Here is a 115,343-nt window from a genome sequence, read left to right as displayed (position 1 = left end):
CGCGGCGAGAGCTCCTCGGTCCGAGAGATGAAATTGCCCGCGGCATTGTTGATGAGGTCGGTGAGGGGGCCATCGCGGAAGATGCTCTCGATCATCTCCTCGACCGCAAGCGCGTTGCGGATGTCGACGCCGTGGCTGGTGACGCGGCCGCCATACAGATCCATCAGCTCGGTTGCGGTCTCGTCGCACACGATCTTGCGCCGACCGCAAATGTGCACCTCGGCGCCGAGCTGGAGAAAGCGCGCCGCCATCGATTTGCCGAGACCGGTGCCGCCGCCGGTCACGAGAATGCGCCGGCCGGCCAGAAGATTTTCCTTGAACATGGCTGTTTCCCCCGTAGGGATTGTCAGTTAATTGGTCGATTGACTAAATCCGGCCGCCGGCGTCCTGTAAAGCGGCACTGAACAAGAACAGGCAAGAACTAGGGGAGAATTCGTCCATGGAAGATCGCGTCTCGATCTCGATCTCGGAAGGCGTTGCCGACGTGCGCCTGGTGCGCGCCGACAAGATGAACGCGCTGGATCAGCCCATGTTCGAGGCCCTCGTCGCCGCAACCGACCGGCTTTCGAAGGAGAAGGGCGTGCGCGCCGTCGTGCTCTCGGGCGAAGGCCGTGCCTTCTGCGCTGGATTGGACATGGGGCGTTTTGCCGCCATGAAGGAGAAGGGCGGCAACGGAATTCCGGGTGGCGAAAATCGCGATCTCACGGTGCGGACCTATGGCAAGGCCAACTTCGCGCAACAGGCGGTGTGGGGCTGGCGTCAGCTTCCGATGCCCGTGATCGCGGCCGTGCATGGCGTCGCCTTCGGCGGCGGCTTCCAGCTCTCGCTCGGCGCCGACATGCGCTTTCTCAGCTCGGATGCGCGCATGTCGATCATGGAGATCAAATGGGGCCTCGTGCCCGACATGGCTGGCACGCCGATCCTGGCCTCGCTGGTGCGCGATGACATCCTGCGCGATCTCACCTACACCGGGCGGATCTTCTCGGCGCAGGAGGCGCTGGCTTACGGCCTCGCCACGCGCATCTGCGACGATCCGCGCGCTGCAGCGCTTGATGTCGCGCGCGAGATCGCAGGGAAAAGCCCCGATGCGATCCGCGCGGCCAAGCGGATGCTGAACAATCTCTCGGTCGATCCGGGCCCGGCGCTGCTCGCCGAATCCGTCGAGCAGCAGAAGCTGATCGGCAGCCCCAACCAGACCGAGGCCGTGCGCGCCAATCTGGAAAAGCGCGCGCCGAATTTTGCGGATTAGCTTTGGGTCATTCCGGGATGCGCCGTAGGCGCAGGCCCGGAATCCATCGAGCCGCATCGTTCGCTGTGAAATGGATTCCGGGTTCGATGCTGCGCATCGACCCGGAATGACGGCACAAACAACAACAAAGAAAAACAACAATGAGCCAAACGTCCCCCTTCCTCGGCATCGTCTCCGGCGAGCGCCGCCGCTCTCACGGCGAGGTCACTGAGCGCGCCGACCGCATCGCCTCCGGCCTCGCCAAGATCGGCGTCCGCCAAGGCGATTGCGTCTGCATGCTGATGCGCAACGACATCGCCTTCCTGGAAGCCGCCTACGCCGCGATGCGGCTGGGCGCCTATGGCGTGCCGATCAACTGGCACTTCAAACCGGAGGAGATCACCTACATCCTGAAGGATTCCGGCGCCGCCGTGCTGATCGCTCATGCCGACATGCTGCACGGTTTGCGCGATGCGATTCCTGAGGGAGTCACCGTGCTCAGCGTGCCGACGCCGCCGGAAATCCGCTCCAACTACAAGATCGATCCCGATCATCTGAAGACGCCGGACTTCGCGATCGATTTCGAAGCCTGGCTCGCGCAACACCCGCCCTATGACGGCCCGATCGTGCCGCAGCCCATGAACATGATCTACACGTCGGGCACGACAGGCCATCCCAAGGGCGTCCGCCGCAACGCGCCGACGCCGGAGCAGCAGGCTGCCGGTGAGCGCATGCGTGCGATGATCTATGGGCTCAAGCCCGGCGCCCGCGCATTGCTGCCGGGGCCGCTCTATCATTCCGCGCCGAACTCGTTCGGCATCCGCGCCGGCAAGCTCGGCGGGGTGCTGGTGCTGATGCCGCGCTTCGAGGCGGAGGAATTCCTGCAGGCGATCGAGCACTACAAGATCGACACCATCTTCATGGTGCCGACCATGTTCATCCGCCTGATGAAGCTGCCCGAGGAGGTGCGCAGGACGTACGACGTCTCCTCGCTCCGCCACGTCATCCACGCCGCCGCGCCGTGCCCGGCCGACGTCAAGCGCGCCATGATCGAATGGTGGGGGCCGGTGATCTACGAGTTCTACGGCTCGACCGAATCCAGCGCCGTGACCTTCGCGACGTCGGAGGACGCGCTGAAGAAGCCCGGCACCGTCGGCAGGATCTCGCCCGGCGCCGAGCTGCGCTTCATCGGCGAGGATGGAAGCGTGCTCGGGGTCGGCGAGATCGGCGAGATCTATTCGCGCATGGCCGAGATGGCCGATTTCACCTATCACAACAAGCCGGAGAAGCGCGCCGAGATCGACCGCGACGGCTTCATCACCTCCGGCGACGTCGGCTATATCGATGAAGACGGCTACGTCTTCATCTGCGACCGCAAGCGCGACATGGTGATATCAGGCGGCGTCAACATCTACCCGGCCGAGATCGAATCCGTGCTGCATGCGGTGCCCGGCGTGCATGATTGCGCCGTGTTCGGCATCCCCGACGCCGAGTTCGGCGAGGCGCTGATGGCGGTGGTGGAGCCGCAACCCGGGGTCACGCTCGCTGCTTCCGATGTCCGCGCCGCGCTGAAGGCGCATCTGGCCGACTACAAGGTGCCCAAGCACATCGAGATCCGCACCGGCCTGCCGCGCGAAGATTCCGGAAAAATCTTCAAGCGCCGCCTGCGCGATCCCTATTGGGAGCAGGCGGGCCGGAAGATCTAGCTACTTCGTAGCCCGGATGGAGCGAAGCGTAATCCGGGATCTCTCGCCCTGGAAAGATCATCCCGGATTACGCTTCGCTCCATCCGGGCTACGCCCCGCGCGCTGGAAGCGTCCTGGCACGAACAAATTCCGAGCCTATATGAATGGGATCATCCACCTCCGGATCATCCCATGGCCCCCGTTTCCATCCTTCTCAACATCCTCTGGATCCTCATCGGCGGCGCCTGGATGGCGTTCGGCTGGCTGATCGCGGCCGTTGTCATGGCGATCACCATCATCGGCCTGCCCTGGGCGCGGGCGGCGTTCAACATCGCCGTCTACACGCTGCTGCCGTTCGGCTCCCGGGCGGTCAACCGCTACGATGTCACCGGCGTCGAGGATATCGGCACCGGCCCGCTCGGGGTGATCGGCAACATCATCTGGTTCGTGCTCGCTGGCTGGTGGCTGGCGCTCGGTCACCTCCTGACCGCGCTCGTTCTCGCCGTCACCATCATCGGCATCCCCTTCGCCTGGGCCCATCTGAAGCTCGCCGGCATCGCGCTCTGGCCGATCGGCAAGGTGATCGTGCCGGCTTAGGACGTTGCCTCAACATCGGCGCTCGGCGGCAGAGCGGAGCCGTGTGGCGCCGTCGCGGACTCAATCGCGCGCGCTACTTCTTTTTTGGTGTCAACCAGTCCTCGTCTTCCAGGGACGGTGCTTGTTTCTGCTGTTCCAGGATTTTTCTGTACTCCTCCGGGATCACCTGGCTGCGAGATGCTTCATGCAGCGTGTGCGGGAACCAGGTCGCAATGCCGGGGAAGGCAATCATCAGGCCAACGCAGATCACCTGCAGCACCATGAACTGGAACATGCCAGCGTAGATCGTTCCGAGACTCCAGCCCTTGACCACCTGCTTGAGATAGTACGCTGACATGGCGACGGGCGGCGACAGGAAGGCGGTCTGCAGCACCACCGCAACCAACGCTCCGAACCATATGAGGTCGATGCCCATGCCTTTCACGACAGGATAGAAGATCGGCAGAAACACCAGGATGATGGCCGGCCACTCAAACGGCCACCCCAGCAGGAAAATGAGAAGGAGCACGACAATCAGCATGAGGCTCGGCGGCAACTGCAGGCTGAGCATCGTCTCGGTGATCCAGTTCGCTGAGCCAAGGCGGGCGAACACCGCACCGAAAATGTTCGACGTGACCGCCAGCAGGAGGACCATGCTCGACGTCGCCATCGTCGAGATCAGCGCCCGTTGCAGTCCGCTGAGCGAGAACCTGCGATATGCGATGGCCAGGATCAGCGCGCCGACGCTGCCGATGCCGGCGGCCTCCGTCGGCGTCGCAAGCCCCCCGATGATCGAGCCGAGCGTCGCCGTGATGAGCCCGAGCAGCGGCAGCGTTCCGACGGCCACCTCGCGTGCAATGTATCCAGCGGAGTAGATCCGCTCATCCTTTGGCACTGGCGGCCCGAGCTTGGGATTGATGAAGGAGCGGCCCATCAGATAGATGATGTAGACGCCGGCCAGCAGAAAGCCCGGTCCGAAGGCTGCAGCATAGAGATCGGCGACCGAAACCCCGAGCACCGGCCCCATCACGATCAGCATGACCGACGGGGGAATGAGAATACCGAGCGTGCCGCCCGCCGTGATGGTGCCCGCTGAAAGCTTGGCATCATAGCCCGCCTTCGTCATGATCGGCGATGCCATGATGCCAAGAACGGTGACGGCTGCGCCGACGATGCCTGTCGCCATCGCGAACACGGTCGAGGTCAGGATGACGACGAGGAAGAGTGCGCCGCGCACCGGCGCAAGCAGCATGCGGAACGCCGTAAAAAGGCGCTCCATGAGTCCCGCCTGCTCGGTGATGAAGCCCATGAAGATGAACAGCGGTACGGCGGCGAGAAGTTCTTCCTTCATCATGCCGATGGTCTGGAAGTAACCAAGCTCGAAGACCGTCCCGCCCATGCCCCAGTAGCCGAACGAGAAGGCGAGAAACAGCAACGTGAACGAGATCGGCACACCGATGAAGATCGCGCCCAGCAGCACCAGCAGCATGATGAGGCCGATGAGCGCTTCTGCGGTCATATCTCGACTTTCTCCTTATGCTCCAGCTCGACGCCGGTGCGCGCCATGTAGATGCTCTTGATCAACTCGGACACGCCCTGGACCAGCAGCAGGAGGCAGGCGAGCGGCACGACGAATTTGAACGGCCACAGCACGGGCCGCCAGGGAGTCTGGTCCGAAGTCTCGTTGATCAGCCAGGCGTAGTGAAATTCGTTCCAGCTGATCAGGAACAGCATGATCAGGCTCGGGAAGAAGAAGACGACATAGGAGATCGTATCGATCCAGCCCTTCCTACGGATCGAGAACTTCTCCCAGAAGAAGTCGGTACGGATATGAGCACCCTTGTGCAGCGCGTAAGCGGCGCCAAGCATGAAGAGCGAGCCGTAGAGCATGTAGGTTGCGTCGTAGGCCCATATGGTCGGCGCGTTGAACAGGTAACGCGCCCCAACCTCATAGGCGACGGCGAGAACCAGCGGCACCGAGAGCCACGAGATGATCGTGCCGGTCCGGTCGGTGAAGCCGTCGATCATCCTGATGATAGCCAGAAGCGCCGGTGGCTGCCCGCCTGTTATCTCAGCCATGCCTCGCCCCTTTCGCCGATCATTCGTGCGGCGCAAAGCAGGCCGCCTGCGTGCGAATTGAGGGCGGTCAAATCGGCCGCCCTCGGAGGAAGTCCTATTTCTCGGTTGGGAAGTAGTAGTTCGCCATGAAGGAGTATGGCGGGAAGTAAGACCTCTTGTACGGGACCACAGCGCTGGCATACGCCTTCTGCGAGTCGTGCACCTTCTTGAAGAACGGGTTCCTGGCGCCCTCGGCGGTCGCGATCTCGTCCCACTTCTTGATGAAGGCCAGCAGGATCTCCGTCGGCGTGCGGAGAATCTGTACGCCGTGCTTCTGCTGCATCTCAATCAGCGCATCGGCGTTCTGGCGCTGCCACTTGGTCCACCAGACGAGGAATGTCTCGTTGGCCGCCGACTTGATGATCTCCTGATGTTGCGGGCTGAGCTCCTTCCACACATCGCCGTTGATGACGAGCTCGCCGACCGTCACGTTCTCATGCAAGCCGGGTGAATAGTGATACTTCCAGACGTTGTGGAAGCCGAGCTGCATGTCCTCGATGCCGCCGACCCATTCGGCGCAATCGATCACGCCGCGTTGCGCGGAGGGAATGATTTCTCCGCCCGGCATGTTGACCACCGTGAAGCCGAGCGCCTGCCACACTTCGCCGGCCATGCCGGTCTGGCGGCATTTCATGCCCTTCATGTCCTCGACCGTCTGGATCGGCTTCTTGAACCAGCCGAACGCCTGCGGCCCTGCAGGCAGGATTGGAAACACGACGAGGTTGAGCTTGAGCTCCTTCTGATAAAACTCGTTGTAAAGCTCGAGGCCGCCGCCGTGATAGAGCCAACCCATCACGTCCATGAAGTCCATGCCGAAGGTGCCGCCGGGACCGCCGGTGAACAGGATCGCGGTCTTGTTCTTGCCGGTCCAGTAGCCGGCCCACGCATGCGCTCCGTCGAGCACCTTCTTGTTGGTTGCGTCCAGCACCTCGAACGCCGGCACGACCTGGCCGGCGGGCATCGCCTCGATCTTCAGCGCGCCGGCTGACAGCTTGTTCACTCGATCGACGAAATAGGTGAAGTTGTCATAGAGCGTGAGCGACGCCGGCCATGTGGCCTGCATCTTCAACACCTTCGTCTGCGCCATGACTGTTGTGGTGGATACGACAAACGCCGAAGCGATCAGGGCAACGGCGACCAGTCCCAGAAACATGCGTTTCATGAGCCATCTCCTCCCTTGGACAACGTGACCGCGGCGAACTATTCTCTTCGTTGTTCTTGGTCGCCAAGTCTTCAAACCACGTCTGTCATCATTCTGCCACCATCGCCGCAAGTTGTCATCTTGCTTTCTGGCGGTGGCAAGCGCTGGAATTGGACATGGTCGAGACGTCAGCTCTTTGACCCTTCGGCGACGAACCTCCATTCGTTTGTTGCGCTGGCTGTCGGTGGCAAACCAGACGCCGGGGGCGCCTTTGGCTGCGGCGGGACGCGGCCAGGCGATGCGGCGCACACCATGCCTCGCGTTGCCCGACGGGCAAAACACGCCAATGCAGGTCAAGTGGCGGGAGTGCAAATATTCTGATTGACCGAATTCGCTGTTTCGGGTAAACCGCAGCACATCCCGGCTCGTCAAAGGGACGTTTCGCGATCGTCACGATATGTAGGCCAGGATGCGATGGACGCGGCAGCGCCGGCGCGTGACGGGATGGCAGGGCGGGCAAACCCGTGAGCCATCGCGATCCGCGGCACGACACGGTGTGGTCTCAACGTTGCTTTTCGGCATTGGGGGCGAGCACGCGCGAGCTTCCGACAGTCCGGGAGAGACGTCCGCGGACGGCAAAAGCGTGTGGTCCTGACGCCCGGGGTCTGTGCGTCAAGGCTTGCGGTGGTGAAGCGGCCCGACCGGGTGCGCGCATCAGTGATCCGCAAGGCGACTGGGGCAATAGTGCATCGCTCCCCGGGGAGAGCGCGCCATAAGCCGTAAAACCATTGCGCAGGGAAGGCCCGGATGTTCCGGCATCACCTGTGGTCACCCCGCGTGCGTCTTGTCGCGTGCGGACCTTGGGTGCCGGCTGGCGCCCGGCCTTCCCTGCGCCCTTGCTTCTCGATGAGGGCGAAACGGAAAGCAAAACTTCGGGCGCCTGCGCCGCGAGACCGCGAAGGCATGCTTATTATACGACTAGCTATTTTCTCGTGCCCCGGACGCAGCGCAGTGCGCCGCGCCTTCGCGGCGTGGTGCGCTGCAGAGCCGGGGCCCATTGCGGCGATGTGCTCTGAGGCTCCTGGGTCCCCGCTCGGCGCAGCAACGCTCGAAGGCGTTGCTGCTTGTCCGGGACACGAGGACGTCGCACTCCGATCCACGGTGCGTCGCCCCAACTTCATCTTGCACTGCGGTAGAAAAGTATCGCACACTCCGCCGGACCGGGCCGCCAAGGGCGCGAGCAGGGGAGCGAGCCATGTCCCTCCAGACCGTACCATCCGACAGCACTGAGCAGCGCCCCAACCGCCCTGAGGATGTCCAGGCGATGGAGGCCGATGCCCGGCTGCGGGACGATATCCGCCTGCTCGGGCGCATTCTGGGCGACACCGTGCGCGACCAGGAGGGCGCCGACGTGTTCGACCTGGTCGAGCGCATCAGGCAGACCTCGATCAGGTTCCACCGCGACGAGGACCGGCTCGCCCGCCGCGAGCTCGAGCAGATCCTCGACAGCATGTCGACCTCCGAGACGGTGCGGATCGTCCGCGCCTTCAGCTATTTCTCGCACCTTGCCAACATCGCCGAGGACCAGAACAACATCCGTCAGATGCGCGCGCGCGCGGCGGCCAAGAATGGCGGCTCCGGCGTGCTGGCGGAGACACTGGCGCACGCCAAGGCGGCGGGCATTGGTCCCGACCAGCTCCGCAACTTCTTCAAGACCGCGCTGGTCAGCCCGGTGTTGACCGCGCATCCGACCGAGGTCCGCCGCAAGAGCACCATGGACCGCGAGATGGAGATCGCAGCCCTGCTCGATCGCCGCGAGCGGGTTGCACTGACCGCGGAGGAGGCGGCTGCCAGCGACGAGCAGCTCCGCCGCGAGGTGCTGACGCTGTGGCAGACCAACCTCTTGCGCCGGACCAAGCTCACCGTGCTGGATGAGGTCGCCAACGGCCTGTCGTTCTACGACTACACCTTCCTGCGCGAGGTGCCGCGGCTCATCAACGCGCTGGAGGATCGGCTGGAGGAGAGCGGCGAGCAGGCGGCCGGCGACCTTGCCTCGTTCCTGCGCATGGGCAGCTGGATCGGCGGCGACCGCGACGGCAATCCCTTCGTCACCGCCGACGTGATGCGCGGCACGCTGCGGCTGCAGTCGAGCCGGGTGATGCAGTTCTATCTCAACGAGCTGCACGTGCTCGGCGCGGAGCTGTCGATCGCAGCCCATCTCGCCGACGTCTCCGAGGAGCTGCGCACGCTTGCGGAGCGTTCGCCGGACACCTCGCCGCACCGGAGCGGCGAGCCCTATCGCCTGGCAGTCTCAGGCATCTATGCCCGCCTCACCGCGACGGCCGAAAAGCTCGAAGTCGAGATCACGCGCCGGCCTGTCGGCAAAGCGGCGCCTTACGAGAGCGTCAGGGAGCTGCTAGCCGATCTCGACGTGCTGCATCGCTCGCTGATCTCCAACAACGCCCGCGTCATCGCGCGCGGCCGGCTGCGGCTCTTGCGCCGCGCGGTGGATTGCTTCGGCTTTCACCTGGCCCGGCTCGACATTCGCCAGAACTCGGCCGTCCACGAGCGCACCATCGCCGAGTTGATCGACGCCGCCAATCCCGGCATGTCCTATCTCGCGCTTGGCGAGGACGCTCGCATCTCGCTGCTGACCAACGAATTGCGCTCGACGCGCGCGCTGGTCTCGCCCTTCGTCAAATACAGCGACGAGACGATGGGCGAGCTCAACGTGTTCCATGCCGCCGCGGAAGCGCATGCGAAATTCGGCTCGGACGCCATTCCTCAATGCATCATCTCGATGTGCAAGGGCATGTCGGACATGCTCGAGGTCGCCGTGCTCCTGAAGGAGGTCGGCCTCGTCCATCCCTCCGGCCGCAGCGCCATCAACATCGTGCCGCTGTTCGAGACCATCGAGGATTTGCAGGCTTCGAGCAGCATCATGGACCGCATGCTGTCGTTGCACGATTACCGCCGGCTCGTCGACAGCCGCGGCAGCGTGCAGGAGGTCATGCTTGGGTACTCCGACAGCAACAAGGACGGCGGCTTCGTCACCTCGGGCTGGGAGCTCTACAAGGCCGAGATCGGCCTCGTCGAAGTGTTCGAGCGGCACCACGTGCGCTTACGCCTGTTCCACGGCCGCGGCGGCTCGGTGGGGCGCGGCGGCGGGCCGAGCTATGACGCCATCATCGCGCAGCCCGGCGGCGCGGTGAACGGCCAGATCCGCATCACCGAGCAGGGCGAGATCATCTCGTCGAAATATTCCAACACCGAGGTCGGCCGCAACAATCTGGAAATCCTCGCCGCGGCGACGCTGGAGGCAAGTCTGCTGCATCCGCGCCAGAGCGCGCCGCGCCGCGAATATCTGACCGCGATGGACGAACTCTCGAACCTCGCCTTCAAGGCCTATCGCGGCCTCGTCTACGAGACCGAAGGCTTCGTCGAGTACTTCTGGTCGTCCACCGTCATCAACGAGATCGCCACGCTCAACATCGGCAGCCGTCCGGCTTCGCGCAAAAAGACCCGCGCGATCGAGGATCTGCGCGCGATTCCCTGGGTGTTCTCCTGGGCGCAATGTCGCCTGATGCTGCCGGGCTGGTACGGCTTCGGCAGCGCGGTCGAGCAGTGGATCGCGGAGCATCCAGAGCAGGGCATGCCGTTCCTGAAAGAGCTCTACCAGGAATGGCCGTTCTTCCGCATGCTGCTGTCGAACATGGACATGGTGCTGGCCAAGAGCTCGATCGCGATCGCCTCGCGCTATGCCGAACTGGTGCCGGACGAGGCCTTGCGCGAAAAAATCTTTGGCCGCATCCGCCGCGAATGGCATTCCTGCATCGAGACGCTGCTCGACATCATGGGCCAGGACCGGCTGCTCCAGGGCAACCCGCTGCTGGAGCGCTCCGTGCGCCACCGCTTCCCCTATCTCGATCCGCTCAACCACGTGCAGGTCGAGCTCTTGAGAGAGCACCGCGCGCAGAACCCCGACGAGCAGGTGCTGCGCGGGATCCAGCTGACGATCAACGGGATTTCGGCGGGCTTGCGGAATACGGGGTAGGGCAAATTGCGAATGGCGAGTAGCGAATAGAAACCCTATTCGCCATTCGCCACTCCCTATTCGCGCAATCTCACACCGGATCCCAGGTGAAGATGTCGGCCGAACGATCGAGCTTGTAGAACGAGCCCTTCAGCGCCGGCATGCCGTGTTCCGCGATCGACTGCGGAGTCCAGCCTTCGCTCCGCTGCACCGAGCGGATCGGACGGTTCTGGCTGAACAGGAAGATCTCGTTCATGCGCACGCCAAAGATCTGGCCGGTGACGTCCTTGGCGGAATCGCCGAGCAGATAGCCGCAGAGCGGGGCGATCTTCTCCGGGCCCATCTGCTTGATCTTCTCGACACGCGCCTTCTCGGCGTCGGTCTCGGTCGGAATGGTGCCGATCATGCGGGTCCAGGCGAACGGCGAGACGCAGTTGGAGCGGACGTTGAAGCGGCCCATGTCGAGCGCGATCGACTTCGACAGCCCGACGATGCCGAGCTTGGCCGCGGCGTAGTTGGCTTGGCCGAAGTTGCCGATCAGGCCGGAGGTCGAGGTGAAGTGCACGAACGAGCCCGACTCCTGCTCGCGGAAGATGCGCGCTGCGGCGTGGCTGACGTAGAACGAGCCCATCAGATGTACCTTGATGACGGCTTCGAACGCTTCCACGCTCATCTTGTGGAAGATCATGTCGCGCAGGATGCCGGCATTGTTGACGACGCCGTCGAGCCGGCCGAAATGATCGGTCGCGGTCTTCACGATCTTGCTGGCGGGGATCGCTTCCGCGACGCTCTCGAAATTGGCGACCGCCGTGCCGCCGCGCTTCTTGATCTCCTCGACCACCTCCTCGGCGGGCGCCGCGTTCGCGCCCGCGCCGTCGGCGGCTCCGCCGGGATCGTTGACGACGACCTTGGCACCCTCGGCGGCGCACAGAAGCGCAATCTCGCGCCCGATGCCACGGCCTGCGCCGGTGACGATGATGACCTTGTCTTGCAGTGATTTGCTCATGTGGGTTCTCCGCTATGCGTTCCGGCGTTTCTTACCTCGCCCCGCTTGCGGGGAGAGGTCGGATCGCATCGAAGATGCGATCCGGGTGAGGGGGTACAGGTCTCGCGGCCATCTCATCCGTGGAGAGAGGCCCCTCACCCCAACCCTCTCCCCGTAAGAACGGGGAGAGGGAGAGGCGAGCGGCGCATTACCTCTCGTTCGTAAACACGATCGTGCCACTCGCCGCGAACATGCCGCCGACGCCGTGGCACACCGAAATCTTTGCGTTCGGCACCTGCGCCGGCGCGATCCCGCGCATCTGACGCACACTCTCCTGCAGCGCGTACATGCCGTACATGCCCGAATGCATGTAGGACAGGCCGCCGCCATTGGTGTTGAGCGGCAGTTTCCCGCCGGGACGCGTGTTGCCGTCGGCGATGAACTGGCCGGTTTCCTCGTAAGGCATGAAGCCGAGGTCGCCGAGTCCGAACAACGGCAGATGCGCGAAGGCGTCGTAGATCATGAGATGGTCGACATCCCCGTGCGCGATGCCGGCTTCCTTGAACGCCAGCGGCCCGGCGGTTTTGAACGCACGCGAGGAGTTGAACGTCTCCATCTGGCTGACCATCGGCGTCTCGACGCTCTCGCCGGTGCCCATGATGTAGACCGGCTTGCGCGGAAAATCCCTGGCGCGGTCGGCCGAGGTCAGGATCAGCGCGCCGCCGCCGTCGGTGACGAGGCAGCACTGCAGAAGCCGGAACGGATAGGCGATCATGCGCGAGTTGAGGACATCGTTGACCGTGATCGGCTCCTTCATCATCGCGCGCGGATTCTTCGCCGCCCATTCCCGCTGCACCACCGCCACTGAGGCAAGCTGCTCGTGGGTGATGCCGTAGGTCTTCATGAAGCGCAGCACGGGAATCGGGAACATGCTTGGCGGGCCGTAGACGCCGAAAGGCGCCTCGAACTGGCCGTTGAGGCTGTCGGCCGGCGTTGAGCGCGGCAGTTTGCCGATCATCGACTTGCCGCTCTCGGCGTGGGTGATCAGCACCGTCTTGCACAGACCCGCCTCGATCGCCGCCGCGGCGTGGCGGACATGCAGCATGAAGGAGCAGCCGCCGACCGAGGTGCCGTCCACCCAGGTCGGCTTGATGCCGAGATAGTGGCAGACCTGCTGCGGCGTTTCGACCGCGGTGGCAAAGCCGTCGATGTCGGACAGCTTCAGCCCGGCGTCGGCAATGGCGTTGAGCGCGGCATCCGCGTGCAGCTGGAGCTGCGAGGCGTTGGGAATGACACCGAGCTCAGTGGTCTCGGCCGCGCCGACGACGGCAACCTGGTTCTTGCGCATGACCTTACCCCTTCGCCGGGCGGAAGACGGGGAGGGTGATCTTGTCGTCGAGCTCCTGGAACGCGACCTCGAGCTTCATGTCGAGTTCGAGCGCCTCGGGTGTCTGCGGGCAGTCGATGATGTTGCTCATCATCCGCGGGCCCTCGTCGAGCTCGACCACCGCGATGGCGTAAGGCGGCGTGAAGCCCGGCGCGGCCGGACGATGGTTGATCACGTAGCTGTAGAGAAAGCCCTTGCCGCTGGCCTTGAAGATGCTGACCTTGCGCGAGGCGCAGGAGGGGCAGAACGGGCGCGGCGGGAAGTAGACATGGGCACAGGCATCGCAGCGCTGCAGGCGCAATTCGCCGGCCTTGGTGCCGTCCCAAAAGTGCTGGGTCTCCGGCGTCGGTTTCGGTCGCGCGCGCTGCGGTTCGGCCATGTGGGCGGCTCCTCCCAAAAGCAGGCCTCGCGCCCGCCAGTTTCGAACTTGATGCGACAATCGACCATGGCGCGTCAACGGTCCAGCAATGCGCATGCATGCCATCATGCGCACAATGCTTGTGTCGAGCTGAGCCAGCGCTATAGATTGCGCGCGAAATATTCCGTGAGACAGACATGCCCGATTTTCCGACACTGGCGCAGCTCGCCGAAGACCTCGAAAGCGGCCGCACCACCTCCCGCAAATTGGTCGAGGCCTGCCTCGCCAGGATCGCCGACCCCGCGGGCGAGGGCCAGCGCGCCTTCATCCATGTCGACAAGGACGCCGCGCTCGCGGCGGCCGATGCGATGGATGGCTTGCGCAAGGCCAAGGCGGCGCCGTCGCGCTATGCGGGCATCCCGGTCTCGATCAAGGATCTGTTCGACATCAAGGGCCAGGTGACGCGCGCCGGCTCGCGCGCGCTGGATGACTCAGCCCCTGCCGAGCACGATGCCGCGACGGTGGCGCGGCTGCGCAAGGCCGGCTTCGTCGTGATCGGCCGCACCAACATGACCGAGTTCGCCTATTCTGGCATCGGCATCAATCCGCATTATGGCACGCCGAAGGGGGCCTGGAACCGCTCGGAAGGCCACGTGCCCGGTGGCTCGTCCGCCGGCGCGGCGGTGTCCGTGCTCGACGGCATGGCGCATGGCGCGCTCGGCACCGACACCGGCGGCTCCTGCCGAATTCCGGCCGCCTTCAACGGCATCGTCGGCTACAAGCCGACGCAGCGCCGCGTGCCGCTCGACGGCTCGGTGCCGCTGTCGTTCTCGCTCGATAGCATCGGGCCGCTGGCACGATCGGTCAGTTGCTGTGCCATACTCGATGCCGTGCTCGCGGCCGAGCCGATCGTCGCCTTGAGGCCGCGGCCGATCCAGGGCATGCGCCTCGCGGTGCCCACCACGATCGCGCTCGACGATCTCGACGCAGAGGTGGCCAAGACCTTCGAGCGCGCGCTGAAGACGCTGTCCGATCACGGCGCCATCGTCGAGCGTATCGAGATGGCGGAGTTCCATGACGTCGGTCCGATGAACGCGAAGGGCGGTTTCGCGGCGTCCGAGAGCTATGCCTGGCACCGCTATCTGATCACGGCCAAGGGCGACGTCTACGATCCCAGGGTGGCGGTGCGCATCATGCGCGGCGAGGCGCAGAGCGCGGCCGACTACATCGACCTGCTCAACGAACGCCGCTCGCTGATCGCGCGCGTCAATGCGCGCATCGCGCCCTATGACGCCCTGGTGCTGCCGACCACGCCCAACACACCGCCGAAGATCGCCGACCTCGCCGACGATCAGGCGTTCACCCGCGAGAACATCCGCGCCTTGCGCAATTGCAGCCTGATCAACCTGATCGACGGTTGCGCCATCTCGCTGCCCTGTCATCGCGAGGGCGACGTTCCCGTCGGCCTGATGCTGGCGGGCGCAGGCGGCTCGGACCGCCGTATCTTCGAGCTTGCTGCCGGCATGGAGGCCGTCATTCGTGTTTGATCTCACTTTCACCGTCGATGCCCAGGACACCACCACGCCGCTGACGCTGGCGATCGACCAGCTGGTCATCGCCGGCTGGACCGGCCGCGACACGGTCGCGCGCGACAAGCACATCGCCGAGCTGGAGGAGATGGGCATCGCCCGCCCGGCCTCGACGCCGATCTACTACCGCGCCTCGGCGCGGCGGCTGACCCAGGAGGACAGCATCGAATGCACCGGTGGCGATTCCTCCGGCGAGGTCGAATTCGTGCTGATCGGCTGGCAGGGCCGCATCTTCGTCGGCTGCGGCTCCGATCACACCGACCGCAAGGTCGAGGCCTACAACGTCACGGTGTCCAAGCAGATGTGCGACAAGCCGATCGCCTCGACGCTCTGGGAGCTCGAGGACGTCATTGGCCATTGGGACAAGATGATCCTGCGCTCCTACGCCACCATCAAGGGCGAGCGCGTACTCTACCAGGAGGGCACGCTGGATGCGATGCTGCCGGTTACGGACCTCATCGCGCGCGGCTTTGGCGGCGGCAAGTTCCCCGACGGCTGCGCCATGTTCGGCGGCACGTTCGCCGCCAAGGGCGGCATCCGCCCGGCCGACCGCTTCGACTTCGAGCTGGAAGACCCCGTGCTGAAGCGAACGATCAGGCACGGCTACGACGTGACGACGCTACCGGTGCGGGGCTGATTCTCTCCGCGTCATTGCGAGCGAAGCGAAGCAATCCAGGGTCTCTCCGCGGAACCAGTCTGGATTGCTTCGTCGCAAGGGCTCCTCGCGATGACGGGGAGACGATCATCGGAAATCGGGTGGTTGTGGCGCCCGGGATCTGCGACACCCGCTCCCGTCATTCCGGGGCGCGCCCACTTGGGCGCGAGCCCGGAATCCATACTCCCGATCGTGGTTATGGATTCCGGGCTCGCGACTTCGTCGCGCCCCGGAATGACGGATGTGAATGGGATGATTGCTATGGCCATCGCGAAACGCGTTTCCGCACCAGACTCCGTTCCCAACCTCGCCGACCATGTCGACGCCCTCGACTGGCCGCAGATCACCGCCGAGCTCGACACCCAGGGCTGCGCCGTCCTGAAGAACCTGCTGACGCCTGACCAATGCCGCGCCATCGCCGCGCTCTACCCGGACGATGCGCACTTCCGCAGCCGCATCGTGATGGGCCGCCACGGCTTCGGCCGCGGCGAGTACAAGTACTTCGCCTATCCGCTGCCCGATCTGATCGCGCAGCTGCGCCCGGCGCTCTACGCGCATCTTCAAGCCGTCGCCAATCGCTGGAACGAGGCGATGGGGATCGACATCCGCTATCCCGCCGCACACGCGGCGTTCCTGAAGCGCTGCCACGATGCCGGGCAGGCGCGGCCGACGCCCCTGCTGCTGCAATATGAGGCCGGTGATTACAATTGCCTGCACCAGGACCTCTATGGCGAGCACGTGTTCCCGCTCCAGGTCGCGATCCTGCTCTCCGAGCCCGGACGCGACTTCACCGGTGGCGAGTTCGTGCTGACCGAGCAGCGCCCGCGCATGCAGTCCCGCGCCGAGGTGGTGCCGCTGGCACAGGGCGATGCGGTCGCCTTCGCTGTGCATCATCGTCCGGTGCAGGGGACACGCGGCACCTACCGCGTTAATCTCCGCCACGGCGTCAGCCGGATCAGGTCCGGCCAGCGCCACACGCTGGGTGTGATTTTTCACGATGCCAAATGAGCGGAGCCGTTGACGGCTGATTTGTTCGATAGCGTCGCAGAAGCCCAACCGTCGCGCGAAAACATCGCCGATGGGGCCGTGCTGCTGCGCGGCTTCGTCAAGCCGATCGAGAGCGGGCTGATCGACGCCGTGCGCGCCGTCGTCGCGCAATCGCCGTTCCGGCGGATGACGACGCCGGGCGGCCATCTAATGTCGGTGGCGATGACCAATTGCGGCGAGCGCGGCTGGATCACCGATCACACCGGCTATCGCTACGACCCGATCGATCCGCGCACCGGTGCGCCATGGCCGGCGATGCCGCCGCTGTTGGCCGATCTCGCCCGCCGCGCCGCGGAGCAGGGCGGCTTTGAAGGCTTTGCCCCCGATGCCTGCCTCGTCAACCGCTACGAGCCGGGCACGCGGCTGTCGCTGCACCAGGACAAGGACGAGCTGGACTATTCCGCGCCGATCGTCTCGGTCTCGCTCGGCCTGCCCGCGACCTTCCTGTTCGGCGGCCTCGCGCGCAATGACAAGCCGCGCCGCTTCCGCCTCGTCCATGGCGACGTGGTGGTCTGGGGCGGGGCCAGCAGGCTCGCCTATCACGGCGTCGCGCCGCTCGCCGACGGCGAGCATCCGCTGCTCGGCCGGAAGCGGATCAATCTGACCTTCCGCAGGACGCGCTGACGCGTTTCCTCGCCGCCTTCGCTCGTCTAAGCTTCGGGCGGGGAGGCGGCGACATGACCACCACACAGAACTCGACCGGCACGGGCACGGCGAACCGCACGGGGCTTTATCTCGCAGGCCTGCAATTGGTGTTCACGCTGGGCTGGACGACCTACGTTGTCTACCTGCCAAAGCTGGCCGCAGAGGTCGGCATCGCGCCGTCCGCCGTGATCCTCATCCTGATGCTGGATCAGGCGATCTTCACCATTGCGGACACCGCGATGGGAATCGCCGCCGACAAGCTCGCGCCCCATGTCGGCAGGCTCGGCCTGTTCGTCGCCCTCGTGACCGCGATCTCCTGCGGCGCCTTCGTCGCGCTGCCCTTCGTTGCCGGAGCCGGCGCGGCGGCGCAGGGCTGGTTCATCGCGCTGATCGTGATCTGGTCGATCACGTCCTCCGCGCTGCGGGCACCGCCGCTGACCTTGCTCGGCAAATACCGCGCCAAGCCGCAGGTGCCGTTCCTCGCAGCGCTCGCCATGCTCGGCTACGGTGTCGCCGGCGCGGTCTCGCCCTATCTCGGCGTGGTGCTGCGCGAGCACGATGCGCGGTTGCCGTTCGTGATCTCCAGCGTGGTGCTGCTCCTGACCGCGCTCGGGCTGTCCAGGATCGAGCATGACGTGGCGCGCGACACCGTGCCGCCCACACCGGACGAAGCGGCAAAGCCGCTCGGTCTCGTCCCGATCGCCTTCATCGTCGCGATGATCGCGCTCGCCCTCGGCTATCAGCTGCACTTTGCCATGAACAGCGCGCCGTTCTATCTGCGCTTTGCAGCTCCCGGCGACCTGCAATGGCTGATGCCGGTGTTCTGGATCGGCTTCAACATCGCGATGTTTCCGGCAAGCCTCGTCGTCAAGCATCGTGGCGGCCTCGTCGTGATGGGCGCCGCCGGCCTGGTCGGTGCGGTGGCGATTGCGGCGGCCGAATTCGCCGGCAACCTCAACACGCTGATCGCCGCGCAATTTCTCGCCGGAGCTGCCTGGGGCTGCATGCTGATGAGCGCGGTCTCGGCTGCGCTCGCGATCGGCTCGACCGGCGCGGAAGGCAAGGTCACGGGCCTCGTCTTCTCCGCGCTTGCCCTCGGCACCTTCGCGCGGATGGCGGCGGTTGCCGGCGGCCTGCAGAAGATGCCGGAATACGCGCCGCTGCTGCACTGGGCGCCGGTCGCCTGCTGGTCGGTCGCAGGCGCCGGTCTGCTGGTGATTGCAGCCGCGCGGCTGCAGGGAAGGTCCGGCCTCAAGGCTTCGGCGGGTGAATGAAGGCCCACGGGCTGACTTCGGAATCCCTGGGCACCTCGACGGAAATCAGCACCGGCCCGCCGTGGCCAAGCGCCTTCTCCATCGCCGCCTTGAACTGCTCCGGCGCGGTGACGCGCGCAGCAGTCACGCCAAAGGACTCCGCGAGCTTTACGAAATCCGGATTGACGAGGTCGGACGCCACCACGCGGCCATCGAAATGCTGGCGTTGGTCGCGGCGGACATTGCCGTAGGCGTTGTTGTTGAACACCAGCGTCACCACGCCGATGTTGAACTGCACGGCGGTGGCAAGCTCCTGCACGCCGAACATGAAGCCGCCGTCCCCGGTGATGGCCACCACCGGCTTGTCGGGATTGGCGACCTTGGCGCCGAGCGCGGTCGGGAAACCCGAGCCGAGCGTGCCCTGGTAGCCCGAGGTGATGAAGGTGCGCGGCTGGTACACCGGAAAGCCGTACCAGGAGGCGAAGCCGACCTGCGATAGTTCGTCGGTGACGATCGCGTTCGCCGGCAGTACCTCGCGCAGGATGTTGAGATAGGCCATCTGCGGCTGGACCCGCTGGATCTCGGCTTGCGCGGCCGCGGTGGCCTCGCGGATCGTGCCGCGCCGTCCGGAGGTCTTGCTGTAGCCGGCCTTGCCCACGGCGGCAGCGAGATCGCGGGTCGCGGCCCTGGCGTCGGCGACGATCGCAGTGTCGGACGAGAACCGCCGCATCTCGACCGGATCGATGTCGATGCGGATGCACTTCAGGCCAGCGGGCCGATACGGCCAGCGCGACATGGTCGGCAGCTCCAGCCGCGTGCCGATGCCGATCATGAGATCGGTGTTCGGCCACAGCCTGTAGGCCGCGGCCATGGTGAGCCCGAGCTCGTGCGCATTGGAGACGATGCCGCGGCCGCTACGGAAGGCGACCACGGGCGCATCGATCATCTCGGCGAGTTCGAGGATCTCCTCACCCGCTTCGATCGCGCCGCTGCCGACGAAGATCATCGGCGCCTTGCTGGTCCTGATGAGCGCGGCGGCCTGCTTGATCATATCAGGATCGGGCTGCGGCGCCGGCAGCGGCTCCAGCACCTGCGCAGGCACTGTTGCCGCGCGCTGCGTGAAGACGTCCCAGGGCATCTCGACCGAGGCGGGGCCGCGCCGTCCCGACATCATCTCCTGGAACGCGCGCGCGACGACCGTCGGCGCATTGCCGGGATATTCGATGCGCTCGGCCCATTTCACATAGGTGCGCAAGGTTGCGAGCTGGTCCGGCATCTCATGCAGATGGCCGCGTCCTTTGCCGAGAAACTGTGTCGGCACCTGGCCGGTGACGCACAACACCGGCTCGTTGCAGCCGAACGCGGTGAGAAGCGCCGCGCTGGCATTGAGCACGCCCGGGCCGGGTACCACGCTGAACACGCCGGGTCGGCCGCTGGAGCGCGCATAGCCGAATGCCATGTAGCCGCAGGCCTGCTCGTGCCGCGCCCCGATCACCTTGAGCTGGGCCTGATGGAAGGCGTCGAACAGACCGTAGACCTGCGCGCCGGGCAGGCCGAACACGGTGTCGACGCCGTGGGCGACAAGGCCGCTTACGATCGCTTCGCCGCCGGTGAGGCTGGTCATTTGGCTATTCCATTTCGCTTGTTGTTCAGGCTTCGTCGACCACGCCGTTGCGCAAGCGCCCGATCCCCTCGGCCTCGATCTCAACGACGTCGCCGGGCTTTAGATATCGCGGCGGATCGAACCGTGCACCCGCGCCGGTCGGCGTGCCCGTGACGATGATATCGCCGGGGACGAGGGTTGCGAAGGTCGAGATATAGTTCAGGAGATAGCGGAACGGAAACATCAGCCGGCTGGTGCGATCATCCTGTCTGAGCTCGCCGTTGACATGCGTGGTGAGCCTGATGTCCGCGATCTGAGATTCCCGCGTGTAGGGCACCAGCCACGGGCCGAGGCTGCCGCTGGAATCGAAGTTCTTGCCTTGCGTCACGTTGAACTTGGCGTGGCGCAGCCAGTCGCGCACCGAGCCCTCGTTGCACAGTGTCAGCGCCGCGATGTGATCGAGCGCGGTGCTTTCGGGGATATGCCGGCCTGGCTTGCCGATCACCAGCACGATCTCGCCCTCATAGTCGAGCTGCGCGGAGGCGCGCGGGCGCACCAGCGGCGTGTCGTGGCCGACGAAGGAGCGGGGCGAGCGCATGAACATGCTCGGATATTTCGGCGCCTCCTGGCCATCCCTGTATTCGGCGTTGCGGTCCGGATAGTTGACGCCGATGCAGATGATCTTCTCCGGCGCGGGTACCGGCGGCAACCAGGTGATCTCGCTGAGTGCGTGAACCGGCGTGCGACCAGCGGCTTCCTCTGCAAGGCTCACGAGCTTTCCGGACGCGATCACCTCGCGCAGCGTCGGATAGGTCTGGGCATAGCGCGCGGAGAGATCGACGATGCCGCCTTCCAGAACGGCGCCGTACTTGGTTTCACCCTTGACGGAATAGGTGGCGAGACGAGGCAGCTTCATCAATCCGCCACCAGCACATCGGCCACGAATTTCGGCTCGCGCACGGCCTGCCCCGTGAACGGCGAGCCCTGCTCGAACCAGGAACGCGGCGCCGGCGCGCCCCACAGCGTCTGACGGCGCGGATCGCGCAGCGACCAGCGCAGCGGCTCGTGGTCGTGATCGCCCGTAAAATAGTCGCTGGTGTAGAGCTCGAGGCGGTGTCCGTCGGGATCGCGCACATAGAGGAAGAACGCGTTCGAGATGCCATGGCGTCCGGGCCCGCGTTCGATGCTCTTCACGAAGCCCTGCGAAGCCATGACGTCGCAGAGATGGATGATGTTCATCGCCGTTGGCGTCCAATAGGCGAAGTGGTGCAGGCGCGGGCCCTTGCCGTTGGTGATGGCGAAATCGTGGACATTGCCCTTGCGATGCATCCAGGCCGCGGCGATGCGCCCGTTTGGCCCGTCTTCCTCGGCATATTCGGTGAGGCGAAAGCCGAGCCGGGCGTAGAATTCCATCGTGTCCTGCACTTCGGCCGCGAAGACGTTGAAATGGTCGAGCCGCTGCGGATGGCAGCCTCGATAGAGGTCGTAGCGGCGCAGGAGATGCGGCCGCCGCTCCATCGCTGCATAGAGCTCGATTCTAAAGCCGAAAGGATCGGTGAATTGTAGCGTGCGGCCCTGGAACGGCTGATCGACGAAGACGTAGGCGAGGCCGTTCTCGGACAGGAAAGCGGCGGCCTTGTCGAGGTCTTTGTCGTTACCGACCTTGAAGCCGAGCCGGGCGCAAGCCGGCACCGCGGCCTTGCGCAGCACCAGCGAGTGATGCTGGTGCTCCTCGGCGGCGCGCAGGTACACGGCCTCGTCGTCGGCGTCCTCGACATGCAGGCCGACAATGGTCTCATAGAACTCGCGGCTCAGCTTCAAATCGGTGACGTCGAGCACGACGTGGCTCGAGCGAATGATGTTGAACGGCGGCTCGAAGACGTGTTGCGGTACCGGCATGTGCGTTTCCCCTCTCTCGGCTTCGTCATTCCGGGGCGTGCGAAGCACGAACCCGGAATCCATTCATCCACCAACTCTGCTGCTCGATGGATTCCGGGTTCGGCTCTTCGAGCCGCCCCGGAATGACACCGCCGCTAAATTCCCAGCTTCTGAATCTTGTGCGTGCCCCGCGCCAGCGAGACGTGCTTGGTTTCCATGTAGAAGTCGAACGAATAATCGCCGCCGTCGCGCCCGATGCCTGAAGCCTTCATGCCGCCGAACGGCGTCGGCAGGTGGCGGACATTCTCCGAGTTCAGCCAGATCATGCCGGCCTCCAGCGAATCGGCAACGCGCAGCGCGCGTCCCATGTCATTGGTCCAGACATAGCCGGTCAGACCGTAACGGATGTCGTTGGCGATCTCGACCGCGTCCGCCTCGTCGCGGAACGGCAGCACGGTGAGGAACGGCCCGAACACCTCCTCCTGCGCCACCCGCATCTTGCCGTGCGCCCCGGTCACCAGTGTCGGCTCGACATAATGCCCGCCGCCGGGCCCGTCATAGGCCTTGCCGCCGACCGCGATCGTCGCGCCGTCCTGGCGCGCCACGTCGAAATACGAGCAGACCTTTGCCATGTGCCGCTCGTGGATCAGCGGGCCGATCTCGGTGGCGGGATCGAGGGGATGGCCGACCTTGAGCGCCTTCACCCGCGCCGTCAGCTTCTCCACGAATTCTTTCGCGATGCTCTGCTGGATCAGCAGGCGGCTGGAAGAGGTGCAGCGCTCGCCGTTGAGCGAGTAGATCATGAACACGACGGCATCGAGCGCGCGGTCGAGATCGGCATCGTCGAACACGATCACCGGATTCTTGCCGCCGAGTTCGAAATGCACGCGTTTCAGCGTGGGCGCGCCCTGCATCATGATGGCCGAGCCGGTCGCGCTCTCGCCGACGAAGCCGATTGCCTTGATGGCGGGATGCTCGGTCAGCGCCTTGCCCGCTTCCTCGCCGAAACCGTGCACGGTGTTGAGCACGCCGTCGGGGACGCCGGCTTCCTTGACGAGCCTGGCGAGAATGGAGGCCGTCACCGGCGACCATTCGGCCGGCTTGTGCACGACCGTGCAGCCGGCCGCAAGCGCCGGGGCGATTTTCCAGGTCGAGAGCATGAATGGCGTATTCCATGGCGTGATCACGCCGACCGGGCCGATCGGCACCCGCGTGGAGACGTTCCAATGCTCGTCGCTCGGCGTGTTGAGGCCGTCGCGGGCTTCTGCGCATTTGTCGGCGAAGAAGCGGAAATTCTCGGCGGCGCGGATCGCGGCCTTGGCCATGAAGCGATAGGCCTGGCCGGTGTCGATGCATTCGAGCACGGCGATGTCGTCGGCGTTGTCCTCGATGGCGTCGGCCACCCGATGCAGCAGCTTCTTCCGCATGGCCGGACCCATGTCGCGCCAGGACTTGAAGGCGAGCGCAGCCGCAGTCGCCGCCGCGTCGATATCCTCGGCCTTGCCCCGCGCGACACTGGCGAGCACGGCACCATCGACCGGCGACCTGGTCTCGAACGTCTCGCCGGAGATCGAGGCGACGGTCTTTCCGTCGATCATGTGACCGATGCCGTCCGCGCGCAGAGTCTTCAAAAGCGGCGCGAGGCGGTCACGGTTGGCCTGGAACAGATCGGCTTTCGGCGTGGGCTTATCCATGAGCGGCCTCCGCTTTCAGGGCGTCGTGAATGTTGTTGCGCTTCCAGCTGGTGTCCTTGTCGTTGATCTGCATGTCGAACGACAGGGCGAACTTGCTGGCGGCGAAGACGGGATCGAGATGTCTTGAGAGCGCCTGGAAGACGTGCTCGCCGGCCTTCTGGCGGGTAGGCAGGTCGCGGCCCTCGCCGATGCGCAGCACCATGTCGAGAAAGCCGTAATCCTGCTTTGCATCCGCAATCGCATAGTGCTCGCAGCGGATGGCACGAACGCGGATGCCGCCGAGCGGGAAGATACCGGTCTCGCTAGCTGCCTTGCGCACGACCTCGCACACCGCGGCGATGTCGAGGCGGCCGTCGAGATTGGCCGAATATTCGATGGTGAAATGCGGCATCGCGGTTTCACTCCCTGTCTTCAGGCGAAGTAGCAGCTGACCGAGCCATAGGCGCCATAATCGGCCTGGATTGTGTCGCCCTTGCGGGTCTCGATCGGACGGATGAACGAGCCGGCGAGCACGACCTGGCCCGGCTCCAGCGCCAGCCCAAGCGGGGCGATCTTGTTGGCGAGCCAGGCGACGGCAGTCGCGGGATGGTTGAGCACGCCGGCGGCAAGGCCGGTCTCTTCCAGCTGGCCGTTCTTGAAGCACAGCGCTCCGATCCAGCGCAGGTCAGCATCCAGCGGGCGGATCGGCCGCCCCCCGAGCACGATGCCGGCATTCGCCGCATTGTCGGCGATGGTGTCGAAGATCTTTCGCGTCGCCTTGGTCTTGGGATCGACGCGCTCGATCCGTGTATCCAAAATCTCCAGCGCCGGTACCACGAAGTCGGTGGCGTTGAGCACGTCGAATAGCGTGCAGTCGGGCCCAGAAAGGCGCTTGCTCATGACGAAGGCGAGCTCGGCCTCGACGCGCGTCGCGATGAAGCGCTCGGTCGGCACCAATCCGCCATCGGCGAAGAACATGTCGTCGAGCAGCACGCCGGAATCCGGCTCGTCGATGCCAAGCGCGCTCTGCATCGCCTTCGAGGTCAGGCCGATCTTGTGGCCTTTGACCACGCGCCCCTCGGCGATCTTGACGTCGACCCAGGCCTTCTGAATCGCGTAGGCCTCCGCGATGCTGATGTCCGGGAAGTCCTGCGAGAGCTGCCGGATCTGCGTGCGGGTCTTCTCCGCCTGGTGCAGACGCCTCGCACAAGCTTGGATATCGTCGTTGGAAAGCGCCATTTGTGATCTTACAAATCGTGGTGCCGCGAGATACTTAACATGTTAAGTGAATGCGTCAAACACAAATTCGGCTTGCTGCACTGCAAACGTTTTGCGGCTTGAAAGGGCGTCATGACGAAGAAATCCGCCGATCCCGTCAACGGTCACCCGCCTGCTACGCGCCAGGTGCCGATGCGCGATTTCTCGCGTTCGCTGCCGATGTCGCTGCTGCGGGCCCGGGAAGCTGTGATGCGGCAGTTTCGTCCCTCGCTGCGCGAGCACGGCCTGACCGAGCAGCAATGGCGCATCCTGCGCGCACTGGCGGCGATCGAGGTGGTCGAGGTCACGGAACTCGCGCGCACCGCGTTCCTGCTCGGGCCGAGCCTGTCGCGCATCTTGCGAGACCTCGAGGCGCGCAACCTGATCGAGCGCAAGACGGCGAAAGCGGATCAGCGCCGCAGCATGGTCTCCATCTCGAAGGAGGGGCTGAAGCTGATGGCCTCTGTCGCGCCGACGTCAGAGGCGATCTATGCCGAGATCACGCGGCGCTTCGGCGCACGCAAGCTCGCCGAATTGCAGGAGATGCTCGGCGAGCTCGAACGGAGCCTTGCGGGGCTCGGCGGCGCGGACGAGACAATAGCCGGGGAGTGAAACCAGATATGCGTGCGTGCGCGGCGAGAGCCATGGACATTGACGCTTTTTTTCGCTCAAAGTGCGGCCCAACCCGATCCGCGGCGAAGTGAGAGCAACAGGGAAGGAAAGGCAACGTGGCCAATAAAGTCAAAGAGATCTGGAAGTCGGGCAAGGCGGTCGTCAACGCGTGGCTCGCCATCCCCTCCGGCTTCTCGGCCGAGATGATCGCGCAATGCGGCTTCGACAGCGTCACCGTCGACATGCAGCACGGCGTGCAGGACTATCTCTCGATGGTGCAGTGCTTCCAGGCCATGGACAAGCATCCGGTCACCCCGATGGTCCGCGTGCCCTGGAACGAGCCCGGCATCATCGGCAAGGTGCTCGATGGCGGCGCCTATGGCGTGATCTGCCCGATGGTCAACACGCCGCAGGAAGCCAGGAACCTGGTCTCCTATTCGAAATATCCGCCCAAGGGCGTGCGCTCCAACGGCCCGATCCGCGCCGGCATGTACGGCACCGCCGGCTCCTATCAGAAGACGGCCAACGACGAGATCGTGCTGCTGCCGATGATGGAGACGCGGACCGCCGTCGAGAACATGGAAGCGATCCTCGACGTCGAAGGCATCGACGGCGTCTATATCGGCCCGTCCGATCTCGGCTTCTCCTATGGCCTCGAGCCCAAGCTCGACCGCAGCGAGCCCGAGATTCTCGCGATCTACGAGAAGATCATCAAGGAGTGCGGCAAGCGCGGCCTCAACCCGGGCATCCATTGCAGCGGCGCCGAAGGCGCGGCGCGCGCGATCAACATGGGCTTCAAGCTGGTGACGCTGTCCAATGAGGTCGGCCTGATGACCACCTACGCCAAGATGCAGGTGAACGCGACCCGCAAGGATTCGGGCGGCAAGGCCTGATAAACTCGCGAACGGCGAATGGGGAGTAGCGAATAGGGCTACTCCCTTTTCCATTCGCCACTCGCCATTCGCTATTCGCCTCCGAAGGAGACTCCCATGACCATCAGCCCCGTCATCCGCCTGCATCCCGATGATGGCGTGGTGATCGCGCGCGCGAGCTTGCCGCCGGGCACATTGGTGGCCGACGGCGTGACCGCGGTCGATCGCATTCCCTCCGGCCACAAGGTCGCGATCAAGCCGATCGCCGAAGGCGAGCCGATCAGGCGCTACGGTCAGATCATCGGCTTTGCCACGCAAGCGATTGCGCCGGGCCAGCACGTGCACGTGCAGAATTGCGGAATGGGTGATTTCGCCAAGGACTATGCCTATTGCGCCGACGTCAAGCCCACGCCGAACTTCGACCTGCCGGCGACCTTCGAAGGCATCCGCCGTCCGGACGGCCGCGTCGCCACACGCAATTATATCGGCATCCTCACCTCGGTGAATTGCAGCGCGCATGTCGCCAGCCTCGTCGCCGACGTCTTCAAGAAGAATCCCTTCACCGGCGACAATCCGCTCGCCGATTTCCCCAACGTCGACGGCGTGGTCGCGCTGACCCACAAGACCGGCTGCGGCATGACGCAGAACGAGCCGCTTGCATTGCTCCGCCGCACCCTCGGCGGCTATGCCCGGCACGTCAATTTCTCCCACGTCATCGTGCTCGGTCTCGGCTGCGAGGTGAACCAGATCGGCGGCCTGATGGAAGAGCAGAAGCTTGCCGGCCGCCTGCGCGCGATGGACATCCAAGAGGTCGGCGGCACCCGCAAGACGGTCGAAGCCGGCATCGCCTTCGTGCGCGAGGCGCTGACTGACGCCAACAAGGTCCAGCGCGAGACGGTGCCGGCGAGCGAGCTCACCGTGGCGCTGCAATGTGGCGGCTCGGACGGCTATTCCGGCGTATCGGCCAATCCTGCGCTCGGCGCAGCCAGCGACCTCATCGTGCGTCACGGTGGCACCGTGATCCTGTCGGAGACGCCGGAGACCTACGGCGCCGAGCATCTCTTGACGCGCCGCGCCGTCAGCCGCGAGGTCGGCGAGAAGCTGGTCGACCTGATGCGCTGGTGGGATGAGTACACCGCGCGCGAAGGCGCCGAGATGAACGCCAATCCGAGCCCCGGCAACAAGGCCGGCGGCCTTACCACCATTCTGGAGAAGTCGCTCGGCGCGATGGCGAAGGCCGGCACCACCAATCTCGTCGAGGTGCTGCGCTACGCCGAGCCCGTCACCAAGAAGGGGTTCGTGTTCATGGACACGCCCGGCTACGACCCCGTGGCCGCGACCGGGCAGGTCGCAGGAGGTGCCAACCTCGTCTGCTTCACCACGGGCCGCGGCAGTGTGTTCGGCTGCAAGCCGGCGCCGTCGATCAAGCTCGCCACCAACACGCCCATGTACAGGCGCATGGAAGAGGACATGGACGTCAATTGCGGCACCATCCTCGAAGGCGAGGAGAGCGTCGAACAATGCGGCCAGCGCATCTTCGATCTCATCCTCAAGACCGCCTCGGGCCAGCCGACCAAGAGCGAGAGCTTCGATTTCGGCGGCGCCGAGTTCGCGCCCTGGGTGCTCGGCGCGACGATGTAGTCGCGCGTCGCGCGAGCATCGCCGCGCAACCCAATCAAGCGCCGCCGGTATCCGATGATCGCAACCGGAATTGGGACGCGTGTGGCGATCCGAAATGCAACGGCCGTTCGCTAAGTAATGATACGGAGGTGGGCGCCTCCCGTGAGAAGTTCCCGGCTTACATCTGGTTAACACTGTTGCCGTAGACAGGAGGCGATGCGGCTTCACAGCGTGGTGGGGCCGGCGTGATTTGAGGATCGAGCCGATGCAAGCGATACGTCCCACTGGGGTGGAAAATCTCCTCGGTGAGGAGGAGCTGATCGTATCGAAGACCGATCTCAAAGGCCGCATCACCTACGCCAACGACGTCTTCATCCGCATGGCGAAGTACTCGTGGAAGGAGCTGATGGGCGCGCCCCACAGCCTGATCCGCCATCCCGACATGCCGCGCGCCGTCTTCAAGCTGCTCTGGGACACGCTGCAGTCCAAGCAGGAGATCTTCGCCTACGTCGTCAACCTGGCGAAGGACGGCAGTCACTATTGGGTATTCGCCCACGTCACGCCGACATTCGACGAGCGCGGCAACATCGTCGGCTATCACTCCAACCGTCGCAAGCCGGATCCCGCGCAGATCGAGCGCATCAAGCCGATCTACAAGACGCTGTGCACTGAGGAGGCGCGGCATGCCAACGCCAAGGAGGGCATGCAGGCGAGCTTCGAGGCGATGGTCGGCCTGCTCAAGCAACAGGGTGTCGGTTACGATGAATTTGTGCTCTCTCTCTAAGGCGCAGGGAGCAACCGCGCTCGCGTGTGGTCTTGCCGTCCTTGCGTTCGTTCTCTCGCTTCTCGGCATGACCGGGATCGCGAGTGCCGCTTCTCTCGGCGCGACGATCGCGCTCTCCGGCTATGTCGTCTGGTGCCAGCACCGCACCGCGGTTGCCGTCGACGAGGTCGCCGCTGTGTGCCGCAAGGCGGCGGGCGGCGATCTCGAGGCGCGCATCCTCAGTGAGCGGCAGGCCGGGCGCATCGGCGCCATCCAGAGATCAGTCAACGACATGCTCGACATTACCGATGCGTTCCAGCGGGAAGCTTCGGCATCGATGGAGTATGCCAGCCGCGGCAAGTATTTCCGCAAGATCCTGGCGCGCGGATTGCCCGGCTCGTTCCGCCGCTCGGCGACCGTCATCAATGCCGGCACCGACAGTCTCGGCCGCCGCGTCGAGGAGATCGCCGGCCTCGCGCGGCAGTTCGGCACGCATCTCGATCAGGTTGCGGGCACGCTGATGGGCGCCGCGACCGATCTCGAATCAGATGCCGGCCAGATGGCGGCGGCGGCGGAGAAGACCAGCCTGCAAACCTCCGGCGTGCTCTCCGCGTCCGACCAGGCCTCGCGCAACGTCGCCACTGTCGCCAGCGCCGCCGAGCAGCTCGCATCGTCGATCGCCGAGATCAATCGCCAAGTGGCCGGCTCGACCGCGAGCACGGGACGGGCGGTGAACGAAGCCAATCGCGCCGGCAGCGAGATCCGGAGCCTTGCGGACGCCGCGATGCAGATCGGCGACGTCGTCAAGCTGATCAGCGAGATCGCCTCGCAGACCAACCTGCTCGCGCTCAACGCCACCATCGAGGCGGCGCGGGCAGGGGACGCCGGCCGCGGCTTCGCGGTGGTCGCCTCAGAGGTCAAGAGCCTCGCCAACCAGACCGCCAAGGCGACCGAAGAGATCAGCGCCAAGGTTGGCGAGATGCAGCAATCGACCACCAATTCGGTCGCGGCCGTCGAGGCGATCGCGCAGACCATCGCCGAGATCAACGGCATCACTGCCTCGATTGCCGCCTCGATCGAGCAGCAGGGCGCGGCGACGCGCGAGATCGCCCGCAACGTTCACGAAGCCTCCGCCGGCACCTCGCAGGTCTCCTCCAACGTGACGGGCATCAGCGAGGCCGCCGCCGACACCGGCCGCGTCGCTGCACGCGTCAACCACGCCTCCGAACGCGTCCACGGCGAAGTCGAGACGCTCCGCCGCGAAGTGACCCAATTCCTGCAAAGGCTGACCTCGGCGGCGTAGGGCTTTCAAACCCTCTCCCCTTGTGGGAGAGGGTGGCTTCGCTGAAAGCGAAGCCGGGTGAGGGGTCTCTATCCTCACGAGCGGTTTTGCGGGTTGAGAGAGACCCCTCATCCGGCGCTTCGCGCCACCTTCTCCCATAAGGGGAGAAGGGAAGAGCCTCGCCGGCGCGGCCCAATAACAACCACCATCACCCGCTCCGCATCTTACCTAGGCACCCCGTGCCCGTTGTTAGTGCTTGATCGCGCTGACCTCAGGTGTTCTGCTCAAAAAAGCTGCTGGAGCACCGCATCCCGTGTCGATCTACGTCGCGCTACACCACGTCACGCACTACAAATACGACCGCCCGATCGACCTTGGCCCGCAGACGATACGGCTGCGGCCGGCGCCGCATACGCGCACGCCGATCCTGAGCTATTCGCTCAAGGTCACGCCTTCCAATCATTTCGTGAACTGGCAGCAGGACCCGCAGGGCAACTGGCTGGCGCGCTACGTCTTTCCGGAGAAGACCACCGAGCTGAAATTCGAGGTCGACTTCACGGCGCAGATGACGGTGGTCAACCCGTTCGACTTCTTCGTCGAGCCGTATGCCGACAGCTTTCCGTTCGACTATCCCAAGGATCTGAAGACGGAGCTCGCGCCTTATCTCGAGACCATCAAGCCCGATCGCCTGTTCGCCAAGTTCCTCGACACCATCCCGCACGAGGCCCCGAACACCGTCAATCTCCTGGTCGACCTCAATCGCGAGATCCAGAAGAAGGTCCGCTACATCATCCGCATGGAGCCGGGCGTGCAGACGCCGGAGGAGACGCTTGTCTCCGGCGCAGGCTCATGCCGCGACTCCGCCTGGCTCTTGATCCAGACCTTGCGCCATCTCGGGCTCGCCGCCCGCTTCGTCTCGGGCTATCTGGTCCAGATCCGTCCCGACATCGATCCGATCGAGGGGCCACCGGAAGTCGAGAACGATTTTACCGATCTGCACGCCTGGGCCGAGGTCTATCTGCCGGGTGCAGGCTGGATCGGGTTCGACGCGACCTCGGGCATGCTCGCAGGCGAGGGGCACATCCCGGTCGCAGCCACGCCGCACTACCGTTCGGCGGCGCCGATCTCTGGTGGGGCCGGCTTTGCCGAGGTCGAGTTTTCCTTCGACATGAGCGTGAGGCGCATCCGCGAGGCGCCGCGCATCACAAAGCCGTTCTCCGACGAATCCTGGGCGCGCCTCGACGATCTCGGCGAGCAGGTCGATGGCGATCTCGCCAGCGCGGACGTGCGCCTCACCATGGGCGGCGAGCCGACCTTCGTCTCGGTCGACGATCTCGAGGCCGGCGAGTGGAACACGGAGGCCGTCGGTCCGACCAAGCGCACGCTCGGCGACGATCTGATCCGCCGCCTGCGCACGCGCTTCGCGCCGGGCGGGCTGCTGCATTACGGCCAGGGCAAATGGTATCCGGGCGAGAGCCTGCCGCGCTGGGCCTTCGGCCTCTATTGGCGCAAGGACGGCGTGCCGATCTGGAAGAACGCCGACCTCATCGCCAGGATCGAGAATCCCAGGAGACCGGAGGTCAAGGATGCCGAGGCCTTCATGGAAGGCACGGCGGCGCGGCTCGGCGTCGACCTCGGCTACATCATGCCGGCCTATGAGGATCCCGCCTATTGGCTGCAGAAGGAAGCGGAGCTTCCGGTCAATGTCGATCCCACCGATTCCAAGCTGTCCGATCCCGAAGCGCGCGCACGCATGGCGCGGGTGTTCGACCAGGGCCTGAATACGCCGCGCGGCTTCGTGCTGCCGATCCAGCGCTGGAATGCACCTCCGCGCTGGCGCAGCGAACGCTGGCCGCTGCGGCGCAATCATCTGTTCCTGACGCCGGGCGATTCACCGCTCGGCCTGCGCCTGCCGATCGGCTCGCTCGGTCACGTCCCGCCCAACCAATATCCCTACATCGTCGAGCAGGATCCGATGGAGCCGCGGGGCAGGCTGCCGGTGTTCACCCGCATGGCGCGTCCGCCATCGCCGCCGCGTACGGCCCCCGAGCATCTCAACACCGCTATACCCGTGCGCACGGCGATGGCCGTGGAGATCCGCGACGGCCTGATCTGCGCCTTCATGCCGCCGGTCGAGCGCATCGAGGATTATCTCGAGCTGATCTCGGCGCTGGAAGACACCGCCGAGGAGATGCAGCTTCCGGTCCATATCGAGGGTTACCCGCCGCCGTTCGACCCGCGCATCGAGGTGATCAAGGTGACGCCCGACCCCGGTGTCATCGAGATCAACATCCAGCCGGCCAAGAGCTGGCGCGATGCGGTCGAGATCACCACCGGCCTCTACGAGGATGCGGCCAAGGTCCGCCTCGGCGCCAACCGTTTCTTGGTCGACGGCCGTCACACCGGCACCGGGGGCGGCAATCACGTCGTGGTCGGCGGCTCCTCACCGCAGGACTCGCCGTTCCTGCGCCGGCCCGATCTTCTGAAGAGCCTGGTGCTGTATTGGCAGCGCCATCCGGCGCTGTCCTATTTCTTCTCCGGTCTTTTTATCGGCCCGACCAGCCAGGCGCCGCGCATCGACGAGGCGCGCCACGACAGCATCTACGAGCTCGAGATCGCGCTCTCGCACGTGCCGCCGCCCAGCTACCAGACGCCGCTCTGGCTGGTGGACCGGCTGTTCCGGCATCTATTGGTCGACATCACCGGCAACACCCACCGCGCCGAGATCTGCATCGACAAGCTCTATTCGCCGGAAGGACCCACGGGCCGGCTCGGCCTCGTCGAATTCCGCGCGCTCGAAATGCCGCCGGATCCGCGCATGTCGCTGGCGCAGCAGCTCCTGATCCGCGCGCTGATCGCAAAGTTCTGGCGCGAGCCGCTGAGTGGCAAGTTCGTGCGCTGGGGTACCGCGCTGCACGACCGCTTCATGCTGCCGCATTTCATCTGGGAAGATTTTCTCGACGTGCTCGGCGAGCTCAAGCAATCGGGCTATCCGTTCGAGCCGGAATGGTATCTGGCCCAGCTCGAATTCCGCTTCCCCGCTTTCGGCCGCATCCACCATGGCGGCGTGACGCTGGAGCTGCGGCAGGCGCTGGAGCCCTGGCACGTGCTCGGTGAGGAGGGCTCGGCCGGCGGCACCGTGCGCTATGTCGATAGCTCGGTCGAGCGGCTCCAGGTCAAGGCCGAAGGCTTCGTCGAGGGCCGCCACGTCGTCACCTGCAACGGCCGCCGCCTGCCGATGACCCCGACCGGCCGCTCCGGCGAGGCTGTGGCTGCCGTCCGCTTCAAGGCCTGGCAGCCGGCCTCCGGCCTGCACCCGACCATCCCCGTGCACGCGCCGCTGACCTTTGACCTGATCGATACCTGGAACGGCCGCTCGCTCGGCGGCTGCGTCTACCACGTCGCCCATCCTGGCGGGCGCAACTACGACACCAAGCCGGTCAATACCTACGAGGCCGAGGCCCGGCGGCTGGCGCGCTTCCAGGACCACGGCCACACCCCGGGTCCGATGCAGCCGCCGCCTGAGGAACGCACAAATGAATTTCCGCTGACCCTCGACTTGCGGACCCCGCTCCTGCAATGAGTATGATGGTGGGGGAGGGAAAGGCCCATGGGCGAGGGCGCAGCCGAAGACAACGACCAGGCGGGCAGGGCAAATGCCCAGCAGCGGATTGCGCAGTGGGTCCGCGACTATAGCCGCCTGCCCGGCATCCCCGACGAGTTCCTGGGGCCCGACGGTGCGCCGCGCGCGGTCTGGAGCCGCTTCTTCGACGCCTTCGGCGCGCTGGCGCCCGACGAGATCGAGCGCCGCTTCGGCATGGCCGATCGCCATCTCCGCGAGGCCGGCGTCACCTACCGCGCGCCCGGCGATAGCGCCGACCGGCCCTGGTCGATCAGCCATCTGCCGCTTTTGATCGACGAGGCCGACTGGCAGCAGCTTTGCGCCGGCATCACCCAGCGCGCCGAGCTGCTCGAGCGCGTGCTGCGCGACATTTATGGCGAGGGGCGCCTCGTGGCCGAAGGCGCGCTCCCGGCCGCGGCGATCGCCGGCAGTCCCGAATATCTCCGTCCGGTCTGCGGCGTGCCGCCGCCCGGCGGACGTTATCTCTCGATCTATGCCGCCGATGTCGGCCGCGGGCCCGACGGCCGCTGGTGGGTGCTCGGCGACCGCACCCAGGCGCCATCAGGTGCGGGCTACGCGCTGGAGAACCGCCTGGTGCTGTCGCGCGCCTTCTCCGATCTCTACAAGTCGATGAACGTGCCGCGCGTCGCGCCGTTCTTCGAGGCGTTCCGCGACAGCTTGCGCGCGCGCGCCGATCGCGACGAGCCCAGGATCGGCGTGCTCACCCCCGGTAGCTTCAGCGAGACCTATTTCGAGCACGCGACGCTGGCGCGCTATCTCGGCTTCCTGCTGGTCGAGGGCGACGATCTCGCGGTCAGCGACGACCGCGTCCACATCCGCACCGTCGCCGGCCTGAAGCGGCTGGATGTGCTGTTGCGCCGGGTCGATTCCAACTCGCTCGACCCGCTCGAGCTCGATGCCTCCTCCCGGCTCGGTGTGCCCGGCCTGATCGACGTGCTGCGCAAGGACGGCGTCGTCGTCGCCAACATGCCGGGCTCGGGCGTTTTGGAGGCGCGGGCGCTGCTCGGCTTCCTGCCGGCGCTGAGCCGCCGCCTGCTCGGCGAAGACCTGAAGATGCCGCACATCGCGACCTGGTGGTGCGGCCAGCGCGTGGCGCGCGACGAGGTGCTGGCGCGGCTCGACGAGGTCGCGATCGAAGGCGCCTATCGGCGCGGCGTTCCCGGTTTCGACAGCAATGGTCCGGTGCTCGCGAGCGAGCTCGACGCCAGCGGACGGCAGCGCCTGATCGATGCGATCAGCGCGCGCGGCATGGACTATGTCGGCCAGGAGGTGGTGCGGCTCTCGACCATGCCGGTGTGGGAGCACGGGCAGCTCACGCCGCGTCCCTTCGTGCTGCGCGTGTTCGCGGCCGCCACGCCGGACGGCTGGGCCATCATGCCCGGCGGCTTCTGCCGGATCGCCGAGCAGCCGGACGCGCGCGCGGTGTCGATGGGCGACGGCGCGCGCGCCGCCGACGTCTGGGTCGTCTCCGACAAGCAGGTCGCGACCGCGACGCTGCTGCCGGCGACCGACAAGGTGCGCATCCGCCGCATCGCTGGCGTGCTGCCGAGCCGCGCCGCCGACAATCTGTTCTGGCTCGGCCGCTATCTCGAGCGCGCCGAGGCGACGCTGCGGCTGGTGCGCGCTTTGGGCTCGCCGAGCGGGCCGAACAAGGGCACGGCGGCCTCGGTGCAATCGGCCGAACGCATCCAGCGCCTCCTTGTCGCCTGGGGCGCGGTCTCGCAATCCTCGCGCACGGCCGCGGGGCGTATCGTCGCCGAAGCGCTGCAGGGCGCGGAGCGTTTCGGCTCGGCCCTGTCGCTGGTGAGGGCGGCGCAGCGCACGGCGACCTCCTTGCGCGAGCGGCTGTCGCCCGATGCCTGGCAGGTGATCACCGAGATGGCCGAGCGCCTCGCCATCGAGGTGGAGGACGACGACAGCGTGCTGAGCGCCGCCGAGCTGACCCTGCAGGAGCTGGCGAGCTTCGCAGGCCTCGCGCAGGAGAACATGAACCGCGCCGCCGGCTGGCGCTTTCTCGATATCGGCCGCCGCATCGAGCGCGCCATCAACACCACGCGCTTCACCCGCCAGTTCGCCTATGACGAGGCCGGCGACGAGGATCTCGACATCCTGCTGACGCTGGTGGATTGCCAGATCACCTACCGCTCGCGTTATCTGCTGGCGCCCATTCTGGCCCCGGTGCGCGACCTCGCGGTGCTCGACGGCTACAATCCGCGTTCGGTGGCGTTTCAGGTGACGACGCTGAACGAGCACATTGCGGCGCTGCCGAGCCTGAAGGAGCATGGCCTGATCGAGAAACCGCAGCGTCTCGCCGTGGCGATGCAGGCGATGCTCGCGACCGCCGAGGCCGAGAAGCTCGAGGTCAAGACGCTGTTCGCCCTGGAGCAGGATCTGCTCAGCCTCGGCGAGGCGATCGGGCAGCACTACTTCCCGCACGGTCCCAATGCCAGCCGGCCGGAAAAGCTGACGGGGCTGGCGTGATCTACGACATCCGTCACGTCACCACCTACGAGTACGAGAATCCCGTCAGCTTCGCCCGCTGCACGCTGCGGCTGGAGCCCAGAAGCGGCGGCGGCCAGGAACTGATCTCGCACGAGGTCGAGATCCATCCGCGCCCGGCCGAGCGCAATGTGCGGCGCGACTTCTTCGGCACGTTGACCGAGAGCGTGACGATCGAAGCCGCGCATCGCAATCTGCGCATCGACTCGCGCTCGCGTGTCTCGGTGTCGCGCAAACCGCCGGCGCGAGATGCGGTCAGCCCGCCCTGGGAGAGCGTCCGCGACACCGCGTTCGAAGCCACCAGCCTCGGGCCGTCCTCGCCGGTCGGTTATGTCTTTGCCAGCCCCCTGGTGCCGGTGCTGCGCCCGGTCAGCGCCTATGCGGGGATGAGCTTTCCGCCCGGCGCGGGCATCCTCGCCGGCGCCGTCGACCTGATGCGACGCATCCGCGGCGAATTCCGCTACGATCCGAAGGCGACCGTGATCTCGACGCCGCTCGACGAGGTCTTCGACAAGCGTCACGGCGTCTGCCAGGACTTTGCCCATGTCATGATTGCCGGGCTGCGCGGGCTCGGCCTGCCGGCGGCCTATGTCAGCGGCTATCTGCGCACCATTCCGCCGCCGGGCCAGCCGCGGCTGCAAGGTGCCGACGCCACCCATGCCTGGGTGTCGCTCTGGTGCGGGGCCGAGCTTGGCTGGATCGATCTCGATCCGACCAACGATCTCCTCATCGGCAACGATCACATCGTGCTCGCAATGGGACGCGATTTTTCCGACGTCTCGCCGGTCGACGGCATCATCGTCGGCTCGCCCAAGCAGAAGCTCGGCGTCGCCGTCGACGTGCAGCTGGTGGAGTAGGGTGGGTACGTCAGCCTCTTCGATGCAGCACAACCACATGCCCAGGAGTGGCGTATGCCACCCTCTTTACAGCGCTAAGCGGTCAGCACGTCTTCGATCCGGATCGGCAGGGTGCGGACGCGCTTGCCGGTCGCATGAAAGACGGCGTTTGCGATCGCGGGGGCGATACCGACCAGGGCGATTTCGCCGAGACCCTTGACCCCGAGTTCATTGACGTGCGGATCAGCCTCCTCGACGAAGTGCGCTTCGATCTGGGGAATGTCCAGGTTGACGGGCATCAGGTAGTCGGCCATGTGAGCGTTGACCGGCCGGCCGTCGCGCGCGTCGAGAACGGTGCGCTCCATCAGCGCCATACCGATGCCGCCGACCATGCCGCCGGTGCATTGGCTGTGGGCGAGACGCGGGTTGACGACGCGGCCGATGCCATAGGCGCCGACCGCGCGGCGAACGCGGATCGTGCCGACGTCGGGATCGACGGCGACCTCGACGAAGACGGCGCCGAACGAGTGCATCGAGAACCTGGCGGCAGCCTCGGGATCCCGTTGAGACGACGCCGTGGCTTCGATCGGCCGATCGTTCCGGCTCTTCGCGGCCTGTTCTCGCACGGCGATGCAGGCAGCGCGGATCGCGGAGCCCACCGAGGCCATGGTCCAAGAGCCGCCGTGGGATGGGGCAGGCGGATAATCGGAGCGACCAAGGCTGAAGCGCACCTTTTCGACAGGGAGCCCGAGAGTCTCGGCGGCGACCTGCGTCATCGACGTATAGGTGCCCGGACCCATGTCGCTGGCCGCGATCTCGACCTCGGCTGTCCCGTCCCGAAGCAGCCGCGCCCGCGCGGTGGCCGGCGCGTGAAAGGCCGGATAGCTTGCCGAGGCTACTCCCATCCCGATCAGCAGGCGGCCGTCGCGCATCGAGCGCGGTTCGGGCGTACGGCGCGACCAGCCGAACCGTTCGGCCCCGAGATCGTAGCATTTCATCAGCGATCGGCTGGAGAAGGGCTTGTTTTCTCCCTCGTCGATCTCCGGCTCGTTCCGGCGCCGCAGATCGATCGGATCCAGGCGGAGCTTATAAGCCAACTCGTCCATGGCGCATTCGAGCGCGAAAACGCCGCTGGCCTCGCCAGGGCCACGCATGTGGTTTGGCGTTCCGGTATCGAGCGGGACCAGACGGTAGCGCGTCCGCACGTTGGGCGAGGAGTAGAGGAACGTCGTGACCGAGGTCAGAGCTTCCATGAATTCTTCGTAGCGACTGGTCTCGCCCGTGCCTTCGTGCACCACGCTGATGAGCGTTCCGTCCGCCGTGGCGCCGAGAGCGATCCTCTGCACCGTGCGCGGCCGATGTCCGGTGGTGAAGAACATCTGCTTACGCGTCAGGACGAGCTTCACCGGGCGCCCCACGTGCCGGGCGGCCATGGCCGCGAGCGTCACATGGGGCCAGGTTCTGAGCGAGGTCCCGAAGGCCCCGCCGATGAACGGGCAGATGACCGTCACTTTTTCGGGCGACAGACCGAAGATCGCCGCGATCTCGGCCTGCTCGTTGACGACGAACTGGCTCTTGCTCCAAAGCGTCAGGCGGTCGCCGTTCCAGCTGGCGATCGTCGCATGCGGCTCCATCGGATTGTGGTTCTCGCGCGCGATGTCATAGGTCTCATCGACCTTCACCGGCGCGTCGGCCAGGGCCTTATCCGCACTTCCGCGCGCCTTGTCGGCGGGCAGCCGGGCGTCCGGCTGTTTGCCAGCCTCGGGCACGATGGGACGGGCTTCGGGACCTGCGGAATCGATGATTGGCCGCTCGGCCTTGTAGGTGAGGCGCAGCGCCGCGGCGGCGCGCTCCGCCTGCGCAATGGTTGCGGCAACGACGAGCGCCACCGGCTGTCCGTGGAAACGCACATGGTCGTCCTGCAGCACATGCAGCCGCTCGCCCGTCGCCGGATCGATGTAGCTCTTGTGCGGGCGGTACGCCAGGCGTGGCGCGTTGAGATGCGAGAGGACGGCGAGAACGCCCGGCATCTTCTCGACCGCCGCGCTGTCCACGCCGGTCACTCGTCCAAGCCCTATTGTGGCGCTGACGATCACGGCATAGGCCTGGCCGGGCTGATTAAAATCGGCCGCGTACCGCGCGGAGCCCGTGACCTTGGCACGGCCATCCACGCGGGGCAGCGGCTGTCCGATGACGCTGATGGTCATGCAATTCCTCCCGTCATTTCGAAGGCGCGGACGATCGTCCGCGGCAGGAGTTCGAGTTTGTAATGATTGCCGGACAGCGGGCGGGCCCCTTCCAACGCCGATCGGGCGGCCGCCTCAAACACCTGCCGGCCCGGTACCTTGCCGATCAGCGCCGCTTCCACCGCGCGCATGCGCCAAGGTCGGGTGCCAACCCCGCCAACCGCGAGCCGCGCGCCGCGGATCACGCCGTCCACGACGTCGAGCGCCGCTGCCGCGGAGACCAGCGCAAATTCGTAGGACGCGCGGTCGCGCACCTTGAGATAGCGCGCCCGGCGGCTATCAGGCCCCCCGGGGACCCGCACTTCAACGATGAGCTCGCCCGGCAGCAGCGTGTGTTCGAGATGGGGAGTGTCGCCGGGCAAGCGAAACAGCTCCTCGACCGGGAAAGTGCGCTCGCCCTTCGGCCCCCTGACCCGCATAGTGGCATCGAGCGCGACCAGCGCGACCGCAACGTCCGAGGGGTGCGTCGCCACGCAGTGATCGCTGGTGCCGAGAATGGCGTGACCGGCATTCAGGCCGTCGCGTGCGGCGCAACCCGAGCCAGGGCTGCGCTTGTTGCAGGATGCGTCGAGCATCCGAAAGTAGGGGCAGCGCACGCGCTGGAGCAGGTTGCCGCCGATCGAGGCCATGTTGCGCAGTTGCGGCGAGGCGCCCTCGATCAGGCTCTCGGAGATCAGCGGGTAAAGACGCTGAACATCGGAATGGGCGGCGATGTCGGCCATCCGCGCGAGCGCGCCGATGACGAGGTCGGACCGGTCGACGCGAATACCGGACAGCGGAAGCGCGTTGATGTCGACGAGCTGCTGTGGCTGCTCCACCTCGTCGCGCATGAGATCGACCAATGTCGTGCCGCCGGCGATGAGGCGGCCTCCGGAGGATGCGGCGGCGACGGCGGCCTCGATGGAGGTCACCTTCTCGATCGTGAACGGGAGCATGGTCAGATCCTCTTGGCGGCGTCGGCAACGGCGGCGACGATCCCGGGATACGCCCCGCAGCGACAGATATTGCCGCTCATCCAGAACCGAATGTCCTCCGGCGAGCCCGCATGGCCTTCGGCGATGCAGCCGACGGCCGACATGATCTGCCCGGGGGTACAGAAGCCGCACTGCAAGCCGTCGTGCTCGACGAATGCGCTCTGGAGCGGATGAAGCTCACCATTCTTCTCGAGACCCTCGATCGTCTCGACAATGGCCCCGTCATGCATCGCAGCCAGCGTCAGACACGACACGACCCGCCTGCCGTTGAGAAGGATGGTGCAAGCGCCGCAGGCGCCCTGATTGCAGCCCTTCTTCGTACCGGTGAGACCGAGATCTTCGCGCAGAAGGTCGAGCAGGGATTGCCGCGTATCCAAGTCGAGCTCGTGCCGCATCCCGTTCACTGCCAGGCGAACCCGTGACGTTGATGCGGATAGCCTGCTGGCCGATGCCGATTGTACGGCGAGTTCGGGCACCACCGCCATGGAAGCCGCTCCCCCGACGGTCAGCAGGACCGAACGGCGCGATACTCCTTCCCGCGTGGTTTCGGTCTCAGCACCGGCGGCGGCGAACGGTTCTTGGTTTGTCATGGTGGTCGGGATCCCCTCGGACGATCCGGCCTAGTAGGCCATGATCCCGACGGACGCACCGTTCCGATATTGCGGCGACTATCGCAATCTTGCGACGAAGTGGCGCCCGCGCCTGTGGACTCTGCTTCTCGCCCATCGCGGGCAAGGCAGCCCAGCTGTGAGTGGTAGACCGGGCGCAATGAGATCAAGCCCAACCCACGTGCCACTTGCCATCGGAGTTGTCTCGATACCGCGAAGTCAATCATGCGCACTATTTGTGCAAACAGCCAGACATTGCGACATTTCGACCGCAGCTTCCATTCCCGCCATGTCGTGAAACATGGTATGTCGATGAAGCGCCTGTCGCGGGTGCGGCCAAATATGACATAACCAAAGCGATGCCTGATCGAAATCCTTTTCAGACGATGGTCCGGCTGCTATCGGAAGCCCCGCCGCCTTTGGCACCCATCCAGTTAAACTGCGGCACACAACTCACTCATCGTTTTGTTCGCGGCACGCGTTATGGCTATGCCCCAGGCATGCCCGGACACCTTGTCGGCACCTACTATGGAGAGCCTCAGCACAGTGCGTGGACGGTTGAGCGACGGCGGCTCTCTGCCCCGCTGCGGCCGAATTCTATCACTGTGATTCCCGACCGGCATGATGGAGATTGGGAAGTTGAAGGACCGCTCCACGTGTCCCATGTCTATCTCACCAACGAACGACTGGAGCATTGCCGAACACTCATCGGTGGGCGAGGCAAGGTAGAGCTGGCGCCACGCGTCGGCAGCGAAGACGCTGTGACCTCACAGCTTCTTGCAATCCTCAGCGACCCCGACGTCATTGTCGATCCTTCGGCAAAGTTGCTGGTCGATCGCGCGGTTGACCTACTCTGCATCCAGCTATTGCGTTCGCACAGCATAGTGCAGCTGTGGCAGAGCCTCGCTTATACTCGCGGCGGGCTCGCGCGCTGGCAGCTCAGGCGTGTGACCGAATACATGCTGGCGCATCTCGACAAGCCGATCGGCCTTGACGAACTAGCGTCCCTGGTCGGCCGCAGCCGCTATCATTTTTGCTCGGCGTTCCGTCTCTCGACAGGATTGACGCCGCATGTCTGGCTAACTCGGCAACGCATGTTGCTTGCACAACGCCTGCTGAATGATCCAAATCTATCGATCAGTGAAGTTGCGCTCGCAGTCGGATATTCAACGCCGTCGGCCTTCGCCCAGACTTTCCGCAGAATTGTCGGCACGACGCCGCGAAATTTCCGCCGATCCTTGTAGCCTCACATCGGATGTCAGCTTCTGGCCCATCTCCGACCCGGGCGAGGACGCCAGCGCGCTGCTATCGAGGTGGAGCGGACTCTCCAAGGAGTGCAGCGCGGGCTTATGAATACGCGCCCCTGGAAAGGGTCGGCGCTCGCCGTCACCGCACCATGGTCTCGCGATCCCAGGCCTTGTAGTCGGGCGAACCTTGGATGCGGATCGGACCGTCGTAGCCGTATTCCACCATGTGCACGGTCACATAGTCCTCCCCGAAAAATGCGACGCCGTAGGATTGCGGCAGGTCGCAGGCGCTCAGCAGCTTCGTCTCGGAGAACAGCGGAAAGCTCGCATGGTTGGTGCCCCGCAGCGACGAGACGGGGACGCCTGCAATCGAGCCTGCAAGCGGCAAGTGACAATGCCCGAAGAATACGTGGCGGATCTTGGCCCGGTGGCGACTGACGAGATGCCGGAATGGAGCCTCGTCGATCAGGCCGATCTGGTCGAACGGGACGAGATGCACCGGCATGGGATTATGGTGCATGAACAGCAGAAACGGCCCGTCATGCTCGGTAAGCCGGGCCTCGAGCCAGCCGAGACGATCGTCGCAATAGCGGCCGGCGTGCGTTTCCGGATGGGCGGTGTCGAGGAACAGGCAGCGACCGGCAGCCGTATCGTGGATGCCCTGGACGAAGCCGTTGTCGTCGGCGAGGTCGGGGAACACGCTCAGGAAGGCGGCGCGCCGATCATGGTTGCCGATGCACAGGCGCACCGGCAGCGGATATGCGTCGAGGCGCTGCTTGAGCCATTGATAATCGGCGAGATCGCCCCAATCCGAGAGGTCGCCGGTGATCACCATCAATTCGGCGTCGTGATGATCGTGCAGCGCATGCGTCAGCGCCCGCTCGAAATTGACGCGCGGATCGCGGCCGCCGATGGTCGCACCGGGCGCCGTCAGGTGAATGTCGCTCAGATGCAGCAGTTTCATCGCCAGCTCCGGTCATCGAGGCGGCACGGGGCGCCGAGGGCGTCCCGTGCCGGGGGATGTGAGGATGGTCAGCGCGCCGCGCCTGTGGTCTTCGGCAGCAGCTTCTGCACGTCAGCCGTCATGTCGGCGAGGACGGCCTCCGGCTCCTTTGCGCGGGCGCCCGAGATGATCGAATTGAGATGATCCTTGATCACGTCGGTGATCTTCAGGCCGTTGTCGCCGGGGAAGGCGTACCATTTGGTGAGCAGCGCGAGCTGGCTGACCGCGGTGTAGTTGTTGGGGTTCTTGACGTAGAAGTCCTTCAGATAGACCTCGTTGGCGACCTTGTTCGGCGGCATGTAACCGGTGGTCTCCGCCATGATCGCGGCGCCCTTGGGGCCGGTCCAGAATTTCACCGCTTCCCAGGCGGCATCGCGCTTGGCCTTGTCCTTGGCGAGGATCAGCACGACGTTGCCGCCGGCCGGCAGCCTGCCCTTGGTGGAGGCGACGTCCGGGAACGGAATCGTCTTCAGCGCGAACTTGCCGCCGGTCATCTGCGTGACCTTGTTGAGGTCCGAGGTCGAGGTGACGTGGAAGCCGGTCTTGCCGGCCGCGAACGCCGCGCGCATCGACGGCTGGTCGAGATTGGGCATGCCGGCCTCGTTGACGAGCCGCGCGATCGTATTGATGGCGAACTTGCCTTCCGCTCCGTCGAACGCGACCTTGGTCTCGTCGGCATTGAGCATGGTGCCGCCGCGCGCGAACACCGGCGCCTGCCACAGCCAGTTGCCGGTGATGTCCCAGGCATAGGTGACGCCGTTGGTGTCGTTGCCGAGCGCCTTGATCTTCTTGGCCAGCGCGATCAGCTCGTCCCAGCTCTTCGGCAGATTGTTCACGTCGCCGCCGGCCTGCTTGACCAGGTCGAGGTTGACGTAGACGATCGGCAGCGAGATCGCGAAGGGCAGGGCGTAGACCTTGCCGCTGGCGGTGCCGATGTCGAACATCGCCCGGTGGAAGCCCTGCTTGTCGAAATCCTTCTCCGCGGCGATGTAGCCGTCGAGCTCGGCCGGGATGTTCTTGTCGACCAGGACGCGGATGCGGTTCAAGCCCTGGAACGAGACGTCAGGCATCTGATTGGTCACGGCCTCGCGCAGCACCTTCTGGGTGCCGTCCTCGTAGGATTCGTAAGGCGCCCGCATCGTGACCTTGATCTCCGGGCGCACCTTGGCGAATTCCTCGGCGATGCGCTTGTGCGTCTCGGTGAACAGCTCCGGATAGGGATATTGCATCACGATCTCGGTCTTTGTCTCCGCGAGCGCAGATCCGGCCGCAAGCGACAGAGCCGCCGCGGCGATGATGGTCTTCAGCATGATAGACTCCTTGTTTGAGGTGACGTGGCTACTTGATCCCGGTGAGGGTGATGCCCTCGATGAAACGGCGCTGGGCAAAGAGGAAAGCGATGACGAGCGGCGCGATGATCACCATCGCCGCCGCCATCAGCGGGCCGTAGCTGGTGCCGGCCTCGCTGTTGCGGAAATGGGCGACCGCGAGCGGCGGCGTGCGCAAATGCTCGCTGTTGAGCACGATCAGCGGCCAGAAATAGTCGTTCCAATGCGCGACCACGGAGAAGATGCCGAAGGCGGTCACTGCGGGAATCGCGGCCGGCAGCATCACCCGCCAGACGATGCCGAATTCGGAGATGCCGTCCATGCGCGCGGCGTCGACGAGATCGTCGGGCACGGTCTTGAAGAACTGGCGCATCAGGAAGATGCCGAACACCGAGATCGTGAAGGGCAGCACCAGCGCGGCATAGCTGTCGAGCAGGCCGATCTTGTGCAGCAGCAGGAAGACCGGGATCGCGGTCGCCTGCGGCGGGATCAGGATCCCGAACAGCACCAGCGCGAACAGCGTCTCACGGCCGACGAAGCGAAGTTTTGCCAGCGCGTAGGCCGCCGGCAGCGCCACCATCACCTGCAACACGAAGATCGAGACCGTGACGATGATTCCGTTGAGCAGGAAGCGCAGCAGATTGGCCTTGGCGAAGGCCTCGCGCAGGTTCTCCATCAGCGCGAACCGGTAGGGGATCAGGTGCAACTCGCTGGAGAAGATCTCGGTCTGCGGCTTGGATGCGGTCGAGATCATCCAGATGAACGGCGCCAGCATCACCGCGGCGCCCGCGATCAGCAGCACGTGGCGGAGGATCGCCCGGACTGGGATGGGATGCGCGTTGCTCATGTGTAGTGCACGCCGCGATCGGCGAGCCTCGATTTGATCAGCGTGAGCAGGAGGACGAAGACGAGGAAGACGACGGTGATGGCCGCGGCATAGCCCGAGCGGAAGAATTCGAAGCCTTCCGTGTACATGGTATGGATCAGGACCTCCGTGGACTTCGACGGGCCGCCCTTGGTCAACACGTGCACGGTGTCGAACACCTGGAACGAGCGAATGCCGGAGATCACGACGACGAAGGTCGTGACCGGCCCCAGCATCGGCCAGGTCACGAGGCGGAAGCGTGCCCAGCCGCTCGAGGCGCCGTCGATCTCGGCCGCCTCGTAGAGCTGCTTGGGAATGGAGACGAGGCCGGCGAGGAACAGCACCATGTTGAAGCCGACGGCCTGCCAGATGCCGATCGCGCACAGCGCATAGAGGGCGGTGCTGCGGTCCTGGAGCCATGCGAAGGCCGGCAGGCCCGCGCCGCGCAACAGCCCGTTCACCAGGCCGAATTGCGGATGCAGCATGAATTCCCACACCACCGCCATCGCGATCAGGGTCGCCATGACTGGCAGGAAATAGATCGTCCGGTAGAGGCTGCGCAGGCTGGTGCCGCTCTGGATCAAAAGCGCGATCGCAAGGCCGGCGATCACGGCGCCGGGCACCACGATCACGACGTAAGTCAGCGTGTTGCGCAGCGCGGTCCAGAACACCTTGTCGGCGAACAGGTCCTGGTAGTTGGCGAGCCCGATCCAGGAGAAATGCGGCGCGCCGAGCTGATAGTCGGTGAAGGAGAGGGCGATCACGCCGGTGAGCGGACCGAGCAGCATGACCAGCATGAGCGCGGCGGCCGGCGTCACCAGCGCATAGGCGGCATGGCTCCGCCTGCTGCCATGGGCCGGCAGCGTGCGCCTCGTCGTGCCCGCGGGAGCAACAGTCGCCCCGATGGTGATGGAGCCGTCAGACATGGGCGGGCTCACGGATGCGCTCGGCCTGCTCCATTCTGAGCTCGATCCGTTTCCCGGCCGGATCGAACATCCGCACCGCGTCTGGTGCGAAGCCGAAGGCGACGGAGCTTGCCATCGCCGGCAAATGCTTGACGTCCGCGAGCCGCGCGATCAGGCGCGACCCGGTGCCTTCGACCGCCAGATGCACGAAGGCCTCGGCGCCGAGATTCTCCAGATGGACGACCGTTCCGGAGAACGGCCCGGTGCCGAGCTCGATCCGCTCCGGACGGACCCCGATGCGGCAATCGCCGGCCGCCGCATTGCACGTAAGTTTCAAGGCGGTCCCCAGCACATCGACGCCGCCGTCCTTTCGGATCCGGCCGGGGAGGACGTTGATCTTGGGGCTGCCGATGAATTCGGCAACGCGGATGTCGCCGGGCTCGTTGTAGATCTCGGCCGGCGTGCCGGCCTGGATCAGCTCACCGCCCATCATGACGGCGATCCGGCTCGACATCGTCATCGCCTCGGCCTGGTCGTGCGTGACGTAGACGAACGTTGCCTTGAGGCGGCGATGCAGCTCGGCGAGCTCTGCGCGCATGTGGACGCGCAGCTTGGCGTCGAGATTGGAGAGCGGTTCGTCGAACAGGAAGGCCACCGGCTCGCGCACCATGGCGCGTCCGACCGCGACGCGCTGCCGCTGTCCGCCGGACAATTGTCCGGGCTTGCGCCGCAGCAATGGGGTGATGTCGAGCTGTTCGGCGATGCCTTCGATGTCGGTGCGAATGTGCCGTTCCTTGGCGCGCCGGCCCGGCAGCAGCGCACCCAGCAGTGGCAGTCGCTCGATCGCGGAGAGGCGCCGCATCCGCAGCGGCACCGCGATATTGTCGAAGGCGCTCAAATGCGGATAAAGCGCATAGGATTGGAACACCATCGCGAGGTTTCGCGCGCTCGGGCGAATGCCGTCCACGGGGCAGCCGTCGATGTGGACCTCGCCGGAATCTTGCGGCTCGAGCCCGGCAATGATGCGAAGCAGGGTCGACTTGCCGCAGCCGGACGGGCCGACCAGCGAGATGAATTCGCCGTCGGCGATGCGGAAATCGATGCCTTTCAGGACGTCGGTGCCGTCAAAGGACTTGCGGATTGCGGATAGTTCGATTTGCGCCATGCGCGCTGATCCCCTGCTGGTCCGTTTGCGGCGCACGAGGAGTAGGAAGCGCGTCTGACATTCACATAACGGTCAATGGCCTTCCTTATGGTCATCCCAGGTTTTGCTTTCGCCCCGTCCGACGGGGAATATCATCTTGGGGTTGTCGTCGTGGCGTTGACGTCGTCGCGCGTTCGGGCGGTCAATGCGGTGTTCGATACCGGCAGCTTTGCCGCTGCGGCAAGGCGGCTCGGGGTGTCGCAGCCGGCCGTTGCGCAGCTGGTGCGGGATCTGGAGGCCGAGTTCGGGGTGGCGCTGTTCGACCGGCACGGCCAGACCCTGATCGCGACATCGCTGTGCCGGCGGCTCTATGCCGCGACGAGCCGCATGCAGGCGGTCGAAGCCGATGCGCTCGCCATCCTGCAGCAGCGCGACGAGCTCACGGGAGGTGAGCTTCGCATCGGGCTCGGCAACGCCATGCCCGGCATGGCGTTGATCGCGGCGTTCCGCAATCTCTATCCGAAGATCCAGATCAACATCGAGATCGGCAGCTGGTCGGCGATCATGGCCGCGGTGGTCGACCAGCGCGTCGACGTCGCCGTACTGCCGGAGGTGCCGCAGGACAACCGCTTCCGGCGCGAGCCCTGCGTGCAGCAACGCGTCGTTGCGATCTGCCATCCCGTTCACGACCTCAGCCGTCAAGCGCGGATATCCATTGCGGGCCTCGTGCAGTATCCGCTGGTGTTTCGGACCCGGGATTCCGCGACCCAGCGCGCCGTGGACAGGGCGTTTCGCGCCGTCAACCTGCGCGCCAATCCGGCGATCATCGTCAACACGCGCGAGGGGATGCTGGAGGCCGTCGCCAACCGGCTTGGTGTCGGCTTTGTCTGGGAGCACGGCTCGAGCCGCATCGACCGGATCGCGAAGGTGGCGATCGCGGAAATCGAGGCGGAGTCGCCCGAATACATCTTCTCGCTGGCGGGCAAGCGCGGCAAGCTGGTCGAGCTGTTCTATCTCGCCAGAAGCCTTTCGCGCCCGGCCGACGGCGCCGATATCCTGGCCGCGCCCTGAGCGGCGGCCGCCTTCCCGCCGCTTTGGGTTGTGCTGAACTGTGACGGCAACCGTGATGTTGCGCAGCGGGACGGTAAGGTATTTGCGTATTTTCCGTCCCCGAAGTTTGGTTACCCGGCCCAAGATGGGCTATGCTCCCCGCTGCGTCGACGACAAGAATGAGACGTCGGGAGATGGCATGGGATACCAGCGGCGGACGGGGCTGCGTCCATGATAACCTTACCCAGACTGGCAGCTGAATCGCTGGAGCAGTTCCTCGGCAACTTCATGCGCCGCCGGTACGATGAGACTTCCGCAAGCATCGTTGCCAGCGCAACCCGTACCGCGATGGAATGCATCGGCAACAGCGATGCGCTCTACCACAATATCGAGCATACGATGCTGGTGACCCTGGCCGCCCAGGCGATCCTCCGCGGCCGAAGCCTTCATACCCATCTTTCGGCGGAAGATTACGTTCATGTCCTGATCGCCTGCCTCGCCCACGACATCGGCTATGTCCGCGGCCTGTTCGAGGAGGATGACGCCGACGGCTTCGTCATCGACGCCGCCGACAACAAGATCTCGCTGCCGCGCGGTGCATCGGACGCGAGCCTGATGATGTATCACGTCGACCGCTCGAAGCTGTATGTGACGCGGCGGCTGCGCCATATCCCGGGAGTCGATCCGGAGCGCGTTGCCCGCGCCATCGAGGGGACGCGCTTTCCCGCCCGTGAAGGCCAGGAATACGACGACGAAGCCTCGATCCTGCGTGCGGCCGACTTCATCGGCCAGCTCGGCGATCCCAACTATCTGCGCAAGGCCAACGCGCTCTATTACGAGTTCGAGGAGGTCGGCATCAACCGCCAGCTCGGCTACGACTCGCCCGCCGACATCGTGAACCGCTACCCGCAATTCTATTGGAACAGCGTTGCTCCGCACATCCAGACCGAGATCGGCTATCTCAACAAGACCGAGATCGGCCGGCAATGGATCGCCAACCTCTACAGCAACGTGTTCCGCGCCGAACGTGACATCTCGCTGTCCGGTCCGCAGAAATAGGCGCCTTGTAGCCTCGTAGCCCGGACGGAGCGTAAGCGAAATCCGGGATTCGCGGATACAGGCGTCCCCGCATTGCGCTTCGCTCCATGCGGGCTACAAGAGCTCTGCGCAACGAGATCATCCGTGAGCAAATCATGCAACAAAAAACCATCACCGCTGATATCCTCGACATCGGTTATCGCGAATACGGTGCGCCGGACGGCTGGCCCTGCATCATGGGGCATGGCTTTCCCTATGACGCGAACGCCTATGCCGAGACCGCGCCGATCCTCGCCGAGGCCGGCGCACGCGTGCTGGTGCCCTGGCTGCGCGGGTACGGGCCGACGCGGTTTCGCTTCGCTGAGACGCTGCGCTCCGGCGAGCAGGCGGCGTTAGGTGCCGATCTCCTGGCCTTCATGGATGCGCTCGGTATCAGGCGCGCCGTCGTCGGCGGCTACGATTGGGGCGGGCGTGCCGCCTGTGTGGTCTCGGCGCTCTATCCGGAGCGCGTGGTCGGTCTCGTCTCCGGCAATTCCTACAATATCCAGAACATCGCCCTCGCCATGGAGCCGGCTTCGCCGCCGGAGGAGGCGGCGTTCTGGTATCAATATTTATTCCACAACGAGCGCGGCCGCCGCGCGCTGCAGCGCAACCGCCGCGGCTTTGCCCGTCAGCTCTGGACGATGTGGTCGCCGAAATGGGTCTTCGACGACGCAACGTTCGAGACGAGCGCCGTGTCGTTCGACAATCCTGATTTCGTCGACGTCGTGATCCATTCCTACCGCCATCGCTACGCGCTCGTGGCCGGCGATCCCGCCTATGCGGGGATCGAGGCAAAGCTCGCCGCGCAGCCGACGATCCGCGTCCCGACGATCGCGATCGACGGCGACAGCGACGGCGTCAATTCCGGCACCGCCCACCACGCGCGCAAGTTCGAGGGATTTTTCGAGCGGCGCGTCTTCACCGATGCCGGTCACAATTTGCCGCAGGAGCGGCCGGCCGAATGGGCACAGGCCGTGATCGACGTGCGGAAAGCGGCTGCGTCATAGGCGGCCCCGAGGCGCCCTCGGCGCACCTCATCATGAGGGGATTGGCGGGTCGGCACTAGGCCATCCATCCGTTCCCCAAATTTCCCCGACTTTCGGGAACCTTTTCCGATTGCGGCCGTCCAAGCTGTGGGCCCGCTTCCATATGCGGGCTCGTTGCAGGGGAGAAGCTTGATGAAGTCACAAGTGCGCAAGCTGGAACGTGTCGCCGTGGCGCAGACGCCGAGCGATCGGCCTGACAGGGCGGAGGTCGAAGAGGCGATCCGGACCATGATCCGCTGGGCCGGCGATGATCCCGCGCGCGACGGTCTGCGCGAGACACCTGATCGCGTCGCACGCGCTTTCGAGGAGTATTTTTCGGGGTACGCGCAGGACCCGACCGAAATTCTGCAGAAGACTTTCGAGGAAATCGAAGGCTATGACGAGATGATCGTGCTGCGCGGCGTTCGCTTCGAGAGCCATTGCGAGCACCACATGGCGCCGATCGTCGGCCGCGCCTGGGTCGCCTATATTCCGCAGGGGCGCGTCGTCGGCATCTCCAAGCTCGCACGCGTGGTGGACGTCTACGCAAAACGGCTCCAGATCCAGGAGAAGATGACCGCACAGATCGCCAACACCATCAACGACGTGCTCAAGCCCGAAGGCGTCGGCGTCATCATCAAGGCGACGCATCACTGCATGACCACGCGCGGCGCGCACAAGCCCGGGACCGATCTCGTCACCAGCCGTATGCTGGGTGTGTTCCGCGACAATGCGCTGACGCGCCAGGAACTGCTGGGGCTCGCCAGTTCGGACGATTGACCTGCGCTCGGCGCTGACCCGCCGCATTCGATCTTGATTTGCGTCAAGGTTGCGGCAGGCGAGGTCTGCTCTGCTGGGTGTTGTCTCGGTCGGGTGCGTGCTATCATGGCGTGTGCCCGGGGGCTTCGCATGCAGGAGTGGCCCATGACAACTGCGTCAGATACGTCTCATCCGTCCGGTCTCGGCTCGGGAATGGCTGCGCTACACGCCAAATGGGGCTGGATCGTCGCGCTCGGCGTCGTCTACCTGATTGCCGGCTTCGTCGCGCTCGGCAGCATGGTGATGGCAACGGTGGCGAGCGTGATCGTGGTCGGCGCAATGATGATCGTCGCCGGCGTCACCGAGGTGATCGGCGCATTCCAGATGAAGAGCTGGGGAAAGTTCCTGATCTGGGCCTTGCTCGGCGTGCTCTACATCGTTGCCGGCTTCCTCACCTTCGCGAACCCGCTCTTCGCCGCGGTTCTGCTCACGCTGTTCCTCGGCGCCTCGCTGCTGGCCTCCGGCGCGGTCAGGCTGTTTCTCGCCTTCAGCATGAAGCGCGAAAGCCCGTGGGGCTGGGTGGCGGTGTCGGCCGTCGTCACGCTGCTGCTCGGGCTGCTGATCCTGGTGCGCTGGCCGGTGAACAGCGTCTACATCCTCGGCCTGTTCCTCGGCATCGACCTGATCATGGCCGGTGCCGGATGGGTCAGCTTGGGCTTCGCCTTGAAGCGGCGCGGCTAAAGCATGATCCGGAAAAGTGCCGAAGCGGTTTTCCGGAAAGCTCATGCGTCAAGAACAACCTGACGCACGATGACGATTCATCAAAATCTCGTCGCGCTTCAGGCGATGCCATCAGCAACTCGACGCAAGACCATCTTGATGAACTCCGCTGATCTGACGCGCTGACAAGAAGCAGCGCGCCGCGCGGTCGTTTCGCCGCGGCGACAATCATTGGGGAGAAACCATGAAAGCCGCTTTGGCCCTGGCCGCAGCGCTGGCTGCCGCCTGCTTGTCCGCTCCTGTCTCCGCGCAAAAATCCTACGGTCCTGGAGTTAGCGACACCGAGATCAAGATCGGCAACACTATGCCCTATAGCGGCCCGGCATCGCCGCTCAGCATCACGGGACGGGTGATCTCCGCCTATTTCGACGAGATCAACGAGAAGGGCGGCGTTGGCGGCCGCAAGCTCAACCTGATCTCGCTCGACGATGCCTTCTCGCCGCCCAAGACCATGGAAGCCGCGCGGCGCCTCGTCGAAGGCGACGGCGTCGCCTTCATCTTCGCCACCATGGGCACGGCGCCGAGCTCGGCGATCGCAAAATATCTCAACAGCAACAAGGTGCCGCAGATCTTCCTGATCAGCTCGGCCTCGAAGTGGAACGATCCCGCCAACATGCCTTGGTCGATCGCGCTGCCCTGGGCGCCGAACTACACCAGCGAGGCTGCGATCGACGTCGCCTATGCCCGCGCCAGGAACCCGAATGCGCGCTTTGCGGTGCTCTACCAGAACGACGACGCCGGCAAGGAATATCTTCGCGGCGTCAAGGAGGCGCTCGGTGCCGACGCCGACAAGGCGATCGCGATGGCCTCGAGCTTCGAGGTCGCCGATCCCACCGTCGATTCCCAGGTCCTGACGCTCGCCAATACCAAGGCCGACGTCTTCATGATCTATTCGGTGACGCCGCGCGCCTGCGCGCAGGCGATCCGCAAGGCGCACGAGGTCGGCTGGCAGCCGACGCGCTTTCTGGCCTCCGGCTGCGCCAACAAGGCTACCGTGATGGCGCCCGCTGGCCTGGAGGCCGGCAAGGGTGTGCTGTCGCTCGGCGCGCTCAAGCCGTTCGTCGAGGCGCCGAAGGACGATCCGGCGATGACGGCCTATATCGACTTCATGAAGAAGCGCCTGCCCAATGCCGACATCAACAACGTCGCCGGCCTCTATGGCTACACCGTCGCCGAGGCGCTGGTGGCGCTGCTGAAGCAGTGCAAGGACAATCTGACGCGCGAGAACATCATGGCGCAGGCCGCGAATCTGAAGAACATGCCGCTGTCGCTCCTGATGCCCGGCATCACCCTCAACACCACGCCGCAGGATTTCCGCCCGATCAAGGACGGCTACATGCTCCAGTTCGACGGCAACGACTGGGTGGTGGCAAGCGAGCTGTTGCGCGGGACGTGAGGCATGAAATAGCGGCCACACGGCGGTGCACCCTCTCCCCTTGTGGGAGAGGGTGGATGCGCGAAGCGCAGCCGGGTGAGGGGTTTCTCTCCGCGTGCGAAGCTGTCTGTTGTGCTTGCGGAGACAACCCCTCATCCGGCGCTTCGCGCCACCTTCTCCCACAAGGGGAGAAGGGAAGAAGCGCCCTCATCGAGCGCAATATACTTGGCGAACAGGAGACCACCATGGACTTTCACCACTCCGCCCGTTCGCTGGAGCTCCAGGACCGCGTTCGCCAGTTCATGCAGGCCCATGTCGAGCCGGTCGAGGAGCTCTACTACGAGCAGGTCAAGCCGGAAGCTTCACGCTACAAGACTCCGCAAATCCTTCAGGATCTGAAGCGGCGGGCGCGCGAGCAGGGGCTCTGGAACCTGTTCCTGTCCGGCGAGCACGGGCCGGGTCTGACCAATCTCGAATACGCGCCGGTGAAGGAGATCATGGGCCGCATCCTCTGGGCGCCCGAGGTCTTCAACTGCTCCGCGCCCGATGTCGGCAACATGGAGGTGCTCGCAAACTACGGCACCAAGGCGCAGCAGGAGCGCTGGCTGAAGCCGCTCCTCGAGGGGCGCATCCGCTCCGGCTTCTCGATGACGGAGCCGCAGGTCGCCTCCAGCGACGCCACCAACATCCAGTGCGAGATCCGGCGTGACGGCGACGACTACGTGATCAACGGCCGCAAATGGTTCACCTCGGGCGCGATGAACGAGGATTGCGAGATCCTGATCGTGATGGGCAAGACCGCGCCCGACCATCCCGACCGCCATCGCCAGCAATCCATGATCCTGGTGCCGAAGAATACGCGTGGGGTGCGCATCGTCCGCGACATGCTCACCTACGGCTATGACGATGCGCCGGTCGGCCATCCCGAGATCGTCTATGACAACGTCCGCGTGCCCGCCGAGAACATTTTGCTCGGCGAGGGCCGCGGCTTCGAGATCGCGCAAGGCCGTCTCGGCCCCGGCCGCATCCACCATTGCATGCGCCTGATCGGCTGCGCCCAGCGTGCGCTCGAACTGATGTGCCAGCGCGCGGTCTCGCGCGTCGCCTTCGGTAAGCCGCTCGCAGAGCAGGGCTCGGTGCGCGAGGACATCGCGCATTCCTTCTGCGAGATCGCGCAAGCCCGCCTGCTTACCTTGCAGGCCGCCGACAAGATGGACCGCGAGGGCAACAAGGCCGCGCGCGACCTGATCGCCGCGGCCAAGATCGTGGTCCCCAGCATGGCCGCCCGCGTCATCGACCGCGCCATCCAGATTCACGGCGCCGCCGGGGTCTCGCAGGACACGTTCCTCGCGCGCGCTTACGTCTACGCCCGCTTCATCCGCATCGGCGACGGGCCGGACCAGGTGCATCTCGCGGCCGTCGGGAAGGAGCTGATCAGGCGCGGCGGGGTGATGGGGTAGCGCCGTGGCCCTTGGCCGGATTGCGCATCGGCGGCGCTTCGAAGCGCCGCGACGGGCAAGTCTTTTGGCCGCGATGCAGTATGGCCTCAGATCAGTGTAGTACGATAGTAACTGCTGACCGAGAGTGACCCTGCACGCCATGGCGGGTTCACCCAGGTGAAAGAGCACAGATCGCTTTTGCGCGAGAAAACGTCCGATGCCGAAGGCGAGCGCGCAAGACTGGACAGCATCATCGATTTCGAGCGGCGGCACTTGCTCGCGGACCTGCGCGCCGGTCGTCCGGATGTGATCCTCGTGGATACCCGGCTGCTCAGCGCGGTCCCGTTCGACTGGCTGGCCTGGGCAAGGTCCGATCCGGAGCTCCAGGCCGAACTAAGTCGTTACCGCGAGCTCGAGGATGCCGGCGGCCGCGTCCGGATCTTGGTCGCTCGATCGGGTTCGGAGCGGTAACCCCGTTCGGTTGCCAGCCGCGGCACAGGCGCCACGCTCGGCATGCTGACATCATGCCCCTGTTTTGCCCGACGAGTCAAAATCGGTCCGTAAAAACAGCAGGGCTTCGCGCCGGGCCGCCAAGCCATTGAAAAAGCTGACCCCCGTCTACTGTGCATGGGGTTGTTTTTCCGTTTTTGCTGGAGCGACCGTTTTCGCGGCGCCAGGCGGGCCGCTACCCCGCCTTGGCGATGCGACCGTCCGCCGACCCCGCGCGCAGATTCTGGAAGAACGTCTCCACCTCCCGCGACAGCGTCTGCGCCGTCTCGGTCAGGCTGCTGGCGGCGGTGAACACCGAAGCCGCCGCGGTATCGGTCTCGCCGATGGCATCGCGCAGCGAGGTGATGTTCGCCACCAGCGTCTCGTTGCCTTGGGCAGCGCTTTGCGCGTTGGAGGAGATCTCGCGCGTGGCCTGGTCCTGCTGACTGACGGCGCCAGCAATCGCGGACGTGACCTCGTTGATCTCGCGCACCGCCCCGCCGATCTCGCGCACGGCGTCGACGGCGTTCCGCGTCGAGGCCTGGATCATCGCGACGTTCTCGCTGATCTCGGCCGTGGCCTTGGCGGTCTGGCCCGCGAGCGCCTTCACCTCGTGGGCGACGACGGCAAAGCCGCGGCCGGCATCGCCGGCGCGCGCCGCCTCGATGGTGGCGTTCAGCGCGAGCAGGTTGGTCTGCTCGGCGATCGCCTGGATCAGGTTGAGCACGCCGTCGATGCGTTGCGTGGCTGCAGCGAGGCTCTCGATCTCGGAGATCGACTTCTCGGTGCGCTGGCCGGTCTGCTCGACCGCGCCGGCGCTCTGTCGCACCTGGCGGCCGATCTCCACCACCGAGGCCGAAAGCTCCTCGGCCGCGCCCGCCACCGCGGTGACGTTGTGCGAGGCCTGCTCGGTGGCGTTCGCCGCGGTGCCGGCGCGGCTGCTCGCATCCGCAGTGACACGCGTGATGGTCTGCGCGGTCTCGCGCATGACGGAGGCGTTGTCGCTGAGGCCGCGCATGATCGCGCCGATCGCCTCGCGAAATTGCTCGACGGACCGCTCGACGTGACGGGCGCGCTCCTCGCGCGCGGCGGCGTCTTGCGACACTTGCGAGGCGAGGTTGCGGTTGCGCCCCATCGAGTCCTGGAACACCTGGATGGCGCGGGCCAGCGCGCCGATCTCGTCGGCGCGGTCGGAGTGCGGCACCACGACATCGTCGGCGCCGTCGGCGACCTGCTTGATGGTGGCGGTGATCGCGGCGAGCGGCCGGGCGATCGAGCGGGCAATGATGACGATGCCAGCGACGACGAGGGCCAGCGCCACGCCGCCGAGGCAGGTGAGGATGAACGACAATGTGCGGGCGGTCTCGGTCTGCTGCGCGATCTGCCTGCCGCGCTCGGCATAGACCTTGGACAGCGCCTCGAGGTCCTTGTTCAGCGCCGAGCGGACGCTGCGGTTGGCGTCGTTGTCGCCCCATTCGCGGCCCGCTGCCGCGTTGATCTCGACGCCGCGCCGCACCAGCTCCTTGCGGAACTCGACGAACTGCTCGATGCGCTTCTTGAAGGTCGCGAACTGCTCGGCATCGTCGGCCTTGACGATGGTCTCCCAGCGCTTCACGACGTCGAGGATCTGGGAGTTGAACTTGAGCAGGCCGTCGCCGTATTTCTTCACCACGGCCGGCTCGGTCGACATGTAGATGCCGCGCGATTCCATCACCACCGCATAGACGAGGGAGTTGACCCGCTCGACGTTCAGCGCGGCGGCATTGGCCGTCTCAATCGCGACTGCGAGGTCCGCGCTGCGGCGGCTGTTGTAGTCGGACAAGATCGCGATCGCTCCCGTGAGCAGCGCGAACAGCGCGAAGATCGCATAGAGCTTGCTGGCAAGCGTGAAGCGGCCTGCCGGCTTGGCGGCATTCCCAGATCGGTCGGATGTCATGATGTTCAAGGAGCCCGGATTGGCCTGACCGGCCGGTGAACGGGGTCAGGCAAATTGTTGCAAAACTATGCAGAACGAAGATGGACGCCTCGTTAACGCGCGGCCTGGCCGCCTCCGTCCTTGGTCGAAGGAAAGGTAAGTCATTTCAGCGTCTTGATCCGAAGGTTTAGTTTCAGGATAGTCTTTTGGGATAGTCTTGGAGTCGGCCGTTGGCCGAGCAACCCCGGAGAGACCCTTGGTCTACCGCCACAGCATCGACGCCACGACCTACAGCTTCCCTGACCTGCGCGACCTGCTCGCCAAGGCGACACCCCCGCGCTCCGGCGACCGGCTGGCCGGCATTGCCGCTGCCAGCTCCGAGCAGATGATCGCCGCGCGGATGGCGCTCGCCGACGTGCCGCTCGGCCAGTTCCTGCAGGAAGCCGTCGTTCCCTACGAGGCCGACGAGGTCACCCGTCTCGTCATCGACAGCCACGACGCCAAGGCGTTCGCGCCGGTGGCATCGCTTACGGTCGGCGCCTTCCGCGACTGGCTGCTGTCGGACGCCGCAACGCCGGAGATCCTGCGCAAGCTGGCGGGCGGCATCACGCCGGAGATGGCGGCCGCGGTGTCGAAGCTGATGCGCAACCAGGATCTGATCCTGGCGGCACGGAAATGCGAAGTCACCACCGCCTTTCGCAACACCATCGGCCTGAAGGGGCGGATGAGCACGCGGCTGCAGCCGAACCATCCCTTCGACGACGCCAGGGGCATCACCGCCTCGATCCTCGACGGCATCCTGCTGGGGGCGGGCGATGCCTGCATCGGCATCAATCCCGCCAGCGATGATCCGGCCGTCATCGCGCAATTGCTGCGGCTGCTCGACGAGATCATCACGCGGCTGCAAATCCCGACGCAAGGCTGCGTCCTGACCCATGTCACGACGACGCTGTCGCTGATCGGGCAGGGCGTGCCGGTCGACCTCGTCTTCCAGTCGGTCGCGGGCACCGAGGCCGCCAACCGCAGCTTCGGCATCGACCTCGCACTGTTGAAGGAGGCGCAAGAGGCCGGGCTGTCGCAGTCGCGCGGCACGGTCGGGCGGAACCTGATGTATTTCGAGACCGGCCAGGGCTCGGCGCTGTCAGCGGGCGCCCATCACGGCGTCGACCAGCAGACCTGCGAGGCGCGCGCCTATGCGGTCGCCCGCGCCTTCGCTCCGCTGCTGGTCAACAGCGTGGTCGGCTTCATCGGCCCGGAATATCTCTATGACGGCAAGGAAATCATCCGCGCCGGGCTGGAGGATCATTTCTGTGGCAAGCTGCTCGGCCTGCCGCTCGGGGTCGACATCTGCTACACCAACCACGCCGAGGCAGATCAGGACGACATGGACAATCTCCTGACGCTGCTCGCGGCTGCCGGCGTCACCTTCATCATGGGTGTTCCCGGTGCCGACGACGTCATGCTGAACTACCAGTCGACGTCTTTTCACGACGCGCTCTATGTCAGGGACGTCTTCGCGCTGCGCCGCGCGCCGGAATTCGACGACTGGCTGGCGCGCTCGGGCATTGCAGGTGCCGATTTCCGGATTGCCGGCGATGCAGGCCTGCTGCCCGATTTTGCCGCGCGGCTGATCGCATGAGGCGGAAGGTCAACTCGGTTGGGAAACCATCGGCGCCTCTCGGAATTATGCTTACGCCACAATATTGAGAAATTCCGCCGACAGCATTACGCTATGTGTCGGGCTGGCAATTTCCGCACCATCGGTTGAGTGTGGCGGGGGAGCTTTGATGCGAGCTGAAAGTAACGGAACGTCCCGGCGGATTCTCTGCGTGTTTCCGCGCTACACCTCGTCCTTCGGCACGTTCGAGCATTCCTATCCCCTGACCGATGGCGTCCGCGCCTTCATGCCGCCGCAAGGGCTGCTGCTGATCTCCGCCTACCTTCCGAAGGAATGGCAGGTCAAATTCGTCGACGAGAACCTGCGCCGCACGACGAGGGAGGAGTTCGAATGGGCGGAAGCCGTCTTCGTCAGCGGCATGCACATCCAGCGCCAGCAGATGAACGACATCTGCCGCCGCGCCCATGAGTTCGATCTGCCGGTCGCGCTCGGCGGGCCTTCTGTCAGCGCCTGTCCCGACTATTACCCGTCCTTCGATTATCTGCATGTCGGCGAGCTCGGCGATGCCACCAACCAGCTGATCGAGATCCTGTCGCGCGGCACCTCGCGGCCCGAACAGCAGGTCGTGCTCACGACCAAGGACCGCGTGCCGATGACGGAGTTTCCGATCCCGGCCTACGAGCTCGCCGACGTGAAGAAGTACTTCCTCGGCAGCATCCAATATTCCAGCGGCTGTCCCTACCAGTGCGAGTTCTGCGACATCCCCGGCCTTTACGGCCGCAATCCGCGCATCAAGACGCCGCAGCAGATCATCGCCGAGCTCGACCGCCTGCGCGAATGCGGCATGACCGACACGGTCTATTTCGTCGACGACAATTTCATCGGCAACCGCAAGGCGGCCATGGACCTGCTGCCGCACCTGATCGAGTGGCAGAAGCGGACCGGCTACGTGGTGCGGCTCGCTTGCGAGGCCACGCTCAACATCGCCAAACGCCCCGAGATCCTCGAGAAGATGCGCGAGGCCTATTTCATCACCATCTTCTGCGGCATCGAGACGCCGGATCCCGACGCGTTGAAGGCGATGCAGAAGGACCACAACATGATGGTCCCGATCCTGGAGGGCGTGCGCACCATTAACTCCTATGGCATGGAGGTGGTCTCGGGCATCATCATGGGGCTCGACACCGACAAGCCGAACACCTCGGAGGCGCTGCTCGCCTTCGTCGAGGAGTCCCGGATTCCGCTGCTCACCATCAATCTGCTGCAGGCGCTGCCGAAGACGCCGCTATGGGACCGGCTTGAGCGCGAGGGGCGGCTGGTCGAGGACGATGGCCGCGATTCCAACGTCGACTTCCTGCTGCCCTATGACGAGGTCGTCGCGTCCTGGAAGCACGCCATGGCAGTCGCTTACGCGCCCGACAAGGTCTACGCGCGCTATCAGCACCAATGCGACCACGTCTATGTGAACCGGCTCAAGGTACCGGTGCCGGACGAGATGAAGACCTGGCGCAGCATCCGGCGCGGCCTCGTCATACTGCGCAACATCTTCTGGAAGGTCGGCGTGCTCGGCGATTATAGGCGCGTGTTCTGGAAGTTCGCGCTGGGCCGCATCAAGCGCGGCGACATCGAAGGCCTGATCGGCTGCACGCTGGTCGCGCACCATCTCATCACCTTTGCGCGCGCGGCCTCCAGCGGCAAGCAGAACGCCTCGAACTATTCGATCCGGCTGCGCGAGGCCGCCGTGCCCGCCGAATGATGCCACATGTCTGACCCGGCCCTGCCGCGCCGTCCGACCCTCGATTTGCGCTCGTTTACGCCTGCGCGCGTCGCGCTGGGGCGCAGCGGCGCGAGCCTGCCGACGAGAGCGTTGCTCGATTTCACGCTGGACCATGCCCGCGCGCGCGATGCTGTGCATGCGGCCTTCGACACGCCGCGTCTCATCGCCGATCTCGACGCACTCGGTGTTGCGGTGACCGAGGTCAGGAGCCGGGCGGTCGATCGTGGCGACTATCTGCGGCGGCCGGATCTGGGACGACAGCTCGACCCCGGCTCGGCTCAGCGTCTGGCACGAAGCATCTCGGCGCCGTGCCAGCTCGCGGTCGTGATCGGAGACGGCCTGTCCGCGGCGGCGGTCCATAGCCATGCGGCGATCGTGGCAAGGCGCCTGTTGCAATCGCTTGCGCAGGGGGATGCTGTCGCGGTTCGCCATGTCGTCGTCGCATCGGGCGCGCGCGTCGCGCTCGGCGACGAGATCGGCGCTATTCTCGGTGCGCGCATGGTCGTGATGCTGATCGGCGAGCGGCCCGGCCTGTCCGCGCCCGACAGCCTCGGCGCCTATCTGACCTTTGCGCCGAGGCCCGGCCGCATCGATGCCGAGCGCAATTGCGTCTCCAACATCCACCACGCCGGGTTGAGCCACGAGGAGGCGGCGTTCAAGATCGCCTGGCTGGTCCGCGAGGGGCTGGCCCGGGAGATCACCGGCGTGGCGCTGAAGGACGAGAGTGCGGACCGCGCGCCGCGCCAGATTGGCACATCCTCGCCGGGATGACGGTCATTCCAGGCTCGGATCGCCGCTTTTCGATCGATTCGGCCGGGCTTGGCCTGCTTGCGAAAAGACCTATTGACCTGCTAAACCGCTGCCGGCGATTTTCCGCGCGTTTTCAAAGGGCAAGCCTCCCATTGGTATGGCGTTTTCAAGCCGTTCGCGCGGCCCGATAAGCTCACAGCCCGAGCCGATTTAGGAACTGGACAAGGCATGCTCGAAAAGCACAGCGAGAGTGAGGTTCATGTCGACAAGGTCGAGCAGGGATCTACGTCCTCCATCGCCTTCGGGCTGGAGCGTCTCGGGCTGATCGCCGTTCGGGCCCCGATCGTCTCCTGCATCGTCCTGCTCGCGCTGATCGTCGGCGCGGTGTTCGGCATCTACCGGATCAAGATCGACGATTCGCTGTCGCAGCTGTTCCGCTCCGACACCCGCGAATTCAAACAATATGAAGAGGTGACCAAGAAGTTCCCGGCCGAAGAGTTCGATGTACTCGTCGTGGTCGAGGGCAAGACCCTCCTGGAACGCAGTAACCTCGAGAAGCTGCGCGACTTCGTCACCGACCTGCAGCTGGTCGAAGGCACGCGCGGGCTGGTCTCGCTGTTCTCGGCGCGCCAGGCGCCGGCCCCCGGCAAGCTGCCGGCGGCCCTGTTCCCGCCCGAGCTACCGGAGGGCGCGGCCTATGACAAGTTCATCGAGACCGTCAAGAACAACGAGATCATCCGCGGCAAGCTGCTGTCGGAGGACGGCACATTGGCGCTGGTCGTGCTGTCGCTCGATCCGGAGGTGGTCGCTTCCAACAAGTTGACCAAGACCGTCGCCGACATCCGTGCGCTGATGAAGGAGACGCTCGGGGACACCGGCCTCAACGTGCAGCTCTCCGGCGTCCCGGTGATGCAGCTCGAGATCCGCAACGCGGTTGAGCGCGACGGACTGACCTACAACATCCTCGGCATCCTCGCCGGCTGCATCATCGCCATCATCTTCTTCCGCAAGATCTCGTTCATGATCGCGGCGGCATTCCCGCCGATGATCGCTATCCTGCTGGCGCTAGGCGCGCTCGGCTGGGCCAATTTCAACCTCAACATGTTCCTGAACGTGATGACGCCGCTCATCATGGTGATCAGCTTCTCCGACTCGATGCAGCTGACCTTCGCCGCGCGCGATAGGCTGATCGCGGGCCAGGACAAGTTCACCGCGTTCAAGAACGCGGTGCTGGTGGTGGGTCCGGCCTGCGTGCTGACGCATGGCACCGCCGGCATCTCCTTCATCGCGCTGCAATTCTCCGATTCCGATCTGATCCGCAAGTTCGGCGAGGCGGGCCTTGCCGCCACCATCATCGCGCTGGTCGCGGTGCTGTCGCTGGTGCCTGTCTTCGGCGTCCTGTTCGTGCGCAACGAGAAGGTCTTTGCAGTCAAGTTCCAGGGCGCTGATGCCGGCGTACAGGCGCTGCGCAATTTCTGCTACTGGATTGCGGTGCGCATGGTCGGCCGGCCCGGCCTGTTCAGCCTGCTGGCGGTGCTGTTCGTCGGCGGCCTCGGCGTCATCTATGCCAATCTGGAGCCGCGCTACCGGCTCGCCGACCAGGTGCCGGACAAGCGCCAGGCGGTTGCCGCCAGCGACCGGTTAGACGCCAAGCTGACCGGCGCCAATCCCGTCAACGTGCTGATCGTGTTCCCGAAGGGTGAATCGCTTTATTCGCCGCAGACGCTCCAGACCATCGCCGAGGTGCACGCGACAGTCGAGAAGTCCGCAGGGGTCGGCAACGTGTGGTCGCTGGAGACGCTGCGCCGCTGGCTGGCGGAAAAGGCCGGCAGTGCCGACGTCGCGACGCTGAAGGAATATGTCAGCGTCATCCCCGAGCACCTGGTGCGCCGCTTCATCGACGCCGAGCAGGACGCTGTCGTGGTGGCCGGCCGCGTGCCGGACAAGGATTCCAGCCAGCTCCTGCCGATCGTCGACAAGCTCGATTCGGAGCTCGACGCCGTCCGCAAGAAGCATCCGGGCTATGAGATCGCCGTGACGGGTCTCGCCGCCATCGCCGCGCGTAACTCGGCCAACATGATCGAGAAGCTGAACCACGGCCTCACGATCGAATTCGCGCTGGTCGCGATCTTCATCGGCCTCGCCTTCCGCTCCTGGGTGGTGACACTCGCCTGCATCCTGCCGGGCATCTTCCCGGTGGTGATGTCGGGCACGGTGCTGTGGGCGATGGGCGAGGGGCTGCAATTCGCCAGCGTCGTTGCGCTCACGGTCTCGTTCGGCCTCGGCCTTTCCGCTACCATCCACTTCCTCAACCGCCTGCGGCTGGAGAACAAGCCGGGTGTCGGCTCGGCGCTCGCGGTGGAGCGGGCCACCGTGCTGGTGGGACCTGCGCTGATCCTGACCACGGTGGTGCTCGCCTGCGGCCTCGTCGTCACCGTGTTCTCCGACCTGCCATCGCTGCGTCTGTTCGGCTGGCTCAGCGCCTTCTCGATGGTGATGGCATTGGTCGCTGATCTCTTCATCCTCCGGCCGACGGCGATGTGGCTGATCAATCTGCACGCCAAGCTGCATGGCGCGGACAAGCCGGCGATCTGAGGGGCTTCATCCACCGGACATGGAATCGGCGCAGTCTGAATGACTGCGCCGGAGTTCCGGTCGGGGACGAATCATGCAGCACGACGGCGCGATCGTGGCGTTTCAGCAGAAGCGAGGCGGCGATTCAGCCGCCTTTTTCGTCCCGTTCCTGACATCGGGTATGACCCTGCTCGACGCCGGCTGCGGGCCCGGCACCATTACGGCAGCGCTGGCGGGGCACGTCGAAAGGGCCGTCGGCCTCGATATCGAGCCGACGGCCATTACCGCCGCCAATCGGCTCGTGTCGGCGGCGGGCTCGACCAATCTGGCCTTTGTCGAAGCCGACATGACGGCGCTGCCGTTCGACGATGGAACGTTCGATGCCGTGTTCTTTCACGCGGTTCTCTACCATCAGAGCCAGGAGATATTGGCGCGAACGCTGGCCGAAGCGCGACGTGTGCTGAAGCCGGGCGGCCTCGTCGCAACGCGCGATGCCGACGTCGGCGGCAACGTTCTTCACCCTGAAATCGACGGCGTGCGGCTCGCGCTCGATCTTTGGCAACGCTGGTACCAGCACGAGGATCCGGAGGCGCTTCGCTTCGGGCGCCGGCAGGGCTCCATCCTCCGAGCCCACGGCTTCGCGCCGGTCTGGGCCGGTGCGAGCTACGTCAACCACAGTGCCGATGCGCAGAGCCGCAGCGAGGCCGTTGCCGATGCGCAGCGGAGCCTGCTGGGGCTCGGACCGCAACTCGTGGCCAGGCGGCTCGCGACAGACGATGAGATCCGGGCCGCGCTTGCCGGCTGGGAGGCCTGGGAACGCGATCCGGACGCGGTCTATTTCCGATGCCGCTGCGAATGCATCGCGCGAAAGGACTGATCCGGCGCGGTTCGGCTCACGCCTCGACGCGGACGATTCCATAGGGATTGAACTTGAAATCGCCCTCGGCGTAGTCCTGCTCCCGCGACAGCGCGAGCTTGCGGTCGCGCAGCGTTGCCTCGATGCCGCGCTCGGCCATTGCGTCCGCGATCTCGTCCATCAGCTTCGCTGCGTTCCGGTCGCTGCCGCGCGATCGCGCGACATAGATTTCCGGCAGTCCGACGAGGTGGAAGCCGACGCTTTCGTTGTAGGTGTCGCCGGCAAGCGGACGCTTGGCGAAGGCGAGGCGGCAGGTCCGGGCCATGGCTGCCGTGACGGCAAGGCCCTGGCTCGGGTTCGCGGCGGCCTTGCACTCCTGGGCCAGTTGCCGCCATCGCGTGAGTCCGTGGGCAACGCCCGCGCTTTCTCCTTTCACGGCCGTGGCGCCGGCCTCGATCATCTCCTCGACAATTCGCAAGGCGGCAGCTGAATAGGCGACCGTCTTGTGCTGCTCCATCGGCGGGCTCAGCACGTAGAGGACCGCTTTGTGATTGAGTACGGCCATTTCGTCCGCCTCGGACCACGCTTTCGGAAAGACGCGGTCCCAGCACACACCGAAAGAGCGCTCCATGTGCGGATCGGGTTTGGCTTGCGAATAGGTGCGGTCGATCTCGAAGCCGAAATCGGCGATCGTCTTCGCCACCGCCTTGGGCGGATGCAGCAGGCTTTCATTCTTGCCGAGGAAGCAGAGCACGTGACGCGGCTTCACGGACGAAGGCTGCATGTTCGCTCCCTGCTGATCGCTGGCGAAGGCGCGGCTGGCCACGAAGAGCCCGGCGGCCTTCAGCAGATGTCTGCGGATCGGGTCCATCTCAGCAAATCCAGCCGGTCAGTTCGTGTCAGCAAAAAGCCCCCGGCTCGCGAGAACCGGGGGCATGTTCCTCATTGCGTGCGAAAGGCCTTCAGCCCTTCGTCATCGTGATGTTGACGCCGCGGATCTCGCCCTTGGACGAGATCTGCACCGTCTGCTTGGTGCCGTTGGTGCGCAGCGACAGGTTGGCGGCAAAGCCGTTGGCCTCGACGAAGACCTCGATCTGGCCGCCGCCGGCGGTGCCCTGGAGATTGCCGAAGATGTTGCGGCTGGACTCGCTCCAGTTGCCGGAGATGCGGTCGCCCTGGCTCGTCACGTCGCTGGTGAGGTTGAACTTGTAGCTGTCGGAGGCGCAGCTCAGCGCCTGCTTCAGGTTGAGGCCGCTGCCGGCGACCTTATAGTCCGCTTTGCAGCGAATGCGCTCGGTGGAGCCGTCGGACAGCGACACCGTGCCGGTTCCGGTCCACGCGCCGTCGAAACCGGCAAACGGTCCGGACGACTGAGCGTGACTTGCCGATACCGAGAAGAGCAGCGCCGCCCCAATGCCGGCCGCCTTGATTGCCAGTCCAGATCGCCAAAAGAATGTCATCTCGAATATCCCGCTTTGGAACGACGTTCGCTTCGATCGAGAACGTCTCGCCACATCGAAAGTTTAGTGCTCCGAGCAAGTCGCAGGTTCAAAGCCCGGCGGCCAGAGACGGCGGTTCACGCGGCCGCGCCGTGCTTCCAGGGGCCGCGATTTGCCGCGCTTCGTCATGTTTCCGGCAGCCGAGGACGGGCGAAGAGATGCAGCGCGGCAACAGGTCTGCATTAAAGCGCAATGCTCCCGAATTGCGATGTAGTATCAAGCCCTTACATCTGTCAATGAAGGCGCGGGGAAGACCTGATTCGGTGGGGCGGCGCCAATTTGGCCGCATTTGCCAGTGCTTGTGCCTTCCCTGAGGCCGCTACAAGCGGCGACTTGCCATCAGAACCAATCCGTTCCGGCCATCCGCCCTGCGCAGTCCGGGATCGGTGCGATTCTGCCGTCAGAATGAAGGAATACAATGCGCAATCTTCTCGTCGCTCTCACCCTGCTGTCGGCCTCCCTTTCGACGGCAGCGTTCGCCCAACAAGGGCGTGGCACGGACGCCGAGCAGAAGGCCTGCACCCGCGATGTGCAGAAGTTCTGCCGCCCGGTCATCGACCAGGGCGATTTCACCATCCTGGCCTGCCTCAAGGAGAACCGGGCCAAGATCTCGCAGGCCTGCGACCAGGTGCTGAAGAACCACAATCAATAAACTCGGCCATTGGCCTAGAAAGGCGGCCCTCGGCCGCTTTTCCGGGCCCAATTCGAAGGGGCAGCCATCGACGGACAGGATTGGTTTTGCGGCCGTATTCCCCTATATGGGGGCCGCGGCGGCGTCGCCGGCGTGAGCCCGCCCGAGCGAAAAAGCCCTTCCTGTCCAAACGATTGTAAACCAGCCCTCGATGACCTCTGCGAGCGAATTGCGATCCGGCAAGGGTGACCGCGACGAGAATTTTCCCGTCGCGTCCTGGATCATTCATCCGCGTCATCGCGCCCTGATCCTGGCCTATTACAATTTCGTCCGCACCGCGGACGACATCGCCGATCACGCCACGCTCCCCCCCGACCAGAAGCTCGCTTATCTCGATCTGCTCGAGGCGGAACTGCTCGGCAAGGGTGACACCCAGCCTGAGGCCGTCAGCTTGCGCCGCGCGCTGGCCGAGCGCGGCATGGCGCCACGTCATGCGCTCGACGTGCTGATCGCCTTCCGCATGGACGTGACCAAGCTCCGCTATGAGACCTGGGACGAGGTCATCCATTATTGCCGCTACTCGGCGATGCCGGTCGGCCGCTTCATGCTCGACGTTCACGGCGAGAGCACCTCGACATGGGCCGCCTCGGACGCGCTCTGCGCGGGCCTTCAGATCAACAATCACCTGCAGGATTGCGGCAAGGATTATCGCGAGCTCAACCGCGTCTATCTGCCGCGCGATGCGCTGGCAGCACACGGCGCCACCGTCGAGCAGCTCGGTCTCGCGCAGTCGCCGCCGGCGATGCTGGCCTGCCTGCAGTCCCTCGCCGCACGCAACGAGGCGCTGCTCGGAGAGGGCAGGTCGCTCGCAGCCGAGATCCGGGATTTCCGTCTCGGCGTCGACGTCTCCGTCATCCAGGCCTATGCCGACCGCATCGTGCGCTTGCTCAAGGTACGCGATCCCTTGCGGGAGCGCGTACATCTGAACAAATTCGAGCTGCTCGCCTTCAGCCTCGCCGGGATCATCGGCGAAGTTGGCCGCCGTGCGATCCGTCGCAAGGCCATTTCCAGACCGGGGACTGCCCATGACGCTTGAGGCGACCACGCCCGGCGCCAATTACGGCTCGACCGCATCCGGCAGCTCGTTCTATGCCGCGATGCGCATCCTGCCGCGTGATCAGCGCGAAGCGATGTTTCAGATCTACAGCTTCTGCCGCCAGGTCGACGACATCGCCGATTCCGACGGCCCGCGCGACGAGCGGCTCGCCGCACTTCAGGAATGGCGCAACGATATTGACGCGCTCTATCAGGGCCATCCGCCGCCGCGGCTGAAGGACTACGTCGCCTCGGTGAAGACCTTCGGGCTCAAGCGCGAGGATTTCCTCGCCATCGTCGACGGCATGGAGATGGACGTGCCGCAGGACATCCGTGCGCCCGACATGGCGACGCTGGATCTGTATTGCGACCGCGTCGCCAGCGCCGTGGGGCGGCTGTCGGTGCGCGTGTTCGGCATGCCCGAGGAAGACGGCATCCTGCTCGCGCACCACCTCGGCCGCGCGCTGCAGCTCACCAACATCCTGCGCGACATCGACGAGGACGCCGGCCTTGGCCGGCTCTATCTGCCGCGCGAGGCGCTGCTGCATGCCGGCATCACCTCTGATGATCCGAACCGCGTGATCGCCGAGCGCGCGCTGCCGAAGGTCTGCATGCCGCTGGCGCAGCGCGCCAAGGTGCACTTCGAGAAGTCGGACGAGATCATGAACCGCAACAGGCGCCGCGCCGTGCGCGCGCCGCGGATCATGTCGAAATACTACCATTCCATTCTGGACCTCCTGATCGCGCGCGGCTTCTCCGCGCCGCGCGAGCCGGTGCGTGTGTCGAAGATCACGCGCATCCTGATCCTGCTCCGTTACGCTTTCATCTGATGCAAAACACAGCTCACATCATCGGCGCTGGAATTTCCGGCCTCTCCGCCGCCGTGCGGCTCGCCAATGCCGGCTTCAAGGTCGCCGTGCACGAGGCGACGCACCAGGCCGGCGGCCGCTGCCGGTCCTATTTCGACGGCGCCACCAATCTCACCATCGACAACGGCAATCATCTGCTGCTGTCGGGCAACAGCCATGCGCGCGCCTATGCGCGCGCGATCGGCACCGAGGCGGGCCTGGTCGGCCCCGAGCGGGCGCAATTTCCGTTCGTCGATGTCAAAACCGGGCAGCGCTGGCAGATCGATCTCGGCGATGGCCGGTGGCCGACCTGGGTGCTCGACGAAAGCCGCCGCGTGCCCGACACCGGCCTTTCCGATTATCTCAAGCTGGCGCCACTGATCTGGGCGTCGGAGGAGACGCTGGTCGGCAAGTCGATTCCGACCGAGGGCATCCTCTATCAGCGCCTGGTGCAGCCGCTGCTGCTGGCAGCTCTCAACGTCGATCCGCCCGAGGGCTCGGCCGGGCTCGCCGGCGCGATCGTGCGGGAGACGCTGCTTGCGGGCGGGCAGGCCTGCCGTCCGCTGATCGCGCGCGACGGTCTCAGCGCGGTTCTGATCGAACCCGCCGTGAAGTTTCTGCAGGAGCGTGGTCACAGCGTTCAGCTCGGCCACGAGCTGCGCTCGTTCGTCAGCACGGACGGCAAAGTGACCGCGCTGAATTTCGGCGGCGAGGATTTGATCCAGCTCGGTGCGGGCGATGTCGTCGTGATGGCGGTGCCGCCGCGCGCGGCCGCTAGCCTGCTGCCGGGGCTGAAGACGCCGACCGAATTCCGCGCCATCGTCAATGCGCATTTCCGCATCACACCGCCGCCGGGCTCGGCGCCCATCCTCGGCGTGATCGGCGGCGTGGTGGAATGGCTGTTCGCGTTCCCGAACCGGCTCTCGGTGACCATCAGCAATGGCGACCGCCTGGTCGACATGCCGCGCGAGGAACTGGCGCAGACGATCTGGAACGAGGTCTGCGAGGCGGGCGGTGTCTCCGGTGAGCTGCCTCCTTGGCAGATCGTGCGCGAGCGCCGCGCCACATTTGCGGCGACGCCGGCCCAGAACGCCCTGCGTCCCGGGCCGGTCACTGCGCTGAAAAACCTGTTCCTCGCCGGCGACTGGACTGCTACGGGATTGCCAGCAACCATCGAGGGATCGGTCCGGTCGGGTGACCGCGCCGCCGATCTGGTTCTGGCCGCCAAAGGATCCTGAAAGGCGGCCCGACGGGCAATTCTCCCGGTCAACTTTCAATCGACTATCGGAGCAATCGAGCGACATGGATTCCGTGACCGCGACCAGCCGCGAAGCTTTGGAATCGAGCATTGCGTCGGCCACCCAGGGCCTCCTCGGCTTCCAGCAAGCCGACGGCCATTGGGTGTTCGAGCTCGAGGCCGACTGCACGATTCCGGCCGAATACGTTCTGCTGCGCCATTATCTCGCCGAGCCCGTCGACACCGTGCTCGAGGCCAAGATCGGCAACTATCTGCGCCGCATCCAGGGTACCCATGGCGGCTGGCCGCTGGTGCATGACGGCGAGTTCGACATGAGCGCCAGCGTGAAGGCGTACTTCGCGCTGAAGATGATCGGCGACTCCATCGACGCGCCGCATATGGTGCGGGCGCGCGAGGCAATCCATGCCCGCGGCGGCGCGATCAACAGCAACGTCTTCACCCGCTTCCTGCTCGCAACCTTCGGCGTCGTGACCTGGCGCGCGGTGCCGGTGCTGCCGATCGAGATCGTATTGCTGCCGTTCTGGTCGCCGTTCCACCTCAACAAGATCTCCTACTGGGCGCGCACCACGATGGTGCCGCTGATGGTGATCGCCGCGCTGAAGCCGCGCGCGAGGAATCCGAAGGGCGTCGGCATCGACGAATTGTTCCTGCAGGATCCGCGCTCGATCGGCATGACCGCCAAGGCGCCGCACCAGAGCATGGCCTGGTTTCTGTTGTTTCGTTCGCTCGATGCGATCCTGCGCGTGATCGAGCCGCTGTTTCCGAAGAGTCTGCGCAAGCGCGCGATCGACGCCGCGCTCGCCTTCACCGAGGAACGGCTCAACGGCGAGGACGGCATGGGCGCGATCTACCCGCCCATGGCCAACATCGTCATGATGTACGACGCCCTCGGCAAGGACGAGAACTTCCCGCCACGCGCGATCACGCGCCGGGGCATCGACAAGTTGCTCGTCATCAAGGACGACGAAGCCTATTGCCAGCCCTGCGTCTCTCCGGTGTGGGACACGACGCTCACCGCGCATGCGTTGCTGGAGGCCGGCGGTGACAAGGCGGTGCCGGCCGCCAAGCAGGGCCTCGACTGGCTGATCCCGAGGCAGGAGCTCGAGGTGAAGGGCGACTGGGCGGTGAAGCGGCCCGACGTGCGCCCGGGCGGCTGGGCCTTCCAATACAACAATGCCCATTACCCCGATCTCGACGACACCGCCGTCGTGGTGATGTCGATGGACCGCATGCGCCGGGAGCACGGTGCGGCCGGCTATGACGACGCGATCGCCCGCGGCCGGGAGTGGATCGAGGGCATGCAGAGCGACGACGGTGGCTGGGCCGCCTTCGACGTCAACAACCTCGAATATTACCTCAACAACATCCCGTTCTCGGACCATGGCGCGCTGCTCGATCCGCCGACTGAGGACGTCACGGCGCGATGCATCTCGATGCTGGCCCAGCTCGGTGAGACCGCCAAGACCAGCAAGCAGGTGGCCGCCGGGGTCGCCTATCTGCGGAAGACCCAGCACCCGGAGGGGTCCTGGTACGGCCGCTGGGGTATGAACTTCATCTATGGAACCTGGTCGGTGCTGTGCGCCCTCAACATGGCCGGCGTCGACCACAAGGACCCCATGATCCGCAAGGCGGCGGCCTGGCTGACCTCGATCCAGAACGACGACGGCGGCTGGGGCGAGGACGCCGTCAGCTACCGGCTCGACTACAAGGGCTGGGAGGCCGCCCCCTCGACCGCCTCGCAAACGGCATGGGCCTTGCTTGCCCTGATGGCGGCAGGCGAGGTTGATCACCCGGCCGTTGCCCGCGGGGTGGAGTACCTGATTGCAACACAAGACAAAAAAGGACTGTGGGACGAGCAGCGGTACACCGCCACAGGCTTCCCCCGCGTGTTCTATCTACGTTATCATGGTTACCCAAAGTTCTTTCCGCTGTGGGCGTTGGCGCGGTATCGGAACTTGCGGAACACCAACAGCAGGGTGGTAGGGGTCGGAATGTGACTTTGGGGACGGGGGACTATGTTACCGCGGGTCAGGCCATCGACCCGCGGCCGATACTGATTGTGACCGGATTGGTTCAGGAGGCCCGCATCGCGGCTGGGCCCGGAATGGCGGTCATCTGTTCATCCAGCAGCCCGACCCAGTTGCGGGCGCTTCTGACGGTGGTGGATCCTGAGACGATTCGCGGTGTGATCTCGTTCGGCGTGGCCGGCGGGCTCGATCCGAGCTTGCGCTCCGGCGACGTCGTGCTGGCGACCGAGGTGCTCTCCGGCGACACCCGCTGGGCCGCCGGCCTGTCGCTCGGCGACGATCTGATCGATCGCCTGACGTCCGGCCGCCGCCGCGTCGTGCGCGGTAGTCTCGCCGGTGCCGAGGAAGTGGTCACGAAGCGCTCCTGCAAGGCGGCCCTGCACTCCGAGACGGGGGCCGCCGCGGTCGACATGGAAAGCCACATCGCCGCGGCCTACGCCGCCGACGCCGGGCTGCCCTTCGCCGCCGTCCGCGTCATCAGCGACCCCGCCCACCGCGCGCTGCCGGCGCTGGCCCGCGCCGCGATCAAGCCGAACGGCCAGATCGACCTCGGAGCCGTGCTGCGCGGCATCGTGCGCAATCCGGCAACGCTGCATGCCCTGGTCTCGACCGGCATCGACTTCAACCGCGCCCTGCGGTCGTTGCGCGGCTGCCGCGATTATCTGATCGGGACGGAGTTCGTCGAGAGCGAGGCCTTGGTGTCGAAGGCGGCGTGAGCGGGGGCTTCGATCTGAGAATAAAGAAAGGGCCCGGTCGCCATTGGCGTCCGGGCCTTTTTGTTTCGACGTTCGTAGCCCGGACGGAGCGAAGCGTAATCCGGGGCCTTGGAGAGACCATCCCGGATTTCGCTTGCGCTCCATCCGGGCTACGGGCTCTGCGCTTTACGCCGCCGTCGACGCCTTCTGCGCTGCTTTCGCCTGCGCAGCCGCAGCTTCGTCCTTGCGGATCTCCGAGAGCTTCTTCTGGACCTGCTCGGAGAAGATGTACTGCGCCGGGCGCTGCTTGGAGAGGTCGATCTCCGGCGCCATCGGGCCGCTCGTCCGCACGCCGCGCAGCGCCACCCACATCGCCTTCAGCGGGTTGTTGAGCGCTGCGGTCGCAGCCGTGGGCTCGTAGCCGCAATGGGCCATGCAGTCGGCACACTTCTCGTACTTGCCGGTGCCGTAGGAATCCCAGTCGGTGGTCTCCATCAGCTCCTTGAAGGTCTTCGCGTAGCCTTCACCGAGCAGGTAGCAGGGCTTCTGCCAGCCGAAGATGTTGCGCGCGGGCATGCCCCACGGGGTGCATTCGTATTCCTGGTTGCCGGCGAGGAAGTCCAGGAACAGTCCGGAATGCATGAAATTCCACTTCTTGCCCTTGCCCATCGCAAAGACGTCGCGGAATAGCTTCTTGGTCTTGGTGCGGTTGAGGAAGTGCTCCTGGTCCGGCGCGCGCTCATAGGCGTAGCCCGGGGACATCGAGACGCCGACGCCGAGCTCGGTGGTGAGGTCGAGGAATTTGGCGATCTCCTCGGCCGGGTGGCCGTCGAAGATGGTGGCGTTGACGTTGACGGTGAAGCCGCGCGCCTTGGCCGCCTTGATCGCCGACACCGCGCGGTCGAACACGCCCTTCTGCGACACGGCCTTGTCGTGGTGGTCGCGCAGGCCGTCGAGATGCACCGAGAAGAACAGATAGGGCGAGGGCTCGAACAGATCGAGCTTCTTCTCCAGCAGCAGCGCGTTGGTGCAGAGCGAGACGAACTTCTTGCGCGCGACGAGGCCGCGCACGATCTCGCCGATCTCCTTGTGGATCAGCGGCTCGCCGCCGGGAATGGCGACCATCGGCGCGCCGCACTCGTCGGCGGCGTCCCAGCACTCCTGCGCCGTCATGCGGCGGTTGAGGATCGCATCGGGATAATCGATCTTGCCGCAGCCGACGCAGGCGAGGTTGCAGCGGAACAGCGGCTCCAGCATCAGCACGAGCGGATAGCGCTTGCGGCCAAGCAGTTTCTGCTTGAGCAAATAGCCGCCGATACGCATTTCCTTGAAGAACGGGATAGCCATTACAGGTTTCTTTCTGGGCTTTTCAATTCGGGTGGGTCAGCTCGCGGCCAGTTGGGCCGGAAGCCGAAATTCGATGTTTTCCTCGCGGCCCGGCAACACCGAGACCTTTACCGGTCCGATCCGCCGCATCGCTTCGATCACGTCATCCACGAGTACCTCGGGCGCCGAAGCGCCGGCCGTGACGCCGACGGTCCTGGCATCCTTCAACCACTCCGGATTGAGCTCGCTGCCGTCGGCAATCAAATAACTCGCGACGCCGGCCTCAGTGCCGATTTCGCGGAGCCGGTTCGAGTTCGAGCTGTTGGCAGCGCCCACCACCAAGATCACGTCGACCAGCTTGCTCAAGTCCCTTACCGCAGATTGGCGGTTCTGTGTCGCATAGCAGATATCCCGGATATCCGGACCTTGAATGTCTGTAAAGCGGGCCTGAAGGGCCGCGATGATGTCCTTGGTGTCGTCGACCGACAGGGTGGTCTGGGTGATGTAGGCCACTGGCGTATCCGCCGGCAGGGTCAGCGCCTTAACCTCTTCAACGCTCTGGACAAGCTGCACCGGCCCCGGGACCTGGCCCATCGTGCCCTCGACCTCGGGATGGCCGGCGTGGCCGATCAGGATCAGGGTGCGGCCCTTGCCGATGTAGCGCTTCCCCTGATTGTGAACTTTCGTGACCAGCGGGCAGGTGGCATTGAGCACCGGAAGGTCGCGCGCGACGGCCTCTTCCTCGACGCTGCGGGCGACGCCATGCGCGCTGAACACCGTCACCGCCTTCGGCGGTACCTCGGAGAGTTCCTCGACGAAGATGGCTCCTTTGGCCTTCAGGCTCTCGACGACGTATTTGTTGTGCACGATCTCATGGCGCACGTAGACGGGCGGGCCGTACTTCTCCAGCGCCCGCTCCACGATTTCGATTGCTCGTACCACCCCCGCGCAGAAGCCGCGCGGTTGCGCCAGATAAACTTCCATTGGACGCCCATCACGCAAGTTGCACCAATCCGCTCTTTGCAGTCCCCAAGCGGCACTCCGATACTGACCAATGAGTTGCAATATCCGCACCATTGGTTCGCGCCTGCGGTAGCCACCCACCCCTGTGGACGGCTCCGGCGCATGGAGGCGCAATACTTTGTGTCAAAAAATCGGCGGTAGGGGAAGGTGGAACCGCTGAGGGAGGCGTCTGTGAGGTATTTTAGTAGGGATTGCGGTGTGCCTGCGTGCGCGACATTCCTGCATAGTCCTTCGTCACGTTCCCGCCTCAACTCCCTGCCTATACCGGCCGCCCCGCATGATTTTGCCACGGTCTCCCGCCGTTTACCTCGAACCTTCTGGCGGCGAGAACCACCCAAAACAGCAATAGGTTTCGGCCGGGAACTCCGATAAACAGCGGGCGTTTCCGGCAAGCTGTTAACCGCAGAAAGAAAAGAAGTGCTGCAAAGCGTCGTCGTTGCCATCGTCAGGGCCTGCACCCGGTTTGCCTCCCTCGTCGTCGTTCTCGGGCTCCTGCTGTCGGTGGGGGCGGGCTATTACGCTGCGCGCCACTTTGCCATCAACACCGATATCAACTCGCTGATTGCCCAGAATCTGGACTGGCGGCAGCGTGACCAGCAATTCGACAAGGCGTTCGATCAGAACGAAATGATCCTCGCTGTGGTCGAGGCCAGGACGCCGGAAATGGCGAGCGCCGCGGCAGACGCGCTCTATGCCAGGCTGAAGGACGACAGGACCAACTTCCACTCGATGCAGCAGCTCGGCAGCGGCGCGTTCTTCGAGCGGAACGGCCTGTTGTTCCTGCCGACCGAGGAGGTCGGCAAGATCACCGGCCAGTTCGAAGCCGCCGCGCCGCTGATCGAGATCATGGCCGGCGATCCCTCGATCCGCGGCCTGACCGGGGCGCTGGAGACCGGCCTTGCCGGCGTCAAGCGGGGCCAGGTCAAGCTCGACAGCACCGAGCGGCCCTTCAACCTGATCGCGCAGACAGTCGAGACCGTGCTCAACAAGGGCAACGCCAGCTTCTCCTGGCGCGAACTCGTCAGCGACGAGCCGCTCAAGGATTCCGACAAGCGCACCTTCATCGAGTTCAAGCCGATTCTCGACTACAACGCGCTGGAGCCCGGCAAGGATGCGACCGACGCGATCCGGAAAGCGGCGGCGGATCTGGATTTTACCGGCAAATACCAGGCGCGGGTGCGGCTGACCGGTCCGGTGCCGATCGCCAATGAGGAATACGCCACCGTTCAGGAGGGCGCGGTCGTCAACGCCGTCGGCACGATTCTCGTCGTGCTGGTCATCCTTTGGCTCGCACTGCATTCGTCGAAGATCATCTTCGCGGTGTTCGTCAATCTGTTCGTCGGCCTGGCGATCACGACAGCGGCCGGCCTGATGATGGTCGGATCGTTCAACCTGCTGTCGATTGCGTTCGCGGTGCTGTTCGTCGGCTTAGGGGTCGACTTCGGCATCCAGTACAGCGTCCGCTACCGCTCGGAGCGCTACAAGCACGATGATCTCGCGGGCGCGCTGGTGCTGGCAGCCAAGCGCTCGGCGGTGCCGCTGTCGCTGGCGGCGATGGCGACGGCCGCGGGCTTCCTTTGCTTCATGCCGACCGACTACAAGGGCATCGCAGAGCTCGGCCAGATCGCCGGCGTCGGCATGCTGGTGGCGTTCATCTCGTCGATCACCGTTCTGCCGGCACTGCTCAAGCTTCTGAACCCGCCCGGCGAGCCGGAGCCTGTCGGGTACGCCTTCCTGGCGCCGCTCGATCACTTCCTGGAAAAGCATCGGGTGCTGATCGTCGGCGGCACGCTGCTGCTCGCGCTCGGCGGCCTGCCGCTGCTCTACTTCATGAAGTTCGACTTCAACCCGATGAACCTGCGCAATCCGCACGCCGAGTCGATCGCCACCTTCCTCGATCTGCGCAAGGACCCCAATACTGGTGCCAATGCCATCAACGTGATGACCACTTCCGAGGAGCAGGCAAGGCAGGTCGAGGCGAAGCTGGAGAAGGTGCCCGAGGTGCTCAGGGTGATGTCGCTCGACAGCTTTGTGCCGCAGGACCAGCCGCCGAAGCTGAAGCTCATCGCGCAGGGCGCCAAGGTGTTGAATCCGGCGCTCAACCCCGATCAGATCGACGCGGCGCCGACGGACCAGGAGAATGTCGAATCGCTGAAATCGTCGGTCGACAATCTGCGCCGGACCGCGGGCGACGCGAAGGGCCCGGGCGCTGTTGCCTCGCGCCGTCTTGCCGACGCGCTCGAGAAGCTCGCCAACGGCGACGAGGCCACGCGCAACAAGGCGCAGGACGTGTTCGTCGCGCCATTGAAGATCGTGTTCGACCAGCTCAGGAACGCGATGCAGGCAGGTCCCGTCACCCTGAGCTCGCTGCCGCCCGATCTCGTCAGCGCCTGGAAGAGCAAGGACGGCATCATCCGCGTCGAGGCGCTGCCCAAGGGCGATCCCAACGACAACGATACGCTGCGCAAATTCGCGGCGGCGGTTCTCCAGGCCGAGCCGACTGCGATCGGCGGTCCGGTCTCGATCCTGAAATCCGGTGACACCGTTGTGAAGGCGTTCATCCACGCCGGCATCTATGCGCTGCTGGTGATCGGGCTGCTGCTGTGGATCACGCTGCGCCGCTTCGTCGACGTGCTGATGACGCTGGTGCCGCTGCTGGTTGCCGGCGCGGTGACGCTCGAGATCTGCGTGTTGATCGGCCTGCCGCTCAACTTCGCCAACATCGTCGCGCTTCCGCTGCTGCTCGGCGTCGGCGTCGCCTTCAAGATCTATTATGTCGTGGCCTGGCGCTCGGGCAGGACGAACCTGCTCCAGACCAGCCTGACGCGCGCGATCTTTTTCAGCGCGCTGACGACCGCGACCGCGTTCGGCAGCCTGTGGCTGTCGAGCCATCCCGGCACGTCCAGCATGGGCAAGCTGCTGGCACTGTCGCTGGTGACGACGCTCGCCGCCGTGCTGCTGTTCCAGCCGGCCCTAATGGGCAAACCCCGCAATCTCAGCGAGTAGGCAGATGTCGCCGACCGGGTCGGCGGCGCCCTTCTGACCGGGCTTGGCTGCGCCGGCGGCCTTGGGAGCTGCGGGCGCAGGCGTGGTGGTGCCGCTCCCGGCTTGGGCTGCTTGGGCCCCTTGCCCCGCTTGCCCCCCTTGGGGCTTCGGCGCAGTGCCGCTGGATTTCGCTGCGCCCTTGGCCATGGCGTTGGCAGGGCTCGAAGGGATCGGCGGGCCGACCCGGGTCCAGGTTTCGCCGCCGCAGAGGAAGCCCATGACGCAGCCCTTGATCTCGAGCTGGTCGGGACCGGCCGGCGTGATGGTCGCGCTGTAGAGCTGGCCGTCCTTGGCGTTGTAGACCTGTCCTTCCCACTGATCGACGCCGGGCTTCTTCTTCATGTCGATCAGGGTTGCCATGCCGAGCGTCGGCCTGTTCTTTTTCGAGGCGTCCGGATTGTTCTCGTCGCGTCCGCCGGGCTGTTTTTCCCAGGAAACCGCGCCCCACATGCTGCCATAGCATTGGGCGACGCGAATGTTGGCAACGCCGTCGGCGACCCGCCAGTCGCCGGTCGGATCCGCGGCGAGCGCGGGCGTCAGGCCGGCGTAACCGCCAGCCAGTATTAGTCCGGTGTAAAGGGCCAAACGCATGTGTGTTCCTTGGCAGTGCAACATGGTCTAAAGCTGTGCTTGCGAAGATGGTCCGAAAAAGGGCAAAAGGCCGCACAGACCGTTTTCAGTAACGGTCCGTTTTCAGTTGACGAGACGGCCCTCAACCGAAGTATGTAGCGGATGCACAGCCCAAATCCAGACATGTCTCAGCTATTCGCGGACCGTCAGGCCCAGCGCAGCACCCTGCATAACCGGTATCTGAACGAGCAGTTCGTCCGGGTTCTCAAGACCATCGGCTACGATGTCGGCTTTCAGAAGGGGCATGGGCAGTATCTCTACGACCGTGAGGGCGCGCGCTATCTCGACCTGTTGTCCGGCTTCGGCGTGTTTGCGATCGGGCGCAATCATCCGGTCATGCGCGAGGCGCTCAAGAGCGTGCTCGATGCCGACCTGCCCAACCTCGTCCAATTCGACGTCTCGACGCTCGCAGGTGTGCTGGCTGAGCGCCTCCTGAAATACGTTCCCTATCTCGACAAGGCGTTCTTCGCCAATTCCGGCGCCGAATGCGTCGAGGCCGCGATCAAGTTCGCGCGCGGCGCGACGGGGCGTCCCGGCATCGTCTATTGCGCGCACGGCTATCACGGACTGACCTACGGCGCGCTGTCGCTGACCGGCGATGCCAATTTCCGCACCGGCTTCGAGCCGCTGCTGCCGGGCTGCACCGCGATCCCGTTCAACGACCTGGCGGCGCTGGAAAAGGCGCTGGCCTCGCGCGAGGTCGCAGCCTTCGTGGTCGAGCCGATCCAGGGCAAGGGCGTCAACATGCCCACTGACGAGTTCCTGCCCGGCGCGGCCGCGCTCTGCAAGAAATACGGCACGCTGTTCGTCGCCGACGAGATCCAGACCGGCATGGGCCGCACCGGCCGCTTCCTCGCGGTCGAGCACTGGAACGTCGAGCCCGACATGGTGCTGCTGTCGAAGTCGCTGTCGGGCGGCCACGTGCCGGTCGGCGCCGTGCTGACGCGCAAGAGCATCTTCGACAAGATCTTCAACCAGATGGACCGCGCGGTGGTGCACGGCTCCACCTTCTCCAAGAACGACCTCGCGATGGCCGCGGGCATAGCCACGCTCGACGTCATGGAATCGGAGAAGCTGATCGATGCGGCCGCCAAGCGCGGCGCCGAGCTGCGCCTCGCGCTGACGCGCATGGTGCCAGGCTACGAGCTGCTCAAGGAAGTCCGCGGCAAGGGCTTGATGATCGGTATCGAATTCGGCCCCCCGAAGTCGCTGCGCCTGCGGGCCTCCTGGAACGTGCTGGAGACCGCCAACAAGGGCTTGTTCTGCCAGCTCATCACCGTGCCGCTGTTCAAGGATCACAAGATCCTCACGCAAGTCGCCGGCCACGGCAGCCACACCATCAAGCTCTTGCCGCCGCTCACGATCACCGAGGAAGACTGCGCCTGGATCGAGCGCGCCTTCGACGACGTCATCGCCGGCAGCCACAAGGTCCCCGGTGCGATCTGGTCGCTCGGCAAGACGCTGGTGGACAACGCGGTGCGCAGGTCGGCTTAGAGACGTTCGCTCAGGCCGCCTCGGTCCGCGGCCGAACCTTATTTGGCAAACTCGCGCACGGCTTCCACCACGTGCTCCGGCACTTCCTGCGCGACGCAGTGGCCGGCATTCTCGAAAATCCGTGTGGTCACACCCGGGATCAGCGACACAGCGCGTCGCGCCATCTCCTTGTAGATTGGACCCGACTTCGCCGCTGTCGTGACGCGCACCGGGCAGTCGATTTCGCTGAGCATCGCGAACGGATTGCCGCGGGCATCCCCAATGTAGACCTGCTCCATCGCCTCGTAGATGGGAAGCAAGATCGCGGCTTCGATTTTGGGCGTGCAGCAGAGCCGGACGCGGCCGTCATCCAGGGGCGCGAAGCCGTGGCGCACATACGTCCGTAGCGAGGTTTCGGTCCAATCCGCAAACGCCGGTGCTGCGCGGTAACGTTCGAACACTGCGTCGGGACTGTCGAACTCGGCGCGTCGGCGTAGCGTGCCCTGCACGCGGGCGAGCGATTCTTCGCTCAATCCTCCGGAGCGCGCCGCGCGCGGGTCCATGACGGTCGGCTCCATCACGAACAGGCGTGCGAAGCGACCGGGCAGGAGTTTCGCCGCGAGAAGGAGATCGGTCGCACCCGCGCTGTGGCCGATCCCGTAGATGTCGCGGAGATCGAGCGTATCGACCACCCGGCAGATGTCGTCGGCGTAATCAAGGAAGTGATAGGCGCCGGGTTTGTGGCTTGCGCCATGACCGCGTCGGTCGAGGGCATAGACGGTGTAGGTCGATGCGAGCTCGCGCGCGACCTCGTGCCAGACGTCGGCGACGAAGCCGGTGCCGTGTACGAGCAGGGCAGGCGGCTTGCCGCTGTCGCCCCATTGCAGCATGGCGATCTCTGCGTCGGCGGGACCGATTGAGAAACGGTGCGGATCGATCATGAGCGATGGGATGCTACTTCGCATCCTCCAGAATCATCGTGGCGCCCTTCTCAGCGATCATCGCGGTCGGCGTGTTGGTGTTGCCCGAGGTGATCGTCGGCATGATCGAGGCATCGACGATGCGCAGGCCGTCGAGGCCGTAGAATCGCAACCGCTCGTCCACCACCGCCATTGGATCGTTCGCCGTGCCCATCTTCGCGGTGCCGACGGGATGGAAGATGGTGGTGCCGATGTCGCCGGCGGCTTTTGCGAGGGAGGCATCGTCGTCGCCGACGGAGGGGCCGGGCAGATATTCGCTGGGGCGATATTTGGCCAGCGCTTTCTGCTGCATCAGGCGCCGCGTGGTGCGAATGGCGTCGGCGGCGACCTGGCGGTCGTCGTCGGTCGACAGGTAATTTGGCGCGATGATCGGCTTCTCGTCAGGCGTTGTCGCGCGCAACCGCACAGTGCCGCGCGAGGTCGGTTGCAGATTGCACGCGCTCACCGTGATCGCAGGGAAACGGTGCAGGGGATCGCCGAACTTGTCGAGCGAGAGCGGCTGCACGTGGAATTGGATGTTGGCGCGGGCGCGCGTCGCATCGGAGCGCGTGAAGATGCCGAGCTGCGACGGCGCCATGGTGAGCGGGCCGCGGCGGCGGACAGCGTAGTCGAGCCCCATCAGGCCGCGGCGCAACAGATTGTAATAGGTCTCGTTCAGCGTGCGCACGCCCTCGACCTTGTAGATCGCGCGCTGCTGCAGGTGATCCTGCAGATTGCGCCCGACGCCGGGCTTGTCCATGACGATGTCGATGCCGAGCGGCGACAGCCAGTCGGCCGGTCCAATGCCGGAGCGATGCAGCACCTGCACCGAGCCGATCGAGCCTGCCGAGAGCACCACCTCGCGCTTTGCGCGCGCCTCGATGATCTCGCCGTTCTGGATGAAGCGCACGCCGACGGCGCGGCCCTGCTCGATGATGAGGCGGTCGACCAGCACGTGCTTCTCGAGCCGCAGATTGGGGCGCCTCAAGGCCGGCTTGAGGAAGCCGCGCGCCGAGGACCAGCGCCGGCCGCGCTTCTGGTTGACGTGGAAATAGCTGGTGCCTTCGTTGTCGCCGGTGTTGAAATCCGGGATGCGCTTGATGCCCATCTCCTCGGCGGCGTCACCGACCGCGTCGAGAATGGCCCATGACAGCCGCGGCGCTTCGATACGCCAGCCACCGCCGGCGCCGTGATGCTCGCTGGCGCCGAGGAAGTGGTCCTCGAGGCGCTTGAACAACGGCAGCACGTCGTCATAGCCCCAGCCGGTCAGGCCAAGCTGGCGCCAATGATCGTAGTCGGCAGCCTGTCCGCGCATCGAGATCATGGCGTTGATCGCCGAGCAGCCGCCGATCACCTTGCCGCGCGGATAGGCCAGCGAGCGGCCGTTCAGGCCGGGCTCGGCCTCGGTCTTGAACATCCAGTCCGAACGCGGATTGCCGATGGCGAAGAGATAGCCGACCGGGATATGGAACCAGATCCAGTTGTCGTCGCCACCAGCTTCAAGGATGAGAACGCGGTTGCCTGGGACAGCCGACAGCCGGTTGGCGACGATGCAGCCCGCGGTGCCGGCTCCGACGACAATGTAGTCAAACTCACCTTCAAGTCGCCTCGGCATTCTGCTTCCACCCGGATGGTCTCTTTGCTTTCCGTTAATAGGCAGACGCAGCCGACCGGGACAAGCCCGGCCATGCCGGGTGAACAGGGCTAGACCCCGATTGCCGGCGGTTGGGTGGACCGACGCTTGCATGGTAGACAGACCTGCATTTCCAACAGTTCGAGACCTTCCATGCCCATCGTGAACCGCGTCGCCGACCTTCAACCCGATATCCAGGCCTGGCGGCGGGACATCCATCAGCACCCCGAGCTGTTGTACGATGTCCACCGCACCGCAGCATTCGTTGCTGACCGGTTGCGGGAGTTCGGCTGCGACGAAGTCGTGACCGGTCTCGGCCAGACCGGCGTCGTCGGCGTAATCAAGGGCAACAAGCCAACCGGCGAGGGGCTCAAGGTGATCGGCATGCGTGCCGACATGGACGCGCTGCCGGTCGAGGAGCAGACCAATCTGCCTTACGCCTCCAAGATCCCCGGCAAGATGCACGCCTGCGGCCATGACGGCCACACCGCGATGCTGCTCGGCGCGGCCCGCTATCTCGCCGAGACGCGCAATTTCGCCGGCGATGCCGTGGTGATCTTCCAGCCCGCCGAGGAGGGTGGCGCCGGCGGCGCGGCCATGGTCAAGGACGGCCTGATGGAGCGGTTCGGCATCGAACAGGTCTATGGCATGCACAACGGCCCGGGCATCCCGGTCGGCTCGTTCGCGATCAGGCCAGGCCCCATCATGGCGGCGACCGACGAGGTCGACATCATGATCGAGGGCGTCGGCGGCCACGCCGCGCGTCCACACAAATGCATCGATTCCGTGCTGGTCGGCGCGCAGGTGATCACGGCCCTGCAGTCGATCGTCTCGCGCAGCGTCGATCCCCTGGAATCGGCGGTCGTATCGATTTGCGAATTCCACGCCGGCAACGCCCGCAACGTCATTCCGCAGACCGCGACCCTGAGAGGCACTATCCGCACGCTGTCGCCTGAGGTGCGCAAGCTGGTCGAGAAGCGCGTGCATGAGGTCGTGGCGGGCATGGCGCAGATCACGGGCGCCAAGATCGACCTGCACTACAAGCGCAATTACCCGGTCGTGAACAATCATGCGGCGGAGACCGAAGTGGCACGGCGCGTCGCCACGCAGGTCGCGGGCGAGGCCCATGTCCACGAGATGGCGCCGCTGATGGGCGGCGAGGATTTCGCCTACATGCTGGAAGCGCGGCCCGGCGCCTTCATCTTCTGCGGCAACGGCGACAGCGCCGGCCTGCATCATCCCGCCTACAATTTCAACGACGAGGCGATCGTCTACGGCACGTCCTATTGGGTGAAGCTGGTCGAGGAGCAGCTCGCGGCGTCGTAGGACCGGGTCCGAAGCACAGATGAAGGGCCCGTGCATTCCACGGGTCCTTGTCTATTTGAGAAATCGGATCGTCGACAACGGCGTGAAGCCATTTCCCACTGTATTCACGCAGCCCGTGCGGCCTTCTTCTGCAGGCCGGCGGCGATCTTCAGATCTTCGACGAAGCGCCGATATTCCAGAACCTTGGCTTCGGGATCAGGCAGTCGCAGCAAATAGGACGGGTGCACGGTCACCAGCGCCTTGCGGCCTTCGGGAAGCTCGATCAGCCGGCCGCGGTTCTTGCCGATGGGGGTGATCTTGCCGAACACGCTCTGCGCGGCAGTGGCGCCCATTGCCACGATGAGATCGGGCTGGATTGTCGAAACTTCCCGCTCATACCATTGCCGGCACGCCCGGATCTCAGGTGTGTTCGGCTTCTGGTGCAGGCGGATCTTTCCGCGCGGCACGAATTTGAAGTGCTTCACCGCGTTGGTGACATAGACCTTCTTGCGGTCGACGCCGGCCTCCTCCAGTGCGCGATCGAGCATTTGCCCGGCCGGGCCGACGAAGGGATGGCCGGCGAGGTCTTCCTTGTCGCCGGGCTGCTCGCCGACCAGCATGATGTTGGCATTCTTCGGCCCTTCGCCGAACACGGTCTGTGTCGCGTCCTTGTAGAGATGGCAGGCGCGGCAATGCGCGGCCTCCTCGCGGAGCGTTTCGAGATCGTCGGCAGCTGACTTGCGTTTCATCGGAGCCTCCGGCCGCTTCTGAGGCTTGTGCGGATCGGTTGCGGCATTGGCGATCATGGCGCCGGTCATGCGCTCGGCGTCCTCGATCAAGGGCTTAATGATCGAAGCCTCGGGCAGGTTCCTCCAATATTTCTTCGGCATCTCGGCCTGCATCGCCTTCACCTTGAGCCGGGCCGGATTGAAGATGCTGGCATAGTAGCGCCGCCAGGTTTCCTCCAGCCGGTCTTCGCCCGGCGCGTCGCTCTTGCTGACGCCCGGCGTGAACGAGAGCGCATGGCCGTCCCAATGCGCGCAGAGGTCCGGCGTCAGGATCGACCAGGGCATGTCGGCAAAGCGCTTGGCGAAGAACGGCGCGGCGAGCTCGACGACGTGATGCTCCGGCTCGAACCAGGCGACGTAGTGCGCCTGGCGTTCCCGGCCGATCTCGCGGAAGCGCACGAAGGCATGCATCTTGTGCTCGTCGCGATAGACCGCTTTCGCCATGGCCGTGACAAGCGCGACATCGGGGTCGGTCGCGACCTCGATGAGATCGTGATTTTCCTTCAGCCGGAACAGCAGGCGATAGAGGATCGCAAAGCGCTCGCCGTCGCGATGCAGGATCGCCGCCTTGGCAAGCTCGACGAATTTTGCCGAGACGGTGAACGTGCCGTCGTTCACCTCGAGGATCGGAGACGGCGAGGACGGTGCGAACAGCTCGGCTTCGTGGCCCTGCACGGTCCAGGTGACCGCGCCGGGCGGCACGTGATGGAGCACGAGGCTGCGCGCGGCTTTGCGCCAGCCGTCGAAATCGGTTTCGGTGTCGAGCCTGATGTACTGCATCAGAAGCCAAATCCCAGTTGCGTTGCTTTCGGCTTGAACCGTTCGATCAACCCGGCGGCATCGAGACGATGCGGTGAGGGGCGGTGATCGCTGAGGACGATGAACGGCAGCGCCTTGTTGCGGGGCACATGCAGCCGCGCGAGATCGGCGAGGCGGATCGTGGTGGTGCGCCGCGTCGCGATGATGCGTTCGACCGTCCTGGTGCCGAAGCCCGGAACGCGCAGCAGCTCCTCGCGGCTGGCGCGGTTGACGTCGAGCGGGAAGCGGTCGCGGTGGCGCAGCGCCCAGGCCAGCTTGGGATCGATGTCGAGCGGCAGCATCGCGCTGTCGTCGACGATTTCGCCAACGTCGAAGCCGTAGAACCGCATCAGCCAGTCGGCCTGGTAGAGCCGGTGCTCGCGCAGCAGCGGCGGCGCGCGCAGGGGCAGCGCGCGGCTGGCATCGGGGATCGGGCTGAAGGCGGAGTAATAGACGCGCCGCAGCCGGTAGGCGCCGTAGAGATTGGCGCTGGTGTGGAGAATGGTGTGATCGGAGGCGCTATCTGCGCCGACGATCATCTGCGTGCTTTGTCCGGCGGGCGCGAAGCGCTGCGGTTTGGCCTTCGTCTTGGCGCTGCGGCTCTCCTCGGCCTCGTCCAGCTTCAGCCGCAGCCGGCCCATGGTGCGGCGGATCGCGCGCACGTCCTTCTCCGGCGCGAATTGCTGCAGGCTCGTCTCCTCAGGCATCTCGATGTTGATCGAAAGGCGGTCGGCATATTTGCCGGCCTCGGCGATCAGCGCGTCGTCGGCCTCGGGAATGGTCTTCAGATGGATGTAGCCGCGGAAATGATGCTCCTCGCGCAGCTTTCGCGCGACGCTCACCACTTGCTCCATCGTGTAATCAGGGCTGCGGATGATGCCGGAGGAGAGGAACAGGCCCTCGATGTAATTGCGCCGGTAGAAGTCGAGCGTGAGCTTGACCAATTCGTCGATGGTGAAGCGGGCGCGTGGGACGTTCGAGGAGGCGCGGTTGACGCAATAGAGGCAATCGTAATTGCAGGCGTTGGTCAGCAGCACCTTGAGCAGGGAGATGCAGCGTCCGTCCGGCGCGTAGGAATGGCAGATGCCCATGCCCGGCGCGGTCGAGCCCATGCCCTTGCCGTCGGTGGAATCCCGCTTCTCGGTGCCGCTGGAGGCGCAGGATGCGTCGTATTTGGCGGCGTCCGCCAGAATCTCCAGCTTGCGTTGTACGTCCATGTTTGAATCTCTTTGATTCCACTCATGAATCTTTGGATGCGCCAATTCGATTGACTCTGCCGGCGCCGTTAGCTTTATATTAGAACATATCATGAACAAATGAGCCAGCCGCTGGTTCTCTTTTTGAGAGCCATCGGCAATCACCTCTGAGGAGCGGCGAGCATGAGCGGCGCACGTATGAGCGCGCTTGCGATCCTGCGCGGCCAGATCGAGCGCATCGAGACGGCGGAAGTCGTGCATCCGCGCGATCGCATCGCGCTCGGCCATGGCGCGGCCGACGCCGCGCTGAAGGGCGGGCTCGCGCGCGCGGCGATCCACGAGGTGTTTTGCGAAGGGCGTCAGGGCGCGGCCGCGACGGGGTTTGTCATGGGCCTTGCGGGACGCGTGAGCGCGCGCCGGCCGCTATTGTGGGTGCGGCAAGATTTTTCGGAGCTCGAAACCGGCGCGCTGTCGATGAGCGGGCTATCCGAGCTCGGTCTCGATCCGCGCCGTGTGGTGATGGTGCGCGCCGCCGATGTCGAGAGCGCGTTGCGCACCTCGGCCGATGCGCTCGCCTGCGATGCGCTCGGCGCCGTCGTGCTTGAGCTCTGGGGCGAGACCAGGCAGTTCGATCTGGTGGCGAGCCGCAAGCTGACGCTGGCCGCGCAAGGCTCGGGCGTGACCGGCCTCTTGCTGCGGATGGCCGCGCAGCCGCTGCCCTCGACCGCGGAGACACGATGGATGCTGCGTGCGGCGCCTTCGCCGCCGGGCTCGGTGTGGAGTGCCTGGGGCGCGCCGGTGTTCGATGCCGAGCTCTTGCGCAATCGTCATGGCCCCTGCGGCCGGTGGATCATGGAATGGAATTGTGATGAGTGCCAGTTCAGTGAACCGTCGACGTATCCTCAGCCTGTGGCTGCCGCGCCTGCCCATCGACAGGATCCAGCGGTTCTTCAGCAGCGCCGGGCTGGGTAAAACCAACCATGAGCCGAGCATTGTCGTCATCAAGGACAACAATGCGCTGGTGATCCATGCGCTGGACGAGGCCGCCGAGCGCCTCGGCCTGTATATCGGCCAACCGCTGGCCAATGCGCGGGCGATGTGCCCGGATTTGCGTGTGTTCGACGCCGATACCGTGGCCGATACGAAGACGCTCAGCGACATCGCCGATTGGTGCGACCGCTTCACGCCGCTGGTGGCGCTCGATCCACCGCACGGGCTGTTCCTGGACATCACCGGTTGCGCGCATCTGTTCGGCGGCGAGGCCGCGCTGTTGCGGACATTGGTCCGGGCGCTCGACCGGCAAGGCTTTGCCGTCAGCGCGGCGATCGCGGGCACCTCGGTCTGCGCCCGCACGCTGACGCGGCAGGTATCCGGCACCATTGTGGCCGATGGCGGCGAGGCGGAGGCGATCAGGTCGTTTCCAGTCTCCGCGCTCGGTGCGGGTGAAGCCATCACCACCGGCCTGCGCCGTGCCGGGCTGAAGACCATCGGCGACGTCGCCTCGCGCAGCGCCTCCGAGATCACGGCGCGGTTCGGCGCGCGCTTCTCCACGCTGCTCGCCCATGCGCTGGGGCAGGGTGATGCGCCGATCAGCCCGCGCAAACCGCTGCCCGACTACATCGTGGAAAAACGCTTTGCCGAGCCGATCGCGACCGACACCATGATCGCGATGACGCTGTCGCGGCTCGCCGACACGTTGATCGCGTCCATGGAGAAGCAGGGCAAAGGCGCGCGGCGGCTTGAAGCCGCGTTCTTCCGCACCGACGGCGTGGTGCGCACGATCACGGTCGAGACCGGACGTCCCGTGACCAGAAGCGCCGTGGTCGACCGCTTGTTCCGCGAGCGGCTCGATGCCCTCGCCGATCCCCTCGATCCCGGTTTCGGCTTCGACATGGTGCGATTGTCGGCGAGCCGCACCGAGATCGTGGTGCAGGAGCAGCGCGATCTCGATGCCCATGTCCACGACAATGACGAACTCGCGGCGCTGATCGACCGCATCGCCGCGCGGATCGGCGGCAGGCGTGTCGTCGTGCACCTGCCGCAGGATACCCACATCCCCGAAAGCGCGGTGCTGGCCGCATCGGCGCAGCATCATCTCGCTGCTGCCATGCAGGCCGAATGGCCGGCGCGCGTCGCGAGCGAGCCGCCGCTGCGTCCCTTGCGGCTGTTCGACAAGCCGGAGCCGATCAAGGTGCCGTTCGCGACCGTGCCAGACGGTCCGCCGCATCAATTCACCTGGCGGCGCGCGCTGCATGCGGTGGTGCGGGTAGAGGGGCCCGAGCGCATCGCGATGGAATGGTGGCGGCAGGACGGCAAGCAGCTGACGCGGGATTATTTCCGCATCGAGGATGCCGAAGGCCTGCGCTTCTGGATCTTTCGCGACGGTCTCTATGAAGGCGAGGTGTTCGACGGTGACGGCAAGCCTGCGTCTCCCGGCTGGTATGTGCACGGTCTCTTCGCATGAATACGCTTAGCTATGCCGAGATCGGCATCACCACCAATTTCTCCTTCCTGCGCGGCGGCTCGGATCCGCGCGCCTATGTGCATCAGGCGAGCAAGCTCGGGATTCCCGCGATCGGCATTGCCGACCACAACACGCTTGCCGGCGTGGTGCGCGCCTATCAGGAGCTCGACAATGACGAGGTGCTGCACAAGCCGAAACTGTTGATCGGCGCTCGCATCGTCTTCATCGACGGCACGCCCGACATCCTGGTCTATCCACGCGATCGCGCGGCCTATGGCCGGCTGTGCCAGCTCCTGACAAGGGGCAAGCGTGGCGATGACATCATGCGGATCGAAAAGGGCGAGTGTCATCTCAGGCTTGACGATCTCCTGGAATTCTCGGAAGGCCAGCTCCTGGTGTTGACGCTGCCGCATCGTTTCGAGCTGGCGCGGGCGCTGGATGTCCTCGCAAAGCTGAAGGCGAGCCGTGCCGAGGGCGTGTGGCTGGCGGCGAGCCTGCTCTATCGCGGCGACGACAAGCGTCGCCTCTTGCGGCTCGATGATCTCGCCGCAAAGGCAAAGGTGCCGCTGCTCGCAACCAATGAGGTGCTGTATCACGATCCCCGCCGCCGTCCGCTCCAGGACGTGCTGACCTGCATCCGGGAAAAGACCACGATCGAGGCGATTGGGCGGAAGTTAGAGGCCAATGCCGAGCGCTTCCTGAAGACGCCGCGTGAAATGGCGCGGCTGTTCCGCGATTTTCCCGAGGCGATTGCGCAGACCATGCGCTTTGCGGACGCAATCGAGTTCTCGCTCGATCAGCTGAAGTATCAATATCCCGACGAGCCGGTACCGCCGGGCAAGACCGCGCAGGGGCATCTGGAGGACCTGACCTGGGCGGGCGTCGACAAATATTTCGGCGGCAAGATCGACGACAAGCTGCGCGCGACCCTGAAGAAGGAGCTCGCGCTGATCGCCGAGCTGAAATACGCGCATTACTTTCTCACCGTGCACGATATCGTCCACTACGCGCGCAGCCAGAACATTTTGTGCCAGGGCCGCGGCTCGGCGGCGAACTCGGCCGTGTGCTACGTGCTCGGCATCACCTCGGTCGACCCGACCAAGGTGGACCTCTTGTTCGAGCGCTTCATCTCCAAGGAGCGGCTGGAGCCGCCCGACATCGACGTCGATTTCGAGCATTCGCGCCGCGAGGAGGTGATGCAATATGTCTATCGCCGCTACGGCCGCCACCGCGCCGCGATCATCGCCACCGTCATTCATTATCGCCCGCGCAGCGCCATCCGCGACGTCGGCAAGGCGCTCGGCCTGACCGAGGACGTCACCGCCGCGCTCGCCGACACCGTCTGGGGCAGCTGGGGCAAGGGCCTCAACGACATGCAGGTCCGGCAGGCCGGACTCGATCCCGGCAATCCCATGATCAACCTCGCGGTCGAGCTTGCGACCGAGCTGATCGAATTCCCGCGCCATCTCTCCCAGCATGTCGGCGGCTACGTGCTGACCCAGGACCGGCTCGACACCTATGTGCCGATCGGCAATGCCGCGATGGACGACCGCACCTTCATCGAATGGGACAAGGACGACGTCGATGCGCTTCATATGATGAAGGTCGACGTGCTGGCGCTCGGCATGCTGACCTGCATCAGGAAATGTTTCGATCTGATCGACCAGCACAAGGGCGAGCGTTTTATGCTGGCGAGCGTCCCGCAGGACGACCCCAGGGTTTACGACATGCTGTGCCGCGGGGAATCGCTCGGCGTGTTCCAGGTCGAGAGCCGCGCCCAGATGAACATGCTGCCGCGGCTGAAGCCGCGCACCTTCTACGATCTCGTCATCGAGGTCGCGATCGTGCGCCCCGGGCCGATCCAGGGCGACATGGTGCATCCTTATTTGCGGCGGCGGAACGGGCTGGAAAAGGTGAGCTATCCGTCTCCGTCGCCGGAGCATGGCGACAAGGACGAACTCTACAAGGTGCTGCACAAGACGCTCGGTGTCCCGCTGTTCCAGGAGCAGGCGATGCGCATTGCGATCGAGGCCGCGCATTTCACCTCCGAGGAAGCCAACGGCCTGCGCCGCTCGATGGCGACCTTCCGCAATGTCGGCACCATCGGCCAATATGAGGAGAAGCTGATCGGCAACATGGTGGCGCGCGGCTACGATCCCAACTTCGCCAAAAGCTGCTTTGACCAGATCAAGGGATTTGGCTCCTACGGCTTTCCGGAGAGCCATGCCGCGAGCTTTGCACAGCTGGTCTACATTTCGTCGTGGCTGAAGCACTATCATCCCGACGCCTTCTGCTGCGGTCTGTTGAATTCGCAGCCGATGGGCTTTTATGCGCCGGCGCAGATCGTCAGCGACGCCCGCAAGAACGGCGTCGAGGTGCGCGACATCGACGTGTCCTACAGCTTTGCACAGAACACGCTGGAGGAGGGGAGCGGTCAGTATTGCGCCGTGCGCCTCGGCTTTCGCCAGATCGATGGATTCCACTGGCTGGACGAGGATGAGGAGCGCCTGAAGCGCTCTCAGTCGTCATTCCGGGGCGCGCGTAGCGCGAACCCGGAATCCATCGCGCCGCATACGCCTGGCGGAGGAATGGATTCCGGGCTCGACGCTGACGCGTCGCCCCGGAATGACGGTGTGGAGAGAGTACCCGATTGGGCCGACCGCATCGTCGCCGCGCGTAACCGTCGTCCCTTCACCTCGCTAGAGGATTTCGCCCGCGACACCGGTCTGCCCAAGCGCGCGCTGATCCTCTTGGCGGATGCCGATGCGTTCCGCTCGCTCGGGCTCGACCGCCGCGAAGCGCTGTGGCAGGTGCGGCGGCTGCCCGACGACGTGCCGCTACCGCTGTTCGAGGCGGCGACCGCGCGCGAGCAGCCGGACGAAGGCGCAAAACCGCTGCCGGCGATGCCGCGCGCCGAGCAGGTGGTCGCGGACTACCAGACCATCCGCCTGTCGCTGAAGGGCCATCCGATGGAATTCCTGCGCCAGATGTTTACGCGCGAGCGTATCGTCGCCTGCAAGGAGATCAGCCATGAGAATGAGCGGCGCCGCGTCCGCTGCGCCGGCGTAGTGCTGGTGCGGCAGCGGCCGGGCAGCGCCAGCGGCGTCGTGTTCATGACGCTGGAGGACGAAACCGGCATCGCCAATGTCGTGGTGTGGCCCAAGATCATGGAGCAGTACCGGAAAGAAGTGATGGGCGCGCGCCTCATCCTGGTCGAAGGCTACATCCAGAGCAGCCCGGAGAAGGTGACGCATCTCATCGCCCAGCGCATGGTCGATCGCTCGCACGATCTGGTCGGATTGGCCAACGATGCGCTCGGCCGCAAGCATCCGCTGCCCGCAGGCGCCACCGTGGTCGAACCGCTGAACGAAGACCCTCGCGCGCTTACGGACATGCCCGCGCAAAAAATCCGTCACCCCCGCAACGTCCGTATCCTGCCGCCCTCGCGGGATTTTCATTGAGCGAGCGCGGGCTACTGCCGACGTTTGTTGCGATGATTGCGCCTCATTCTCAGTCGTCATGCCCGGGCTTGACCCGGGCATCCACGTCTTTCGGAGTGCGCAGCAGTGCGTGGATGGCCGGGTCAAGCCTGGCCATGACGGAGGAGAGAGCTCGGCAAGCTGCCCTCAAAAATTCACCCGGTTCGAGATGGCGCCATCCACGACCAGATTCGATCCCGTGGTGAACCCCGACACCGGGCTCGCCAGAAACACCGCCGCGCTCGCGATGTCCTGCGGCGTTGCCATGCGGCCGGTCGGGTTGCGCTTCATCGCGTCCTGGTACCGCTCCGGCATGTTCTTCTCGATCATCTCCCAGACGCCGCCTTTGAAATAGACGGTGCCGGGCGACACGACATTCACGCGGATCTTCTTCTTCGCGTATTGCCGCGCCAGTCCCTTGGCCATGTGGATCAGCGCGGCCTTGATCGGGCCGTAGGAGCTGGCCGTGTCCGCCTGCGCCGCGGAGATCGACGAGATGATCACGAAGGCCGCATCGCCGCTGCCGGCGCCGCTTGTCTCGAGGAATGGCCGGGCGGCGTCGAAGGCATGCACGGCGCCGAGCAGGTCGAGGCGGAAATTCTGCTCCCAGGACGCCGGATCGTGCCCTTGCGCCATTGCGCCGGCATTGGAGAATAGCAGGTCGATGCCGCCGAGCTCTTTTGCTGCAGCCTCGATCCAGCTTTTGAGCGCCGCGCCGTCGGTGACGTCGACCGCGCCGCCGGTGGCATTGATGCCGCTCGCCTTCAGCTCAGTGACGGTTGCCGCAACCTGATCGGCGTTGCGCGCGCACACCGCGACATTGGCGCCTTCGCCGGCCAGCGTCGCCGCAATCGCCCGCCCGATGCCACGCGTGCCGCCGAGCACCACAGCGTTCTTGCCTTTGAGACCGAGATCCATTGTTGGCTCCTTTTTGTTGGTGCTGCGAGTGTAGCTGTTTCGCGAGGCGCCCAGAAGCCTCCACGTCGTCATTGCGAGCCACCGGGTCCGCGCAAAGCGCGGCCCGATGACAGGCTCCGCGAAGCAATCCAGAAATGCATCCGCGGAAGGATCCTGGATTGCTTCGTCGCAAGGGCTCCTCGCAATGACGCGGAGAGACTTCACTCCGGCGCCGCTCCCACCGGCGGGCCGCCGGGCGGGCGGTGCAGGAAGGTCAACGAGGCATAGGCGCCGGCCCAGGAGCCGATTGCGGCAAAGGCAACGTAGAAGACGTTCTCGGTGTAGCTGATCACGGCGTAAGAGGAGAGCAGGTACCAGACCGCGCTCCAGTTCGCCGCCGGGATGCGCTTGCGCGCGATCACGGCCGAGGTGAACATGACATAGACGGCGTCGGTGGCCGCCGTCGCGATGAACACGGCACCTGCGATGAGGGGATCGATGGCGGCCATTGCAATCCTTTCTGCGATCATGACACGGTCGCGAAAAGTACAGCAAATGAGCGGGGAGAGAAGCAGCGATGCAGAGCCCCGCCGACATTCTGGCTGTGGAATCTCGGTCGGCTCGAGGGCGGATTGAATACCCCCGATGTCCCGGGACAGGCCGTACATGCTGCGTTCATAGAGCACATGCAATCTGGCTTCGGCACGTTGAAGGCGGTGCAGCATTCCGCTCGGCTGTCGAAGACGCCGGCGCAATGGAGCCGCCCGGCGATGCCGCTCGGCAGTCATTCGGCACAATGGCCGGGCCGAAGCTGACATGAAGCTGACAAGTCCCAGAATTTTAACGCAAACGGAAAGGGCCGACGCGTTTTTTAGGTTGTTTGAACTCCCAATTCGGCACTATTAGCGCGACCGATGAGGCAATCATTTGCCGAGATCGTCGCAGACACGACCGGGCCCCATGGCAGTTGAGAATACCAAGCGATTGCACGTGATTGCAAAACAACGGGTGATCGCATTCGTAGTCTTACTAGCTGTCGCCGGCGCCGGTGTCGGAGCGTACGGCTTGTTCTCTTCGGGCCCGAAGGCAAAGAAGCACTCCGAGATCTCCAGCCAGTCGCGCAGAAACGCGCAGACCTTCACGCCGACACCGTCCGAATGGGCGACGTTGACGATCGAGCCGGTCGCCGCCAGGAGCTTCCGGGCCGAGTATGTCACCGAGGGTAAGGTCGCGGTCGACGAGGATCGTTCGACGCCGGTGTTCTCGCCCTATGCAGGCCGTGTCACCAAGCTGCTCGCCAAGCCCGGCGAGACGCTGAAGCAAGGTCAACCGCTGTTTACGATCGAGGCCGCCGACACCGTGCAGGCCCAGAACGATTTCATCGCGGCGATGACCTCGCAGAACAAGGCGAAGTCGGCGCTCGAGCTTTCCGACATCCAGTTCAAGCGCGCCAAGGACCTCTACGAGGGCCATGCCATTCCGCTCAAGGATTACCAGCAGGCGGAAGCGGCCCAGGTGCAGGCGCAAAACGACATGCGCTCCTCGGTGGCGGCGCTGGAAGCCGCGCGCAACAAGCTGCGCATCCTCGGCTTCACCGACGAAGCCACCAAGACGTTCCAGGAAAAGGGCGTCATCGATCGGGAGATCACGATCTACTCGCCGATCTCCGGCACGGTCGTGCAGCGCAAGATCGGCCCGGGCCAATACGTCAATTCCGGCGCCAGCGATCCGGTCTTCGTGGTCGGCGACCTCTCCACGGTCTGGCTCACCGCCTTCGTGCGCGAGAGCGATGCGGCCGCGGTGTGCATCGGGCAGGACATCACCGTCAATGTGATGGCGCTGCCGGGCCGTCCGTTCAGCGCCAAGATCAACTACGTTGCTGCCGCGATCGACCCCGCCACCCGCCGCCTGCAGGTCCGCGCCACGATCGACAACAAGGACGGGCTGCTCAAGCCGGAAATGTTCGCGAACGTCACGATCTATTCGGCCGGCGACCGCGCCGCGCCGGCGGTGCCGAAGCATGCGCTGATCTACGAGGCCGACAAGGTCCGCCTCTGGGTCGCGCGCGAGGACAAGTCGGTCGAGCTGCGCCAGATCAAGATCGGTCTCATCAACGGCAACCTCGTCGAGGTCACCAGCAATCTGAAACCCGGCGAGCAGATCGTCACCAAAGGCAGTTTGTTCATCGACCGCGCGGCGTCCGGCAGCTGATCGACGACCCAAGAAAATTGAAGACCTGAATGGATCGTCTCGTTGCCCTTGCCGTCAACCGGCGTTTCCTGATGGTCGGCATGTTCGTCGCCGTGCTGATCGGCGGCTCGATCGCGTTCAACCGGCTCAACATCGAAGCCTATCCCGATCCGACTCCGCCGATGGTCGACATCGTGACGCAGAGCCCGGGCCTGTCGGCGGAAGAGATCGAGCGCTACATCACGATCCCGATCGAGACCCAGGTTGCCGGTCTGAAGAACGTCACGACCATCCGTACCATCTCGCTCTACGGCCTCTCCGACGTCAAGATCCAGTTCTCCTTCGCCTACACCTATGACGAGGCGTTGCAGCAGGTCTTGAACCGCCTGGCTCAGCTTGCGCCGCTGCCCGGCAACGTGCAGCCGCAGATCTCGCCGCTCAGCCCGATCGGCGAGATATTCCGCTACCGTCTCGTCGGGCCGCCGAACTACAGCGTGCTCGACCTCAAGACCATTCAGGACTGGATCCTGCAGCGCCGCTTCCGCGCCGTGCCGGGAGTCATCGACGTCACCGGCTGGGGCGGCAAGAGCAAGACCTACGAGATCCAGGTCGACTTCAACAAGCTGGTCGCTAACGGGTTGACGTTGCCGCAACTGCTGCAGGCGGTCGGCAATTCCAACGTCAATGTCGGCGGTAACACCGTTGATATCGGCCAGCAATCGGCGGTGGTGCGCGGCGTCGGCCTGATCCGCTCGATCGACGACCTCGCCAACACCATGGTGGCGCAGACCGGCGGCAATCCGGTGCTGGTGAAGGACGTCGCCACCGTCACCGTCGGTCAGAAGCCACGTCTCGGCATTGCCGGCCTCGACGATTCCGACGACATCGTGCAGGGCATCGTCCTGATGCGGCGCGGCGAGCAGAGCTCGCCGACCATCAGGCGCGTCCACGAGCTCGTTCAATCCATCAACAACTCCAGCATCCTGCCGCCCGGCGTGCGCATCGAGCGCATCTACGACCGCGGCGACCTGATCGAGCTCACCACCCACACCGTGCTGCACAACATGGTGGTGGGCATCCTGCTGATCGTGCTGTTGCAGTGGATCTTCCTCGGCGATCTCCGGAGCGCGCTGATCGTCGGCGCCACCATCCCGTTCGCGCTTTTTTTTGCGGTCATCATCCTGGTGCTGCGCGGGGAATCGGCCAACCTTCTGTCGGTCGGTGCGATCGATTTCGGTCTCATTGTCGATGCCACCGTGATCATGGTGGAGGCGATCTTCCGCCGCCTGACGCAAACGACACCGATGTCGGAATCCGAGCATATGTCGCCCGAGACGCTGTTCGGCATGAAGAGCCATGCCATCCTCAGCGCGGCGGCCGACGTCTCGCGATCGATCTTCTTCGCCGCGGCGATCATTATCGCGGCGTTCCTGCCGCTGTTCACGCTCTCTGGCGTCGAGGGCAACATCTTCGGACCGATGGCGCGGACCTATGCCTACGCACTGGCCGGCGGCCTGCTTGCCACCTTCACCGTGACTCCCGCGCTGTCCGCGATCATCCTGCCGGCGCATGTCGAGGAGACCGAGACGAAGGTGATGCTGATCCTGCACCGGCTCTACATGCCTGTGCTGAATTGGGCGGTCGCCAACCGCAACATCGTCCTCGGCGCCGCGGTCGGTCTGGTGTTGATGACGGTCGCGCTCGCCCGGCTGCTCGGCCTCGAATTCCTGCCGAAGCTGGAGGAGGGCAACCTCTGGATCCGCGCTACGCTGCCGCCGACCATCTCGCTTCAGGAAGGCAACAGCTACGTCAATGAGATGCGCAAGGTGATCCGCGCCCGGCCCGAGGTCGAATCCGTCGTCTCGCAACACGGCCGTCCCGACGACGGTACCGACGCCGCCGGCTTCTTCAACGCCGAGTTCTTCGCGCCGCTGAAGCCCGTGAGCCAGTGGCCCGGTACCCGCGACAAGGAAGAGCTGACCGCGCAGCTGCTCAAGCAGCTCGACGATCGCTTTCCCGGCGTCGAGTTCAACTTCTCGCAATATCTCCAGGACAACGTCTCCGAAGCCGTCTCCGGCGTGAAGGGCGAGAACTCGATCAAGCTGTTCGGAAGCGATCTCCAGGCTCTCACCGACACCGCCAACAAGATCAAGTCCGTGCTCGCCACCGTGCAGGGCGTCACCGACCTTGCGGTGTTCACCTCGCTGGGCCAGCCGACCGTTCAGATCGACATCGACCGCGCCAAGGCGGCGCGCTACGGCCTTGCACCGGGCGACATCAACGCGACCATCAAGGTCGCGATCGGCGGCGACACCGCCGGCGACCTCTATGAGCCCGGCAGCGACCGCCACTTCCCGATTATCGTGCGCCTCGCGCCGGAATACCGCCGCAGCGCCGAGGCGATCCAGAATTTGCGGATCGGCGCGCCCGGGCCGAACGGCTCCGTCACGCAGATCCCCTTAAGCGAGGTCGCGACCATCAGCCTCGTCTCGGGTGCGGCCTACATCTATCGCGAGCAGCAGGAGCGTTATCTGCCGATCAAGTTCTCGGTGCGCGAACGCGATCTCGGCAGCGCGATCCGCGAGGCGCAGGACAAAATCGCCGCGCAGGTGCAGCTGCCGCCGGGCTCGCACATGGAATGGGTCGGCGAGTTCGGCAACCTCCAGGACGCGATCCGGCGGCTCTCGATCGTGGTGCCGATCTCGCTGGCGCTGATCGGCGTGCTGCTCTGGTTTAATTTCGGCTCGATGACCGACACACTGCTCGCGATGAGCGTGATCCCGATGGCGATCTTCGGCGGCGTGCTCGGCCTCCTGATCTCGGGCACCGCGTTCAGCGTCTCCGCGGCGATCGGCTTCATCGCGCTGTTCGGCATCGCGGTGATGGACGGCATCATCATCCTGTCGCAGTTCAACCAGCTGATCGAAGAGGGCATGGACCGCAGGAGCGCGGTGGTACGCACCGGCGAGCTGCAGCTCCGGCCGGTGCTGATGACCTGTGTCGTCGCAGGCGTCGGCCTCCTGCCGGCAGCGCTGTCCGAAGGCATCGGCTCGCAGGTGCAGAAGCCGCTCGCGGTTGTCGTCGTCACCGGCATGATGCTGGCGCCGGTCGTGATTCTGGTGACCTTGCCGGTGCTGATCTCCTTCTTCTCCCGCCGCGCGCGCTGACCCTCAGAACCCGTAGAGCCGCGCCGGATTGTCGACCAGGATCTTCTTGCGCACCTCGGCATCCGGCGCCCACACCGGAAGCTGGTTGAGCAGGCGGCCGTCGTCGATCTGATAGAGCGGCGCGATGTCGGTGGGCTTGCGGCCCTCGACGCGGCTCGAATCCGGATGCGGCCAGTCGGTGCCCCAGACGATGCGGTCAACATTGGCCGCGATCAGCGCGCGGGCATAGGGCACCATGTCCTGATAGTCGGGCGCCAGCTTCGACGAGCGATAGGCGCCCGAGATCTTCACATAGGCCTTGCCGGACTTCACCAGCGCGACGAGGTCGGAGAAGCCCGGCTGCTCCAGCCCGAGCGAAGCGTGAAGGCCGCCGAAATGGTCGAACACGACCGGCACCGGCGCCGTCTCGACGAGGTCCTTGATCGCGGAGATCATGGCCAGCGTGGTGTAGAGCTGTACGTGCCAGCCGCGCGCCTTCATGCGCTCGACGGCGGCGGTGAAGCGCGGCCGGCCGACATTGGGGTCGTTGACGCCGCCGGTCGCCAGATTGAGGCGGATGCCGCGGAAGCCGTCCTGGTGCATCGTATCGAGCGCGCTCTCCGGCGTCTTGTCGTCGATCACGGCGACGCCGCGCGCGGTCGCGCCGCGCGCCTTCATGCCGAACAGCGTGGAGGAATTGTCGGTGCCGTAGACGCTCGGCGTCACGATCACCACGCGCTCGATATGCAGCGCCTTGTGCAGCGCCGCCATTTCTTCCGGCGAAGCCGGCTCCGGCGTATAGACGCGGCCAGTGAAGAACGGAAATTTTTCGACATCGCCGTGAATGTGGGTGTGGCAGTCACAGGCATGCGCCGGCACATCGAAATTGATCGGCGTCGCAGGCTGCGCCGCGCGGGCATGGGCTTTGCTGGTCATTGCTACTCCGGCCGCAAGGGAGGCAAGCAGGACGCTGCGTCGGCTGAGCACGATTTCTCTCCCGGTCTGTTTTTTTATCGGCGAGTGGGAGGAGAATATCACATCAGCCGGGTAACCGCTCCGCTTCGCTGCATAGCTGCTCGACAAGCTCCGCAAGCGGACGTGAGCCGTCCACGCGTACGACCGGGCAGGGCAGGCCGGCGAGCCAGGCTTCGTGCTTGGCGAGACTGCGGCCTTCGCGATCGCCGGCTTCGTAATGGGAGGCCCATTCGACGAAGTCTTCGGTCTCGCCATGGCGCCAGCCGCCCGGCGCGACGGCATCAGCGCCGAAATGGGCGGCTTCGCGGGCGCGCAATCGCTTCATACGAATCTCGCGCGGCGCGGTCACGAAGACGACCAGGTCGAAGTACGAAACGAGCTCTTCGCCCCAGCCGGTGACGGACCCGCTCAGCACCCAGTCGAGACGCGGCAAGAACATCTCGTGCATCAGGCGCAGGCGGTCGGCGGCCGGGCGGGTCGTCCGATAGGGCGGCACGGTGGGCAGCCAGAAATAGTCGTCGCTGTCGTGATGCGGCAGCGCAAGCTGCCCCGCGAGCGCACGACCGATCGTGGTCACGCCGCAGCCCGAGGCTCCCATCAGATGGATGCGGCGGCTTTTCATCGGCATCCACCAGAGAGATTTGAGGCTACTGCCCCGACGGCGTGCGCAGGCCGTGCCAAGCGTCGCGGACCTGGTGGTAGTGCACCTCGGGCAGATAATCCGGCGTGTTCAGGTTCAGCGTCTTGACGTCGAGATGGCCGATGGCGCTGAGCAGCGTGTAGGAGGCGATCACGCGGTCGCGTTGCGCGCCGATCAGGCGGGCCTTGGCCTGGATCAGGTCGGCCTGCGAGTTCAAGACGTCCACCGTCGTGCGCTGGCCGCCGGCGGCCTCGCGCTGCACGCCCTGCAGCGCGACGGTGGCCGCCTTCACCTCGGACTCCGAGGCCGAGACCGTGATCTTGGCGCCTTCGTTGGCAACCCAGGCGCTGACCGCCGCCGTACGCGCTTGATTGCGCACCTGGTCGAGCACGAGGCGGCTCTGCGCCGTGATCTCCTTGGCCTGCCGGGTCTGCGCCGCGGCCTGGCCGCCGTCGTAGATCGGCGCGGTGACGTTGGCGACGATCGAAGCCTGGTCCTCGGCGAAGGTGCCGAGCGTCGGGTCGTTGTTGCGGCTTTTGCTGGCGCTGCCCTGGATGGTCGCGCTCGGCAGCAGCGTGCCTTCGGCGATGCGGATGTTGGTGGAGGCGACATCGACGTCGAAGCTGGCGGCCATCACCGCCGGATGCTGGCGGATCGCCATCGTCATGGCGTCCTCGCGGCTCTTCGGCAGATAGCGGTCGACGGCCTCGGCAGGCCTGAGCTGCGAGGGCGCATTGCCGATCACTTGCGCATAAGTGGCCTGGCTGACCGCAAGCGCGACCTCGGCCGCGTTGAGATCGGCAAGGCCACGATTGAGGCGGGCCTCGGCCTGCGCGGTGTCGGTCGGCGTGACGTCGCCGGCGTTGAGCCGGCGCTGGGTGACGGAGAGCGTCTCGCGCAGGAAGGCGACATTGGAGCGCTGCGCCTCGACCAGCGACTGGTTGGCGAGAACATTGGTGTAGGCGGTGACCGCATCGAGCAGCACGCCCTGGCCGACGTTGCGGAGCGCTTCGCGGCCCGACTGCACCTGGAGCTCGGCGGCCCGCACGCCGTTGGCGGTGCGGAAGCCGTTGAACAGGCTCTGCGTCACGGTGACGCCGATGATCCAGGGCTTCAGATTGCCGGTCTGGATGGTGTTGTCCGGCAACAGATTGCGCACCGATTGCAGGCCGGCGCTGAGGCTCGCCACGATCTGCGGCCGGTAGCCGGCCAGCGCCTGCGGCACGTTCTCATCGGTGGCGCGCTGGCGCGCACGCTCGGCATTGAGTTGCGGATTGGTCTGATAGGCTTTTGCCAATGCGTCCGGCAGGGCTTCGGCCCATGCCGCGGAGGGAAGGGCGCACGAGAACGCCAGCGTGGTCCATGTCGCAAGCGCATGACCCGCGCTCGATCGACGTCGCGTCACCCCGCGACCAGCTCTGGCGGTACGCCCAATCATGTAATCTCGCTTAACCCCGGCTGTCCGCCCCCGCCGACGATGGCCTCTTAGCTGTTTAGCCAGCCGAGGTCCCGCAGGCAAACTGCCGCGGGCAAAACTCCCATGTATTCCGTGCTTGTTGCAGGCGCGTCACAGGCTGTGCGCGGGAAAGCGCCAGAGCCTTACACCGGCCTGACCGGCTCGTGCGCTACCGGTTCTTGTTCACAGGCTTGCGCTTCTCGATGAACGCCGCCATGCCCTCCGAGCGGTCCTCGAGCGCGAAGGTCGAATGGAACAGGTTGCGTTCGACGCTCATGCCTTCGGAGAGCGTGGTCTCGAAGGCGCGGTTCACCGCTTCCTTGGCCATCGCGGCCGCAGGGCGCGACATCGCGGCGATCTTCTCGGCGGCCGCCATGACCTCGTCCATCAGCTTGTCGGCGGGTACGATACGGCTGACCAGGCCGGAGCGCTCGGCTTCGGCGGCGTCCATCATCCGGCCGGTGAGGCAGAGGTCCATGGCCTTGGACTTGCCGATCGCGCGCGTCAGCCGCTGGGTGCCGCCGATGCCGGGAATGGTGCCGAGCGTGATCTCGGGCTGGCCGAACTTCGCGGTGTCGGCGGCGATGATGAAATCGCACATCATGGCGAGCTCGCAGCCGCCGCCGAGCGCGTAGCCGGCCACCGCGGCGATGGTTGGCTTGCGACAGCGCGCGATGCGGTCGCCCCCGATCGCGGCGAAATCCTCGGAGAACATGTCGATGAAGCCCTTGGGCTGCATCTCCTTGATGTCGGCGCCGGCGGCAAAGGCCTTCTCGTTGCCGGTCACGACGATGCAGCCGATGGCGTCATCGGCCTCGAGATCGTCGACCGCAGCTGCGATCTCGCGGAAGACGCCGAACGAGAGCGCGTTGAGCATCTTCGGCCGGTTCAGCTTGACGATGCCGACCGCGCCGACGCTCTCGACGATGATGTGTTCGAACGTGCTCATGCTCCACCCACGCTTTCGATTGAGCGGGCAATGTGCCCGCTGGCGCGGATGCCTTCAAGGGGGCCGGACGCGGGACGCGCGCGGGGTCGCGTCCCGGCGGAACCGGCCATCAGGCCATGAACATGCGCGCGGCGGAGGCCAGGGTCAGCAATGTGCCGACGCCGATGAAGATCTTGCCGATCAGGGAGCTCTGGTCCCAGGCCGAGCTCTGCTGGCTGCTGGCCATCACCGGCGCCGGCCGCGGCTGCGCCTCGGTTGCGGCGATCACCGCCTTCTGCGGCGGCGGGGTCTCCTGCAAGGCCCGATCGATGTCGTTGAGTTGATCGGGCGCGACGACCTGGCTTTCGGGGCTCTCGGCGCTGGTATTATCGGCGGCTGCCTGGACGTTGTCGTTGGCGCGGTTCGTCATCGCGGAGGCTGCCGCGGCAGTCGGCGTGTCGGCGGCGAGCTGCGCATTGGCGTTGGCGACCTCCGGAGCCAGCTGGCTCGAGGCCGGGACCTGACTGTCGGCCTTGTCGTTCTTGGCTTCGTCGGGCTTGGCCGCCGTGTCCTTCTTGTCGGCCTTGTCCTCGGATTTCTGCCCCGTCTTCCTGCTGTCGGTGCGGCGCGAGTCTTGGCGCCGGTGCTTGGCCGTATCGGCCCCTTTGTCGGCGCTCTCCGATTTGTTGCCTGCGGCCGAGTTCGGCGCCGCCTGTGCGAGGCCCCCGGATAGCAAGACAAGCCCGGCCAAAACGATCAGGGCCGCGCGCGCGCTGGTTTTCATCATGTCGACGATCTCCCCAATTCCGCCCGTCCCGGCAGCGAACAGAGACCCCGGGGCGTGACGACAGCGGGGCAGAAAATGGGAATCTTCGGGCTACACCGGGCAAAAACGCGGCAGACCCCTCCCGCAGCCGCCCGCCCGATGCAGGACGCACCGATCGGTGTTAAGAGCCGTCGCAGATGTTTGCGGCCGCATCGGTCGCGCGGCCCGGATCTTGATCACGACTTCGTGATATGTTTGGCGCCCGCGTAACAAATTGAAAGAGCGGCCGAATTGCATGGTGAGGGGCGCGCGTGCGCGGACGTGAGGACGAATGGACCGGCCTGATGCGGTCGGCCATGGCTGGCGATGATGCGGCGTATCATCGTCTGTTGAAGGCAGTCACGCCGGTGCTGCGGGCCGCCGCGAGGCGTGGCTTGGCGCGGGCGGGTCAGCCGCCCGACCAGGCCGAGGATATCGTGCAGGAGATTCTTTTGGCGGTACATCTGAAGCGGCATACCTGGGACAGCGAAGCCCCCTTCGCGCCCTGGCTGTTTGCGATCGGCCGCAACAAGCTGATCGATGCGCTCCGGCGGCGCGGCAGGCGCGTGTTCGTCAACATCGACGATTTCGCCGAGACGCTGCCGGGCGAGGCGCCGCAGGACACCGCTTCGGCCGGCGAGGTCGCCGCCCAGCTCGGAACCCTGCCGCAACGTCAGCGCGACGTGCTGCAATCGATCGCGGTCGAGGCCGCCTCGATCAAGGATACGGCGGCAAGGTTGTCGATGAGCGAGGGTGCGGTCCGGGTCGCGCTGCATCGCGGACTTGCGGCGCTGACCGCCAAATTGCGGGACCATTGATCATGGACACCGATCAACTCATTCGCTCGCTCGCCGCCGACAATCCGCACCGCGCGCCCCGCGTCGGCGCGGTGCTGAGCATGGCGCTGCTGGTGGCTGCGCCGCTGTCGATCCTGATCTTTGCGACGTTCTTCGGCGTGCGCGCCGACGTCATGAGCGCCATGCGCAACCCGTTCTTCGACATGAAGTTCGCGGTGACGTTGTCGCTCGCAATCCCCGCCATCATCGTCAGCCTTCATATGTCGCGTCCCGAAGCCCTGCTGCGCGGCTGGGGCTGGCTGCTGCTGCTTCCCGTCGCCCTGCTCGCCGTGGCGATTGGCAGCGAGGCGATGATGGCGCCGGCGATGCCGATGACGATGCGCCTGGTGGGTAAGAACTCCAGGGTCTGCATGGTCGCGATCCCCGCAATGGCGCTGCCGCTGCTTGCGGGGGCGCTGTTCGGCCTGCGCCACGGCGCGCCGTCTCGTCCCGCGCTCGCCGGAGCGCTCGCAGGGCTGGTGTCGGCGGGACTTGCGGCGACCCTCTATGCCTCGCACTGCACCGACGATTCCCCGCTGTTCGTCGCGACCTGGTACACGCTCGCAACCGCGCTGGTGACGGCGATCGGCGCGGCGGTCGGATCGAGGGTCTTGCGGTATTAAAGCATGATCCGGAAAAGTGCGAAGCGGTTTTCCGGAAAGATCATGCGCAACCAACAACCTAAAGCGCGATGACGATCCATCGAAATCTCATCGCGCTTTAGTCGCGCCGGCTTCATGCCGCCGGCGTCGCGTGCAACTGCATGCGGTGGAAGCGCAGCGCCTGTTGCGCGGTGGATGGGCGCAGCGCCTCATAGGTGTCGCGCAGCTTCAGCATGTCGGTCTGCGACCCGCCGGAGAGCTTCTCGCGCAAGGCGATGATGGCGCGCACGCTCGACCATTGCATGCCCGCGGCCTTGGCGAGGATCATCACGCCTTCGGTGCGGCTCTCGATCATCATGGTCTCGGCGGTCTCGACCGCGATCCCTGCGAGTGCGGCCAGCGCCGCGTTCGTCTCGTCGAACTTGCCCTGCTCGGCGAAGGTGGCGACCTGGAGCTCGTTGAGGCGGCCGTCCTCGTGCAGCGACTTCACCAGCGCGCGAGCCATCTCCGTCTGTTTCGTCCTGGCGACGGCGCGAACCCGTTGGGCCGCTTCCTCGACGGCCCTCGACACCTCGTCCGCGAGCTTGGGATGCGCAGCCGCGAGCTTCGTGCGCACGCTCGAGGATGCCTTGGCGACCAGCCTCAGATAGTGATGGCGCGGCAGGTCGGGCCGCAGGCCGATGCAGCCGGCGAGGTCGTCGTCGCGCTCGGCGCGGACGACGAGGTCGGCGAGACACTCCTCCGAGAACCGCGCGCCCGGATTGCCGGCCGTCGACTGCACCACGTCCTCATTGCCCCGCGCCACCAGCACGTCGGTCAGCGCTTCCGACAGCGTCCGCCGCAGCGAGATCGCCTTGAGATGCGCCTGGCTCCTGGTGCGCGCAATCTCGACCAATGTTGCCTCATCCAGCCGCTCCGACTTCGACAGCACGGGGCCGGAGACCTCGATCACCTCGTCGAGCGCGAGCGTGCGGATGATCTGCGGCGGCGCAGCTGCGATCGGCGCGAGCCGCTCGGCGAGCAGCGCCTTGGCCGACGTCTCGATCTGCTCGATCAGGCACTGGAACACGTCGTCGAACACGCGGATATGGTCGTCGGAATAGTCGACCGCGTTGCCCACGAAGAGATCGGTGACGCGGCGGAGCGTCTCCAACCGGCGCGCGACGGTGCCGTGCGAGAGGGCGGCTTGCAATTCCTCGAGCAGGCTTTCGGATGGTCTTGCGGAATTAAATCTCATTGCTCTGTCCTGGAGCGGTCGGCCCGGCAGCGGCTTCCGTCGCACCGGAGGAAAATGGATCGGTCAGCTCGTTGCAATGCAGTTGCGCCCTCGCGCCTTGGCGGAATAGAGCGCGCTGTCGGCGCGCGCGAGAAACGTGTCGGCAGTATCGACGTCGCGCAGCGTCACGACGCCCGCGGAAATGGTCACCCGCATGCTGGGGGAGAACGCGCCCCAGTCGAGATCGGCGACGATGCCGCGCAGGCGCTCGAGCGTGCGGAGCGCGACGTCGCCCGACGTATCCGGCAGCAGCAGCAGGAATTCCTCGCCGCCGTAGCGGCCGAAACTGTCGGCCGGGCGGATGTTGGCGAAAATGGTGATCGCGAAGGTGCGCAGCACCTCATCGCCAATGGGATGGCCGTAAGCGTCGTTGATGCGCTTGAACCAGTCGAGATCGATCAGCGCGATCGCGAAGGGCGTGGATGCCCGCCGCGACTTTTCGATCTCGGTGTCGAGAAGCCGCATGATGCAGCGGCGGTTGTAGGAGCCGGTGAGCTCGTCGAGCTCGGCCAGTTCCTCGATGCGTCGATAGGCGGCCTTCAATTCGATGCTGCGCTTGTACAGGATCTTGCGTAACGTGGCGCCGAACAGGCCGAGGAAGGCGCACTGCCCGATCACCAGCACGAAGCAGAGCATCGAGGCGGTCCGCTGCAGCCGGGTCGCGACCGGCAGTCCGATCGGCAGGTCCGATCCCAGGAAAACCACGGTGAGCCCGCAGGTGGCGAGGCCCCAGGTGAGCATGGCCTGGCTCGACGTCATCCGCAGCGTGCCGAACGCGAAGATCAGAAACAATACGGCAAGGAACGCGACCCCGATGGTGGGCACCGCGAGCAGGAACACCAGTTGCAGCGCCATATGCAGCGAGATCTGATAGACGGTGAGGTAATGATCGTCCAAACGGTCGCCGAAACCTGCCTCCGACAGCACCGTGAAAGTCCCGATGATCAGAAGGCCGCCGAGCCAGAACAGCGTCGGAACGGCCATGGAGACCGCGCCGTCATAGGCGTAGAGCAGCAGGACCGCGCCGCCCAGCGAGTAGCTCGCGACCTGGCCGATATACATCTGGCGACGCTGCCAGACGCGGCGCGCCCTGACCTCGGGCGCCGTCGTCTCGGGCGCAAGGACGAGATCCGCGACCTCTGCGGCATTCCTCTCTGGAAAGGACGTCGCGGCCGTACCCATGGTCCCGCCAATGGTGGATGTCAGCGTAAAAACCTACGTGGCAAGCCTTTAGGTTTGGTATCCTTTGAAATCGAATCCGAACCGTGCAGCAGGGAACAAGGCGATCATCTAGCGTGAGAATTTTACCGATGATCACGCATCGTGTGCGCTGCGGTCGAGCCGAAGCGAGGCTTGGCGCGACAAAGGTGGTGCGGGGCTGCTATGGAACCGGATGAGGCCGGGCTGCCTACGTCCGGGCAGGCATTCCGCAGGGAATATCGCAGTATTATGGTACCGATTCGGATGAGCGACGCTGACCACCACGGGTTGGACAAGAAAAATGCCCGGATGTGGGGTAGCTCACACAAGCCCCCGTATGACTGCGGTAGGTTCAACAATTTTGCCCCCCACATCGAACCGGCCACCGCATCGACCCGACCAACCTTGCGAGACGGCCATTGAGCGCGACACAGGCGGCTTCAGACGAGATCCTGATCGCCAGGATCGCTCAAGGTGACCGGCTCGCCATGCAGGTGCTGTACGGGCGGCACCATGTCAGGGTTTACCGGTTCGGGCTGAGGCTCGTGCGGGACGAGCAGGCGGCGGAAGACCTCATCAGCGAGGTGTTTCTCGACGTCTGGCGTCAAGCGGGCAAATTCGAGGGCCGATCGGCCGTTTCCACCTGGCTGCTGGCAATCACCCGATTCAAGGCCCTGTCTGCGCTCCGGCGCAGGAAGGATTTCGAGCTGGACGAAGACGCCGCCAACGCGATCGAGGATACGTCCGACGATCCGGAAACGGTGGTGCAGAAGAAGGATACCAGTGAGGCGTTGCGGGAGTGTCTGACGGGCCTCTCGCCGGATCATCGGGAAATCGTCGATCTTGTCTACTACCACGAGAAGTCCGTGGAAGAGGTGGCCGAAATCGTCGGGATACCGGAGAACACTGTGAAGACGCGCTTGTTCTATGCGCGCAAGAAACTGGCCGAACTGCTGAAGGCAGCCGGCGTCGAGCGAGGCTGGCCATGATGGCTTTGAGCAAGAAGATGCTGGAGCAAGAGCCCAGTGAAATTGAACTGCTGCTGCCCTGGCACGCTGCCGGCACGCTGAACGCGCGCGATGCGCGCCGTGTCGAGGAAGCGCTGGCGCGCGATCCGGACCTGGCGAAGCAATATGCGGCGATCCGCGGCGAGTACGAAGAGACCATTCATCTGAACGAGAGCCTGGGCGCTCCGTCGGCGCGCGCGATGCAGAAGCTGTTCGCCGCGATCGATGCCGAGCCGGCGAAGGCGAGCGGCTCGCTGCCGCTGTCGGCGCGTATCTCGACCTTCTTCGCGAGCTTGTCGCCGCGCACGCTGGCGTGGTCGGCGAGCCTCGGTGCCGTCGCGCTCGTGCTGCAGGCCGGCATCATCGGCGCCGTGCTGATGAAGAACCAGCCGGCGACCTTCCAAACCGCTTCGCTCTCGACCAGCGCACCGATCACGCGCGAGCTTGGTAGCGCCGCCGCGCCGGCGCGCGCGCTGGTGCGCTTCGCCCCTGAGGCGCGCGTCGCCGACATCACCGCGCTGCTCGACAGCTACCAGGCTTCGATCATCGGCGATGCCAAGGGCGGCATGTTCCGCCTCCAGTTCGACAAGGCGATGGGCCAGGACGAACTCGCTTCGCTGCTCGGCAGGATGCAGCGCGAGAAGTTCGTCAACCTCGCCGTCGCGGCGCCCTAGGCGCGCCGCCGAGCCAATGACGGGCAAATCCGAGAGCAGGGTGCGCACTGGGGCCCGCGCTTCATCCGTCGGCGTTGCGCTTCTGGTCGCCTTCTGTTTCGGCGTGGAGCTTGCGCAGGCGCAGGCGATCATGCGCACGCCGACGATCAGCGTTCCCTCGCGCACGCCGACCGTCTCTCCAAACATCACCCCGCGGGTCAGCCCGAACATCGCTGCGCGCGCGGTGAGCGTTGGCCGCGGCCCGCGGACGATGGCGAGCATTCCCACGACGTCGCGCATCCGGCCGACGACGCCGGTGCTGCCCCATGCGCGTTACTCGCCGAATCTCTATCCGGCCTGCACCGCAGCCTATCGCAGTGCCGACGGCGAATGTCTGGCGCAGCCGAACGCGGGCGGCGAGGGCACCGGAAAATCCGGCAAGAAGAGCGCCGGCAAAGGGCGTGGGAACAACACGCCGGTGGTGCTGACCTCGCGCAGCTTCGCAGGCGAATTCGTCGCCGAGATCGACGGCGCGCTGTCGACGGCCGAGGCCGACGAGCTGGCGCGTCGCCACGGCCTGACCCGCCTCGCTTCCGAGAATTTCCCGCTGATCGGAGCCACGTTCGGCCTGTTCCGCATCGCCGACGGCCGGCCCTATGAGACCGTGCGGCGCGAATTCGCGGCCGACGGCAGCGTGCGCTCGCTGCAGCCGAACTTCCGCTACGTGCTCCAGGACCAGAAATCGTCGGCCGCCACCGAGGGCGATCCTGCGCAATACGCGCTGGCAAAGCTGCGCCTGCCGCAGGCGCATACGTTGGCGCATGGGGCCAACGTCACGATCGCGGTAATCGATTCCGGCATCGACGCCCGGCATCCCGAGCTCGCCAATTCCATCGCCGACAATTTCGACGCGCTCGGCAGTGCCGAAGGGCCGCACGTCCATGGCACCGGCATCGCCGGGGCGATCGCGGCCCATGCCCGTCTGATGGGCAGCGCACCCGAGGCCCGCATCATCGCCATCCGCGCCTTCGGCGGTGCCAATGGCGGTGCAGAGAGCTCGTCCTATATCATCCTGCGTTCCCTGAATTACGCCGCCGAGCACGGCGCGCAGATCGTCAACATGAGCTTTGCCGGTCCGAAGGACGCGGTGATCGAGCGCGCGATCGCGGCGACGGCCGCGCGTGGTCTCATTCTGATCGCCGCCGCCGGCAATGCCGGGGCGAAATCGCCGCCGCTGTATCCGGCGGCCAACCCCAACGTGATTGCGGTCAGTGCGACGGATCGGCAGGACAGGCTGTTCTCCGCCTCCAACCGCGGCAACTACATCGCCGTCGCGGCCCCCGGCGTCGACATCTTCCTGCCGGCACCCGACGGCAAATACCAGGTGACGTCGGGAACCTCGTTCTCGGCCGCCTATGTCTCAGGCGTCGCGGCGCTGCTGCTCGAGCGCAACCACACACTCAAGCCGGAAGCGCTGCGCATGACGCTGGTCAAGACCGCACGCGACCTCGGCTCTCCCGGGCGCGACGACCTCTTCGGCGACGGCCAGGCCGACGCGTTTGCCGCCGTCATGGCTGTTCCTGCCGACAGCGCGACGCCGGTCGCTGCTGCCCCCGGTACAACAAAACGTGAAGATGCTCCGAAGCGTCGCGAGGAGCCCGGCGCACGCGCGATCGAGCAAACCTCGCTGTCGAGCGCGGAGGATAAATCCGCGGTTTCTCAGGCGGATAGGCCGCCGGCGCGATAGTCGCTGCGACAACTTTACGCTCACGCCAAAGGGTAAAAAATCAAACCGCGCATTTGAACGTTCAGCCCGCTGCCCCGACCAACTGATGTGGGAGCGGTCATCCCTCCCCATCAGTCATATCAGGCGCGAGCGCCCATCCACCCCAAGCGCCCATATGGCTCGACCCGTCCGGTTGTCCCCCCGGACGGGTCTCTTCTTTTCAGAGCGTTTTCGAGCGAAGCGGGTGTCGGTTCGCGTGAAGAAAACGCGTCAAGACAAGATTCTGGCGTCCGATTTTTCGAAGCTTCGCATCCGTTCAGCTTGCAGTTGAAGGTCGCCGTGGCCTCGGTCGCCGTCGCGAGCGAGTCCCGCCGCAACTCCGTCATGCTTGTGCGAAGCTTGACTCGAAAACACGGAAAATCACCGCACGACTACGGTGTTTGACGACGAATGCCGCGTCGTTGCTGGACAAGTCAAAACTTTTCCACAAAATATTCATGTCGCGTCTAAATTGATTCGTGTGCGTTGCGTCCCCCGCGTCCGTGTTTTCTCCTGACGGGCTGGTTCATGACACATCGCCAAGAATTTGCTCGCGAAGAGTTCGTTCGCGACGCGGCCGGCAGCCGCCAAATCGCGGCACGCTGGTGCGCTCTCGCCGAGCAGCGCCTGCAACATCTCTCCGAGATGTTTGAGACCGGCCGCTGGCGCCGCTATCATTCCGAGATCGCCTTCCTCGAAAACATCCAGGAAGCCAAGCGCGCCGTCCAGACTTGGCGCGCCCTTGCGACGGGGGCGGACGTCGCCGAGGCGGCTGCGAGCGTGACGCCGGCATTCGGTTGGTCGCCGGCGACGATGCCTCGCATGGCGCCGCGCGAGCAGCAGGCGCAAACGATGCAGCCCAAGGCCGTTCACATCGCTCCCGAGACCGTCATGCCGGTGAGGCTCGATCCGAAGCCCGACGTGCTCGCGGAGATCACCGAAGCCCCGATCGCGCCGCTTGCTATGCCCGTAGCTTGGCCGTCGTTCACCGCGCCTGCCGAGATGCCGCCGCTGAGGGCACCCGCTGCGAAGGCACCGTTCACTGCGCCTGCCGTGAGATCGCCGCTCGCGGAGCCGGCCGCAACACGGCCATTCGCCGCGCCGGAAGTGAGGCCGCCGGTGCCTGCCGCGAAGCCGCCGAAGACCGCGCCCGCAGCGATGGCGGCGCTCCTGCCGCAGTTCGCCCCGCCCGCCGGGGAAATCGTCGCCGCCCCCGAGCGCGTCGTCGAATTCACTTTCAGCCTCGACGGCCTGGAAGCGAAGTACCCGCTGCTGCGGAACGCCTTCTAGCGCCGCACCGCATTGCCGCCGACCACCAGCTGCGCAAAACGTTGTGCGCCGTCGGCGGATAGATCCGACGTCACCGCGCGGGCGTGATCGAGGCCGACCACGGCGCCGCGCGGCGTCTCGGAGATCATGTTGTTGTTGACGAGCGCGGTGCCGGCGCCCGGCAGCACGGAGACGCCGACGCCGGCCAGCGCCTTGCGGATCACGTTGCCCGTGATCGCGACGTCGCGCAGATATCTGCCCCAGCCGGCGACGATGCCGTAGGACGGCGCGTTCTCGATCACGTTGCCGGTCACCGAAGAATCCGCCTCGATGTAGATGCCGACGCCGGCATCATCGTCGGGCGCGGTGCCGATCGGCCGCTTCGGGATCAGGTTGCGGATGATGTTGCCCTGGACCACCGCGATGCGGCCGCCCTCGTTGAAATTGCAGACCGAGACGCCGACGGCCGCGCCGTCCACGATGTTGTTGGCGATCACCGCGGCCTCGAATGCGAACTCGGAATAGAGCGCGACCTCGCGCACGTCGCTGACGCTGTTGCCACTGATGTGGATGTTCGAAGCCGAGTTGCCGCGCACCGCCGAATAGTCGCAATTCCTGATACGGTTGCCGCGCACGATCACGTTGCTGGCGCGAAAGGCGTTGATGGCATTGCCGAACTGGCCCGAGCCGCCGGGGCCGGCCTTGATGTTCTCGATGCGGTTGTCGGCGACCAGCGTGCCGTCATCGCCGATCGCGGTGCGCAGGATCTCGATCCCGTTGTCGTTGGTGCCGAGAATCGTGTTGCGGCAGACGCTGAGGCCCCTGGCGTCGAACGACACGACCGCTGTCACCGCGATGTCGGTGAAGATATTGCCGGAGATGTCGCCCGCGACCTGCTCGAGCCAGATGCCGCTGCCGCCCGAGCTCGTGATAGCGCATTCGCTGATGCGCACGTCGCGCCCGCCGAGGGCGTGGATCAGGCCGCGCCGTGTCGGCAGCGGGATGCCGCCGCCGTCGAAGGTGATGCCGGTGAGGCCGATCGCATCGGAGCCGTCGCTCTGGATCGCCGAGGCGCCGCCGGTGAAGACGAGCTTGGTCGCGCCGCGCACGCCGATCAGCTGCGCGCCGTTCGGCAGCCGCAACAGACCGGTCCGGTACACGCCGGGTGGCAAGGCGAGCGGCAGTTGCGCCCGAGCGGCCTCGTCGATGGCACGCTGCAGCGCGCGGGTCTGGTCCTCGCTGCTGCCGGGCCGCACACCATATTGCGTGGCATCGCGGCCGAGCAGCGACGTCAGCGGCGCGGCGCGCGCGGCATCGGCCGGTATGGCCAGCGCACCGGCAATGCCCGCGGTCGAAGCCCCGATGAGATGACGGCGATTGAGGTTCATGACGCGTCCTCCGGCGGACGCGGGAGGTGTCCGCAGCGGTTTCGTAGCGTAGCAGGGCGAGGACCGTGAGGATTGTTCGCGGTAGGGTTAAATGTTTACGCAAAAGACGGTGCCGTAGGACCTCCTAGCCTTGGTCAAGAGGTTTCGTGCCTTAATGCAACAGGGTAGCGCGGTGCTCACCGCTGTCCAGGACGCTTCGCGCCGGCTACGCCGGTGCCGATGGCATCCTGGACAGCGGCTGCGCGCCGCGCTGTTGGGCTCGGCAGGTCGGGACGAAGGAATGGTCACAAGCGGCCGAACAAAGGAATAAGGCTTACTGGCTGCTGACAGCCTGAGCACTCCTGTGATTGGCGTCGTACAGCGTTCGGTTCTTGAGGGCCGCGCAGAGGGCCGAGAGCAGGCGATCGCCCACGCCTCGCAACGCGCGTGCACGGCCATGGCCGCGCCGCCGCAAGGCATCATAGCGGTGCCGAGCGGCCGGGTCGTGCTGGACCGGCAACGCGTGACCAGTGATGGACAGCGGTCTGCAGCCGCTTGTTGCAGGCAAAGCGCCGGATCACGAAGCGTTGCTTGCCGCTTTGCCGTGTGATCGGGGCAGCCCCTGCCAGAGCACGCAAAGCGTGGTAATCTCGGGCGCGCAGCGGTTGTGCTGCCTCGGTGAGCAGTGTGGCGAGAACAATCCTGCCGATTCCCGGCCAGGAGCGAAGGATTGCCACGTCACGCTGCTCATAGCTCTGCCCCGATGAGTTCTCCTCGCCCTGTGCCGCCAGACTATCGCAAAGGCCGTCCAGGGCAGCGTCGGCTTGCTTGATCTGCTGATTGACCAGGCGCACGCGCGCGACAAGGCTGCGGATATGGACGCACGCTGCCTCCGTGGTACCTGGTGCGACGAACAAGGCCGTCTTGCGCAGGGTCTGCAGCACGGTGGCGGCGTCGACACGGCGGATACGATGCTCCTTGAGGATACGCGCAATCGTCTTCTCCGATGCCTTGGCGGCCGCAGCGGGTGTCGGCACCTTCTGCCACAAGCTCAGGAACCAGTCGTCTGCGACATCATCGGTCAGCTCGGCCGCTTGCGGGTAATAACGCCACA

The 115,343-nt window shown here is 65.3% G+C and carries 92 protein-coding genes and 2 pseudogenes (1 of these 94 running past the window's edge); 52 read left to right on the top strand and 42 right to left on the bottom strand.

From position 1 onward, the window contains the following. A pseudogene (locus tag I6F31_RS00470) lies at nt 1-323 on the bottom strand (SDR family oxidoreductase) (it extends 550 nt beyond the left edge of the window). A gap of 116 nt (nt 324-439) precedes the next feature. Between I6F31_RS00470 and I6F31_RS00465 the strand changes: the two are divergent. The 3 genes from I6F31_RS00465 to I6F31_RS00455 all read left to right on the top strand — a co-directional run bounded on the left by I6F31_RS00465 (nt 440) and on the right by I6F31_RS00455 (nt 3,510). Continuing rightward, nucleotides 440-1,249, top strand: a complete 810-nt coding sequence (locus tag I6F31_RS00465) for a crotonase/enoyl-CoA hydratase family protein (RefSeq protein WP_109144462.1) — start codon at nt 440-442, stop codon at nt 1,247-1,249. Between the two features lie 140 nt (nt 1,250-1,389). Further along, entirely contained in the window at nt 1,390-2,934 is a 1,545-nt protein-coding gene (locus tag I6F31_RS00460) for an acyl-CoA synthetase (RefSeq protein WP_225146073.1), read from the top strand. 171 nt (nt 2,935-3,105) lie between these two features. Further along, a complete protein-coding gene (locus I6F31_RS00455) occupies nt 3,106-3,510 on the top strand; it encodes a YccF domain-containing protein (protein ID WP_036023017.1) in 405 nt (134 codons plus the stop codon). A gap of 73 nt (nt 3,511-3,583) precedes the next feature. Here the strand turns inward: I6F31_RS00455 and I6F31_RS00450 are convergent, their stop codons facing one another. From I6F31_RS00450 to I6F31_RS00440, 3 genes are all read right to left on the bottom strand, one after another. Further along, nucleotides 3,584-5,008 carry a TRAP transporter large permease subunit gene (locus I6F31_RS00450; RefSeq protein ID WP_225146072.1) on the bottom strand — a complete coding sequence of 475 codons (1,425 nt, stop codon included), beginning with the start codon at nt 5,006-5,008 and terminating at the stop codon, nt 3,584-3,586. After that, on the bottom strand, nt 5,005-5,568 hold the full coding sequence (locus tag I6F31_RS00445; protein WP_085968941.1) for a TRAP transporter small permease subunit: 564 nt from the start codon (nt 5,566-5,568) through the stop codon (nt 5,005-5,007). The genes I6F31_RS00450 and I6F31_RS00445 overlap by 4 nt, the downstream gene beginning before the upstream one ends. 94 nt (nt 5,569-5,662) lie before the next feature. Beyond that, nucleotides 5,663-6,769, bottom strand: a complete 1,107-nt coding sequence (locus tag I6F31_RS00440; protein WP_225184523.1) for a TRAP transporter substrate-binding protein — start codon at nt 6,767-6,769, stop codon at nt 5,663-5,665. A 1,234-nt stretch (nt 6,770-8,003) separates the two neighbouring features. Between I6F31_RS00440 and ppc the strand changes: the two genes are divergently transcribed. Beyond that, a complete protein-coding gene (gene ppc, locus I6F31_RS00435) occupies nt 8,004-10,802 on the top strand; it encodes a phosphoenolpyruvate carboxylase (protein ID WP_074447500.1) in 2,799 nt (932 codons plus the stop codon). 70 nt (nt 10,803-10,872) lie between these two features. Here the strand turns inward: ppc and I6F31_RS00430 are convergent, their stop codons facing one another. The 3 genes from I6F31_RS00430 to I6F31_RS00420 form a co-directional block, all read right to left on the bottom strand. Further along, nucleotides 10,873-11,787 (bottom strand): SDR family NAD(P)-dependent oxidoreductase, encoded by a 915-nt coding sequence (locus I6F31_RS00430; RefSeq protein ID WP_109144458.1) that lies wholly within the window; start codon nt 11,785-11,787, stop codon nt 10,873-10,875. Nucleotides 11,788-11,974: 187 nt separating this feature from the next. Further along, entirely contained in the window at nt 11,975-13,114 is a 1,140-nt protein-coding gene (locus I6F31_RS00425; RefSeq protein ID WP_225145124.1) for a thiolase, read from the bottom strand. Nucleotides 13,115-13,118: 4 nt separating this feature from the next. Beyond that, nucleotides 13,119-13,532, bottom strand: a complete 414-nt coding sequence (locus tag I6F31_RS00420) for a Zn-ribbon domain-containing OB-fold protein (RefSeq protein WP_027558650.1) — start codon at nt 13,530-13,532, stop codon at nt 13,119-13,121. A 176-nt stretch (nt 13,533-13,708) separates the two neighbouring features. On the opposite strand from I6F31_RS00420, the gene I6F31_RS00415 reads away from it, so the two are divergent. The 5 genes from I6F31_RS00415 (at nt 13,709) to I6F31_RS00395 (ending at nt 18,721) form a co-directional block, all read left to right on the top strand. After that, nucleotides 13,709-15,058, top strand: coding sequence for an amidase (locus tag I6F31_RS00415; RefSeq protein ID WP_225184522.1), 1,350 nt, complete (start codon nt 13,709-13,711; stop codon nt 15,056-15,058). Further along, on the top strand, nt 15,051-15,737 hold the full coding sequence (locus tag I6F31_RS00410; protein ID WP_225149906.1) for a DUF2848 domain-containing protein: 687 nt from the start codon (nt 15,051-15,053) through the stop codon (nt 15,735-15,737). Before I6F31_RS00415 ends, I6F31_RS00410 begins: the two co-directional genes overlap by 8 nt. A gap of 279 nt (nt 15,738-16,016) precedes the next feature. Then, nucleotides 16,017-16,763 carry a 2OG-Fe(II) oxygenase gene (locus I6F31_RS00405; RefSeq protein WP_036023029.1) on the top strand — a complete coding sequence of 249 codons (747 nt, stop codon included), beginning with the start codon at nt 16,017-16,019 and terminating at the stop codon, nt 16,761-16,763. A 9-nt stretch (nt 16,764-16,772) separates the two neighbouring features. After that, nucleotides 16,773-17,426: a DNA oxidative demethylase AlkB gene (gene alkB, locus I6F31_RS00400; RefSeq protein ID WP_225184521.1), complete on the top strand. Its 654-nt coding sequence runs from the start codon at nt 16,773-16,775 to the stop codon at nt 17,424-17,426. 53 nt (nt 17,427-17,479) lie between these two features. Further along, nucleotides 17,480-18,721, top strand: a complete 1,242-nt coding sequence (locus tag I6F31_RS00395; RefSeq protein ID WP_225184520.1) for an MFS transporter — start codon at nt 17,480-17,482, stop codon at nt 18,719-18,721. On the opposite strand, the gene I6F31_RS00390 is transcribed toward I6F31_RS00395, so the two are convergent. The 6 genes from I6F31_RS00390 to hpaH form a co-directional block, all read right to left on the bottom strand. After that, entirely contained in the window at nt 18,699-20,324 is a 1,626-nt protein-coding gene (locus I6F31_RS00390; RefSeq protein WP_225184519.1) for a thiamine pyrophosphate-dependent enzyme, read from the bottom strand. The two genes, I6F31_RS00395 and I6F31_RS00390, sit on opposite strands and share 23 nt — an antisense overlap. Nucleotides 20,325-20,349: 25 nt before the next feature. After that, the gene (locus tag I6F31_RS00385; protein WP_225184518.1) at nt 20,350-21,219 is read right to left on the bottom strand and encodes a fumarylacetoacetate hydrolase family protein; all 870 of its coding nucleotides are present in this window, start codon (nt 21,217-21,219) and stop codon (nt 20,350-20,352) included. Next, nucleotides 21,219-22,202, bottom strand: coding sequence for a 3,4-dihydroxyphenylacetate 2,3-dioxygenase (gene hpaD, locus I6F31_RS00380; protein WP_225184517.1), 984 nt, complete (start codon nt 22,200-22,202; stop codon nt 21,219-21,221). The genes I6F31_RS00385 and hpaD overlap by 1 nt, the downstream gene beginning before the upstream one ends. A 134-nt stretch (nt 22,203-22,336) precedes the next feature. After that, nucleotides 22,337-23,875: a 5-carboxymethyl-2-hydroxymuconate semialdehyde dehydrogenase gene (gene hpaE, locus I6F31_RS00375; protein WP_225184516.1), complete on the bottom strand. Its 1,539-nt coding sequence runs from the start codon at nt 23,873-23,875 to the stop codon at nt 22,337-22,339. After that, nucleotides 23,868-24,266, bottom strand: coding sequence for a 5-carboxymethyl-2-hydroxymuconate Delta-isomerase (locus I6F31_RS00370; protein WP_036023039.1), 399 nt, complete (start codon nt 24,264-24,266; stop codon nt 23,868-23,870). Before I6F31_RS00370 ends, hpaE begins: the two co-directional genes overlap by 8 nt. A gap of 20 nt (nt 24,267-24,286) precedes the next feature. After that, nucleotides 24,287-25,093: a 2-oxo-hept-4-ene-1,7-dioate hydratase gene (gene hpaH / locus I6F31_RS00365; RefSeq protein ID WP_036006171.1), complete on the bottom strand. Its 807-nt coding sequence runs from the start codon at nt 25,091-25,093 to the stop codon at nt 24,287-24,289. Nucleotides 25,094-25,204: 111 nt separating this feature from the next. On the opposite strand from hpaH, the gene hpaR reads away from it, so the two are divergent. The 8 genes from hpaR (at nt 25,205) to I6F31_RS00325 (ending at nt 37,259) form a co-directional block, all read left to right on the top strand. Further along, complete coding sequence (hpaR, locus tag I6F31_RS00360) at nt 25,205-25,723, top strand: homoprotocatechuate degradation operon regulator HpaR (RefSeq protein WP_225145134.1); 519 nt, start codon at nt 25,205-25,207, stop codon at nt 25,721-25,723. A 116-nt stretch (nt 25,724-25,839) separates the two neighbouring features. Beyond that, nucleotides 25,840-26,616: an aldolase/citrate lyase family protein gene (locus I6F31_RS00355; protein WP_036006167.1), complete on the top strand. Its 777-nt coding sequence runs from the start codon at nt 25,840-25,842 to the stop codon at nt 26,614-26,616. A 96-nt stretch (nt 26,617-26,712) separates the two neighbouring features. Continuing rightward, on the top strand, nt 26,713-28,236 hold the full coding sequence (locus tag I6F31_RS00350; RefSeq protein ID WP_225146059.1) for an altronate dehydratase family protein: 1,524 nt from the start codon (nt 26,713-26,715) through the stop codon (nt 28,234-28,236). A gap of 244 nt (nt 28,237-28,480) precedes the next feature. Beyond that, nucleotides 28,481-28,999, top strand: coding sequence for a PAS domain-containing protein (locus I6F31_RS00345; RefSeq protein ID WP_036006163.1), 519 nt, complete (start codon nt 28,481-28,483; stop codon nt 28,997-28,999). Beyond that, nucleotides 28,977-30,281, top strand: coding sequence for a methyl-accepting chemotaxis protein (locus I6F31_RS00340; protein WP_225146058.1), 1,305 nt, complete (start codon nt 28,977-28,979; stop codon nt 30,279-30,281). Before I6F31_RS00345 ends, I6F31_RS00340 begins: the two co-directional genes overlap by 23 nt. A 292-nt stretch (nt 30,282-30,573) precedes the next feature. After that, on the top strand, nt 30,574-33,843 hold the full coding sequence (locus I6F31_RS00335; RefSeq protein WP_225184515.1) for a transglutaminase family protein: 3,270 nt from the start codon (nt 30,574-30,576) through the stop codon (nt 33,841-33,843). A gap of 27 nt (nt 33,844-33,870) precedes the next feature. Continuing rightward, nucleotides 33,871-36,384 carry a circularly permuted type 2 ATP-grasp protein gene (locus tag I6F31_RS00330; RefSeq protein WP_109144443.1) on the top strand — a complete coding sequence of 838 codons (2,514 nt, stop codon included), beginning with the start codon at nt 33,871-33,873 and terminating at the stop codon, nt 36,382-36,384. Further along, nucleotides 36,381-37,259 carry a transglutaminase family protein gene (locus tag I6F31_RS00325; RefSeq protein WP_225152732.1) on the top strand — a complete coding sequence of 293 codons (879 nt, stop codon included), beginning with the start codon at nt 36,381-36,383 and terminating at the stop codon, nt 37,257-37,259. Before I6F31_RS00330 ends, I6F31_RS00325 begins: the two co-directional genes overlap by 4 nt. Nucleotides 37,260-37,333: 74 nt before the next feature. Here the strand turns inward: I6F31_RS00325 and I6F31_RS00320 are convergent, their stop codons facing one another. Genes I6F31_RS00320 through I6F31_RS00310 form a run of 3 tightly spaced genes read right to left on the bottom strand, consistent with a single transcriptional unit; the run spans nt 37,334 to nt 41,048 of the window. Then, nucleotides 37,334-39,445: a xanthine dehydrogenase family protein molybdopterin-binding subunit gene (locus I6F31_RS00320; protein WP_036006150.1), complete on the bottom strand. Its 2,112-nt coding sequence runs from the start codon at nt 39,443-39,445 to the stop codon at nt 37,334-37,336. Next, nucleotides 39,442-40,419, bottom strand: a complete 978-nt coding sequence (locus tag I6F31_RS00315) for a xanthine dehydrogenase family protein subunit M (protein WP_036006148.1) — start codon at nt 40,417-40,419, stop codon at nt 39,442-39,444. The genes I6F31_RS00320 and I6F31_RS00315 overlap by 4 nt, the downstream gene beginning before the upstream one ends. A 2-nt stretch (nt 40,420-40,421) precedes the next feature. Beyond that, on the bottom strand, nt 40,422-41,048 hold the full coding sequence (locus tag I6F31_RS00310; protein ID WP_225184514.1) for a (2Fe-2S)-binding protein: 627 nt from the start codon (nt 41,046-41,048) through the stop codon (nt 40,422-40,424). A gap of 674 nt (nt 41,049-41,722) precedes the next feature. Between I6F31_RS00310 and I6F31_RS36595 the strand changes: the two genes are divergently transcribed. Then, nucleotides 41,723-42,310 (top strand): AraC family transcriptional regulator, encoded by a 588-nt coding sequence (locus tag I6F31_RS36595; RefSeq protein ID WP_225184513.1) that lies wholly within the window; start codon nt 41,723-41,725, stop codon nt 42,308-42,310. Between the two features lie 142 nt (nt 42,311-42,452). On the opposite strand, the gene I6F31_RS00300 is transcribed toward I6F31_RS36595, so the two are convergent. The 5 genes from I6F31_RS00300 to I6F31_RS00280 form a co-directional block, all read right to left on the bottom strand. Further along, on the bottom strand, nt 42,453-43,277 hold the full coding sequence (locus I6F31_RS00300) for a metallophosphoesterase (protein WP_225184512.1): 825 nt from the start codon (nt 43,275-43,277) through the stop codon (nt 42,453-42,455). 68 nt (nt 43,278-43,345) lie between these two features. Further along, nucleotides 43,346-44,626: an ABC transporter substrate-binding protein gene (locus tag I6F31_RS00295; RefSeq protein ID WP_225184511.1), complete on the bottom strand. Its 1,281-nt coding sequence runs from the start codon at nt 44,624-44,626 to the stop codon at nt 43,346-43,348. A gap of 28 nt (nt 44,627-44,654) precedes the next feature. Beyond that, on the bottom strand, nt 44,655-45,491 hold the full coding sequence (locus I6F31_RS00290) for a carbohydrate ABC transporter permease (protein WP_225184510.1): 837 nt from the start codon (nt 45,489-45,491) through the stop codon (nt 44,655-44,657). Continuing rightward, nucleotides 45,488-46,435 (bottom strand): sugar ABC transporter permease, encoded by a 948-nt coding sequence (locus tag I6F31_RS00285; RefSeq protein WP_225184509.1) that lies wholly within the window; start codon nt 46,433-46,435, stop codon nt 45,488-45,490. Before I6F31_RS00285 ends, I6F31_RS00290 begins: the two co-directional genes overlap by 4 nt. Next, nucleotides 46,428-47,579: an ABC transporter ATP-binding protein gene (locus tag I6F31_RS00280; RefSeq protein WP_225184508.1), complete on the bottom strand. Its 1,152-nt coding sequence runs from the start codon at nt 47,577-47,579 to the stop codon at nt 46,428-46,430. Before I6F31_RS00280 ends, I6F31_RS00285 begins: the two co-directional genes overlap by 8 nt. A gap of 150 nt (nt 47,580-47,729) precedes the next feature. Between I6F31_RS00280 and I6F31_RS00275 the strand changes: the two genes are divergently transcribed. The 8 genes from I6F31_RS00275 (at nt 47,730) to I6F31_RS00240 (ending at nt 55,537) form a co-directional block, all read left to right on the top strand. Then, nucleotides 47,730-48,629: a LysR family transcriptional regulator gene (locus I6F31_RS00275; protein WP_225139527.1), complete on the top strand. Its 900-nt coding sequence runs from the start codon at nt 47,730-47,732 to the stop codon at nt 48,627-48,629. 210 nt (nt 48,630-48,839) lie between these two features. Then, nucleotides 48,840-49,667 carry an HD domain-containing protein gene (locus tag I6F31_RS00270; RefSeq protein WP_036023069.1) on the top strand — a complete coding sequence of 276 codons (828 nt, stop codon included), beginning with the start codon at nt 48,840-48,842 and terminating at the stop codon, nt 49,665-49,667. 134 nt (nt 49,668-49,801) lie between these two features. Beyond that, complete coding sequence (locus I6F31_RS00265) at nt 49,802-50,695, top strand: alpha/beta hydrolase (RefSeq protein ID WP_225139526.1); 894 nt, start codon at nt 49,802-49,804, stop codon at nt 50,693-50,695. A gap of 171 nt (nt 50,696-50,866) precedes the next feature. Further along, nucleotides 50,867-51,493, top strand: a complete 627-nt coding sequence (gene folE, locus I6F31_RS00260) for a GTP cyclohydrolase I FolE (protein ID WP_225139525.1) — start codon at nt 50,867-50,869, stop codon at nt 51,491-51,493. Nucleotides 51,494-51,637: 144 nt separating this feature from the next. Then, a complete protein-coding gene (locus I6F31_RS00255) occupies nt 51,638-52,213 on the top strand; it encodes an HdeD family acid-resistance protein (RefSeq protein ID WP_036006124.1) in 576 nt (191 codons plus the stop codon). Between the two features lie 223 nt (nt 52,214-52,436). Then, nucleotides 52,437-53,648 carry an ABC transporter substrate-binding protein gene (locus tag I6F31_RS00250; RefSeq protein ID WP_225184507.1) on the top strand — a complete coding sequence of 404 codons (1,212 nt, stop codon included), beginning with the start codon at nt 52,437-52,439 and terminating at the stop codon, nt 53,646-53,648. A gap of 224 nt (nt 53,649-53,872) precedes the next feature. Further along, the gene (locus I6F31_RS00245; protein ID WP_225139524.1) at nt 53,873-55,087 is read left to right on the top strand and encodes an acyl-CoA dehydrogenase family protein; all 1,215 of its coding nucleotides are present in this window, start codon (nt 53,873-53,875) and stop codon (nt 55,085-55,087) included. A 156-nt stretch (nt 55,088-55,243) separates the two neighbouring features. Beyond that, the gene (locus tag I6F31_RS00240) at nt 55,244-55,537 is read left to right on the top strand and encodes a hypothetical protein (protein ID WP_225127281.1); all 294 of its coding nucleotides are present in this window, start codon (nt 55,244-55,246) and stop codon (nt 55,535-55,537) included. Nucleotides 55,538-55,751: 214 nt separating this feature from the next. Here I6F31_RS00240 and I6F31_RS00235 read toward each other — a convergent pair whose 3' ends face one another. Further along, nucleotides 55,752-57,491 carry a methyl-accepting chemotaxis protein gene (locus I6F31_RS00235; RefSeq protein WP_036023111.1) on the bottom strand — a complete coding sequence of 580 codons (1,740 nt, stop codon included), beginning with the start codon at nt 57,489-57,491 and terminating at the stop codon, nt 55,752-55,754. 235 nt (nt 57,492-57,726) lie between these two features. Between I6F31_RS00235 and I6F31_RS00230 the strand changes: the two genes are divergently transcribed. From I6F31_RS00230 to I6F31_RS00210, 5 genes are all read left to right on the top strand, one after another. Beyond that, nucleotides 57,727-59,109: an ethanolamine ammonia-lyase subunit EutB gene (locus I6F31_RS00230; protein ID WP_225184506.1), complete on the top strand. Its 1,383-nt coding sequence runs from the start codon at nt 57,727-57,729 to the stop codon at nt 59,107-59,109. Between the two features lie 148 nt (nt 59,110-59,257). Further along, a complete protein-coding gene (locus tag I6F31_RS00225) occupies nt 59,258-60,844 on the top strand; it encodes a B12-binding domain-containing radical SAM protein (protein ID WP_036023085.1) in 1,587 nt (528 codons plus the stop codon). 6 nt (nt 60,845-60,850) lie between these two features. Next, nucleotides 60,851-61,636 (top strand): ethanolamine ammonia-lyase subunit EutC, encoded by a 786-nt coding sequence (eutC, locus tag I6F31_RS00220; RefSeq protein WP_225184505.1) that lies wholly within the window; start codon nt 60,851-60,853, stop codon nt 61,634-61,636. Nucleotides 61,637-61,843: 207 nt separating this feature from the next. After that, nucleotides 61,844-64,210 carry an MMPL family transporter gene (locus I6F31_RS00215; protein WP_225146045.1) on the top strand — a complete coding sequence of 789 codons (2,367 nt, stop codon included), beginning with the start codon at nt 61,844-61,846 and terminating at the stop codon, nt 64,208-64,210. A gap of 73 nt (nt 64,211-64,283) precedes the next feature. After that, nucleotides 64,284-65,066, top strand: a complete 783-nt coding sequence (locus I6F31_RS00210; protein ID WP_225146044.1) for a class I SAM-dependent methyltransferase — start codon at nt 64,284-64,286, stop codon at nt 65,064-65,066. Nucleotides 65,067-65,082: 16 nt separating this feature from the next. On the opposite strand, the gene I6F31_RS00205 is transcribed toward I6F31_RS00210, so the two are convergent. Together I6F31_RS00205 and I6F31_RS00200 are read right to left on the bottom strand one after the other, a co-directional pair. Beyond that, the gene (locus I6F31_RS00205; protein WP_225146043.1) at nt 65,083-65,916 is read right to left on the bottom strand and encodes a hypothetical protein; all 834 of its coding nucleotides are present in this window, start codon (nt 65,914-65,916) and stop codon (nt 65,083-65,085) included. 91 nt (nt 65,917-66,007) lie between these two features. Beyond that, nucleotides 66,008-66,505 carry a hypothetical protein gene (locus tag I6F31_RS00200; protein ID WP_036042873.1) on the bottom strand — a complete coding sequence of 166 codons (498 nt, stop codon included), beginning with the start codon at nt 66,503-66,505 and terminating at the stop codon, nt 66,008-66,010. 457 nt (nt 66,506-66,962) lie between these two features. On the opposite strand from I6F31_RS00200, the gene I6F31_RS00195 reads away from it, so the two are divergent. The 6 genes from I6F31_RS00195 to I6F31_RS00170 all read left to right on the top strand — a co-directional run bounded on the left by I6F31_RS00195 (nt 66,963) and on the right by I6F31_RS00170 (nt 73,119). Beyond that, on the top strand, nt 66,963-67,196 hold the full coding sequence (locus I6F31_RS00195) for a hypothetical protein (protein ID WP_025035011.1): 234 nt from the start codon (nt 66,963-66,965) through the stop codon (nt 67,194-67,196). A 190-nt stretch (nt 67,197-67,386) separates the two neighbouring features. Next, nucleotides 67,387-68,271, top strand: a complete 885-nt coding sequence (hpnC, locus tag I6F31_RS00190; RefSeq protein ID WP_036023092.1) for a squalene synthase HpnC — start codon at nt 67,387-67,389, stop codon at nt 68,269-68,271. Beyond that, nucleotides 68,261-69,100: a presqualene diphosphate synthase HpnD gene (gene hpnD / locus I6F31_RS00185; RefSeq protein ID WP_225146042.1), complete on the top strand. Its 840-nt coding sequence runs from the start codon at nt 68,261-68,263 to the stop codon at nt 69,098-69,100. Before hpnC ends, hpnD begins: the two co-directional genes overlap by 11 nt. Further along, nucleotides 69,100-70,356, top strand: coding sequence for a hydroxysqualene dehydroxylase HpnE (gene hpnE, locus I6F31_RS00180; RefSeq protein ID WP_225145162.1), 1,257 nt, complete (start codon nt 69,100-69,102; stop codon nt 70,354-70,356). The genes hpnD and hpnE overlap by 1 nt, the downstream gene beginning before the upstream one ends. Nucleotides 70,357-70,420: 64 nt before the next feature. Further along, entirely contained in the window at nt 70,421-72,373 is a 1,953-nt protein-coding gene (shc, locus tag I6F31_RS00175; RefSeq protein ID WP_036023097.1) for a squalene--hopene cyclase, read from the top strand. Continuing rightward, complete coding sequence (locus tag I6F31_RS00170; protein ID WP_036006088.1) at nt 72,370-73,119, top strand: phosphorylase; 750 nt, start codon at nt 72,370-72,372, stop codon at nt 73,117-73,119. Before shc ends, I6F31_RS00170 begins: the two co-directional genes overlap by 4 nt. Nucleotides 73,120-73,284: 165 nt before the next feature. Here the strand turns inward: I6F31_RS00170 and hpnH are convergent, their stop codons facing one another. Both hpnH and ispH read right to left on the bottom strand, forming a co-directional pair. Continuing rightward, nucleotides 73,285-74,445 carry an adenosyl-hopene transferase HpnH gene (gene hpnH, locus I6F31_RS00165; protein ID WP_036006086.1) on the bottom strand — a complete coding sequence of 387 codons (1,161 nt, stop codon included), beginning with the start codon at nt 74,443-74,445 and terminating at the stop codon, nt 73,285-73,287. 36 nt (nt 74,446-74,481) lie between these two features. After that, the gene (gene ispH / locus I6F31_RS00160) at nt 74,482-75,408 is read right to left on the bottom strand and encodes a 4-hydroxy-3-methylbut-2-enyl diphosphate reductase (RefSeq protein ID WP_036006084.1); all 927 of its coding nucleotides are present in this window, start codon (nt 75,406-75,408) and stop codon (nt 74,482-74,484) included. A gap of 456 nt (nt 75,409-75,864) precedes the next feature. On the opposite strand from ispH, the gene I6F31_RS00155 reads away from it, so the two are divergent. Beyond that, a complete protein-coding gene (locus I6F31_RS00155) occupies nt 75,865-78,453 on the top strand; it encodes an MMPL family transporter (protein WP_036006082.1) in 2,589 nt (862 codons plus the stop codon). Here I6F31_RS00155 and I6F31_RS00150 read toward each other — a convergent pair. Next, nucleotides 78,421-79,083 (bottom strand): DUF2147 domain-containing protein, encoded by a 663-nt coding sequence (locus tag I6F31_RS00150; protein WP_036006080.1) that lies wholly within the window; start codon nt 79,081-79,083, stop codon nt 78,421-78,423. The genes I6F31_RS00155 and I6F31_RS00150 overlap by 33 nt on opposite strands. Nucleotides 79,084-79,224: 141 nt before the next feature. Here I6F31_RS00150 and hpnO point away from each other — a divergent pair, with 141 nt between their 5' ends. Further along, complete coding sequence (gene hpnO, locus I6F31_RS00145; protein WP_036006078.1) at nt 79,225-80,616, top strand: aminobacteriohopanetriol synthase HpnO; 1,392 nt, start codon at nt 79,225-79,227, stop codon at nt 80,614-80,616. Between the two features lie 38 nt (nt 80,617-80,654). Here hpnO and I6F31_RS00140 read toward each other — a convergent pair whose 3' ends face one another. After that, entirely contained in the window at nt 80,655-81,536 is an 882-nt protein-coding gene (locus I6F31_RS00140) for an alpha/beta hydrolase (protein WP_036006076.1), read from the bottom strand. A 13-nt stretch (nt 81,537-81,549) separates the two neighbouring features. Next, nucleotides 81,550-83,169 carry a GMC family oxidoreductase N-terminal domain-containing protein gene (locus I6F31_RS00135; RefSeq protein WP_036006074.1) on the bottom strand — a complete coding sequence of 540 codons (1,620 nt, stop codon included), beginning with the start codon at nt 83,167-83,169 and terminating at the stop codon, nt 81,550-81,552. 171 nt (nt 83,170-83,340) lie between these two features. Here I6F31_RS00135 and I6F31_RS00130 point away from each other — a divergent pair, with 171 nt between their 5' ends. Next, a complete protein-coding gene (locus I6F31_RS00130; RefSeq protein ID WP_036006072.1) occupies nt 83,341-84,513 on the top strand; it encodes a M20 aminoacylase family protein in 1,173 nt (390 codons plus the stop codon). A 104-nt stretch (nt 84,514-84,617) separates the two neighbouring features. Here I6F31_RS00130 and I6F31_RS00125 read toward each other — a convergent pair whose 3' ends face one another. Both I6F31_RS00125 and I6F31_RS00120 read right to left on the bottom strand, forming a co-directional pair. Next, nucleotides 84,618-86,060, bottom strand: a complete 1,443-nt coding sequence (locus I6F31_RS00125) for a UdgX family uracil-DNA binding protein (protein WP_225146039.1) — start codon at nt 86,058-86,060, stop codon at nt 84,618-84,620. Beyond that, a complete protein-coding gene (locus I6F31_RS00120) occupies nt 86,060-87,295 on the bottom strand; it encodes a putative DNA modification/repair radical SAM protein (RefSeq protein ID WP_225127265.1) in 1,236 nt (411 codons plus the stop codon). Before I6F31_RS00120 ends, I6F31_RS00125 begins: the two co-directional genes overlap by 1 nt. Nucleotides 87,296-87,457: 162 nt before the next feature. Here I6F31_RS00120 and I6F31_RS00115 point away from each other — a divergent pair, with 162 nt between their 5' ends. The 3 genes from I6F31_RS00115 to I6F31_RS00105 are packed head-to-tail and all read left to right on the top strand — an operon-like array spanning nt 87,458 to nt 93,199. Further along, nucleotides 87,458-88,246, top strand: a complete 789-nt coding sequence (locus I6F31_RS00115) for a DNA repair protein (protein WP_225146038.1) — start codon at nt 87,458-87,460, stop codon at nt 88,244-88,246. Further along, a complete protein-coding gene (locus I6F31_RS00110; protein WP_057027152.1) occupies nt 88,143-89,738 on the top strand; it encodes a DNA polymerase Y family protein in 1,596 nt (531 codons plus the stop codon). The genes I6F31_RS00115 and I6F31_RS00110 overlap by 104 nt, the downstream gene beginning before the upstream one ends. After that, the gene (locus tag I6F31_RS00105; protein ID WP_225146037.1) at nt 89,735-93,199 is read left to right on the top strand and encodes an error-prone DNA polymerase; all 3,465 of its coding nucleotides are present in this window, start codon (nt 89,735-89,737) and stop codon (nt 93,197-93,199) included. Before I6F31_RS00110 ends, I6F31_RS00105 begins: the two co-directional genes overlap by 4 nt. A 165-nt stretch (nt 93,200-93,364) precedes the next feature. On the opposite strand, the gene I6F31_RS00100 is transcribed toward I6F31_RS00105, so the two are convergent. Both I6F31_RS00100 and I6F31_RS00095 read right to left on the bottom strand, forming a co-directional pair. Next, a complete protein-coding gene (locus I6F31_RS00100) occupies nt 93,365-94,135 on the bottom strand; it encodes an SDR family oxidoreductase (RefSeq protein ID WP_225146036.1) in 771 nt (256 codons plus the stop codon). Nucleotides 94,136-94,335: 200 nt separating this feature from the next. Continuing rightward, nucleotides 94,336-94,623 carry a hypothetical protein gene (locus I6F31_RS00095; protein ID WP_036006055.1) on the bottom strand — a complete coding sequence of 96 codons (288 nt, stop codon included), beginning with the start codon at nt 94,621-94,623 and terminating at the stop codon, nt 94,336-94,338. A 90-nt stretch (nt 94,624-94,713) separates the two neighbouring features. On the opposite strand from I6F31_RS00095, the pseudogene I6F31_RS00090 reads away from it, so the two are divergent. The 3 genes and pseudogenes from I6F31_RS00090 to I6F31_RS00080 form a co-directional block, all read left to right on the top strand. After that, a pseudogene (locus I6F31_RS00090) lies at nt 94,714-94,929 on the top strand (CoA transferase); the annotation flags it as partial. A 145-nt stretch (nt 94,930-95,074) separates the two neighbouring features. Then, a complete protein-coding gene (locus tag I6F31_RS00085) occupies nt 95,075-96,325 on the top strand; it encodes an efflux RND transporter periplasmic adaptor subunit (RefSeq protein WP_225146035.1) in 1,251 nt (416 codons plus the stop codon). Between the two features lie 29 nt (nt 96,326-96,354). Then, entirely contained in the window at nt 96,355-99,471 is a 3,117-nt protein-coding gene (locus I6F31_RS00080) for a CusA/CzcA family heavy metal efflux RND transporter (protein WP_225146034.1), read from the top strand. 3 nt (nt 99,472-99,474) lie between these two features. Here I6F31_RS00080 and I6F31_RS00075 read toward each other — a convergent pair whose 3' ends face one another. The 5 genes from I6F31_RS00075 to I6F31_RS00055 all read right to left on the bottom strand — a co-directional run bounded on the left by I6F31_RS00075 (nt 99,475) and on the right by I6F31_RS00055 (nt 104,236). Beyond that, nucleotides 99,475-100,437 (bottom strand): amidohydrolase family protein, encoded by a 963-nt coding sequence (locus tag I6F31_RS00075; RefSeq protein ID WP_036006044.1) that lies wholly within the window; start codon nt 100,435-100,437, stop codon nt 99,475-99,477. Nucleotides 100,438-100,489: 52 nt separating this feature from the next. Beyond that, the gene (locus I6F31_RS00070) at nt 100,490-101,047 is read right to left on the bottom strand and encodes a hypothetical protein (protein ID WP_225113499.1); all 558 of its coding nucleotides are present in this window, start codon (nt 101,045-101,047) and stop codon (nt 100,490-100,492) included. Nucleotides 101,048-101,072: 25 nt separating this feature from the next. After that, a complete protein-coding gene (locus I6F31_RS00065; protein ID WP_085968932.1) occupies nt 101,073-102,503 on the bottom strand; it encodes a TolC family outer membrane protein in 1,431 nt (476 codons plus the stop codon). Between the two features lie 187 nt (nt 102,504-102,690). Next, a complete protein-coding gene (locus I6F31_RS00060) occupies nt 102,691-103,470 on the bottom strand; it encodes an enoyl-CoA hydratase (protein ID WP_036006037.1) in 780 nt (259 codons plus the stop codon). 109 nt (nt 103,471-103,579) lie between these two features. Continuing rightward, entirely contained in the window at nt 103,580-104,236 is a 657-nt protein-coding gene (locus I6F31_RS00055) for a hypothetical protein (protein ID WP_225146033.1), read from the bottom strand. Between the two features lie 290 nt (nt 104,237-104,526). On the opposite strand from I6F31_RS00055, the gene I6F31_RS00050 reads away from it, so the two are divergent. Both I6F31_RS00050 and I6F31_RS00045 read left to right on the top strand, forming a co-directional pair. Then, on the top strand, nt 104,527-105,072 hold the full coding sequence (locus I6F31_RS00050; RefSeq protein ID WP_036042899.1) for a sigma-70 family RNA polymerase sigma factor: 546 nt from the start codon (nt 104,527-104,529) through the stop codon (nt 105,070-105,072). A gap of 2 nt (nt 105,073-105,074) precedes the next feature. Beyond that, nucleotides 105,075-105,713 carry a DUF1109 domain-containing protein gene (locus tag I6F31_RS00045; protein ID WP_225146032.1) on the top strand — a complete coding sequence of 213 codons (639 nt, stop codon included), beginning with the start codon at nt 105,075-105,077 and terminating at the stop codon, nt 105,711-105,713. A gap of 112 nt (nt 105,714-105,825) precedes the next feature. Here the strand turns inward: I6F31_RS00045 and I6F31_RS00040 are convergent, their stop codons facing one another. Beyond that, on the bottom strand, nt 105,826-106,929 hold the full coding sequence (locus I6F31_RS00040; RefSeq protein WP_225146031.1) for a DUF2336 domain-containing protein: 1,104 nt from the start codon (nt 106,927-106,929) through the stop codon (nt 105,826-105,828). Between the two features lie 63 nt (nt 106,930-106,992). Beyond that, on the bottom strand, nt 106,993-108,150 hold the full coding sequence (locus I6F31_RS00035) for a GGDEF domain-containing protein (RefSeq protein WP_225184504.1): 1,158 nt from the start codon (nt 108,148-108,150) through the stop codon (nt 106,993-106,995). A gap of 437 nt (nt 108,151-108,587) precedes the next feature. Here I6F31_RS00035 and I6F31_RS00030 point away from each other — a divergent pair, with 437 nt between their 5' ends. The 4 genes from I6F31_RS00030 (at nt 108,588) to I6F31_RS00015 (ending at nt 112,883) form a co-directional block, all read left to right on the top strand. Next, the gene (locus I6F31_RS00030) at nt 108,588-109,157 is read left to right on the top strand and encodes a sigma-70 family RNA polymerase sigma factor (protein WP_036006024.1); all 570 of its coding nucleotides are present in this window, start codon (nt 108,588-108,590) and stop codon (nt 109,155-109,157) included. After that, nucleotides 109,154-109,849 (top strand): hypothetical protein, encoded by a 696-nt coding sequence (locus I6F31_RS00025; RefSeq protein ID WP_225146030.1) that lies wholly within the window; start codon nt 109,154-109,156, stop codon nt 109,847-109,849. The genes I6F31_RS00030 and I6F31_RS00025 overlap by 4 nt, the downstream gene beginning before the upstream one ends. A gap of 16 nt (nt 109,850-109,865) precedes the next feature. Then, complete coding sequence (locus I6F31_RS00020) at nt 109,866-111,575, top strand: S8 family serine peptidase (RefSeq protein ID WP_036023137.1); 1,710 nt, start codon at nt 109,866-109,868, stop codon at nt 111,573-111,575. A gap of 546 nt (nt 111,576-112,121) precedes the next feature. Further along, nucleotides 112,122-112,883, top strand: coding sequence for a TIGR03809 family protein (locus I6F31_RS00015; RefSeq protein WP_225146029.1), 762 nt, complete (start codon nt 112,122-112,124; stop codon nt 112,881-112,883). Here the strand turns inward: I6F31_RS00015 and I6F31_RS00010 are convergent. Continuing rightward, complete coding sequence (locus tag I6F31_RS00010; protein WP_225146028.1) at nt 112,880-114,250, bottom strand: TIGR03808 family TAT-translocated repetitive protein; 1,371 nt, start codon at nt 114,248-114,250, stop codon at nt 112,880-112,882. The two genes, I6F31_RS00015 and I6F31_RS00010, sit on opposite strands and share 4 nt — an antisense overlap. A 458-nt stretch (nt 114,251-114,708) precedes the next feature. Further along, on the bottom strand, nt 114,709-115,343 hold a 635-nt coding region (locus I6F31_RS00005; RefSeq protein WP_225184503.1), incomplete at its 5' end, for an IS110 family transposase.

The sequence above is a fragment of the Bradyrhizobium sp. NBAIM01 genome, assembly GCF_020194115.1.
Lineage (GTDB): Bacteria > Pseudomonadota > Alphaproteobacteria > Rhizobiales > Xanthobacteraceae > Bradyrhizobium > Bradyrhizobium yuanmingense.
Note: the sequence above shows the minus strand (reverse complement) of the source record. Positions and strands in the feature narration are given on the sequence as shown.

Coding starts and splice junctions, on each gene's coding strand:
- I6F31_RS00285 (WP_225184509.1), bottom strand. CDS start 46,435: ATGTCTGACGGCTCCATCACCATCGGGGCGACTGTTGCTCCCGCGGGC.
- I6F31_RS00390 (WP_225184519.1), bottom strand. CDS start 20,324: ATGACCAGCCTCACCGGCGGCGAAGCGATCGTAAGCGGCCTTGTCGCC.
- I6F31_RS00150 (WP_036006080.1), bottom strand. CDS start 79,083: ATGCGTTTGGCCCTTTACACCGGACTAATACTGGCTGGCGGTTACGCC.
- I6F31_RS00420 (WP_027558650.1), bottom strand. CDS start 13,532: ATGGCCGAACCGCAGCGCGCGCGACCGAAACCGACGCCGGAGACCCAG.
- I6F31_RS00300 (WP_225184512.1), bottom strand. CDS start 43,277: ATGAAACTGCTGCATCTGAGCGACATTCACCTGACGGCGCCCGGTGCG.
- I6F31_RS00105 (WP_225146037.1), top strand. CDS start 89,735: ATGAATACGCTTAGCTATGCCGAGATCGGCATCACCACCAATTTCTCC.
- I6F31_RS00350 (WP_225146059.1), top strand. CDS start 26,713: ATGACCATCAGCCCCGTCATCCGCCTGCATCCCGATGATGGCGTGGTG.
- hpnO (WP_036006078.1), top strand. CDS start 79,225: ATGCACAGCCCAAATCCAGACATGTCTCAGCTATTCGCGGACCGTCAG.
- I6F31_RS00405 (WP_036023029.1), top strand. CDS start 16,017: ATGGCCATCGCGAAACGCGTTTCCGCACCAGACTCCGTTCCCAACCTC.
- I6F31_RS00055 (WP_225146033.1), bottom strand. CDS start 104,236: ATGATGAAAACCAGCGCGCGCGCGGCCCTGATCGTTTTGGCCGGGCTT.
- I6F31_RS00125 (WP_225146039.1), bottom strand. CDS start 86,060: ATGCAGTACATCAGGCTCGACACCGAAACCGATTTCGACGGCTGGCGC.
- I6F31_RS00085 (WP_225146035.1), top strand. CDS start 95,075: ATGGCAGTTGAGAATACCAAGCGATTGCACGTGATTGCAAAACAACGG.
- I6F31_RS00385 (WP_225184518.1), bottom strand. CDS start 21,219: ATGAAGCTGCCTCGTCTCGCCACCTATTCCGTCAAGGGTGAAACCAAG.
- I6F31_RS00440 (WP_225184523.1), bottom strand. CDS start 6,769: ATGAAACGCATGTTTCTGGGACTGGTCGCCGTTGCCCTGATCGCTTCG.
- hpnC (WP_036023092.1), top strand. CDS start 67,387: ATGACCTCTGCGAGCGAATTGCGATCCGGCAAGGGTGACCGCGACGAG.
- I6F31_RS00120 (WP_225127265.1), bottom strand. CDS start 87,295: ATGGACGTACAACGCAAGCTGGAGATTCTGGCGGACGCCGCCAAATAC.
- I6F31_RS00115 (WP_225146038.1), top strand. CDS start 87,458: ATGAGCGGCGCACGTATGAGCGCGCTTGCGATCCTGCGCGGCCAGATC.
- I6F31_RS00395 (WP_225184520.1), top strand. CDS start 17,480: ATGACCACCACACAGAACTCGACCGGCACGGGCACGGCGAACCGCACG.
- shc (WP_036023097.1), top strand. CDS start 70,421: ATGGATTCCGTGACCGCGACCAGCCGCGAAGCTTTGGAATCGAGCATT.
- I6F31_RS00235 (WP_036023111.1), bottom strand. CDS start 57,491: ATGACATCCGACCGATCTGGGAATGCCGCCAAGCCGGCAGGCCGCTTC.
- I6F31_RS00100 (WP_225146036.1), bottom strand. CDS start 94,135: ATGGATCTCGGTCTCAAAGGCAAGAACGCTGTGGTGCTCGGCGGCACG.
- I6F31_RS00225 (WP_036023085.1), top strand. CDS start 59,258: ATGCGAGCTGAAAGTAACGGAACGTCCCGGCGGATTCTCTGCGTGTTT.
- I6F31_RS00270 (WP_036023069.1), top strand. CDS start 48,840: ATGATAACCTTACCCAGACTGGCAGCTGAATCGCTGGAGCAGTTCCTC.
- I6F31_RS00425 (WP_225145124.1), bottom strand. CDS start 13,114: ATGCGCAAGAACCAGGTTGCCGTCGTCGGCGCGGCCGAGACCACTGAG.
- I6F31_RS00330 (WP_109144443.1), top strand. CDS start 33,871: ATGGGCGAGGGCGCAGCCGAAGACAACGACCAGGCGGGCAGGGCAAAT.
- hpaH (WP_036006171.1), bottom strand. CDS start 25,093: ATGGCGCTTTCCAACGACGATATCCAAGCTTGTGCGAGGCGTCTGCAC.
- hpaE (WP_225184516.1), bottom strand. CDS start 23,875: ATGGATAAGCCCACGCCGAAAGCCGATCTGTTCCAGGCCAACCGTGAC.
- I6F31_RS00020 (WP_036023137.1), top strand. CDS start 109,866: ATGACGGGCAAATCCGAGAGCAGGGTGCGCACTGGGGCCCGCGCTTCA.
- I6F31_RS00345 (WP_036006163.1), top strand. CDS start 28,481: ATGCAAGCGATACGTCCCACTGGGGTGGAAAATCTCCTCGGTGAGGAG.
- I6F31_RS00310 (WP_225184514.1), bottom strand. CDS start 41,048: ATGACAAACCAAGAACCGTTCGCCGCCGCCGGTGCTGAGACCGAAACC.
- hpaD (WP_225184517.1), bottom strand. CDS start 22,202: ATGCCGGTACCGCAACACGTCTTCGAGCCGCCGTTCAACATCATTCGC.
- I6F31_RS00195 (WP_025035011.1), top strand. CDS start 66,963: ATGCGCAATCTTCTCGTCGCTCTCACCCTGCTGTCGGCCTCCCTTTCG.
- I6F31_RS00045 (WP_225146032.1), top strand. CDS start 105,075: ATGGACACCGATCAACTCATTCGCTCGCTCGCCGCCGACAATCCGCAC.
- I6F31_RS00200 (WP_036042873.1), bottom strand. CDS start 66,505: ATGACATTCTTTTGGCGATCTGGACTGGCAATCAAGGCGGCCGGCATT.
- hpnE (WP_225145162.1), top strand. CDS start 69,100: ATGCAAAACACAGCTCACATCATCGGCGCTGGAATTTCCGGCCTCTCC.
- I6F31_RS00415 (WP_225184522.1), top strand. CDS start 13,709: ATGCCCGATTTTCCGACACTGGCGCAGCTCGCCGAAGACCTCGAAAGC.
- I6F31_RS00095 (WP_036006055.1), bottom strand. CDS start 94,623: ATGGCCGCCATCGATCCCCTCATCGCAGGTGCCGTGTTCATCGCGACG.
- ispH (WP_036006084.1), bottom strand. CDS start 75,408: ATGGAAGTTTATCTGGCGCAACCGCGCGGCTTCTGCGCGGGGGTGGTA.
- hpnD (WP_225146042.1), top strand. CDS start 68,261: ATGACGCTTGAGGCGACCACGCCCGGCGCCAATTACGGCTCGACCGCA.
- I6F31_RS00450 (WP_225146072.1), bottom strand. CDS start 5,008: ATGACCGCAGAAGCGCTCATCGGCCTCATCATGCTGCTGGTGCTGCTG.
- I6F31_RS00280 (WP_225184508.1), bottom strand. CDS start 47,579: ATGGCGCAAATCGAACTATCCGCAATCCGCAAGTCCTTTGACGGCACC.
- I6F31_RS00080 (WP_225146034.1), top strand. CDS start 96,355: ATGGATCGTCTCGTTGCCCTTGCCGTCAACCGGCGTTTCCTGATGGTC.
- I6F31_RS00060 (WP_036006037.1), bottom strand. CDS start 103,470: ATGAGCACGTTCGAACACATCATCGTCGAGAGCGTCGGCGCGGTCGGC.
- I6F31_RS00430 (WP_109144458.1), bottom strand. CDS start 11,787: ATGAGCAAATCACTGCAAGACAAGGTCATCATCGTCACCGGCGCAGGC.
- I6F31_RS00110 (WP_057027152.1), top strand. CDS start 88,143: ATGAGTGCCAGTTCAGTGAACCGTCGACGTATCCTCAGCCTGTGGCTG.
- I6F31_RS00465 (WP_109144462.1), top strand. CDS start 440: ATGGAAGATCGCGTCTCGATCTCGATCTCGGAAGGCGTTGCCGACGTG.
- I6F31_RS00215 (WP_225146045.1), top strand. CDS start 61,844: ATGCTCGAAAAGCACAGCGAGAGTGAGGTTCATGTCGACAAGGTCGAG.
- I6F31_RS00340 (WP_225146058.1), top strand. CDS start 28,977: ATGAATTTGTGCTCTCTCTCTAAGGCGCAGGGAGCAACCGCGCTCGCG.
- I6F31_RS00140 (WP_036006076.1), bottom strand. CDS start 81,536: ATGATCGATCCGCACCGTTTCTCAATCGGTCCCGCCGACGCAGAGATC.
- I6F31_RS00245 (WP_225139524.1), top strand. CDS start 53,873: ATGGACTTTCACCACTCCGCCCGTTCGCTGGAGCTCCAGGACCGCGTT.
- eutC (WP_225184505.1), top strand. CDS start 60,851: ATGTCTGACCCGGCCCTGCCGCGCCGTCCGACCCTCGATTTGCGCTCG.
- I6F31_RS00010 (WP_225146028.1), bottom strand. CDS start 114,250: ATGAACCTCAATCGCCGTCATCTCATCGGGGCTTCGACCGCGGGCATT.
- I6F31_RS00065 (WP_085968932.1), bottom strand. CDS start 102,503: ATGATTGGGCGTACCGCCAGAGCTGGTCGCGGGGTGACGCGACGTCGA.
- I6F31_RS00040 (WP_225146031.1), bottom strand. CDS start 106,929: ATGAGATTTAATTCCGCAAGACCATCCGAAAGCCTGCTCGAGGAATTG.
- I6F31_RS00455 (WP_036023017.1), top strand. CDS start 3,106: ATGGCCCCCGTTTCCATCCTTCTCAACATCCTCTGGATCCTCATCGGC.
- I6F31_RS00445 (WP_085968941.1), bottom strand. CDS start 5,568: ATGGCTGAGATAACAGGCGGGCAGCCACCGGCGCTTCTGGCTATCATC.
- I6F31_RS00250 (WP_225184507.1), top strand. CDS start 52,437: ATGAAAGCCGCTTTGGCCCTGGCCGCAGCGCTGGCTGCCGCCTGCTTG.
- I6F31_RS00320 (WP_036006150.1), bottom strand. CDS start 39,445: ATGACCATCAGCGTCATCGGACAGCCGCTGCCCCGCGTGGATGGCCGT.
- I6F31_RS00070 (WP_225113499.1), bottom strand. CDS start 101,047: ATGAAAAGCCGCCGCATCCATCTGATGGGAGCCTCGGGCTGCGGCGTG.
- hpnH (WP_036006086.1), bottom strand. CDS start 74,445: ATGGCTATCCCGTTCTTCAAGGAAATGCGTATCGGCGGCTATTTGCTC.
- hpaR (WP_225145134.1), top strand. CDS start 25,205: ATGACGAAGAAATCCGCCGATCCCGTCAACGGTCACCCGCCTGCTACG.
- I6F31_RS00460 (WP_225146073.1), top strand. CDS start 1,390: ATGAGCCAAACGTCCCCCTTCCTCGGCATCGTCTCCGGCGAGCGCCGC.
- folE (WP_225139525.1), top strand. CDS start 50,867: ATGAAGTCACAAGTGCGCAAGCTGGAACGTGTCGCCGTGGCGCAGACG.
- I6F31_RS00035 (WP_225184504.1), bottom strand. CDS start 108,150: ATGGGTACGGCCGCGACGTCCTTTCCAGAGAGGAATGCCGCAGAGGTC.
- I6F31_RS00130 (WP_036006072.1), top strand. CDS start 83,341: ATGCCCATCGTGAACCGCGTCGCCGACCTTCAACCCGATATCCAGGCC.
- I6F31_RS00255 (WP_036006124.1), top strand. CDS start 51,638: ATGACAACTGCGTCAGATACGTCTCATCCGTCCGGTCTCGGCTCGGGA.
- I6F31_RS00290 (WP_225184510.1), bottom strand. CDS start 45,491: ATGAGCAACGCGCATCCCATCCCAGTCCGGGCGATCCTCCGCCACGTG.
- I6F31_RS00370 (WP_036023039.1), bottom strand. CDS start 24,266: ATGCCGCATTTCACCATCGAATATTCGGCCAATCTCGACGGCCGCCTC.
- I6F31_RS00205 (WP_225146043.1), bottom strand. CDS start 65,916: ATGGACCCGATCCGCAGACATCTGCTGAAGGCCGCCGGGCTCTTCGTG.
- I6F31_RS00135 (WP_036006074.1), bottom strand. CDS start 83,169: ATGCCGAGGCGACTTGAAGGTGAGTTTGACTACATTGTCGTCGGAGCC.
- I6F31_RS00210 (WP_225146044.1), top strand. CDS start 64,284: ATGCAGCACGACGGCGCGATCGTGGCGTTTCAGCAGAAGCGAGGCGGC.
- I6F31_RS00025 (WP_225146030.1), top strand. CDS start 109,154: ATGATGGCTTTGAGCAAGAAGATGCTGGAGCAAGAGCCCAGTGAAATT.
- I6F31_RS00015 (WP_225146029.1), top strand. CDS start 112,122: ATGACACATCGCCAAGAATTTGCTCGCGAAGAGTTCGTTCGCGACGCG.
- ppc (WP_074447500.1), top strand. CDS start 8,004: ATGTCCCTCCAGACCGTACCATCCGACAGCACTGAGCAGCGCCCCAAC.
- I6F31_RS00265 (WP_225139526.1), top strand. CDS start 49,802: ATGCAACAAAAAACCATCACCGCTGATATCCTCGACATCGGTTATCGC.
- I6F31_RS00315 (WP_036006148.1), bottom strand. CDS start 40,419: ATGCTCCCGTTCACGATCGAGAAGGTGACCTCCATCGAGGCCGCCGTC.
- I6F31_RS00295 (WP_225184511.1), bottom strand. CDS start 44,626: ATGCTGAAGACCATCATCGCCGCGGCGGCTCTGTCGCTTGCGGCCGGA.